We start from the raw sequence: 115,343 nt of genomic DNA, 5'->3' as shown, positions 1-115,343 counted from the left end.
GACGCATTAGGTGAGATCTATCGCCGTTATTGGGACGTGCTGCTCTCCGTTGCCAAAAATCGTTTGAAGCACCAGGAAGAAGCAGAAGAGTGCGTACAAAATATTTTCATTTCCCTGTGGCAAAACAGGAAGGAAACGGAGATCAAGTTTCTGTTGAAGACCTACCTGGCCGGTGCCGTCAAATTCCAAGTGCTCAATGCGCTGGCCAATCGCGCCCGTGCGGAGAAACGCCTGTTCGCATCGGTCGATTATGGGATGGATCTTAGTACCCCGTCCGCTGAAACACATTTGATCGCCAAAGAACTGATGGTCAGATTAGAAAATACCATATTGATGTTGCCTGAAAAGTGCAGGATCGTTTATCAAATGAGCCGTGACGAGGGCCTGAGCCACCAACAGATCGCTGATGAATTGAATTTGTCCCCGAAGACGGTCAATAATCAGCTGACTAAAGCATTGAAAAATATCAAGGGTAGTCTGACCAGTTTGTTCCTGACGCTCTATATCTTCCTGATCTTGGCCAAAGGTTTCTTTTAGCCTACCAACTCATTACCCGCACTCCGGTCAGTTCCGTTTGATTTTTTTCTACTCACCATTGATAAGTTACTAATTTTGTTAGTAATTTACAACATGCCCATTTTTAGAATAACGGTGAAGTTGTGTAACGGGAGAGGCCAAACGGTCCTTCGGATGTGGTGGGATGATCTTAACCTTGCCTATAATGTGGTGCGTAAGCGTGTGCATACCTATTACGGCAGTGAAAATGTCTGCACATTTGATATGGTCATGTTATGCGAACATTCGCGGGAATACCAGGACTTTGAACATCACATCAGAAACAACCTGCGTTACCGCGTAAGCAGTGTCTTTGACCTTCCACCCCTAACAAAAAAACATATAGCTGCACCACGACCTGCTGAAAGCAGCGATACCAAAGTGCTTAGACTGCCTGGCAGGAACTGAAACTTTACATTGGCGACAAAAAATTCTACGATCTAAAAAATATTTCAACATGGAATAGGTATAAGGATCACTTTCTATTACTATAGAAGAAACGATTCTTACATGGAAGAAAAACCATCCATAACCTATATCACCGAACTCGCCCGAAAATGGCGGACGGGTACACTCTCGGAAGAAGAGCAGGGCATTCTGGATCAGTGGTATAGCGACCACCAGGATGAACTATTGCCCTTACCGGAAGGGAGTACAGATAATCCCTATGTGATCAAAGACAGGATGATGAAGCAGATATTCAGCAAGATCGAACCTGAGCATAAAACGCATTTCATCTATACCTGGAAATATTATATCGTTGCTGCTTCGGTGTTGCTGGTTATTTCCATAGGCACCTATTTCTACCTGCAAAACACACCCGTTCATGTGCAGGAGCAGTCCTTTGCGAACATCGATGCCGCCCCCGGCGGCAACAAGGCCGTTCTAACCTTAGCCAATGGTACCAAGATCAGTTTAACCAGTGCAAAAAATGGGGAATTGTCCGTACATGACGGGATCAGCGTTACCAAAACCGCTGACGGGAAGCTGGTCTACACCATTAAAGAAAAAAGTGGCTCTACCGGCGCTCCGGCAGGGTTTAATACCATCGAAACCCCCGCAGGAGGCCAATACCTGGTCGTGCTGCCCGATGGCAGCCAGGTGTTCCTGAATGCCTCCAGTAAGCTGACCTACCCGGAGAGGTTCGCGGTCAATGAACGCCGTGTATCCCTGGAGGGGGAAGGCTATTTCGAGGTAAGCCATAATAAAGCCCGTCCATTTAAAGTGATCAGCAACGACCAGGAAGTACGGGTACTCGGTACCACATTTAACGTAAACGCCTATGCTGACGAGCATCGGATCATCACGACACTGGCCACCGGCTCGGTCGAAGTGAGTTCAGCGCAATTTAAAAGATCGATCATACCCGGCCAGCAGGCTATCAATACGCCGGGGCAAGACATTCATGTACAACAGGCGGACCTGAAAACGGCTCTTGCCTGGAAAGACGGCTGGATCTCATTTAAAGATGCGGATCTGCATAGCATCATGCGCCAGTTGTCCAGATGGTACAATATCAAGATCAGGTACAATGGAGCGGTAACGGGAGACATATTTAACGGAGTTGTCTCCCGCAGCTCCACCTTAAACGAGGTACTGGAGGTGCTGAAAGAAGGCAACATTAAATTCAAACTCGAAGAAGATAAGCAGGAAGGAAAGACACTTATAATTAACTAAATCAATATTCACCTTACTAATTAACCGCTAATGAAATAGACAAGGAACAGCCAGAACAGATCAGGAGGTTTTCTATATAAAAAAGCCGGATGTGTTTGCGAGACACATTCCGGCGAAGACCGGGAAACCTCATTACCCTTTGCGTCAGATATTAAGCATTAACCCAATCAGATCAAATTTATGCAAATTTTTACGAGCATAGTTTACGCTTTGCGTAAATTATTCGCCTGTACCGTACCTTCAGCATTACGAACAGCACTCCGGAACAAGGAAACCCAAAAGAAAATAGCTATGCGGCTACAAGTTATCACCCTCTTTATGATCGTCGGCTGTATCCAGGTCGGGGCCAAAAGTTTCGGGCAACAACGTGTCAGCCTCAACTTCAAAGATGCCTCCGTGGATCGCGTCTTTAACCAAATCTCGGAACAGACCCATTACGGTTTCTGGTACAACAAATCCGAATTAAGCCCCGATATTAAGATCACCGTTAACCTGAAAGATGCCAACCTGCAGGAAGCCCTGGAACTGATCTTTAAAGACCAGCCCATGACCTTTAAACTCGTCGGCAAATACATCGTGGTCAAACCCAAAGCACCGACCATTCTTCAAAAGATCAGTGAATACCTCAAAAAAATTGAAGTACGTGGCATGGTCACCGGAGAACAGGGGGAGCCACTGCCCGGCGTCAATGTCAGCATCAAAGGCGTTGCTACCGTAACCAGCACCGACGAGAACGGTAACTACCGGATCGACGCAGAAGAGAACGCGACCCTGGTGTTCAGCTATATCGGTTACAAGAACCAGCAAATAGCTATCAATGGTAGAAACCAAATCAACGTTCAGTTATCCGCAGACATCAGGCAACTGAGCGAGATGGCTATTAAAGGGTACTATAATACCCCCAAAACTTTAAATACCGGGGACGTCAGCACCCTGAAAGGTACCGACATCGCTAAACAACCCGTATCCGATCCGATCATGGCCTTAGAAGGCCGGATACCTGGCCTTTACGTCAGCCAATCATCTGGAGTTGTCGGCGCTCCGCTTACCGTTAGGCTACGAGGACAAAACAGTATCGCTAACGGCAATTCGCCGTTCTACATCGTTGATGGTGTACCGTTCCCGTCCGCCTCTATTGGGGCTATACCCGGCGCAGGCGGCTTAATCAGTCCCTTTGCCAGTATCCGCCCTAATGATATCGAAAGCATTACCGTGTTGAAAGATGCGGACGCCACAGCGATCTACGGCTCGCGCGGCGCGAACGGTGTGATCCTGATCACGACTAAAAAGGCGAAAGCCGGTAGAACTAAAGCGGAGTTTAATGTCTACACCGGAACTGCGAAAATTACCAATAAGCTAAAGCTTATGAATACCGCCCAATACCTTGAAATGAGGAACGAAGCATTCAAGAACGACGGCGGCACACCGGGCGCCACGGACTACGATGTGAACGGTACCTGGGATCAAAGCCGTAATACTGATTGGCAGGATGTTCTGATCGGGAGCACTGCCCGTTTCACGGACGCACAGGGTACGCTTTCCGGTGGTAATGAAAATACACAGTTCGCTTTAAGCGCAGGATACCGTAAAGAAACGACCGTGTTCCCCGGAGACTATGGCGATAAAAAAGGCTCTGCCCGTTTAAGCATCAACCATCAATCAGAAGATAAAAAGTTCAGCGCTAATGCTGTCATTTCATACCTGAACGATAACAACAATTTGCCAAACGCGGATCTAACCACCAACATATTTTTAGCGCCGAATGCACCTTCTATTTACAAAGACAACGGGGATTTAAACTGGCAAAACTCGACGTGGAAGAACCCCTTCGGGCTTTTAAGAAAAAGCACAACAACGATCAGTGATAATCTCAATAGTAACCTGATCTTGCAGTATGATTTACCTGCTGGCTTCCAGATCAAAAGCAGCTTTGGCTATACCAATATTGGGCTTTTAGGTACTCAGATTAACCCATTCAGCGCTCTTGATCCAACCACTGCTAATCCAGCAAATAACCGGTCATATTCTGTCAATACCAACAGTTTAAAAACCTGGATCGTTGAGCCTCAATTAAACTACACTAAGAGGATCAATAAACACCAAGTTGATGTATTGTTGGCTACAACCTTCCAGGAAAATAACCAGCGAAGAATTATGCAAAGTGCATCTGGTTATACCAGTGACGCTTTAATCGAAAATTTAGCTGCCGCGACATCTGTAATTAATAGCAGTGTTTATACACAATACAAGTACAACGCTGTCTTCGCACGGATCGGTTATAACTTCGACGAGAAATACGTATTGAACTTAACCGGTAGGCGCGACGGGAGCAGTCGATTCGGCCCCGGAAAACAGTTTGGTAACTTCGGGGCTATCGGTGCCGCCTGGAATTTTTCAAAAGAGAAATTCATTAATGAACGATTGCCCTTTTTAAGTTTCGGCAAACTGCGCGGCAGTATCGGCAGCACAGGCAACGACCAGTTGGAAGATTATAAATTCCTGGATACCTATACCTCTAATTCATTGGCTTATTTAGGTAATAACGGGATCAGTCCTACCCAATTGACCAATTCAGAGTTTGGCTGGGAAACGATAAAGAAGATCGAAGTCGCTGTTGAACTTGGCTTTTTCAAGGATCGCGTCCAGTTGAATGCAAACTGGTATCAAAACCGAACCGGTAATCAATTGGTAGGCTACCCTTTGCCGGCCATAACCGGATTTACAACCGTACAAGCGAATCTACCCGCAGTGATCGAAAATAAAGGTTTTGAGCTTGACCTCACCACCGTCAACCTGAGAAACTCAAAACTGACCTGGACCTCTTCGTTCAATATCAGCTTCCCTAAAAACAAACTGGTATCGTATCCTAATTTGGCCGCGTCCAGTTATTCATCCACCTACGTTATTGGGGAACCGCTGTTTATCAATATGCTTTATCATTACACAGGTATCGATCCACAAACGGGTGTATATACGTTTGAAGACTACAACAAAGACAATTCCATTACTTCGACCTTTGACCGCATACCCGTATTTGTCGGCCAAAAGTTCTTCGGAGGATTCAATAATTCTCTTACTTATAAAGGCTTCAGTTTAGACGTGTTTGTACAATTTGTAAAACAGACAGGATACAACTATTTAACCAATAGCTTGCCTGGCGCTTATTCCAGCAGTTCTACAACGGGGAATAATCAATTGGAGGTGGTTATGGACCGTTGGCAAAATCCTGGTGACGAAAGGACATTTGAGAAATACACCCGGCTCGGTGGCGCTGCTTTTACTGCAAATACCAATCTCAATGTGAGCGATGCCCGGATCAGTGATGCGTCATTCATACGATTAAAGAATATATCGTTAACTTATCAGCTGCCTGAAAAATGGATAAGTAAAATAGGCCTAAGTAATGGTAGATTATATTTACAAGGTCAAAACCTTGCCACCATTACAAATTATAAGGGCCTTGATCCCGAAAACAGTCGACCAGATAATACTATTCCACTCGCACCTTTGAGACTACTAACTATAGGAACACAACTGACTTTTTAATTTTCTATAGCATAAAATATATTATCACTTTATCGTAACCACTATGACCCCAAAATATTATTTTATCGCAGTTTTACTGCTCACTGCCTTTACCTCGTGCAGTAAATTTGTAGAGATAGACCCGCCAAAGAATAAACTGAGCACAGCGTTAGCTTTCGCCGATAATGAAACGGCGAATACAGCCATGACGGCTATATACACGAAAATGAATACTTCAGGTGATGTTAATCCTTATATCACCGCATTGTACTTAGGTTTATGTTCGGATGAATTAACTACATATTCAACTGCACTCAATATAAAGCAAGTTTACTCGAACAGTTTGGCCCCTTCAGATGCATTGACCAATGATATTTGGACACTCGGCTATAACTGTATTTATCAGGCAAATGCTGTAATTGAAGGATGCGAAAAATCAACCAGCCTTTCGCAAGACGTTAAAATACAGCTTACCGGCGAAGCATTATTTATACGTGCTTACTGGCATTTCTATTTGACCAATTTGTTCGGCGACGTGCCGTTGGTTTTGCAGACAGATTATCTCATTAATTCAAGGTTAGCCCGAACACCGGGAGCGGCTGTTTATGATCAAGTTATTGCAGACCTTAAAATTGCCCAGCAAAATTTAAACCCCAATTTTGTTGGTGCTAATGGCCTGACGACCACAACTGAACGCGTTAGACCGAATAAATACGCGGCTGTTGCTCTACTTGCCAGGGTTTATTTGTTTACGAATAAATATAGCGAGGCGGAACAGGCTGCGAACCTGGTTATTAATAATAAGCCCACCTTTGACATTGCACCGCTGGACGGCGTATTTAAAAAGAATAGTGTGGAAAGCATCTGGCAGCTGATGATGCCCACGCCAACTCAAAATCGAAATACTTACGAAGGAGCTTATTTTATTCTCACTGCCAAACCTCAGTTGAATAATATCAATTCATCCACACTCAGCCCTCAATTGCTTGCTGCTTTTGAAGCTACTGATCAAAGAAAGACAAGTTGGATCGGGAAATTCACTGACGCGACCGTAACGCCGAAAATCGATTATTACTATCCCTATAAATATCAGGTAGCCAGTTCTGCTACCATTACAGAATACTCTACTGTACTTCGCTTGTCGGAACAATACTTAATCAGGGCAGAGGCCAGGGCATTGCAGGATAATTTGTCGGGCGCTATAGATGATATAGATGTCATTCGTAAGAGGGCCGGATTGTTGCTGATCAAAAATACTAATCCCACAATTTCAAAGCCCGATTTATTATCCGCAATTCTAAAAGAACGTCAAACTGAATTGTTCTGCGAATACGGACACCGCTGGCTGGATCTGAAGCGCACCGGGAAAGTAGATGAGGTAATGAAAATCGTTACACCTATTAAGCTTGGTGCATGGGATACGAATTTTCAATTATTTCCTATCCCACAAAAAGACAGAGATAACGATAATCAGTTGACACAGAATTTAGGGTACAAATAATAGCAGCGATGAAAAGAATATTGATATATTTCGCAATGATGATTTGCATCATCGCGGCCTCTCCATTATACCTGTGTGCACAGCAGAAGACACCATATCCTAAAATTGGCGATACTTTTGAAAACTACACCTTTACCGATATTGTAAATTATTCAAAGGCAAGGGTATCGACGGATGAATTTAGGGGCAAATGGCTCGTTCTGGATTTTTGGGCCATTACTTGCGGAGGTTGCCTAAACAGCTTTCCAAAAATGAATAAAATCAGTCATACTTTCGGTGACAAGGTTCAGTTAATTATGATCGGCGCACACGATGGTAAAAAGGATTCAAGAACTTCCGAAGCTAAAACGAAGCGCTTGTATGAACTTTATAAAAAAAAATTGGGATTAAGCTTTACTGTAGCTTTCGATAGTACGTTATACGATCAAATACACGTTTATGCTTTACCCCATATTTTGGTCATTGACCCCAAAGGAATTGTGCAAGCCAAAACTTACTCGTTGGATTCCGCTCAATTACGTCAAATTATTGAGGGTAAAAAGCCAAACTTGGAGTATGCTTATTCGATAGGCGAAGGCAAATTGAAGGAATTTGCTTATGATAAAAATCTCCCATTATTATCCAGTGGGAAATTCATTAATGGCGGAAACGATACTGATTTTATAGCGAGATCGTTGTTAAAGAGGTGGGTAGCTGGGTTACCTGAGTATAACTATTTTGGGTTTAGAAATCGTGCAGATCGAGTTCCTGGTTGGGGTGAAACTTACGGGCTTGATATTCCTTCGATGCTGCGTGTAGCATATTTTGGGCAAGAAAGCTGGGATGCGAACAGTGCTTTTTTTGGTGTACTCAATAAGAACATTATATTAGAAAATATTGATTCGGCGTTATTTGAGCCGAAGAAACTTCTTACGGGTGAGAACATGTATTGTTATAGTCTAAAGGTTGAACCAAAAAAGGGTAATATTGAATTCATGCGGCATTTATTCCAAGAAGATTTACAGCGGTATTTCGGCTTTAAATCGAAGGTGGAATTACGTAAAGTTAAAGTGTGGAAGCTTGTCGTGATTGATAAACAACGGGTCGCACAGTTGAAAACAACAGGTCAAAAACAGGAAATTAAATCATTTGGACCTTACGAAGGGTATAATTATACAAATGTCTCTATCGACCAAATTATAAAGGGTAGGGATGTTTGCCAAAGTCCATTTAAGGATATGTATAAAAATTTAGATTTGATACCGCCATTGATTAATGATACCGGATTGAGCTTTAACGTAGATATGTCCATCAAAGCATTTATGACTGATTTTCAAGATGTCAAGGATGCGTTTAATCGAAATGGTTTTGATTTGGTGCTGAGTGAGAAAGAATTAAATAGCATTGTTATATCGAATAATTAATGCTATTTAAGTTAAATAAGAATAATAGTTATCGGGATTACCCGATAACTATTAAATAACCAATCTATGGTTGAAGGGATGATGAAGGGCTACATGCGGCAGTCGCATAGAGTTGTTCAAAGTTGCCTGGAGAGGTTTCAAATGTACATCCAGTACCACCCAGTTGACAATTTTTATCAATCGGCTGTGTTGCGGTACACACACTGGCCACAGTATAATAGTAAATCTGTGCAACGTGTGTTTTTGCAGAAGCAAAAGCACCACCAACTGCTAACATTAATGTACCTGCTAAGATTGCGATTTTAGAACGTTTCATAAAATTTAGATTTTTGTTTTGATTTGAATTTTGCCTACTCTATTACAGGTTTTCAGCTAACCCTGTGCCTTCTGCATAAAGGCATTATGCGCATATTTTGTATTAATCGTCTTCCCGTAAACTCGAACTCGGACTGCAACTATTTGTTGCATACAATTGATGAAAATTGCCTGGTGATGTCTCATATAGGCAACCTACACCACCAATAGGGCACATTTTATCAAGTAACGGTGTGGCAGTGCATACACTTGCTACCGTGTAATAATATACTTGTGCAAAATGATAATTCGTTTTCGCCAGTGCGCCGCCGATAGCTAATGATAAAGCGCTTATAACACCCAACAGTTTAGATTTGATCATTTCTATCAGTTTAATGTTTGATTTCCTGGTTACGTTCTTTGGCCAGCCCTTGTAACAAAAAGAGAATTACACCTGTATTCCCCGTCAACAATGAGGCGTCATGTTCCGGCACACCTTTCATGTTCCAGGAAATTTGCTTGCGCTCCGGTCGCAAATTGATTTTTACAAGCAAAGTATATATCCAAAGTGCCCTCAACCGCCATTGTTCATTGTCACTTACGCCAGCTGCTAACCCGTAAACCAGTCCTAAGCCACATAGTCCAAATGCCACTCCGTTGTCCACGTAAACCGGGAATGCTTCATTTTTACGCAGTAATCGTTCTGCGGCCAGCAAATGTTGCTGATCTCCATATTGCTTAAAAGCCAGAGTGAATACCAAAGCCACACCGTTAAAACCATTCATCAGGCTGTAATCTTTTGTTTCGCTGTTCTTTGCAAGCCAGCCTAAACCTTTCGTAATACCAGCTTTTGCTTCTGCGGAAGGATACCGTGATTCATGAAGTAACAGGCTGAGTATAATTCCCGATACCCCGTAACCCAGGCCGACCCTTGTTTTTCCATCCGGGCCGTTGCCGACATTCCATGAACCGTCCGGTAATTGTGCGTCCCTTAAGAGTTGGAATAGTACCGCGATTCTATTGGCAATTTCGTCTTGTTGATCGGGTTTTGAAATTAGCAACGTTGCCAAAAGCTGGCCTGCAACTCCGTCCGCCAGATTTAAAATGGTCGTCGTCTGCCTGATATTTTCCTCTATCAAGCTCTGGTATTGAGGTGTTACCTCCAGCACGGCCAATCGCATCGCACGATCTATAGCCAACGCTTTACCTGCCCTTCCAGAAAAAAGACCAGGAATATCACTTCTTCCGCTGTTTAAAAACGCCTCTCTGTTCTTATCCAGGTATTCGGATAGAAAGCCTTTTACTTCAGCATCGACCAGATCAGGAGCCAGCGATAGGACATACAAGATACCTGTGATCGGACTTGCCAGTCCAGCGGAGTAACTACCCGTTTGCCTGATATTGGACGTGCGGTGGTCTGCCGCATTCAAAATCTTTAATAGCCCCTTATTCATCGTAAATTCCTGCCGGGTCAGCGCGTTGATCGCAAAACGTATCAGCTCCTTATTATCAATTTCGAGCTTCAGATCTCCAAATTCAAAGCTGCTCTTCGGTTGCTCTGACCTGAAGGCCCTTAATGCTTCTGTGATCTGTGCTAATCCCGGCCTGTCATCCGGTTTAGGTTCAAAACATGCAGCTATGATAGCACTCATTTGATCACTTCCGATTAAAAATCCCAGGCCATCAGCCAGTTTTTCCGGGTTCGCCTGATCGAACTTGACAGGCGGCAAACCCGTCAGGAAAACGACCATCAATCCGCCCAAAGCGTATATATCCTCCTGTATGGTCGGTTCTTCGCCTTTCTGCTGTTCAGGCGACATAAAACCGGCCGTGCCTAATTCAAAGGCAGGAAGGGGATAGCAAACCTTCGTTTGGTAAGCCAGCTCCAGGTCGATCATATAAAGCCACCCCTTATCATTCAGCATAAAATTAACCGGTGTCAGATCCCGATGTACATAACCTTTTTCGTGCAGCACCCTCACGCACTCCAGTACCTTAGCCAGCAGATCAATCAATTGATAGCGGCCCTTCAGCTCCAGTTGCAACCAGCTTCGTCCGTTCAGTAAATCATAGATCACCTGATCCAGTGATCTACCCTTAATAAACTCCATGACCAGGTAAGCGTTGTCCTCATGCTCAAACAGGTCTATAATTCGCGGTACACTGACCAACCCCGTAAGGTCATCATGGATACGTTTTTGCCAATCCAGGCGAATCCTCATGTCCCTTCCTGCATCGTCAGACCACATGTCTTTTTTGCCTTCTTTAATTATACACTTAGAAACCCGGAAAAGCCCCTTTACATAAATCCCATAATATACAGCGCCCTTAACTCCCGGTTTGAGATTTGAAAGCACCTTGTATTTATGCTGGAAGACACGTTGTTCCGGCTCTTTGGGAAAAACCAATTCAGCTACATTCTCGAAGTTATAATGGTAAGTATAGATCGCACCCCCGCAATATTTCTGTCCTGGTACTGCCGGGCCGGTAAACCCTGATGTGAGTGCAACCAGCTTTTGGATCATATGCTCAGCGTTCTGGGCAGACGGTAAGTAGACCATCAATACCTTTCCAATATTTTCAAAGCCTGTGATCCCGTTTAATACCAATTTCGCCGTTTCAAAATTTTTGATCAAGCGGAAAGGCAATCTCTCCGCACGTAACACCGGGATCAATAAAATCAACGCCTCAGCCAATTGTGAACGAATAATTGATACTGTTATAATCTTGTCATTGTTCACCGGGGAGCCACTTACCAGGTAGTACCCTTCAGTGTTGTATTCAATACCATGAAATTTTAGGACATCTGCATAATTACAGGTTCCATTATCCAGCAGTGCAGGATCATCAGGCATCAATGGTCGCATGTCCAAAATTTTCATAACTGGATTTATATGCTAACTATAACTCAATATTGTGGCGTTGGTATCATTTGCTGTTTTTTGCCTTCGTTGGAGCCAAATGCCCCATATAGCCAGGCCTGTAAAACACAAATTAAAGATGAAGTGCTGCGGCCAGGACAATTCCCTAATAATACCCCCACAGGTACATGGTCTCTTTGTGGTGAATATGAGAATATATGCTACATACAAAGTAAATATTGACATGAGCGCAAGCGCACCATAAAAGCCTCGCTTATTCTTACTTCCAAAAATTAATTGTATAAGCCATAATGATACTAATAGCTCTGAGCCTGGCACCAAGATGGACAATACGGGTGCAAATTTTTCAATACCTGGTGACCTGCCTAAATCATACAAATACACCCGGAAAAGAAATAGCTTGCTCAATGCGGTATATACAAACAGGATAATAAATGCAAAGGCAATAGTTTCGATTATGGACTGCTTTTTCATGGTAATAGTTATTGTAGTTCTGCAACTTTTTTGATTAGGTCGCTCATTGGCGGTGCCCCTTTATAAACGATCCGCAGCTTTTTATCGCCGTCATAAAGGGCCATCAAAGGCGTAGACCAGTTTTGAATGTGTGCCGGATAAAAACTATTGAAATCCTGTCCGGCTGTTATATTCGGATAGTTCTTCAGCTTGTAGTGCTGGTTAAATACTTTTAGCCTTTCAAAACGCTCGGTCGTTAAAAAGTAGAACTGTACCTGCTTCAATGAATCCATGTGGCTCAATATCTGCTCTGTTTCCTTCTGACAGTTCTCACAGTCGGCATTAAAATGAATGATCGCAATAGGTTTGCCGTCCGGTATATCCTTTGTATTCAATATCGTGGTACTGTCCGGCAGCAATAAGCTAAATTCCGGCAGGCTCGCTTTGGGATCACCTTTACAGGCGCTGAACACGATGGTTGCGAACAGCATTACTGTAAAGCCTGCGTATTTCAATTCTTTGTTCATAGCTCAAATTAAAATTCTGACAATGATCTGCGTTCCCGGCTGGCAGGGATCATCAGGACATGCCCTGCCATACCGGTATTGCAGTATAGGATGAAATAGTGTAGAAAAAGGGTACGGATCAAACGGGCGACCTCAACATTACTCATGCCTCATGGGCTATCCTGATCAGGTTGAAGAATATTGGACATAGGAATACTGTTAGCCTTTCTCATATAGCCTCTTTATTTAAAATGATCGATAGCTATCCATAGTTACCTATGGACGGCAAGTGCATTACCTGCTGTTAGAAAGCCCTCCCTCGACAGGAAGCGCTATAATACCATATGTGCCCTCGGACAAAGAACATCAATGGAGCCGTTCAATACGGTTCAACAGGACATTCCATTGCCGGAAGGTCTTGCTGTAATTATTTATACATGGGGAATTGCTGAACTAAGCTGTAGTGTTGATCCGTGCTGTGTGCTGATGTTTTTAACTCATGGTGCTGTTCCTTTTGGCTGACTAACTGTGATCCTTTCCGTACCGTTTGATAAAGTAAAACTACATTGCTTTCTCTTTCGTTCAAATACTTACGTTTATCCTACCTTACCATTACGTTTATCCCAACGTCCCTTTATTCAAGGGATTATATATCGGGATGTATTTCGTTATTATAATAAGGCCATTGCAGCAGCGAAGCCGGATAGCCAAAAAATTTTCTAAAGGCTTTGCTGAAGCTGCCGAAATTATGATAGCCTATCGCGGTAGCGATCTGGCTGAGTTTGACATCAGCCACCGTCAAGCGTAAGGCCTGGATCATGCGCAGCTCTATATAGCCATCCTGGTAAGACTTGCCATACCCATCCTCAAACAACCGGGTGAACTGCTTCACTGTCAGCTCACTTTTTAAAGCGATCTCCCTTTTATCATAATTGTATTTGAGGTGCTGCTCCAGGTATTGTATGATGTGATGGTAGTCTATAAAAGCGGCGCTGCCTTCGACCAGTTTACTTTTACCGATCCTGGCACCGGTCAATACCTGAAGCTGAAGTTTATTTTTATGATCCGGGGGAATATCCTGTTTAAGTTCATTCAAATAGAGCCGGATCAGCCGGTCCAGCAAACTGTACAGATCCTGGTTGTATGGCTTATGCTTACCATTGTTCATCAGCAGGTTGACAATGGCACCCAGCCAAAAATCAACCCCGACCACCGGGAGCAGGAAAGGTTCATGCGGGCATTGCCTGGCCTGATCCAACAATTGCCGCATATGGCTGTCAATGGCATACTGCTCAATAACTGGGTTGATCCTGATCAGTAAAGAGCCACCTATACCGGTACACAATTCTGAAATGATCTTACCCGGCGGAAGGTAAAGAACGGCTATTGTCCTGCCGCTCATTACCCGATCTTCCTCAGCCATCAAATTAACCTTTGCGTCGCCCTTCAGCCGGATATGGATAAAATATGTCCCGGCATCCAAAACCGTAATGAATCTTTCCCGACGCTCCATCTGACTGATCCGGCAGGTGTAGGCATTGCCTTTTTTATCTGTGGTTTCCGGACTGGTAATGACCCCAAAAGAGTAATCGCATATCTCAGCGTCGGCAGTAGTCCATCCCGGAACATAAGATCTCAGAGAGGCTGGCATCATCCTAAGCAGTGTGCATTCTTCCATGTGTGTTAGCGGCAAAAGGCCTTTCATAGTTATTGTTTTCTCATGATAATATATAGGGCAACAGACCAGTAACTGGTCATTGCTGATCACTTCCATAAATTTTTCTAAGCTGCCTGGTACTCGGCAAAGGGGATTTGCTGACGTAGTGGAACAAAGGTAAAGCGGTGGAAAGGGCGATAGCCGATGTTCAAACTACTATATAAACTTACAGGATTTTCTGATTAGTGAGAAAAAAAAGGTACATCTATTGCAAAAAAAGGTCACCTTTTATGATCGTTGAGATCAGCGATCTACACATTTTTATAGGTAATTGCGTATTAATGCAGCTTATGAGGTCAGTTCTGAAAAGGGTCAGGTTGAAAAAAAGATGCCCATAGGTATAGAAATGAAAACCGGGCCTTTCGGCCCGGCTCTTTTAACGGCGGTATAATTTGCAATACCAGAACCGAACCCTTCCTGTTAAAACATTAGGGTTATCTACACTATTATGCTTTGTTCTCACAAACCATAAAGAGATCAGCGGGTAACGCAAATTCGCAAACGGGGAACCGTGCGATGCTGATCTGGCAACACCCGACCTTACGGGGAGGGTAAGCGAGCCTGTAGCGTGTATATACGAAAATAAGCCATATTGATCTTTACTTTTTAATTATCCCGACCCGGTAAGACGGGTCGTAAAACTGCAATGCTATGAAAATTAACAGGTTTTATGAAAAATATTTTTCCTCCGTATGGGGGTAAAACAGGAGCCTTGTACAAAAAAGACCACTATTCCGGCTTTTGCGGGAAAAATGAACCTGGTCTGCGTTTTTCTGCGGGAGCTATCCATTCCTGCTATTAATATCCCGGCACCATGATCATCTTCTGTCGTGTTCATGTAGTAAAATATAATTCTCTTCCTATCAAGGGATGTAAAGTATGATTAATAGTAAGAAAATATTGGATCGAAGCGTATAACGGCTATAATTGATCATTTAAATTCATAAACAATTAGTGTCTAACCTTTAATAAGTCTGAAGTACAGGTACTTATAAATTGTCCTTATTTAAAATAAATAAACATAAGACAAACAATTACAACTTATAGTTGTATTATATCCAGGCGATTAAATACTATCCTTCCCTAAGCATCTTACGAAGTCCCGTTTGATACACGATTAAACTATGAAGAACATCTGCCGGTTGGGATTCCCCGACCCGGACCGGCAGGCTAATACTTCAATTGCTGCCAGCTACCAATAGTCTTAACCTTATAATATTATTATGCATAACGAATATTATATGGAGTGGTTGGATCATTTGATCAACGTTACGCTCCACCCTGACATTCCTGAACTCAGTCAGATGAGTGCTGAACAAGCCGATGCCATCATTGTGCAGCTTGGCACAGAACGCCGCCAAATTGAATACAAACTCTGGAACCTTGTGTTTATTTTGATCAAGGACAAATATATCCAGGCGCAGAGCAGTCACTACCATACTTCGGTGATCCTGCTCATTGACCAGGCCTTCGTCAACCGCATGAAAATACCCCCGAGCAGTGAACTGGAGCGGGTATACGACGAAGTACAGACCGTACTGGATCAGCTGCTATCTTACCTTGAACTGCGATTTGCCTCTTACCTGAGTTTGGATAAGGAGGTTTCCGTCAGGTATCTGCTGGCCACCCGGCATGAGCTGAAGGTTCAACTGGATAAATTTCAAGCGCCCATTGTGGAAAGGATCGCTGACCCCAAATTGACCGACATCGTTTTTGATGTGATCAATGAATTTATTAAAGCGGACGGAAAGAGCTATCCCATTACGTTTAAAGAAGTATCGTATTTCAAGAGCCTGGTCAAAGACCTGGAGGTACTGGATCAACCGGAAAAAGAGTTTTGTATCTATACCGCATTGAACGAAACCCTTGTCGGCATTGACTTTAACCATAACCGCTACATCAATCATTTTACCAAGCGGATCATTGAACGGGTCGATGGCTCGTCGGAAATAGATACCGAACGGCTGGAGCTGCTGATGCACCTGGCCAAAGACTTCCGAGAAATGCACGTCAAACCCAACACCAGCCTGTATCCCCGGCATCCCAGTTTGAAAACGACGATCAGCAACTGGTTCGAGCATGAGATCACGTTTCTAAAAAATAAAATTCAAGCGCAGTACGAACAGCAGGAAGCGGCAACGAATGTCAGGAAGAAGCCTCGCAAAGTTTTGTTGTCGCTGACCGGTGACCAGATCAGCCTTTTGCTCAAAGCGGCGAAGGGCGTTAAAGTGCTTCTGGCTACAACACTGACCACCATCTACCGTGAGATCATCCCTTTTATATCCACACAGGAACGCGACGACCTATCCTGGAAAGCCGCCCGTTCCAAAAGCTATGTCGGGGAGGATCATGATAAGAATGTGCTGATCTATGTGCTGGAACAAATGATAGAGTTCATCCGTGGTTATTGAATTATTTGCCTTTTTTATTTTGTAAAGCCTTCCGATCCGGAAGGCTTTTTTTATTTTTTTTCAAAAAATATTCTTCGTAAATCACTGATTTACAAGAGGTACAAAAGGGTGAAAAGTGGGGTGAAACTTTTTTTGTACTTGACCCAGGTGTCTGATAAACGCAATTTTGAGCTGTAATTAATTGTGAGGCCGGGTAACCGGTTGAATTGTGAAAAAGAAAAATTAAGACATTATGTTTACACACATCACTTGGGGAAACTACCTATTCACTGTCGCGCTTTTGCTGGTGGTCTACTACCTGATCATCGCGGCCACATTCTACAGAGCCGATGCCAAAAGGCTACTCAGCGCAAAACTCAAAAAGGACGGATCAACGCCGGATGACGGGTACCGGGATCACAAGGAAGAAACCGAACGATCGAACGAAGTGGATCAGTACGAACGGTTCGACGGTCCGCAGGATTCATTCGCCTATACTACCGATGAAACCTTTGCCGAGGTAGAGGCGCTGATCCTCCAATTAAAAACCGGTATCACTGATGCAGCTGCCCAACAGTTGAGCAAAGAAGATACCGCCCTTACCATCAGGGGCATTTTAAAAAACCATTCCAGTTTAAAAGACACGGCATTCCAATCATCGCTTACTGAGCTGATCGTCTCCGAATGCGAAAAAACCGGTTCTATCACACTCAGCGAGGAAGAGGTAGAAGAGCTGTGGGAGTAAAGCAGTGTGGTAACCGGACCTTCCGGCCTCCCTGTTTCGGGGAGGCCACCGGAAGGTGATACCCATCAATAAAGATAAAGTAAAAAAATGGCCCCTGTTTCATGCTGTGCTGTAGAGCAAACGTGTGCGTGAATAGCAATGAGAACAGCGGCCACCTTTTCCCTCCCTTCGCAGCTGGCCTGCGGAGGGAACCGGGAAAGGTATGTCAAGGAACAAGGGAATAAGCCCTTCGTGTGGATCATCATTTAAAAATGTGAGTTATGAAAAAGTGCAGAAAGAATTTTAAAAATGAAAAAGTATTAACCGTTGCTTTCACCCTGTTGCTGATCGGCATTGACGTGACCGTTATGGCACAGGACGGGAGCGCGGGGATCGGCGAGGCCACATCGAAGGTCACCGGTTATTTTGATGCAGGTACTAAGCTGATGTACGCCGTCGGCGCGATCGTCGGCTTGATCGGCGCTGTGAAGGTCTTTCAGAAGTGGAACTCGGGGGATCAGGATACGTCGAAGGTTGCCGCCGCCTGGTTCGGCAGCTGTATATTTTTGGTGGTCGTTGCCACTGTGTTAAAATCATTCTTCGGAGTTTAAGCCAGGATCATGGAAAATATACTAACCGAAAAACTTCGGGCATATGTCCTGGAAAACAACCTTGATCTGGTCGTTCGCTTACAGGAAGGCTATTCGTTTATGAATTATCTGAAAGATAAGGTCGCAGCTGTAGAGCCGTTCATGCAACACCTGATCCTGGAGCAAAAGCCGGAACACATCGTTGTGCAATTGTGCCTTGATGAAATGACCAGGGAACTCAGGCCCTCTAAGTTCTTGTACATCAGGACGGTACTTGAAGAAGAGTTTCCTGTAGAATGTGCCGGGTTTGGCGCCAGTGGTGTGCTGACCTACGAGGTCACCCATCTGATCGACCGCTGCCAGGCCATCTTTGAAACCTTCGGGTTCTCAGAAGCAAGCGCAGATAACCACTTGCTGCGCCATGCGGTTATCGCCGAGATGCATGATCACATCTATTAGGCCGGAGGTTGTTATGAACTTGAATAACGAAATAGAGAATAGGGATTTGCCGGTGGTGGAAGCGGCGGGCGAGCAGTGGTATGCTGATGCGTATCGTGACCTATTGATCAACGTCCGTGAGCCATCGATCAGGCTGCACTCCTATGAAATGCTTCGCTTTGAGGATTGTTTTCAGTTTGAATTTGATACAGTGAACAAGCGAATAGTTGGATACCCGGAGGAACGCCCTGACCACTTGACCATGAACTACGAATATGTGTCGATCAGGCCGATCCGCACATTAGACCCAGAGGGGGCAGACCTTTTAGCAAAAAAACATGAGTGGATCTTCCCGGAATTATACCAAACGCCGCTTCCGGTGGTACGTATAGCGGGAACTGAATTTTATGTAGACGAAATCCGTAAAGGATTTAGGGAGGTGAATAACAGGTGGAACATCCTGAAGTATTCAGAAATATCGAAAACCAATGAGGTCTATTTCGATAAAAAGGCGAATAATGCCGCTTATAGCTGGGAGATCGCACAGTATAGCAGCAAAGGTAAATTTCCCGACCATATCATACTGACCACCGTTCCATCCAGGGAAGAGCGTAAAGAGCTGCTCAAAGGAGTAATTGCCGCCAACGGAAAACCGGTTCTGGATATGAAAGAGAAGGTTTCCGAGCGGAATCGTATTAAAAGAAAACAAAAATTATAGATCATGACGAACAGTATATACCCCATTAATAAGGGCATCAACAAAAGTATCGAGTTCCGTGGCCTGAAGGCGCAGTATATCTGGTATTTGGGTGGCGGTATCCTGGGGCTGATGTTTTTGTACGCGATCCTATTCCTGATCGGTGTCAATTCCTTTGTCTGTATGGCGATCATCCTGATCGGCGGTACGGTCGTGGTTGTCAAGGTGTATGCGATGAGTAATAAGTATGGTGAATATGGCATGATGAAAGTCATGGCCAAAAGGATGCTGCCGAAAGTATTGAAGTCCAGCAGCAGGAAGGTTTTTATACAATTGAAAGGAGGATGATATGAAGCCGGGAGAGAGAAGGTTGCCTGTTTATACCCTTGAAGGAAATGATTTTTTTGTTGATGTGGCACATGGGGTTCTCCGGGAAGTTGCCTATCCTGGTAACGAGATACCTTTTTACCTGATGAAAGATAAGCTGGATCATTATACGATGCACTTCCATCGCGGGATCAAGAACTTCCCGCAGAGTGCGATGGATGACCCGCAGATCGTCGTGGTCCCTGTACCGAAAATGGTTGTGCTGGATGCGGAAGGCATGGCCTTGAAATATGGTGTCAGTATGGATGGCATAAGCCAGCTGCGTGATGTGGACGTGATGAATAACCAGGAACAACTGGCCAGGCGGTTGAATGATGAATATCCCATCATCGATATAGCAAGCCGGGATTTCCGGGTCTATCTCGGTCTTGGTGAACTGCGTGATGTGACCGATCCGAGCCGGGTGATCGCCATCGATGACCTGTATAGCAGCCCTTTTGAACGCAATGCCTGCTACTATCTCCCTAAAACCTGCCAGGTTGTAAAGATCGGCCCGGATAAGAAAAAGCTGCCTGCCGGTCTGGTTAAAGTGATCTCGCCTGACCGCCTGGCGCTTGACCCGATCGGTGCGGCGCGTTTGTATGGGCTGGATGATCTTGAAATGCTGCGCAGGTATCCCATTGGCAAAAGGCTGGAAGCCCATGTGAGCAGGCTCTCCAAAGCGGAGCTGACAAGGATCATGAACATCTGCCGTATCCGAAGTAAAAGGATCAAGCGGCCTTCGCTGTAGTTGATCAGGGGTTTTGAATTGAATATAGTTAAGGTAAAAATGTGCGCAATGGAAGAGCGGGAACTGCCCATGTATAGGATCAATGATGTGGACTTCTTTGTAGAGGTCAGTAAGGCACGGTTGCGTGAAGTAGGCAACCCTGGCAACACCATCTCATTTATCCATAATATGACTTACAATGGCAATCATTATGTGTTGTATTACGACCCCAGGCTAAAGAATGTTGCTGATAGCATATTCGATGATGGGGTCGCAGTGGTCAGCCTTCCCATGATGTCAGCCCTTGACCCGGACGGTATGGCGCAACATTATAACAGGCCGATGGAAAGGGTGGTCGGATGCGCTGATTACGATGTCATGGTTGATCCTCAGCAAATGCTAAAGCGCACGGTATTGAACGAATTGCCTGTCATCATGGTTTTGGATCATCCCTTTGTGGTTGACATTGAAAATGACCTCTACCAGCCAAAACATGATATCCGCACAATGGGCATTTACATCTCCAGGATGCGTGATGACGCTGATGATCAGCAGGAGTTTTACCATATCCTCTATGATCCTGAGCAGCACCGCAGGATCCCGGTAGACTGGTTTGCCATGACCGCTATACCTGAAGGCCTTGTGGTACTGGAGCTGCCACATGAACGGGTCGCAGACCCCGTAGGCTATGCTCAAAAGTACAATTTGGATCAGCGCAAGCTGACGATGGAGTTCCCGCCAAAGGCTGTCCACCATGCGCGGGTCATTCCCTGGGAACAAACACAGATCCCCAAAGTGATCTTAGCAAATCAAAAAAAAGAAAGGCAACAGCAGAAAAAACGCATCAGGAAAAAAGGTAAAGGGTTGAACTGAGTTTAGCGCGACCGAGATGCGCAAGTGATGATATTACATAACAAGGTAATTAAGTGAAGATGGAAAAGCGGTTAGAAGAAATGTTACCCATTATGGGCATTGAACACAATTGTATTTTAAGCAAGCAGGGTGATATTACGCTTGCTTATCATGTCACCTTACCGGAGATCTTTTCTCTGAGTAATGAAGAGTATGAAGCCTTTCATCAATCCTGGGTCAAGGCCATTAAACTGTTGCCCAAGTTTACGGTGCTGCATAAACAAGATTGGTTTTTAAAGACAACGTATAAACAGGAAGCATCCAGTAATGACAGCTTTCTGAACAGGGCGGCAAGGAAGCACTTTGAGAACAGGCCTTACCTGGCCCATGAGTGCTATATCTTCCTGACCAAAAAACCCGAGGGCCGGAAAGTCAGCACCTCTTTGTTTACCAACCTGCTGCGCCCTGGCCTGGTACCGGAACAAACGGTCAAGCCCGACCAGCTACAGAAGTTTATGGATAGCTGCGGACAGTTTAAAGGTGTACTGGAAGATTCTGGTTTTGTCAAATTACACCGGCTGACAGATGAGGAATTGGCCAGCCAAAACCGCAGGGTGGGTGTGATCGAGAAGTATTGTACACTATCCGCTAAAGATGATGGCATTCTCCTAAAAGATATGCAGTTCGGCCATCACATGCAGATCGGCGAACGTTATTGCCAGTTGTTTACCCTTGCCGACGCACAGGATCTGCCGCCTGTGTGTTCGACCAAAACGAACTATGAAAAGTACAGCACCGACAAAACCAAATTCAGTATCGGCTTTGCTTCGCCTCTGGGCCATCTGTTGGCAACAGATCATATCTACAACCAATACATTTTTATTGATGATGCGGCGGCGACCTTGAAAAAAATTGAAAGTAAACGCCTGCGGCTTCAGTCCTTATCTGCGTACAGCAGGGACAACCTGATCTCCAGAGATGCGGCCAATGAATACTTGAACGAGGCGATCAGTCAGCAGCGCCTGTCCGTTAAAGCGCATTTCAATGTACTGGCCTGGACGGAAGACCGCGAGCAGCTGAAGGACATCAAAAATATGATCAGTTCTTCGCTGGCCCAGATGGATGCGGTCGCCAAAGAAGAAACGGCGGGTGCTGCACAGATCTATTGGGGTGGTATTCCAGGCAATGCCGCCGACTTCCCTGTCAATGACACTTTCGATACGTTTTTGGAGCAGGCCGTTTGCTTTTTCAATACAGAGGGTTCGCCGCTTTCCGTACACCCCGACCAGGGTATCCGTTTCTGCGACCGCATGAGTGAGCGTCCTGTATTTTTAGATCTGTTCGATCTGCCGCGTCAGAGGGGATGGACATCAAACATGGGGGTGCTTTGCTGCGGCTCCAGCGGAGGAGGTAAGAGCCTTACCATCAATCATGTTTTAAGAACGCTGTATGATCAGGGTGCGCATTGCGTTACTGTTGACATCGGCGGCAGCTATCGGGGCCTTTGCGAATTGGTCGGCGGCTACTACTTTACTTATGAAGAGACGAACCCGATCAAGTTCAATCCCTTCTATCTTTTAGAAGACCAGCCGCTGGATACCGAAAAAAAGGAAAGTTTAAAATCACTCCTGGTCGCGCTGTGGAAACAGGAAAATGAAAATTTTAATCGGAGCGAATACGTAGCACTATCCAACGCGATCAGCGGCTATTACGCGATGCTGGACGCAGATAAAGCGGTATTTCCTTGTTTCAATTCCTTTTATGAATACTTAGAAGGCACCTATACAGAAGTGCTGAAAACGCACAAAGTCAAAGATCGTGATTTCGATATTGATAACTTTTTGTATGTCTTGCGGCCTTATTACAGCGGCGGGGAATTTGACTATTTGCTGAACGCTACCGAAAATTTAGACCTGTTAAACCAGCGTTTTATTGTATTTGAACTGGATAATATCCGCGATAATCCCATCCTTTTCCCGGTTTGTACGCTCATTATAGTAGAATTATTTATTTCTAAAATGAGAAAACTCAAAGGCATCCGTAAGGTACTGACGATAGATGAAGCATGGAAGGCCATTGCAAAATCCGGTATGGCAGAATTTTTAAAGTATGCCTTTAAGACGATCAGGAAGTATAACGGGGTTCCCATCGTCATCACGCAGGAACTGGACGACCTGGTGAGTTCTCCCGTGATCAAAGACGCCATTATCAACAACGCGGACATCAAAATATTGATGGACATGCGCAAGTATCAGAACAAGTTCGATCAGTTGCAGCAGACGCTTGGTTTATCCGACAAGGCGAAGACCATCCTGTTATCGGTCAACAAACATGACCGCGAAATATTTATCGACATCGGCGGACATACCCAACGCGCCTACAAAAACGAACTCTCTCCTGAAGAGTATTACGCTTTTACGACGGACGGAAAAGATCGCGTCAAAGTGCTGGAGTTCGCGGAACGGTATGGCAGTATGGAAGCGGGGATCACTGCCCTGGTGAAACAAACAGTTAAATAATCTCTAAAAATAGCAAAATGAGACACAAAGATATACCTGGTGTGCTGCGCATGATCTGGCTGTTCATATCCAAACACGCTATGCAGCAATCCACCATGCGCCAGATCGTGCCGGGAAGTTATTCGAGGGAAGTCAGAAACGGTGATACCAGGCACTTTACCCGTGTCATCATTGAACAGATCAGCGAACTCGCGGAACTATTCAAAGTTCATAAGCTGGCCCTTGATGAACAGACCCAGGGTGACCAAACCATCACCAACCGTAAGGCTGAAGAATGGTTTGCGGCTTACGACACATCTACCAGGACACTTGTAGAAATTTCCGGTGACCGGCATTGCATTTTTATTCCCGAAGGGTTACTGATGCTCATGGATAACCACGCCTATGTTAAAAGTGAATTAGGGCAGATCACTGCCTCTGTAGAAAAAGTAAGAGAAAGGTTTACGATATGAAAAAAATAATTCTAATGCTGGTGGTAATGGTAGGGCTGTTGTTACCGGCAAAGCATGTCCATGCGCAGATACCCATTGTTGATATCATCAAAGCGGGAGTTAAGAAAGTGATCAAGGCCATCGACCTGAAAATTCAACGGCTGCAAAATGAAACGATCTGGCTACAGCAAACACAGAAGACCGTAGAAAATGTCATGGCGCAAACCAAACTGAAAGAGATCACAGGTTGGGTAGAGCAACAGCGTGACCTCTACAAAGATTACTACGACGAATTATCGAAAGTAAAGTCCGTGATCTTTTATTTCAAACGCATTAAAACGCTGACTGAAATGCAGATCCGGCTGGTGCAGGAATACAAGACCGCCTGGTCACTGCTCCGGCAGGATAAACACTTTACGCCACAAGAGTTAGCATATATGGGTACAGTATACGATGGCATTCTGCATGAAACGGAACAAAACATCGATCAGATCATGCTCGTGATCAATGCGCTAAGCACACAAATGAGTGATGCGAAGCGAATGGAGATCATCAATGTTGCGGCAGACAGGATCGAAGTCAACTATTCAGACCTGGTACAATTCAATCAGCAGTGTATGGGCCTGAGCGTACAGCGTTCTAAAACACGGGAGGAAGCAGAACAGGTGAAAATAATTTATGGTTTACAATAACTCATACCGTTATGGAAAAGTTTAAAGAATCGATCATTGCATTCTCCCAACTGTTGTCCGGCAAAGGGCATGACGGTCATTTCAATGTGAACGGCGCGTTTGCGGGGCCGCTTGCTGAATGCCTGGACTGGTATACCAAATGGAAAGGGCCGGGTACGAAACCTGACTGGCCGGTATCGGTCTTCACCTACTCAGAATGGGCACCGGATAACAGCAGGTATGTTTCCAGCACGTTCAAGATTGATCACGATCCTGCCATACAGCAGCTTTTTGTGACCAGTATGGAGATCGAGCATAAAAGTATAGCCGGTCACAGCATAGCGAAGCTCACGCTGCGCATTACCGATCCTGCGGATATACCGACGAAAAAGCAGGCCATCCAATCCGTGAAACCGGATTTCTCGGCGCGGCTGCAAAGGAAAAGAGGTTTAAAACATTAAAACAGATCGTTATGAAAAAATACATGCTGATCCTCGGCCTGTTGTGTGCGCTGGGAAACACCGGGCAGGCACAGACCTGGGCCGAATGGTTTTCGCAAAAGAAGACACAAAAAAAGTATCTGCAACAACAGATCGTCGCTTTGTCCATGTATAGTAAGGTCGCCTGGAAAGGCTACCAGATCACCAAAGATGGCTTCCAGTTTATCAACGATGCGAAGAATGGAGAATTGAATTTACATCAGGGATATTTCTCTTCCCTACGGGCCGTCAATCCCAAGATACGCAACTTGGAAAAAGTGAAAGAAATACGTGATATGCAAACGGAAATTCTGAACAGGTATAAAACTACCTGGCGACAAGTAAGATCCAGCGTGCTGTATTCAAGCGAAGAAAAAGCAAGCATTGCAACAGTATATGACGGCCTCCTTACAGATTGTGAGCAAGTCATTGATGAACTGACCCCGATCATCACGCCTGGAGAAGCAGAGATGACCGACGATGAACGGATCGAACGGATCGATAAGCTGCATGCCGATATGACCACCCACTATACATTTTCGCAGAGCATAGCCAGCGCTATTCTGAAACTGGCAGACCAAAGGGGCAGAGCGAAACAGGAACTGTCAAACCTCCGTGCATTGCATGGCAAAAAAATAACACCATGAAAAAGATCATCTGTATCATTTTGATACTTGCAGGTTATGCGGCAGCTGTAAAAGCACAAAGTACCGAAATACAGCAACTGCTACTGAACGCGGAAAAGCTGCGTCAATTCAAAAGTATCCTCGCGGATATGAAGAAAGGCTACGAAATACTGAACAACGGTTATAACGGTGTGAAAGACTTATCACAGGGGAATTTCAACTTACATAAAACATTTTTAGACGGGCTGTTACTGGTCAGCCCTACGGTCAGAAAGTATAAGAAAACCGCATTGATCATCAGTAGTCAGATCGCGCTGGTCAAAGAATACAAGACCGCGTACAGCCGGTTTCGTTCAGATGGGAATTTTGCTGGATCGGAGCTGGACTACATGGGCAAAGTATATGCTGGGCTGCTTAAAAGGACAGCCGAGAACTTAGACGAATTGATCATGGTCACTACTGCCGGTCAATTGCGTATGAGTGATGACGAGCGCATCAAAGCTATTGACCGCATCTATGACGATATGCAGGATAAACTAACCTTCTTGTACCAGTTCGACAATTCAACACGGATACTTGGTGTTAACCGCGCACGGCAGAAAAATGATAATACGACCCTGAGAAATATTTACGGAATTAACAATTAATCATACAATTATGGCAAAGTGGAAAGGTGCTGCAATACTTGCAGTGGTGGGAATGGTAATGCCCCAATTATGTCACGCAGGCGTGGCTGATTCAATACATGACCTTCAGAGCGTACTGGATCAGCTCTATGACGACATGATCCCTTTATGTGGTAACATGATCGCTGTGGGGCAAGGGATCGCAGGCTTTGCAGCCTTATGGTATATCGCATTTCGGGTGTGGAAACACATCGCCAATGCAGAGCCGATAGATTTTTACCCTTTGTTCCGGCCTTTCGCTGTCGGCCTTGCTATTATTTTATTTCCATTCGTCCTTAATATCATCAATTCGGTATTAAAGCCCACCATCACCGCCACTGAAAATATGGTCGGCGATTCCAACCGGGCCATGAACCGGATGCTGGATAATTCTTCGGATACGGCTTCCGTTGAAGGTGCTGGCACAGGTATGGGAAGCGACCCGGACAAATGGTATAGGTATACACATCCGGGCACGGGCACCGCGTCACCAGCCGTAAAAAACACCAATCCTATAGCCGTGCAGGTATCAGGATGGGGCCTGAAAAGCATGATCAAGCGATTGATCGCTGAGTTTCTCAATGTGCTGTACCAGGCCGCTGCGCTGTGTATCGATACCATCCGAACATTCGAGCTGATCGTCCTCGCTATCCTGGGGCCGCTGGTGTTTGGCCTTTCCGTGTTCGATGGATTCCAGCATAGCCTGAAACAGTGGCTCGCCAGGTACATCAACGTATATATGTGGCTGCCTGTTGCCAATATCTTCGGTGCGATCATCAGCAAAGTACAGGAAAACATGCTCCGCCTGGAGCAAAACGGCTCCACGCCATTCGTCGGCTCCAGTAATACAGCTTACCTGATTTTCATGCTGATCGGTATCTGCGGCTACTTCACTGTACCCAGCATTGCTAACTATATCATGAGCGTTGGAGGCCATGCTATACTGAAGAAGACCAGCAGCGCTTTAGGCGGTGCAGCGGGTATAATGAAAGGATAAAGCGTAAAGTATTACTTAAATCAACAGGCCATGTTTACAAAAATGAAAAATATTGATTCTGCCTTCAGGCAGATGCGGACCTTTTTTGTCGCCGTTATTGCCGGTTATTCGCTGATCACCGGTGTAGTGATCTACAACAGCCATCAAAGAGCCAGCAAGGCGGAACAGCGGGTAATTGTTCTGGCGAATGGGAAAGCTATACAGGCATATGAATCAGACCGGAAAGACAACATCGTTGTCGAAGCAAAAGACCATGTGAAAACTTTTCATAATGCCTTCTTTACCTTTGATCCAGACGAAAAGGTTATTCAGGCCAATGTAACCAAAGCCTTATACCTGGCCGACGGATCAGCCAAACGGGAATATGATAATCTAAAGGAGAACGGTTATTACGCCAATATCATGAGTGGCAACATCAGCCAGCGGATCATGGTAGATAGCGTAGCTGTTGATCTGAACAGCTATCCGTATCCCTTCCGCTGTTATGCAACACAAAGTATTATCCGAACGACCAGTACCATCGCCCGGAGCCTGGTCACGGAAGGGTTTCTGCGTAATGTGATCCGGAGCGACAACAATCCCCACGGTTTTTTGATCGAGCGCTGGACCACTTTAGAAAATAAGGACATCACCACTCATAACCCCTGACATGAAAAATATTTTTAAAAGAAGAGCAGTACCCAGCGTTGATACACCCAGGTCTGCTTTGGAGTTGTTCATTAACGATCGGCTAAAAGCGTTTGCCGGGTGGCTGAATGTCAAGGCTGAAGATGTGTCCTCGCAGGTTAAGGTCATGATCATTGCGGTCTTCTTCCTGATCCCCGGTGCCTACTTCTTTTACCTGATCGTTGGCGGAAAGAAGGGTGGTACTTATAAAGACCAGGTGCCTAAGCACCAGGCTATCCGGCCTGCGGAGATCGGGCCGGACACCCTGCGAATCAATAAAAAATCAGTTAATAAAAATTAAAATCAACCAATATGGAAACGACAACACATTCCGTGAAATTCCTGCGCAAAAGAAAATTCTTCGTAGCAGTACCAGCGCTGATCCTGCCCTTTATCACCCTGCTGTTTTGGGTGATGGGTGGCGGCACATCCGCCAGTGCAGAAGATCCCTTGAAAGATAAGAAGGGTTTTAACACGGCCTTGCCGGATGCGAAATTTAAAAAGGATCAGTCTTTCGACAAAATGAGCTACTACGATCAGGCGGCCACTGATTCCGCAAAGCGCTTAGAACAATCCAAGAAAGACCCGTACTATAAGGACAGTAGTAATAGAGCGGTGCAGGTACCGGATAGCCTAACCGGACCGATGGGGCCTAATGCCGGTTTGATCGGTACCAGATCGAAGATCAGGCCCGAATATACGGATCAGCACGAAGCAAAAATTTATAGCAAGCTCTCTGAGCTGAACGCCGCCATGAATCGATCAGAGCAGGCGCAGCGTACCCAGACATCGCCGCCTGCTGCTTCAGCGGAAGCCAAACCCGCTGTAAGTAGTGCGGATGTAACGCGTCTGGAACAAATGATGAAGAGCATGAACGATAAAGGCGAAGATCCTGAAATGTCACAGCTCGACGGGATGCTTGAAAAAATAATGGACATCCAGAACCCTAACCGGGCGCAGGAAAAGATCAAAGCCGCTTCGGACAAACGCAGAGGGCAAGTGTTACCGGTAACCACGAAAGTTAACCATGATCCGCTATCCTTATTGTCGTCCAGCCCGGCTTACCTACCCGGTAAAGATTCTACGATCTCCGTCCGTCCGCTTGCCAATAGTTTCTATTCCTTAAATAATTCGGTAGAAGAAAACACTACGCAGGATGCGATACCTGCGGTCGTGCATGAAACGCAAACCATTGTTAACGGATCGACCGTGAAGCTGCGCCTGACCTCGGATGTGTATATCAATGGCGTATTGATCCCAAAGGACAATTTTATTTTCGGAACGGCGGCGCTGGAGGGGGAAAGGCTGGCGATCCAGATCAGCGGCGTCAGGTTCAAGAACAGTCTGTTTGCCGTGCAATTGACCGCCTGTGACCTGGACGGTATGGAAGGTATTTATATCCCTGGTGCCATTACACGGGACGCCATGAAGCAGTCTGCCGAAAGCTCTGTGCAAAGCATCGGTTCGACCAATTTTGATCCTTCACTGGTATCCCAGGCAGCCGGCGCGGGTATTGAAGCCGCCCGTGGTCTATTCTCCAAGAAGATCAAATTGATCAAAGTGGTGATCAAGGCCGGATACCGGGTATTGCTGCGTGACGAGAAACAAAAGCAAGCAAATTAGTTCACAATTATTTATTCCATTTAAAATCCCAAAAGATGAAAAAGATCAGTGTAGTAGTGATGGGGATCATCCTCGCTTTGAGTTCAAACCTTTTTGCTCAGAATGAACGATCAAAGCGTATCTCCGAAATCAGTCCGATCGAATTGGCGATCACGTATTCCAAAACCTCCAATATTGTTTTCCCTTACGCCATTGTAGGCGTTGACCGGGGTAGCAGTGATGTATTGGCCCAGAAAGCGAAGGGCGTGGAAAATATACTCCAGCTCAAAGCTGCCATACCCAACTTTAAAGAAACCAACCTCACGGTGATCACAGCAGATGGTCATTTGTATTCCTACGTGTTGAGTTATTTAGATAGCCCCCGTGTACTGAACATCCAATATGAAAGAGAAACGAAAGACAGACCTGCCTTGCTTACCAGTTCACCAGATTTAAACGATGCTGATGTTAAAAGCGATTCAAAATATGTGTCGGAAAAAGAACGCCCGATCAGGAGGTTGAAGAAGGATAAATACGATGTGCGGTTCAGTATCGACGGTATTTACATCCACAGTAATGTGATGTATTACCAGGTTGTGATCAAAAATAGCAGCCACGTTGATTATGATATTGACCAGTTGCGCTTCTATATCCGGGATAAGAAAAAGGCCAAACGTACAGCCACCCAGGAGATCGAAGTTAAACCTACCTATGTCGAAAACGATGCAGCCCGTGTCTTAGCGGCCACTGAACGACGCCTTGTGTTCGCGATGCCCAAATTCACGCTTCCCGATGACAAAGACCTGATCGTGCAATTGATGGAAAAAGACGGCGGCAGGCACCTGGAACTAAAGGTTAGTAATGACAGGCTCATCAACGCCATCCCGGTAACCAGGTAGTCGTATTGCAGGTAACCGATTATTTATCCAATTAAATATAAATATCATGAAACAAGATAATATAGGCCATTTAAAAGATCAAGTATTGTTCACAGGTTTCGGAAAAGCACTGCATTCTGTTATTGATGAAAATACCAAGAACGGTGTTGCTGAATTTACCGGCAAGTACAATCCTGATTTTGGCCCCAACGCAGAGACTACGGCCTACTTTGCGCAATCCAAACAGGGTAATTATTTCTTTAACAAATTCGATCTGGAAATTGAAAAAGGAACAGCGGATGCCTTTAAAAACACCTTCTTCGTGAATCCGCCGGTTAAGGGTGTCCTGGCGGGTGATGGTACCCCGGAAGAAAGATGGGTCAATTCCAACATCACGCTTAAAGAAGCCTGGAACCTGGCAATGGGCAGGTCGGTGCTGAAAGAGCATGTGACCCATGAAACCGGCGAGATCTATCGTGCCTGGTCAAAAATGAATTTTAATGAGGTTGACAAGTACGGGAATTATGAGATCGTCAAGCTGTCCGATTATAACCTTTTAGGAAAGTTAATGGAGTTTAAGATCAAAGACCTTGTTGATAGCACCGCTACGGCTAATCTATTGAGGTCGTTGGAACGCGGCAATCTGGTTCCGGTGGAACTGGAAGCCAAAGGCAATGCGAGCCGTTACTATGTCGAGGCGAACCCCCACTACAAAACCATTAATATCTATGACAGCAATTTCGTCCGGCAGAAACATGCAGACCTCAAAGAAGAACAGCCTAATCAATCCGTGGCGGAATCAAAAGGAAAGGAAGCCGGTCAGGGTAAGTCTGAAGGGAAGAAAGAAAAAGAAGGTGAAAAAACCGGAAAAGGAAAAAAGAGCAAACAAGGCATAAGTTAAGCCCTGAAGCTATTCTGTAATTGATTAACACAGTAATGTTATGAAAGAGAATATAAACGACCGGATCGAAGCGGGCATGCAGGATTGGCGAAAAACTGAGCAACGCTCTATCAAAATTTTTGGCCCTGGAGTGGTGAACAATGTGGTGCTGATGAAAGAAAAATTGAAACACTTCGATTATTTATTGGGAACACATAAAAATTTAAATTTCACCGAAAAGATCAGCAGAGACATATTAAAAGCAGAACGCAACATCTTAGAAAAGAAGCTGTACCCGAAACAAAGTTTGTTGATGCGTTTCGTCCGGCGCTTCGTCCGGCGGAGGGCTATCCAACAACAATTCGGTGTAAAGGAAAAAATAGCGACACCGGTATTGTCACAGCCAGTCAAAGTGACGCAACCAGCTATTAAGCGGAAACCGAATTTGGAATTTGATCTGATCAAGAACGGACTTGGGGCAGCTATACCATTGATCCGGGAAAATGTGCAGTACGGCTTGCCTCGCTTTCAGGAGGCTGTACTTGTACCGATCAATGAACGTGAACAAATGCGGTTTATCCTCAACTTTAGCAGGGATGTATTCGGCGAATACACCTGGTTCTATAAAGCATCGTTAAAAAATAAAGATGAACCTGGAGTTGTTAAATCAGTAGCGTTTACTCCGGAACAAAGTAGAGGACTTACGACACAACAGGCATATCACTTGTTGTGCGGCCGCTCTGTGCTTTCCGATGCTCTGACGCTAAAGGAACGGGAAAACGTGCAGAATAACACTGCCATTCTGAAGCTCGACTTTAACGATACAGATGAAACGGGTAATTATAGGATGAAAATGTTTGATTCACACTACGCTTACAATGATCTGAAAACAGTGATCGAAAGGCTTCCCATTAAAGATGGTCATAATTATAGTGTTACCAATAAAATTCATACAGCGTTGGTTAACGGAAGCCGTGAGCCGGTAACACTTCTGGTCGCTGGGAAGGAAAAGAAAGTTTTTTTAGAATCTGACGTACAAAATAAATCCATTAAAATATTTGACGAAAAACTAAAGCAGATCACCTGGCAGAATGCAGTGGAAGGTAAAGTAGTTGATATGAAGACAGACCGGAAAGAAAAACAGGGACACGAAAAGTCAACTAAAAAAGGATTGCATGTAAGTGCTTGATCAATGGAACACTTCAATTACATATCCAGCTTCTTTAAGGCGATAGCATCCGATCCGCGTATCAGCGTCACACATATAGCGATCTATGCGTCCCTGCTCCAGTATTGGGATCAGGAAGGGTATGTAAACCCATTGTACGTATTCAGCCGTGAGATTATGGATATAGCCAGGGTGTCATCCCGGACAACATACCGCAAGGCTGTTCAGGATCTGAACGATTACGGATACCTGCGTTACGAGTTGTCCTATAAAAGAACGAAAGGCAGCAGGATCGTCTTTCTTAGGTTGGATGTATGATCGAGGTGTTTGATTTTATCAGCCTAACGCATCATTGATAAATAATGCTAATCAACTAAATCAGGTGAGATGGAAAATGAAGTGCTGACGAGAGAAGATTTAAAAATGTTCCGGTTGCAATTGCTAAATGATATTAAGGACTTGCTGCAACCTGTGACGAAGACAGGCCGATCGGTACCATTGAATCTGGATTGGGCGAAAGGTTCCCAAGTAAGAGCAGCGTTGAATATATCACCGGGAACACTGCAAAACTATAGGATCGCGGGAACCGTCCGGTTTAAAAAGTTTGGCGGTACCTACTACTATAATATAAAGGATCTGAAAAATATGTTTAACAAGTGAGGGGGCTAATGATGCAGGAGATAGCAGCGATAACGGATTACATAGCCTTGTTTGCCAAAGATGGCCGTTTAACCGTATGGCACCTGGCCATGCTGGTAGCTATTCTGCATTTGAAGACTATCCAGAATACAAATGGCCCGATTTTGATCAGCCGTAAAAAAATCATGTTGTTTTCGCATGTGCAAACCTCACCGACGTACCATAAGTATTTAAAGGAGTTACAAGTATTCGGCTATATCAAATATACTCCGTCATATCATCCGGGATTTGGGAGTGAGGTTGAATTGTTAGTATAAAAGGTATAAGTATCACAGGTGGTAAGCATTTGCTGTAGTCTTTTAATGGCTAATTTTTTTGTTACTGATTAACAAATAGTATAATCTATTTTATTTGTTAATCAGTAACTTTTTTATCATACTTGCATAAAAAATACTTGCCCATGTGTACGATTATTAATGTTGAAAAACTATCACGTCTTTTTACAGATCAAGAGATATTAGAAATTGTAAAAGCCTTCAACACCTGGCCATCTTCTAATTTGGAATTGAAAATTCTGAGGATAAATATATCTGGCGCTCATAAAAGAATTGAAGCACTCATTACAGAGAATTTTAATGAGAATGATCACTATTTTGACAGGTCAACTTTGGAACTAAAAGTTGTCGAAATTTTCAAACCGTTTCTCGCCAACAAATTTATAAACGTTGAAGTTCAGCCTTACAGGTCTAACGTAGTTGAGATCGTGAACCCTTCATGGATAGAGGATCGAATGTCAAAAAAAAGTCTGCGAATAAAAGACCTCGCCTTTGATACCGGTATTGATAAAACTAATTTATCAGGTTGGATTAATGGTTCAAGAGCCATGTCTCAACCTGTCAAGGCGATGTTCTATTATTACTTAACAAGGCCCACAGAAAGAAAAGAGATCATTGTTGACTTTATGAACTGTTTGAATAAAGCAAAAGTTGGTACTGTTATTCCTGTCCCAACTTTTCATCTGTCTGAAATAGATATACGACATTATTTGATTAAGAAAGCAATTGAACTGAATTGCCAGGTATCGATTGGGGACTTCTCTAAAGCTGTGGCAGAAATAAAATTTTACCAAAAGGAATTTCATACGCTTGACTGTTAATCATGCTTTTTATTAAACAGCCTCTCATACAATAAGAGAGGCTGTTTAAATTGATTAGAGCCTATCCGCAAACCGTTGAAATAAATTACGGGGGTCAACTTTAATCGGTTTAGTACAGTTTTCAGGAAGACTGCTTGGGTGTGGTGAAAAGGATGGTTGCGAAGCTTTGCCACGAAGTTCTGGCAGATTTCTGGATATTTCTTCTAAAAAAACTGGACGCCTTGTTGCTGGATCAGCAGGGGTTTCCGATGGTCTTTTTAGGTCGATCTGTAGCTTTTCTTTTAATTCCCGCATGTTTCTTGATACTTTTTCCTGTGAGGTCAACGCATAACCCTCTGTTTGCTGCACTGTTTGGTGTCCCAGCATTTCCTTTACCGTGTCAATAGGTACATCATTACCTAATGTCACAGTGCTTGCAAAGGTGCGTCTGGCCCTGTGTGTAGTTAATGCAAAGGTAATTTCACATAGATCAGCTATTTCCTTTAGATATTCATTCATCTTTTGATTCGATTTCACAGGGATAACCGTGCCTCTTTTGATACAGATGGGATGGTTTTTATATTTTTTTAGGATTCGGATCGCACCCGGTAGCAAGGGGATGTTAGTTTCTGATTTTGTTTTCTGCCTGTCCGACATGATCCATTGTTCGCCATCAATGCCTTTGCCTATTTGGGCCGCCTTCAGCTGGTAGGCGTCGGTATAGGCCAAACCGGTATAGCATTGAAAAACAAATACATCGCGGACGATAGAAAGTCGTTCCGTTGAAAATTTGTAATTCTCCAGTTTAAATAGTTGATCGGGTGTAAGCGGACGCTTCTTTATTTTCTTCTTTTTTGCTTTAAACAGTTTAAAAGGATCTGTCAGGATATACTGTTTGGCCACACAAAGCAGCACTATTTTCTTAAAATTTCCGATATACTTTAGCGTTGTATTATGGCTGCAATTGCGAACAGTTTTTAACCAGACCTCGTAATCCTTGACAAACTCATAATTTAGTTCCCGTACTTCTAAATCGTCACGTTCATATTTAGTAATGATGAATGATTTCACATGAGACATCGCGGTAACATACCGTTCATATGTACCTTCCGCAAAGTCTATTCCGATCAGCTTTTTCATTTCATCGTTATGCTTTTGAAATTCTACCAGGATCATTCTGCGATGATCGGATTTGCCTAATGCGAGATTTTTTAATGCACGGGCTGTTACGGTTTTATTTGCGTTCATCAATTCTGTTCTGGATAGCTCAACTTTTAAAGCGAACGAATCCAAAAAATGATTGAGTGTTTTTGCATCCTCTTTTGTTCCGATGGCCCTTTCGGCTTTCTGGCTCCAACGGTCAGCAGCCCATTTTCTCTTAGTAGAAAATTCCTTAGAATATCCGTCTACCGTTATTCGTGCATAGATGTAACGCACCACATTTTCCTTGTTTGGGGATGCTTTTAAGAAGTAGAGCAACCCGAAGCTTGATTCTAACATAATTCAACGATTTTAAAGATTAATAAAAATCGGAATAGGGTACTTTAAAATCAAGATGTAAACCTCTTTAGCATGTTGTAAATCAGCGCTTTGTGATAAATTTCGTGGCAGTTTTTTTGAAAATAAAAATTGCCACGATTTACGCTGAAAACTTTTGGGCGATTTTATAAAATGGGGCAGATAACGTGTAGAAACGACAAAGCCTGCGAAGTAAGAACTTGCAGGCTTTTTAGATATTTTAGGTTGAAAATGTGCTTTTGAAGCATCTTTTTCAAACCTCTGGCGGAAGGAGTAGGATTCGAACCTTATCGGTTTAAACCATACTGGGAGCCACTTTTAAGATTGTCGAACCGATTTTGCCACGATTTACGCACACATTAAAATTTGTTTGCATAACTACAGCTCATTCGGTGCTTAAACCTTTTAGCGGAGAAGACGGGATTCGAACCCCTTAGCCTGGGACTATTAGATCGTTGGCTTAACGTGACCTTACACTTACATCTGCGATCTCGGGGTGGATATCCCTAATGAACCTCTCCAGCCAAGCTCCACCCAAGATTTTTTTGAAATTAATCGCCTTAATTTCCCTTATAATCGCTTTCCTCAAATTCGTTAATTTAATTGTTTTCATAATTCTTCGTTTTAAAATGTCAATGATTGATTCTACTATTGTTGCAAGAAGAACACCAAGGACACCCACCCCGAAGGCTTGATGAAGCGCAAGCGTTAAACCAAACTTGTACACTAATCAATTTGGAATTACAAATATACCACTGTTTCTGCCAATAGTTAGTTTAGACATATCGTTATTGCTTTACCATTACTCGCCATATTTATAAATCTAAATCATCGATTTTCTTCAAATCAGACAGGAGAAAGTTCGAAATTTGTACAGTATTCACCACTTCATTAACCCTTCAGATTAAGTTCTGAGGAGTTTTTTGTTTATGGTAGTCTGAGACTACTTGCTGGTTAGAAAAAAGTAACCTAAGGGATATAAAGAGATAAAGAATCCCTTGTTAAACTCGGGATACTCTTGGGAGAAACTTTTGGGTCGGAAGGAGTAGTTAACAACAACGAAACTAAACCGTTTCTCATAAACAAATGGGTTATCAATATTGAGAATATCAGAGTCGAACCTATAACTTCCTGGATGCTGTCAAGAATAGAATTTATAAATCCAAATCGGCGATTAGACACAAATCAGACAGGAAATAGTTCGAGATTTGTACAGTAGCTCCCACCATACTGGACAAGTCAGATAATTCTGAACTTGTCCAGTTCTTTTTTACAGCTAACTTACTGTTAATCAGTTCAATATTTCCTAAGATTTCATGGATCAGACTGATCCCTTGTAATTGTGCTTTCGTTCAAGAAATTACAGCACAAAAAAAAAGAGGAAAATTCACTTTTAACGGTGATTTTTCCTCTTTTTCCTCTTTAGGTAGAGGGAAGCGGCGAAATGTCGAACTTTTTTGATGATTTACAGGCTATTCAAAACGCACAAATTGTTATTAAAAAGTCATTCAAAGTGCCGTAAAATTAATTTAATAACTATCTGCAATTGGTTGCGCACTAAACAAAGCTGGAAATGCATATAAACTGCGATTAATCATTATGCACCTGGAATACCCTATCTAATGATTGAAATTTTTAATTTAATTGACACTTGTTATCTTTAATGATCAAATAAGCGTTTCAATGAAATTTTTAATTACATTATTTTTAATTCTTTTTGGAATATCGGTTTTTGGTCAAAGTTCGATGCCAATCACAGTTAAGGCAGCAGATCTCGACCAATTAGAATGGTCAACATCGGTTGCCAGTAAAATTAACTCTAATCACTACGAGTATTACGCTTTATTTTCTGCACTAAATTGTATATTCCCCACCACACCGCCAAGTAGAATTAACGATATTATTGCTGACTTTGAAAAGGAATTTCAAAAGAAAGTAGACCATGATCCTCTTTTAAGATTTAGAGAATCGGATGCTTTGAATGCTGGTCTGACAATTTTGGGGCTTTTTCCCGAATTTAAGTTAAATGCTTCTTTCGCAAAAAAAGCCTATAAATATTTGGGGATTTATAATTCTGTTGACCAACAATATTCAGATGCTCTGTACGGTGCTCAAAGTTCATTTAATATGCAAATGTTGGCAGAATTGGGAAAAGCTGAATGTACCGAACTGTACAGGCAGACACGCCAATATCCTCAAGCCGCTGTTGACGCTTACAATACGTTTTTTAAAAATAATTTTGATTTCGACGTTGACTTTACCGGAACTCAAATCATTAAAATCGATTCACATTTATTAAATCCCATTACACAATTTATTGTCCAACATACCGAAAAAAATGGAGATGTAATTTTTTCACCCCAAACCTTAGACTCTTTGAATAATGCGTTCTTATCATCTTTTAATCTTGTATTTGATAATTCAGTAAAAACAAATTATTCATTACTAAATAACGATACTTCAATATCTGTTGGCTCGTCAGCTCTGTCTGGCGATGAAATAAATAAGGAAAGATCCGACGCTCAAGCCCTATTTGCCGGACTTAATTTATTATCTAAAGTTTTCGAAGTTGCTGGAGAAAATAAAACTGCAAAAGACGTTGCTTTTTTAGCTTTGGAAGGAGCTAAATTGTACAATATCATTTCACAGGCTAACGAGGCCGCCCTTAATAACACCGCAACAAATGCAACGGCTATGTTAGTTTCATTTAATTACCTGGCTGTAATAATGGATGTTGTTATGTATTTTAAAAAAAGTGAGGAGATCAACTTCAATCAAATTATACTACAAGAATTTCAACGGGTTGAAAAGGACATTAAACAACTCTACGACTATAACAAAGAGCGTTTCGATCAAATAGATTCCCAATTGAAGAATATTTTTCTTGTAATGAATGGATACTTTGATAGGATTATCGTTAATCTACAAGTTCTAAATTCCGGTATAGACGAAATTAAAACGGGTATAAGCGGTATTCAGCAAAATATGATTCATTTTTATGATCAAATAAACAGTAGCACAGTTCAAACTGAATACGGACAGTTCAATACATTGCTAGAAGATTCAAAAAGATCGAATTACAGCAATGATTACGTAATTCCACAATCTGATTTTGTTAAGTATCAGGATCAGTTCGAGTTTTTTGCAAAAACTATCGCCAGTTCTAATGCTTTTAGCATTTCTGATCCTAACAGCATTGTTGATAACGGTATAGATCGCAATCTCAATATTTTACAAGCAACGCTAATTGATCTTATTTGTGATACCACTAAAAAATGCCTGATCACAAATAAATTTTTATCAAATCCAACAATGTTGATGAATGCAGCTAACGGATTCATGGATCTTGCAAATGACTGGCCGGAGTTTAAAGGGAACGTGAAAATTGCCAAGCTTAAAAGCATTGAATCACAATGTAATGATATTATGACTTTTATTAAAGAGCTAAATGGCAACGGTAACATTGATGATTATAAAACAATTTGTGATGCTCTAATAATAAACTACAAAAAAAAGGTCAATAATCTGTTGGTTTTCTGGGACCAGAAGGAAAAAGATTACCTAAATGCTAATGTTTGTAATCGCTCAACTACTCGCTCAAGATGCATATCTTTTAAACCTTATAACAGTATTGATCAGGGAGTGGATGATCTGCAAATTTCAGATATAGCGTTTCCCAATGACTTACAGGTCGGATATCCTTCGAACTCTCAACAATGTAAAAGCCCAAATTTTCCCGATACGATAGTTCGAAAAGTGTTAAACTCTATACCTAATTTTTTAAAAATCGCAGACTTCTTGAACATCGGAACATTAGAAGATTTAGCGACTGAAGGGTTATATGTAACTAACGTGAAATACAATCCCACAGGCAATAAATTTGATATAACAAGCAATTGGGAAACAGATATTTCGATTTACCTTAGGTCATCAAGCCTTGCAGATGGAAAACAGGGTTTTACCTATGTTTTAGGCAAAGTCACCGCTGATAAAGAAATAGACTTTGGGCTTACTATGACGAATGTTGGCGATCCTAATCCATTGTTGTCGGCTTTCGAACCTAATAAAAAGTGTAGTATTCTAAATGACCTTTTTATAACGCCACAAACATTAAGCTTTATAAAATATCCTAGTGGGCAAGGGTTGTCGAATTATTATCGAAGATTCATAGAATACAATAAAAATTCTCCCATCGCTAAACAGTTCTTTAAACAAGTTTTAAACTATTCGTCAAAACAAATTGATTCGATAGATCAAGACGGCTATCTAAAAAATATTATACCAATACGCAAAAAACTTGCAGACACTCTATCCATTATATCAAATAACATGGCAAGCTATATGCTGAGTGAAAATATTCAAAAGTCTTCAGAGTTCTTAAATTTGAAAAATGACCTTGAAAGATCACGAAACTTGCTACTTGGTTTTATAGCACTTACACTGCCGGTGTCTAATGCCTACGATGATACTCTCCGTATAAGTTTAACTTCATCAAAACTACTAACAACAAACCTTTTGACGACTCAATATATTAAGCAAATTTCCACTGCGCACGATAATCTTAATATCGTTGACTATTTTGACAATATAATAAATTCCACTTGTAGGGATTTAAAAGAAAGAGTAATCTATTTGTTTACAAGAGAAAACGCATCCGCAATGGAGATTTCAAACCTGGATTTAAATAAGGAGCTATCTAAGATTTCTTTATTTTACAAATACAACTAATTTTAATTTCGTAAACTAATTTTTTAGCCCATTAGATTTCGTAAGACTCTTCCAAAATTCTTTTACAGCTATGGTATTAAACTGATCAATATTAACTGCTCTAAAAGAATGGATTAAAATATTCTCATTTTCGATTTGAACAGGACTAAGCATCAACTGCGAAAATATAAAACCAAGTGAATCTACATCATACAAATAGGGATAACATTTATGATCGGTGTTCTGACTGCAATACCCCGCACGGTTGACAAAGATCTTCTATATATTTGAGGTAATTACGGAGCAAATCATTGCATTATAACACTACAAGTAGCTATGGCAAGCCAAAGAATTCAACTATTTATATCCTACACCTGGGACAGTGAAGAACATATGGAATGGGTGCGGTTACTTGCTGAACGCTTTCTATATGAAGACTTTGATGTAATTCTTGATCAGTTCGATTTGGAAATCGGCCACGACATTAATTTTTTCATTGAACGCTCAATCACAGAATCAGCTTATGTTCTTATTATTATGACACCTAAATATAAGCAGAAAGCGGATAACAGAATTGGTGGTGCCGGACGTGAATATTATATCATGAATCATTATTTAATGCGTGATCTGAATAAAAAGGGCGGTAAATACATTCCGATTCTCCGGGGAGTTGATCGTGAAAATAGTACACCTATAATGTTATATGACCGTATCTCTGTAGACTTAAATGAAGACCCATTGGATTTGTTTAAGTTTGGCCGGCTTGTCGATCATCTAAGAGGGAAGAAACGTAGACCAAAGGCAAATGACCCCAATGCCCTGGTTTTTTTAGGAAAACCTTTTAACGGACAATATCGGAAAATTCAAGAAACCGAAGAGTCTTTAACTGAAGAACAATTAGCTATCCTGGTTGACATAGTGAGAGGAATGCACCCTCAGCACGACAGGTTTCAGGATCTGCCTACTATCTTCAGAAAATGGTGGACGGCAAATCCTGACGTATTTAAGATAGCTTATAAGACAGTAAAAACAGCTGAGGGGGTTGATACAGATCAAAAGGAAATTATTGGATTTAGCTGTATCTTACCGGTCAGCGAACAGGTTTTTTTTGATTATAAAGCTGGTACGTTAAGCGAATGGCAGATTGGAGATCGGGAAAATGATATAATTACCAGCGACAAAAATGCCAACCAATCCTTTTTATTGCTACAGTCTATTGAGTTATTAGAAAAGTTCTGGAACGTAGGCAATTACGGCATGTCATTTACTTTCAGTATGTTAAGGCATATCGGAAAATTGAATCAATCCCCCCTCAAAAACCGATTAAAACTATTTGCTGACGGAAATAAAAAAGGGGCAGGTTTGTTAGAAACGCATGGTTTTCACAAAGTTGTCTATGAAAATGATTCTGTTGATACTCGACCCAGATACTTATTAGATTTTGGTGATCAATATCTTAGCAGAAGGCCTCGACTTACTGTAGAACAAGTGAATAGTTATATTTTAAGCATTTATGGTGAAAACTGATCTTTTAATGAAGAATTAAGAAGTCAATAATATAATGTGTTGGTGTTCGATTCCCATACATGCTCACGTTGTTAAAATTCTATTTCGGATAGCGTGTCCGGGAGATTCTTTGAACACCTGAAGGAGTTTTTAAGTATCATAAGTACAATATTAGGTCAGAAATAACCGGTATAAATACGTATTTTCCTTGCAACAGTTTCAAGCAACAAATAGAAACTACTTTACAAATAGGTTGAATAGTGTTTTTTTACAAAGAAACAGCATTAGTCTGATAAGCTAAAAGCTGCCCAATAGTAAGGATCTAACTGTTTGCTTAAGAGCAGTTGTGTTTTTCTAAATGCCTCATGCAGTGAGTTGTTCTGAGCCAGATAATGGTAAATATTTGTCATAAAAACAGGCGATTCGGTATCAGAAATCCTCCATAGGCTCATAATCGTATTTTTTGCTCCCGCCAGTTTTGTTGCACTTTCCAGCCCATACGCACTTTCATCTCCACTGATATCGCCCAGGGCAGTACGGCATGCTGACATAACGACCAGCCCCACCTTGCTTAAATTAAGATTGGTAATTTCAGCAGCTGTAAGTATTCCATCCTCCCTTTCGGAAACAACCTGTTCGCCCATCCAGGTTTTATTAGCACCGGAAAAAAGGAGTCCTGACCGTTGCAAAGGATCGGGGCTGTACTTTAAATTTTGTTGAATGGTTCTGGTAAATACATTGCTGTAAGCGGCAGACTTGTTCTCGAAATAAAAGCCATGAGTGGAAATTTGCAGAATGTCAGGAGCGTTGATGCCGTTTAAACTCTTTAGACGTTCTTCTGAAGCATGATTTTCGCTCCAAATACTAACCTTGATTTGAGCTGCTTTGAGAATAGTATCGACAGCTCTGATCTCTTTCTCTGTACCGGGTAAAAATTCCCATGACTTTCCATCTACATAGTCCCTGTCAAGGCCACGTGCCGCCCCTGGAATTATTTCTTTTTCTGGTTTTACACGGGGGGCGGCGTTATCAAAATCATTGTAATTGATGGCTCCAAACAGGGTCGCCTTCATACCGGCTGTTATTTTAAAGTCAGGCTGTCGTTGTATAAAATTGCGTGTGCTGCTTAATTGCACCATATCGTATACTTCAACTAAATACTTACCGGAGGAAGTGCGCATTGCCGGAAAAGCAACATTGTTTAATACTGAAGTAGGTGCGTAATAAACGGTGGTTACTCCTGAAAGCGCAGCCGAAACAGGAAGCCATAGTAATCTGTAAAGTCTGTTATCTGCCCTGTCTTTAGATCCATAGAGTGCATTCACTTTGTCCTGGTCTGTAATCAGGTCCTGAGTGCTTCGCATTACTTTGATAAGTTCCCTGGAGTTGCACAGGCTTACCCAGGAAGGCAAAGTGTCGCCGTGTTTTATGACGAGCGCTGCAAAAAAAACGCTATCGGTAAAATCTTTGTTGTAGCCATCATACTTTATAAATTCAATTGCCGCTTCCCCTGGTTTAAGCACATCTCTTACCTGTTGCCATGTCACAGTCCCTTTTTCCACTTCAGCTCTGAATTCCTTCGACTGGAGCGCAATTTTGCGCTCCAGATTATCTTTTACGGTTTGCAGACTGTCCAGGTTTCGGACACGCGCTGAGCGCGGCAGTGAATATTGTTTCGCCAGATTGATTGACAACTTATTCCATCTCTCATACATTCTTTGAAGCGTAGTATCCTGACTTGTTTCTATGGCTGTAGTAAATCTTTTATTGGTCGATAAAAGCATGTTTTTTCTTGCCAGTTCTATATCAAATAGCCAACCGTTAAATGAAGTATTATGCTGCTTATTTAAAAGGGCAACATAGGCTGCATCGAATTGGAATGAGCTGTAAAAACTGGTGATCAACTGTTCCCGTTGCTGGCTGTTGAAGCCATAAAAATTATTCTTTACCTGGTTGTTGAGGTTTTCCTGCATGTTTTTAAGCAGACTCCCTGTTTTTACAAGATTCCCCTGAGCCCAGTAACAAAGTGCTGCTTCCTGCATGTGACTTGCATAATCGGAACTTGCCGGTCCTACTACGGAGGGCAGGATTTGCAGTATCTTTTCAGACAATACAACGGATTCGACAATGTTGCCACTATCCCGCAAACAGGAAGCCAGGCTACCTAATGTTTGCAGGTAAAGTTCATTTTCATTATGATACAAATTTTTGCGTATGGTCAATGCTTCTTTTAATAAAGTAATGGCGTTGTCAAACTGCTTTTGTTGAGCATAACAGGAGGCTTTGTCACTAATGGTATTGGCATACAGTTCGTCGTCGTTCAGATTACGGCTCAGTTCGATAACCTTATCAAATAAGGGAATAGCCTTATCAGTTTGTCCTGATTCGGAAAAGCATACCGCCAGATTACCAAGTACGTCCACGTAATCATTATTAACAATTTGAAGTGATTCAAATTTCTCTTTAACACCTGTGAAAATTTCTGCCGCCTTTTTGTAGTTGGACAGTTTGTAATATAAACCACCAAGATTATTCTGAACCGACAGATAAGGACTAGGGTCACTGTTATACTTTCGCCAGTAAACTTTTGACAGCCGGTCATATACTTCGAGAGCTGTTTGATAATCTCCCATATCAGCAGAAAGCACGGCACCTATATTCAGGCTATTCCATGTCACTTCGCTATTTGAAGGATTAGGTAAACTACCTTCTGCTGTTAATGCTTCTTTTAAATATTTTTTTGCTTCTTCATAAAAGCCTGCCTGGGTATAAAGCCTTGCAATATTATTGGTAACACGGGCGTAGTCATAGCTATTCTGACCATTGGTGATTTTTTGAACGACACCTCTTGCCTGTTTGAGATAAGCGATCCCGGTATCTAAGCGTACCAAAGTGGATAAGTCCATTAAGATATTTACGGTAGACATGTGACCATCCGGATATAGCTTTGTACTTATCCTGAGTGCCTCGTTATATAAGGAAAGTGCTTTTGCAACATTTCCGGTATCGGAAACTATAGTTGCCAGGTTTCTTAACGCATTCATATAGCCTCCCTGATCCTGCTCCGTTTGGCATACTTTACAAGCTTTTTCAGCTAAAGGGGCAGCTTTGACAGGACCATCCTGCCTATAGATTTTAACCGTAGAATCAGCAAGAGCCGCGCAGCTTTGTGCTTTTACCGGCGCAGTAATGCAGATTATTAAGGCGGTAATAATTGTACAGTAAAATTGTTTCATGAGCTGGTTTTTGATTATCTTTAAAAGTAATATACAGCCAAATTTATCGAAATGTATCGGGTATTATTAGGAATTATTTTTTTATGTGGGCTGTCAGAACTTGTTAAAGCTCAGGAAGAAATCAGGTTGTATTTTGTTCAAAAAATAAATATCAGCCCTGCTGATAAAAATAAACTTAACCAACTCCCCAATGCCACCTATGCCGGTGCAATGGTGTCGATTTACCAGCTTACGGCCGGAGTTAAAACCGACTCCGTTTTAGTGGAAGCGGAAGACTTTCAAAGGTGGAAAGATACCGTTGCATTCTCAGCAGCAGTGCCTGCTTCGTTTATTACTAATGCTCCCGGACTTTCGGCATCTCCATTACTCCATATTGTCTATTCAAAACCCGGTCGCGGAGATTTCAGCCTCGATATCAAAGGAAAAGAAAAACCGGTATCACAGATACAGCTAAAAATTAAATCTGACCCTTCAGGTGCAAATGTCTTTCTGGTACCAAAGATTGTCTGGGACCGGAATCCGCTCTTTAAAAGATTTGATCAGTCATTGCTTGCTCATTATAATGTTTATAACGGTTTGACAACGGTTAAGGTGCCTGTACAGGAGTTTGTGTATGTCGTTGTATATAGCTACAACAACCATTTTAAGACAATTGAATGCCGCCCCTCGCATTTAAATCCGGTAGATTCTGTTTATTTAAAACTCAATTAATAGAGATGGAAAAGCTTTTTAAATGGGCCAGTTCAACATTTGCACTCTTACCGGGAGTTGCCATTATTGTCACCAATCTTGGTACACCACCGGGTATATCAAAGGTGTTGCTTGGAGGAATAATTGAAGCGTGTGGGGCCTTTACTCTTTTAACACTGAATCATAGGAAGGTTGCTTTGAGTAAAATAGATCAGAGAAAAAGGAAAAGAGCCGCCATTACATTTTTTATACTCTTTTTTTTAAGTCTGTTAATTTATATTATTCTTTTTCAGGTTCAGGTCGTAGAGGATCCCAAATATGAGCCTGTACTTTTCCCTTTCTGGAATAATGCCGATTTAGAGAACATGATTCAGATGGCGCATTCGCGGTATAATGCTTTAGACATGTATGGTAGTCAGGCAGTTTTGAACGATATCAACAGTTCAAAAATGCCAATTGCAATTACGGTGGTGTGTTTTATTACCACTTATACGCTTGTTTTTGAGTTCCTGACATTAGGTTTTGGATTTATTGCTGTAGCAAAAAACAATGTAACTCCCACCACCGCCACATGAAACCAATAAAATTTGCAGATAAGAGCATTGCAGAATTAAACGAATGGATACAAAATACGAATTGCCTATTCGTAACCGCGACAGATGGAGACCCCTGCGTTCCATGAAGAGAGTTAGATCTGTTTTACAAGAAGGCTTTATAAGACTCTCTTATAAGAAGCCTAAATCAAAGATTGGATTCGTGCAAAAGTTGGTTAAGTTTATTACGATCTTCTTCTCTAATTCTCTGCTCATTATCTAAATTATTAGCAATTAACATAAGGTTTCTAATCCTTGACCTGCCCACGCTGGATGATTGTTGAAAGTATGTATCGGAAAAATCAACTTTTTCAAAGGACTTAACCCACTTTGTAAAATTTATTGAATCTAAGGTGGCTGATTCCTTAAGTAGTATCCGTTTTAGAAAGTCAAATGATGCTTGAATACCTATAGTTTTGGTAATGAATGAATTTGGAGCACAATGTATCCAGACATAATTTTTCATAACTTCAAAAAAATCTATAACAATATTATAAATTAATTCGTCATGTTCAGCGTCTCCTTTTAAGTATAAAACGCGCAATGGACTATCATCCTTGATCTTAGATAATTGCTTTCGGTTGCGGCCTTTAAATATACATTGTTGTTGCATTTCCACCCTGTCGCGTTTAGCGTTTTTTGAAATTAAGTCTACAATTCCATCAACTACAGTGGCAGTAGATACAAACCAATCAGACTTGACTGCTGTTGATACTAAATATTGGTCATCACGAGGAGCTACTCTAATGTGAAAATGAAAGGGTGCATCTTTAATATTAAGGCGACGGCTATAATAAACAGCAATTTTTTCAGGTGTCCAAGATTCTCGGGGTTCTTCATCGACATTAAAGCCAAATTGTTCTAAAGCCAAACTCCGATCCACCCTTTTCTGGTTTCCATTAACAGTTGCAAATAAAAAAGCTTGATACGAATTTGGCAAATCAAAAAATATAGAGCAAGGAATTTCAGTTAAGTACAAAAGAACAGGCAGACAATAACTTAAGCCTGGAAACACAAATTAAAGCCTGTAATCTATACGCCGAGCGATGCAAATATTCTACCCTGGCAAAGTTTGGAGGTACTTATGAAAGTGCTCAAACAGATGAACGTAAGCAATTTACAGCCATGCTCTCCTTCGTTAAAAAAGCAAAGGAAAAGGTATCCTATATCTTGGTCTATAGCTTAGAGCGATTTTCCCGAAACGATAATTCTATCTGGCTGAGTGGACAATTACGAAAATTAGGCATTGAGATAGTATCCGTAACACAACCAATTGACACCTCTAATCCTTCGGGGCAGATGCAACAGAAAATGCTTTTTCTTTTCGGCGAGTTTGATAACCAGCTGCGTAAGGAAAAATGTATGGCTGGTATAAAGGAAATGCTCCTAGTGTCGCGTCAATTTGATATTGTCGTATATTTATTATACCTTTATCATCCAAAACGGATATGATAAAGTATAGAGTAACGTTAACAGAAGAAGAGCGGGGGCGGCTAAGTGCAATAATCAGCAAGGGTTCTCACAGTGCCCAACAGTATCGCAATGCTTATATTTTATTGAATTGCGATGAAAGTGGACTTGGGGAAAAGATCATCAACGAAGAAGTCAGCCGTGTTTTAAAAGTAAGCATGCGAATGATTGACCGGGTCAAACAGCGTTTTGTTGAAGACGGTTTTGAAGCGTGCCTGGACCGTAAGCCTATAATCAAGACAAAAGCAAAAAAAATAGACGGGGAAGCCGAGGCGCATTTAATAGCATTAAGTTGTGGCAAAGCACCCGAAGGCTTTTCAAAATGGTCGCTACGTTTATTGGCTGATAAAATGGTTGAGTTGAAATATGTAGAAGATATTTCCTATGAAACGATAAGAAAGACGTTAAAAAAAACGAGTTAAAACCCTGGAAAGTAAAAGGCTGGGTAATACCACCGCACCAAAGCAGTGATTTTGTTGCTAATATGGAGCATTTGCTGGATGTATATAAACGACCTTATAGCCAAGAGTTTCCGGTCGTTTGTATGGATGAGTCCCCAAAACAGCTGATTACAGAAACACGGTTGCCCATCCCAATGAAACCCGGACAAGATGCTCGGGAAGATTTTGAATATGCGCGTTGCGGGGTAGCCAATATATTCTTGGCATCAGAGCCATTGAACGGGAAAAGATATGTGGAGGTGACAGAACGGAAAACAAAAACAGACTGGGCAAAATTCATCAAACAAATAGCCGACGATTGGTACCCGAAAGTCACTAAAATAACCTTGGTAATGGATAACCTTGGCACACATAAACCAGCAGCGTTGTACGAGGCCTTTGAGCCGAAAGAAGCCAAACGACTAAGGGACAGGTTTGAATTTGTTTACACCCCAAAGCATGGCAGTTGGTTGAACATGGCAGAAATAGAGTTAAATGTTTTGATGGGACAATGTCTAAACCGAAGGATTGACAATATCAAAAAGATGCAAAAAGAAGTGTTGGCCTGGCAAACCCACCGAAACAATAAAGAAGCTACCATTAACTGGCAATTTACAAATGACGATGCAAGGATTAAACTCAAACGCCTTTACCCGACAATTTTAACTTGACGTGACACTAGGAGGAAATTGGCCGACAATGCCGCCACTCGGTTTTGAACGCATTAGAGAAAATGGAATGCGCAAAATAATTGTAAATGAAAAAGGCAAGCTGCTCCGACAAGCATTTTACTGGAAGGCAGAAGATCAGTTAAGTAATGAAGAAATAAGGCAGCGATTGAAACAAAAAGGACTTATCCTTAATCATCAGCGCATATCAGAGATTTTTCGTAATCCCTTTTATTGTGGCTTGATATCACATAATATGCTGGAAGGGCGAGTTATTGAAGGGAATCAAGAAAAGCTGGTGCCGAAGAATATATTTTTAATAATCAATGGATTGTTGGATAAAAATGCACATGGTTATAGCATCAACGAAGAAAATGAAGCAATCCCATTAAAGCGGTTCCTTCTTTGTGATGGATGTGGTAAAGCCATGAGAGGTTATATCGTGCAAAAGAAAAAGATCCACTATTACAAATGCAGCACAGTGGGGTGTTGCAATAATAAGAGTGCCAAGTCTCTGCATGAAATCTTTGCTACCGTCCTTGATTACTTTAATATGGATTTTGCAGATGAGCTGATTACCCTTGTAAAAAAGCAAACGCTAGCAACCTTCAACCAATTAAATAATGCCCAAAAGGACGAGTATTCCAACCTTCAAGAGCGCTATAAGGAGCTCAATAAAAAAATAGAAAGACTGGAGGAAAGATTTATTGAGGAAGAAATTGACGGCAAGTTGTATGGCAAATATTGCGAGAAATATGGTACTGAAAAATCGGAAATCGAGGGAGAGCTTTTAAAGGCTTCAAAAAAAGTGTCGAACCTTGATGAGTGCATTAATTTAGCAGTAGATTTTGCTTCAAATATGCGTAAAAACTGGGTTTTGGGCGATTATTTGACCAAGCAGCACATTCAAACTTTGCTGTTTCCTGATGGTATCTTCTACAGTAAAAAAACAGATGGGTGTCGAACCACACGCATAAATTCCGTATTCGCGTACATTGCTCATTTTAAGCAACTTATCACAAAACAAAAACGAGGCATTCCTGAGTTGAACCTCAATTATGCCTCGTTTGCCGGTTTGGTAGCGGGAGCAGAACTAATTTTCCCTTTTCGATAATTTTTTATATGTTTGTATAATGGTTATAAATAATTGATAATCAGATTATAAACTGTAAATTTTCTTTCACTTGTTTTCTCATAAAAGGAGCTAAATGAAAGAAATTGCACCGCATATTGCACCGCAATCTATGGGAATTAAAAGAAAATATGGACGGTTTTACCTGGATTCCAAGCCAGATAACCAAGGCAATTTACCCCTAATGTTTGAGTATACCAATAGAGGGATAAACGATGATGAGGGTTTATACAAACGAAACCGCATTCGTCATTATACCGGATTTAGGATTCCGGGAAAACAGTTGACGGCAAAGAAAGTCTTATCCTATGCCTGTTGGGATGTTAATCAGCAAATGGCACGAGGGTTTAGGGGAGCTGACGACGTTAACACTTATATCACGACTATAATTGACAAGGTATCCAAATATTTGCGGGGCAAAAAGGAAACTTTCCAACCGGTAGATATGTCGGAGCTTAAACGGTTGATTACCGTTAACCACAGCGTTAGTCATGAAAGTATCGTTTCCTTTTGTGAAAACTATCTCAAACGATATAATAAGCCAGGACAGGAAAGTACCAAAAGAAATATCAGCACAATGGTATCTTCTTTAAAGGGCCATGTAGGCATTCGGCCACCACTATTGGTAAACGTCAATAAAGAATTTGTAGAGGGTTTTATCACTTATTTGACGAATGATAAGAAGAACAACAATACTACGGTTGAAAAAAAAGTCTCTATGCTCCAGCAAATATTGCGTGAGGCGCACAAGCAAGGATTATTAGGCAGTTCGTCAGCATTAGAAGAAATTAAGGTACAGCGCAGTTCTACAGAAATTATCTTTTTGAAACAGAAGGAGGTCAAAGCCCTTGAAAAACACCTGCCTGAAAGTGACAGGCTTGAAAAGCTAAAAGATGTTTTTCTGTTTGGTTGCTATACCGGTTTGCGCTATAGTGATTTGCAACAGATACACCAGGCGCATTATCTTAAAAAAAGTGATAAAGGCGAGCAGTATCATGTTTTAAAGTTTGTGATTAAAAAGACCCGCAAATTTCATGAGATTGCCTTGCCGCCAAAAGCGGTAACCATCATAGAAAAATATTGGGACAAACAAAAATTCAAAAAATTATTGCCGGTTCCGTCTAACCAAAAAGCTAACGACTATTTAAAGGAGCTTTGCGAGGATGCAAAAATTGATACAGAGATTGAGTTGACAGCCCAATATGGCAGCGAAGTAAAAACAGTGGTTAAGAAAAAATATGAAATCCTATCTTGTCATTCAGCCAGGCACACTTATGCCATCCTTAGCCTGGAGAATGGGATGCGTCCGGAAGTTTTGCAAAGGAATTTAGGACACTCAAAATTGTCTCAAACAATGGATTATGTTAAGATATTAGATAGTGTAAGACATTTTGAAACCCTAAAAGCATTTTCGATATAGTCCAATTTAACCTTACAGAATATTTCGAAGTTTATGAATTTAGACCATTATTCTCTTTTTACAACTGATTTCCAGGATTACGAATTTTACAGTAGCGGGCCAAAAGGAAAAATCAAAAAGGTAGTCAGGTATAGAAAAATTGAAGACGACCCCATTACTTACAATCTGGCGTTTGGAGATGAAATTAGTGGTGGCGAAATTAGCGATACCATCATTACTAATAATCAGGATAGGGATTTAGTTTTGTCAACCGTAATTAATACGGTTAACACATTTTGTGACCACTTTGGCAACCATTTTATTTATGCTGAAGGTAGCACCGCCGTAAGAACAAGGCTATATCAAATGGGGATTGCTCGTCTATATAATGAAATAAGTACCGATTTTATTGTTTGGGGATATCGGGAGAACTCATGGCATGAGTTTAAAATCAATGTCAATTACGAAGCATTTTTGGCGAAAAGAAAATAATATAATATCTTTGAATAGAAGGAAAGGAGCAATTATGCAAACAACCAAGAAAGTAGCAATTAAAGGCAAGGAATATAATGATATCATTATAACCGATCAGGTGAGAAGCTATGCCGATGAACCATTTTTTATAAAAAAGGAAGAAAAGGCTAAAGCGTTTTTAAAAAAACATCCTATACCTGACCATATAAAAAACCGATAAAAATCATTTAATTATTCATAAAAAGGCTGGAGAAATTCAGCCTTTTGTTTTTTCAAAAACTTTTCAGCTGATTTGCAGTTTGAAACAGGAGCCTATGAAAACAGCCGATTTTAAGGATGTCCCTTTCTTTACGAAGGCCAAATCCACATCTTATTTCTGTTACCAGGTCGCCTTTCAGGATCAAAAGCCGGTCAGGCCGGAGATCATCACCGACTTTAAGAGGACAATGCAACATGCATTGGATCATCACTATTGCATATCTTTTATTCCTTGTCCATTTGATTTCAATTTCGAAAGCTTGTTAAGCCATTTCAAGTGGTGCTGCAAATTCCTGTATTTTAATTTCTCCGAAACGACGATGCAGTTCGATATTTTAAAGCGACTGAAAGCATTAGCTTGGAGTGAACAGGAATTATATACCCTGCTAACTGCGATAAGTACGCACTACGAGCCTTATGCCTATTCATTGACCCGGTATAGCGGCGAAATTAAATTTGCCTTAATGAAGCGTGAAAATGCCGAACGGGAACCGGCTTTTCATCAACTCATAAAACGAGACAAATCCTGCCGGGAGAGGTTGATTAAATACCTGCAAACTTTATTGGCCAGCCAGCATCATCAAGTACCGGAGAGAATTGAAATTACACCAACTGTTATACCTTCTCCACAGAAATATGACGCTTCTAAATACGGCTATCTGAAAATTACCGATGATCTAAGTGCTGAAAAGCAAAAGGAAGTCATTAACCACCTATTTGATCTACTTAAAGCACTTTTTATAAAACCGTACTCATTGGAGGAATTTTCGATGATATTTAGAAAGAATGAAGCGGCTGCCATTGAACTTAATCTCGCACAAGCTAATCCGGCCAACCTGGATGCGCAAAAACTGCATTTACTTTTTCGCCAGTTGAAAGATGAGAAAATACTCATTGCTTCCTGGCAACTCATACGGGAAAAGCTATGGGTTTACAATCATGCGGGGGAACTGGTTAATTCCGTTTACCAGATCAGTAAAAGCAAAATTTCTACCGATAAGGCCCGGCAGGTTTATAAATTATTAAACCCTGTATCTGAATTATTGCCCTGAATTTTCCTTTCTTATAGCTGATAGCAGAAAATAACTGCAAATAATTTCCTGTTTTTCTTCCAGTTTCCATTAACGCCACCATAATCGGAAAGGATGTTATTTCTCTTTGTTCCAAAATTAATCTTATGGAACAGCAAATTCAATTTGTCGGATTTTCAATGCAGGAAGCGGAACGTTTTCTGAAAAACATTGTGTCCACCTGCATCGATGAACATCATGCATTGCAAAAACACGCGGAGGCGGAATTGCCGCTTACGCCATCACAGGCCAGCAAGGCGTTGAAAGTATCCCTGCCCACCTTGCGCAGGTATGTGCAGCTTGGCCTGATCAGGCGACATGACCTTGGCCCACGCCGTAAAGTATTTTACCTGTCAGAACTGGAAGAAGACGTCAAAAAAGTAGAAGCTTCAGTATTCACCCACCGTTAATTGTTTTTATGAAAACGATAATTAACTACGTCCACTTTGGCCTAAGCTATTACAAAACCGTCCCAAGACCGCTGGTAAAGGCGAATCCAATGGTTAGGTTTTTGCCCGCAGGCAAAGCCAAATGCGGCGCAATATTAAGCCCCAAAAGGACGATGAGCAATGCCGGGCATTGCGGCGCTTTAGCGCCGGAGATCACATTTATCTGGATATATGTATATCTCCGATTTTTAGGTGAGCCAGCTATGTTTTGGCTATGCCAAAACGGGCTGGCCCCATTCATGCTATCGCATTCATGGGGGGATTTTTTTAAGAGTTTTTAATGCCTATGGAACGTGCAATTAAGATGATCGATAAGACCGGGGACAATAAAAGTAAAGGTCGGGTAAATAAAGGAGGCCGCCCAAGAAAGCAACACAAGCGGCGGCAGATAATGGCTGCCATGTGTACCCCCCTGGAAAAAAAGCTGATAGAAATCAATGCCCAAAGGGCGGGTTTAACGGTATCGGAGTTCCTGCGTGACCTGGGTCTGAAAAAAAAGGTGCAGGTCAAGATCAAAAGCTTGCCAAAAAATGTATTGGAGCTCAAGGGCACCTTAAACCATACGGCAGCCAATATCAACCAGCTGGCCCGGAAACGTAACAGCGGGGATGAGTTGAACGCACTGGAAAGGGCCTTGCTCAATCAATGTGTAAGGGAGATACAAAATTTAGTCACCACGATTAATACTTATTTAAAATGATAGGGAAAATTGTTACCGGCAAAAGTTTTAAGGGCTGTATGCTCTACCTGCACGAGGGCAGGTTACAAGAAACAGAGGAATTGCAACAGCAGGAAATGGAGAAAAAGCAGGCACAGGTCATTGCTTATAATCAATGCTTCGGCAACAAGAAAGAACTGATCCGGCAATTTATTGAGGTCAGCAAACTGAACCCCAATGTCAGCAAACCTGTATTTCACCTGACGATTAGTTTGGCACACGCTGATGCAGGCAAACTCAATAACCAGCAGAAAGCGGACATCGCTGCATCACTGGCCAAAGAGTTCCAGTTTGACCGCAACCAGTATGTGGCTATTACCCATGCCGACACTGAGCATGAACACCTGCATATCGTTGCCAACCGGATCGGTTATGACGGCAAAACGGCCAGCGACAGCAATAGCTACAAGCACATGGCAGAGTTTTGCCGGAAGATGGAACAGGCTTACAAATTGGAAAAGGTTCTAAGTCCGAACCGTTTCCTGAAACCCGAGCAACGCGTGGCGCAAGGCCAAAGGATCGACCAGCGCAAGGAGGTACTAAAAAAACATTTGTCTAAAGCGATCAAGCAATGTAAGAATGTACAACAGATCAGGCAATACATGGAAGATAAGGGCTATAAAGTGGAACAAGGAAGGGGTATTGCCTTTACTGATCAGCAGAACGTCTACTTTAAAGGCAGCCAGGTCGGCTATAGCCTGCAAACGATTGAAAATAAATTAATACAGGAACAACAACTAAAACAGGAATTAAAGCAACAAAAACAGCAGCAAGAGCAAAAACTGGCACTGGAAAGGCAACAAGAACAAATCAGGCAGCAAAAACGAAGCAGAGGCCACGGTATGCATATGTAATAACCCAATACAAAAGAGTATGAATAACCCCCAAAAACAATAATTATGAAGAACCAACAAGTAGAATTAGATGAAAAGACACTGACATCCGTACTGGATGAGCATGTGTCTGAATTAAAAGAGATCAAAGACTTTATAAAACAGCAGGGACAACAGCTGGATCAGAAGAATAAGCTCATTACCGAGAAACAAAATGATAATGCAAAACTGATCGCCAGTTTTGAACAGAAGTATCAAAAGATTGAAGTTATTGCGCCTAAACCGGATACCGCGCCGATGCTTCTGACGCTCGCCAATGGAATGATGGAGATCCGGAAAACGGTGAGGGAACTGATTAGCCAGCAATTTGAAAAAAACCGGGTATTAGTGTTGCCCGAAGACAAAGGTAAGCTTTACCTTAAAATAAAGGCCAAACAAATAGGGCTATTAGCTGGCGCGGCTATTGTTTTTTGCTTCGTTTGCTGGTTTGGTTTCCGTTATCTCTACCTCAACAGTCAAAACAGCAACTTCCGCAAGGTATGGTACTGGAATTATATGCATCAGGACAGCACAGGCCGCAAGCGAATGGACGATGAATTGGCCAGCTATAAGCTGTCAGGAGTGAACAGCCAACGCACAGACAGTATCGACCTGTTTCAAAAGCGGCAGGAAAACGTGTTGCGTATCAAAGAGCTACAGCGTGAAGCCGACAGCTTAAAAACCATTAACCCTTATAGCAAATAATTAATTCAAATCATTATGGAACGACCAAGCGAATCGGAAGAAAGCGCCTACGACGAGTTCGTTGAGCAACTTATCCAACAAAATCGTGAATTGCTGGAACGGCAATCTGCCTCAAATACAAAACCATCAGAATACCCGGCAGTCTACATTCCGGATTATACGAAAGACCTGAAACAAATCTACGACCAGTTAAACAGGTTGAGCTTGACTTATAAAAAGGAAAATATCAGTGCCCTATTTGAGCAAATGGATAAAAAAATCGATGCAATGCCCAAAGTGATCCCGGTCAGGCACCACCATCATTTTGACCCAAAATCTAAATGGATACTGGTCGCTTATTTTATCCTGGTGATTGCCGTCTCCATTTTAACCGGAACATCTATCGGATTTGCAACAGAAGTATATCTGCTTAAAAAGGAAATCACAGCCCGGCAAGCGGACACACCAACAAGCCACGCGGTTAATGTAACTGCCAAAACTACCCCCACGAAGAATGTGGTTAAAAGAAAGCCACGCATACACAAAACGATGCTTACAGGAAACAGAATTGCCAAACCAAATTTGTAACACCATGAATAAATCCTTAAATTTGAATGAATTTGCCGAACAGGGTACACTAAGTATCTTTGTTAATGCCAGGCAAGAACCGATGGGCGTGCTTATCCCGTTAAAGCAATGGGTCGAGATAGCGCCTTCAGTGGCTAAGAATTGTGAATTATACCGATTGATGGAGCAGTTAACTTATAAACCGATCTTTGAATGTTCTTTAAAAGAGCTTGCTGATCAGTTACGCCCGGAAATTGAAAAGGTCGAAGCAGAGCATCTTGCAGCCGGTCAGTATAACGTTTACAGGTACACCGGGGATGATAAATTGGAAAATTTGTTTGTCCGTCAATATGCTGGTCACAGGGAATTGGTACGAACAGATGCCAGTACCGGCCAAAGTCACATCCTCAACAGGAATTTCTAATGGAACAGCCAAAACTGTTTGTTTTTGCCGGGCCTAATGGCGCTGGCAAAAGCACGCTGTCTGCAATTATGCTGCCTTTCGGCACACCAATATTTGACGGCGACAAGGAATTAGCCCTGCTAAGGCAACAATTTCCCGGACTTGATAGCGGAAACTTATATGAAGCGGTAAACGGCCATATTTTTTCGAGTTGGAAAGAAGAAGTTCAGGCCAAGCGGATAGATTGCGCATTTGAAACCAATTTCAGGACGACAGATGTGATGAATACGGTTAACGAGTTTAAAGAAAAAGGCTATGAGGCACTGCTAATCTATTTCGGCCTGGACAATATAGCCGCATCAATTGAACGGGTAAAACTAAGGGTGGAGATGGGTGGTCATAACGTTAGTCTTGAAAATATTACGGCCAATTATAATGAGGGGCTTAAAAATCTGGAAAATCATTTTCGGGAATTTGATAACGTGCTTCTCGTTAGGAGCTTTACAGAGGACAATAAGCGAGGCTTGAAGTTCCTTCCGTATTTAAAAATTGAACAAGGCCAGATAAAAGAACAAGCTCAGCAAATGCCCGAATGGGCAAATAAGTTGGTTCAAAGCATCGAGGCGAAACAAGCGCAGATCCTTGCTGAAAAGCAACAACAGGCGCAACAGCAAGAACAATCTCTGATACAAAAAAAAGACAGGGCCCCCGGAGAAGATTTAGACGAAGGCTATAACCGGGGTCCGTCGTTAGGCCGATAAATTCAACAAAGGAAATGCTTTCCATTGTTTGCTATCATATCGCCATTCCATATTCACCCGTACCGCGAAGATAGCCCACCCCCGGGATAAAAAGTAAAGGCTATACAAGCGGGCGGGAGTTGTTCGCTTTCAGCGGCCCCGCCCGGCCTTGACTTTTTACCCGGCTCGCGCTGTTGGTTGCTCAACAGTTGAATAAGGAACGGAGGGTTCAACTGGTTGTATAGCCGTAATCGCATCAACTACAATGAGAGACCGTGTTTGCCCCTGATCATTTTCGTCACCAGCCAGAGTAAGTTCGTCCCTGAAATTTCATTAATTTAAGCGAATACACTATCATTGGCCGAATGAAAATAACAGCAAGCTTAAAGAATTCAACTTTGTACAAAGAGTGCGGCATTGCCTTGACCACCTGGTTGCTGCTGTTTTCATTTTTACTTTTCCAGCAACCCCGTTCAGAACTGACCGGCTATGTGGCCCTGGTTTTTCCATATGCCATTGTATTTTACTGGTTTTGTTATGCGAAGCTGATCCCGGGCATTATCCGGAAACAACAGGATTACCGGATCTACCTGCTGAAAGTGATCTTGACGATCGCGCTAACGGCACTGCCGATTATCGCCGCGACCAGTAAGCTGGCTACCGGCTTATACCTATTTGCCGGCATATTCACCCTGGCCTTTCAGTTGGTGTTTACGGCCCCCATTGCGTGGGAGGTCTATCATTACCGGCTCAGGACAGGGAAAGAGATCAACCGGCTCAAAATAGCTTTGGGAAGATCCGACGCTAATTTCCAATTTCTCCAGTCCCAGATCAACCCGCATTTTCTGTTCAATGCCTTAAATACCTTACTGGGTACGGCCATGCAGGAAAAAGCGGAACGGACCGGGGAAGGTATCCAGATGCTGGGCGACATGATGCGGTTCCTGTTGCATGAACAGGGAAAGGAATTCATCCCGCTAAAGCATGAAATAGATTACCTGCATCGTTTTATTGCCTTGCAGAAACTACGGATCCGAAGATCGCCTAATATCCTTATTGAGATCATGATCGAAGAACCGCCGGAAGAATTGGAGATCTTGCCGATGCTGGTCATACCCTTTATAGAGAACGCCTTCAAGCACGGTATCAGCCTGCGCTTGCCTTCCCGGATCAGTATCAGCCTGAAAACGGAGGCACAGACCTTATATCTCCATGTTAGCAATACGATCCATACCAAAAAAACAAACGACCTGGAAAAGGAGATAGGCGGCATCGGCTTAAAGAACGTCAGGCAGCGGCTTAAACTGATCTATCCGCAGCAACATAAACTGGTGACAGGGGAAATGGAAAATATTTTTTTTGTTAACCTTCAAATCCAATTGACGAAGATAACTTAATTTGGTAGGATGTTAACCTGTATCGCCATTGACGACGAACCGATCGCATTAGAGATCATTAACGCCTATGCGTCGAAAGTTCCTTTCCTTATGCTGAAAGCTGAATTTGAGGATGCTTTTGATGCTATAGCCTGGCTACAGCGTGAACCGGTGGACCTGATCTTCCTGGATGTGAAAATGCCCGATATATCGGGCCTGGAGTTTTACAACAGCCTGAACAAAAAGCCCCTGGTTATTTTTACTACGGCTTATTCCGAACACGCGGTATCCAGCTTTGAACTGGACGCCGTTGATTTTTTACTCAAACCTTTCTCCCTTTCCCGGTTTATCAAAGCCTGTAATAAAGCCAATGAACTGCATGGCTTCCGTAATGCCGCTTCACCAAAAGACCACTTGTTTGTCAAATCGGGCCAGGAACAGTTGCGGATCGGTTATGATGAGTTGCATTACCTGGAAGCCACCGGGAATTACGTCACCTTCGTCACGGCGGATAAAAAGATAGTGACCCGCATGACGATCACTGAGGCGCGGCTTTTACTCCCGGAAGAAAAATTTATCCGCATCCACCGCTCCTTTATAGCCGCACCGGGCAAAATGGCTAAAATCGAACGGCACCAGGTGACGATGCTGAACAAGGATGTGCTTCCCGTCGGGCTTTCTTACCTTGATACCCTCAACCGGCTAAAAAAATAAGATTATCATTTCGTCCCTGTATAGCCTATGTTCATCCCTGTCGCTGGGCGCATAGTCAAATGCGGGCTATTATTGTTTCAAAATAAACAATCGCCCCATGCAGCTACAAATTAACGCACTATCCAAGTCCTATACGAAGGACGTTCATGCCTTAAAGAATATTTCCTTAACAATCAGTCAGGGGATGTTTGGCCTGCTGGGCCCGAACGGGGCCGGCAAGTCCACGCTGATGCGCACGATCGCCGCTTTACAGGAAGCTGATAGTGGCAGCATCTTTTTGGATGACCTTGACATCCTGAAAAACAAAACAGAGGTGCGGCAAATACTGGGTTACCTGCCCCAGGAGTTTGGCGTTTACCCCAAAATATCCGCCGAGCGGATGCTGGACCACATCGCGCAGCTCAAAGGTGTCGGTGATCAGGGCGAGCGCAAAGACCTGGTGGAAAGTTTGCTGGAACAAGTTAACCTCTACCAGGACCGGAAGAAATACCTGGGCACCTATTCCGGCGGGATGAAACAGCGCTTTGGCATCGCCCAGGCGCTGATCGGCGACCCGAAATTGATCATCGTGGATGAGCCCACGGCCGGGCTTGACCCGGCGGAAAGGAACCGTTTTTATAACCTGCTCAGCAGCCTGGGCGAGCAAACCATTGTCATCCTGTCTACCCATATCGTGGAAGATGTCAGCACGCTTTGCTCCAGTTTCGCAATTATTCGCAGGGGCGAAGTCTTATACAGTGGTGAACCAGAAACTGCGGTCGGTGAAATAGAAGCTAAAATATTCAGCAGGGCCATTAGCAAAGCTGAATTACCGGGTTACCAGGATGCTTTTAACGTCATATCCACGCATTTAAAAACCGGTCAACTGTACATCCGGGTACTACAGGAAACAGACCCGGGAAATGGCTTTGTACCCGTGGCGCCCAACCTCGAAGATGTTTATTTCAGCTATATCACCGCCAGTACCGGGATACCTATTCTTTAAACCAATTAAACTGATCCGATTCATGTTCCTTAAAATATTTTTATTTGAGATCCAAAGCAAGCTGCGCAGGCCTGCGATCTATGTCTATTTTGCTGTCATATTGATGCTGACCGTCGCTTGTTTTGCCAATGGTGCGGTACCTGCGGGGGAAAAAGAGCATTACAATTCGCCCTACCTGATCGCCCAGTGGTTTGCCATGATGAGCATGCTGATGATGCTGATCGCTTCCTCCATGATGGGTACGGCGCTTTACCGCGATATCGAATCGAATACGCACAGCTATTACCTGACCTATCCGATTACCCCGGCCGGGTATTTCTGGGGGCGTTTTTCGGGCTCTTTTTTGTGCCTGCTGCTTACCGGCCTGGCGATACCGGCGGGCATTTATTTAGGCTCTCTGTCCGGCCCTTTTTTAGGGGGGCTGGATAAGGGGAATTACGGGCCGAATCAACTCAGCTATTACCTGCAGCCGTTCCTTTGTATTGCCCTGCCCAACCTGGTATTTACTTCCTGTTTTTTTTTCGGCCTGGTTGCCCTGACCAGGAATGTTAAAGTGATCTATACCGGGGGCCTCATCCTGTTTTTGGGCTATTTTCTGTCCATTTTCTTTTTGGCGCAAACGCATAACGATGCCCTGATCAACCTCTCTGACGCCTTTGGCGTCACTAATATCCGAAATCATTCAGGCAGTATTAGCGCCCTCGATAAAAACAACACGCTGTTCCCGGTGAGCGGTCCGTTCCTGGTGAACAGGATCGTTTGGACGGCTATCGGGATTCTATTCCTTACCTTCGCCTGGTCCAGGTTTAGTTTCACCCGCTTTTTCAGTGGAAGAAAAGTTAAAACACTTAAATTAACTAACACTCAACTAACCGCACTCAATCCTGCGGTGAAAGCGAAAATTAGTTTTGACCGCGCCTATAACCGGCGCACACTATATACGCTGTTCAGAATAGAGTTAAGCAATCTGTTCCGGGATAATTATTTCTGGATCATCATTGGCTGCGGTTTGGCGCTCCTGATTTTTATATTCTGGACGGGAAGTAATACACATGGCGTCCCTGACCTTCCCCGGACGATCGAATTTTTGCAGATCGGCCCCTTCTTTACCTTTATCTTTTTCCTGATTGTTTTCTATATCGGGGAAGCCCTGCACCGCGACCGTAGCACCCGTTACGCTGTGATCGGCGATGCCCTGCCGCCGCCAACCTGGGTGCTGAACAGCGCTAAATTGCTCGCCTTGCTTTTCCTGGGATCATGCCTTGCTTTCCTGCCCCTGCTGGTCGGCGTCCCCATCCAGCTGGCCAAAGGTTTTTACCAGTTCGACTTGCCCCTTTACCTACAGTATATACTAACCGTGATCTTGCCCAAATTATTGGAAATGGTGGTTTTCGGGTACACGGTACATGTCCTGGTGAATAACAAATTCGTGGGCCATGCCGTCGCAATTTCGCTTTGGCTCGCTGTATTCCTATTGAGGGACTCGGGAATATTTGATTATAATTTATTGCTGTATTCTTATACGCCCAATGTATTGTTATCGGATATGGATGGTTTGGGCGATATGGCCGTACCTGTTTATTGGTTTACCATTTACTGGTTGTTCGGCGGGGGACTGCTGGTGATAATCGCTGCATTATTTTATTACCGTGGGATTAGCAGTTCCTTCGTGGAAAGGCTAAAAATGGTTCCCCATCGTTTCGGCACCTATAATAGGATTGCTGCGGGATTGCTGTTCACCGGGTTTATTCTTATCGGAAGCTATATATATTATAACGTCAGTTACCTGAATGTTTTCCTGACCGAAGGCGAGCGCGAAAGCCGGGCGATCACCTATGAAAAGGTGCTGAAGCCCTATGCAGGCCTGCCCTTACCCCGGATCACCCGTATTAAAATGCAAACTGATCTGTATCCTGACCATCGAGCCGTATACATCAACGCCGAAGTCACCATTGTTAACAAAAACGAACGCCCCATCGAAAGTTTATTAATGGATGCTGATGAGATTACCGCTTATACCTTGAAACAGGGCAACGAGGTACTTGCTTTCACTTGTCCGCTGACCTATAAACGCGCGGCATTCAGTTTTTTCAGGCCGCAACGGGATACGGCGGAATTCAGACTCTACCGTTTAAACCGGCCAATTGCCCCGGGCGATTCAACCGTACTACAGGTCCGTGCCGAAATCACCCAGCGCGGCTTCAGCAACAACCTATATATTTCCGACCGTTTACTTAACGGCACCTTTATCACCGCCTTACTGCCGAATTTTGGTTACGACGAAAATGAAGAAGTGAATAACCGGTACGTCCGCAAGAAAAATGGCCTGCCGCTTAAAACCAATGATGATGCGGCCAGCGACGATCCGGGAGCGGTTAATTTGCTGCGCGAAGGCAAAACTACAGGCCTGATCCATTTAGACCTCACTGTGAGCACATCCGGTGATCAGACAGCAGTAGCCCCCGGCGCCTTAACCAACACCTGGCGCAGGAACGACCGTAACTATTTCCACTACAGCCAGCGGCGGACGGGGATTTACGGGCAGTTTTCGATACTGTCCGCGAGGTACGCCACTTTACAGGATAGTACCCGGCTGCCTGACGCACATCAAGTAAACGTTCAATTATTTTATCATCCCCAACACCAGGCCAACGTGCAAGACTTTATGTCGGCCTACCGGGACGGGCTTCGCTATTTTTCAGCAGCCTGGGGCGATTACCCCTTCCAGGATATCCGCCTTGCAGAAACGCCCGATGTCGGCGGGGAGGAAACGTCGATGGCTACACTGGATGTGTACAACGAGCGTTTTGGATGGAATGCAGATTTGAAGGACGGGGATCAAACCAACTATTGCTATTTTGAAACCGCCAGGAACCTTGCTGAGCAATGGTGGCGCTTTCAGGTTGCGCCGAACGCCACCAAAAGCGCGTGGATCATACCGGAAGGGTTGTCCAGGTACGGTGCCCTCAAACTCGCCGAAAGCAAATATGGCAAGAACAATATTAAAAGCTTGCTGCAGCAGCAAGCGGGCACTTATTTCTTTCTTCGTGACCGGCTGCACATCAAAGAAGTCCCTGTGCTTTACGCAAAGGAAGACCGTTGGTCGGGCCTTGCAGGCAAGGCAGGTGTGCTGCTTTATGGGTTAAGTGACCTGGTGGGAGAAGATCGTTTAAATGCGGCCCTGCGCGAATTTAAAAATTCTTATGCTTTTAAAAAGGACCCGCCCTATGCCGGCAGTATAGACCTGTATAATTGCATCAAGAAACAGGTGCCCGAAGCATTCCAGTATTACCTAAGGGATAACTGGGAAAAAGTTACTATATATAACAACCAGGTAAACACGCTAAACGTGGCATCAACGGGGAGCAATAACAACTTCCTTGTTACCCTCGAGGTTAATGTAGCTAAGGTTTACCTCGACAGCCTGGGCAATGAAACGCCTGCAAGGTCTATGAATGATTTTATTGATATAGGTGTATTTGCAGCGGATACCAAAGGCCGTAACGGCCGCACGCAAAGCAATCCATTGGTGTTCCGGAAATACTGGCTCAGTGCAGGTAAGCATGTAATTCAAATGACCGTCCATGGCAAACCGACTTATGCGGGAATCGATCCGATGAATAAATTGATAGATAAGCGACCTGAAGATAATATTAAAGTTTTTAGATAAATAAAGTACCGAAATCAATCAGGTTAAATTGCACCGCAAATTGCACCGCACAAAAAATAAAAACCCTCATAATAAATTGACAGTCAATTTATTATGAGGGTTTGAGGTAGCGGGAGCAGGACTCGAACCTACGACCTTCGGGTTATGAGCCCGACGAGCTACCAACTGCTCCATCCCGCACTATTTTATTATTTATTCCATTGGGGCATTACGCCAAATCGTGTTGTTACATGGTCAACAATCCATTTGTTTTGAATTAAAAAGCCTTTAGTCTTTTGCTAAAGGCTCTTTATTCTTTGGGTAGCGGGAGCAGGACTCGAACCTACGACCTTCGGGTTATGAGCCCGACGAGCTACCAACTGCTCCATCCCGCACTATATTTTCTCGTTTTTTAACTGGTTCATTACTCCAAAACGAGTGTCCCAACAATCAAAGTGCAATTTGTACCTTTTTTAATTGGGACTGCAAAGATATAATTCGTTTCTTTGCAGTGCAAATAAAATCACAAATATATTTTTACATGAGTCACCGCGCAGGTTTTGTAAGTATTATTGGCAAACCCAATGCAGGTAAGTCAACCCTGATGAACGCTCTTGTGGGCGAAAAGATGTCAATCATCACTCCCAAAGCACAAACAACCCGTCATCGTATCCTCGGTATTGTTAACGAAGAAGACTACCAGATTGTTTTCTCGGACACGCCCGGAATTATCAAACCGCATTACGCCTTGCAGGAAACCATGATGCACCAGGTATCCGGCTCGCTCGTTGATGCGGATATGGTATTGCTGGTTACCGACATTAACGAGAAGTACGACGAGAGCGATGTAATGGATAAGCTAAAGGGCAGCACAGCGCCTTTGGTAGTTATCATCAATAAAATTGACAAATCCGACGAGGAAACGGTTAAGCAAAAAATAGCTTACTGGGAAGAGACCTTAAAACCAACAGCAGTTTTTGCTATTTCGGCTTTGCTCAACCATAATGTGCAGGCCATTATGAATCTTGTTCTGGATAGTCTGCCTGAGCATCCCCCTTATTACGAAAAGGATTTTTTAACCGACCGTAACGATCGCTTTTTTGCTTCGGAGATTATCCGCGAAAAGATTTTCAAAATCTACGAAAAGGAAATTCCATACAGTACGGAGGTCATCATCACGGCATTTATCGAAGATCCGAAGATATACAGGATCAGCGCCGAAATTATTGTGGAACGCGATTCGCAAAAAAATATCCTGATAGGCACCGGCGGCGAAATGCTGAAGAAAGTAGGCACCTACGCCCGTAAGGATATGGAAGAGTTTTTCCAGCGGAAAGTTTTCCTGGAAATGTTTGTTAAAGTTATCCCCGACTGGAGAAGTAAAAAAAATTACCTGAAAAAATTCGGGTACGAAGATTAAGTGAGATGGGAGCTATCAGATGTGAGATTTGAGACCGAACGGTTTTACTCATCCTGAATTCTCTTATTTTAAAACACCAAACAGATTTGAGCTACCAGATTTGAGACCAGGATGGTTTTATCTTATCTGGGCCTCGTGTCTGAAATATTTAAACAGATTTGAGCTGTTAGATTTAGATTCCAGAACGATACATCGTAATTTTGTATAGCGCTCATATCTCAAGTTTAACGTCTCACATCTCATATCAAAATAAAAATGAGTAACATAGTAGCCATAGTAGGTCGCCCGAATGTGGGTAAATCCACCTTATTTAACCGTTTAATTGAAGCCCGCAAGGCGATAGTTGACGACTTTAGCGGTGTAACCCGCGACAGGCATTACGGCGTTTCGGAATGGACCGGACACGATTTTACCGTGATAGATACAGGCGGCTACGTAGCCAACTCCGACGATGTTTTTGAAGCGGCAATCCGCGAGCAGGTGATCATTGCTATTGAAGAAGCAAGTGTTATTTTGTTTATGGTGGACGTAACCACCGGCATTACCGACCTTGACGATGAAATAGCTACCTTTTTACGGAAAAGCAAAAAACCAGTTTTTGTAGTATCAAACAAAGTTGATAATAATAGTCAGCAAGTGGAGTCGGCAACCTTTTACGGCTTTGGCCTGGGCGATATCTACAACATCTCGGCCATGACAGGTTCCGGCACCGGCGAATTGCTTGACGAAGTTGTTAAAACTTTTGAAGATGTTCCGTTAGAGCAAAACACCTTACCAAAATATACCATTGCCGGAAGGCCTAATGTGGGTAAATCATCCATCATTAACACCCTGCTGGGGCATGATCGTAATATTGTTACCCCTATTGCCGGCACCACCCGCGATTCGATCCATATCCACTATAACCAATTCGGGCATGATTTTATGCTGATCGATACGGCTGGGATGCGTAAAAAAACCAAGGTAAAAGAGAATATCGAATTTTACTCGGTAATGCGTACCATTAAAGCCATCGAAGAATCGGACGTAGTGATCCTGATGATAGATGCCGTTGAAGGTATTGAAGCACAGGATGTGAACATCTTTCACCTGGCCGAAAAAAATAAAAAAGGCATCGTTATTGTAGTTAATAAATGGGACCTGATAGAGAAGAACAATAAGACCACCAAAGTTTTTGAGGATCTGATCCACCAGAAAATAGCGCCATTTACTGATGTACCCATCGTTTTTACCTCGGTTTTAGAGAAACAACGTATTTTTAAGGCGATTGAAGCAGCCAATAAGGTTTATGAAAACAGGAACAAAAAGATCCCAACCTCAAAACTGAATGATGTAATGCTGCCCATTATTGAAAGCTTCCCGCCGCCTGCCATTAAGGGTAAATATGTTAAAATTAAATACGTAACCCAGATCAGCGGTATTGCGCCGATGTTCGCGTTCTTCTGTAACCTGCCGCAGTATATCAAAGAACCTTATATGCGCTTTATTGAAAACAAGCTGCGCGAGAATTTTGATTTTCAGGGTGTGCCGATACAGATATTTTTTAGGCAGAAGTAAAGGGGCTTTAATGGCGTTACTATAAGTTATTGATAACTAATATAGTATTGTCCTTACGAAGTACGAAGCAATCACGAACAAAGCAAGGCGAACCTGCCAGCGTGCGATTGCTTCGTACCTCGCAATTACAATGTTTGAGATACCTTTCAAAACGTATCCCTACTTTTTTTTCGGGTGCCAAATTGTTACCTGCATATAGAACTTGCAAAGCAGCTCTGCCTACGTAGAGATTGCGTCGTTCCTCGCAATGACGACGGTTTAAGCAACTTATAATCAATACAAAATTACCATTCTAAGATTCAATCCGGAATACCGAAAAAAAAGAGTGATGACGTTTTAACCTCGTAGATTTTTTGGTGCCGAGGCAAAAGCGGGCAAAGGCCAGACTGCACGCCGGGCCGGGAGTTGGCCTTGCGGGTGGAAGGATCGGGCAGTCTTGACTTTTTTGGTTCTTTTTGTGTCAAGACAAAAAGAACAAAGCCCTTCACGCGGCGATTGAGCGTGCCGATGCTATAAATTAAGAATACTGATTATTAGAGCAAAAACAGACGCGCTGATAATCATAAACTTAAGTAGACGTCATTATAAAGCCCCCCCACATCTTCAAACTTCACATCCCCAATCCCCCTACAACAGCCATAACCAAGCTTGCCGAATTATGTGCCGCTGTTTGATAAAACGCGGCCACATCATCTTTAGCATTGTTACTGGCATTGTCGCTCAAACTCCTGATCACCAGGAAAGGCGTTTTTTGTTGCCAGCAGGTTTGCGCTACTGCCGCGCCTTCCATTTCGGTGGCTTCGGCATTCATGGTTAACCTTAGTTTTTTTGTGGCTTCGTTTGATGAAACAAAAACATCGCCTGTTACGATGATTCCAGTTACTATTTTAGGTGTCCGGCTGCCGCTCCCAACTTTTTTCAGCGTCAGTCTGCCGCTAACCTCTTGCGCTACCTTAACCAGTTTTGGATTACACGGAAAGTAGATGGGGTTTTCTTCCGCGTTATCTTGGGTGCGGGTGCCTCGCCTCATCATGCTGTCGGGTGTAATCGTGCCATAATCATGATAGGCAATCTTATTGCCTATCACCAGATCGCCGGGAGAGAGGCCGGGATTTACACCGCCTGCTATGCCGGTAAATAGTAACTCTTCCGGCTCAAAATGTTCCAGCATTAAAGTAGTGGTGATAGCCGCGTTAACCTTGCCCATACCTGTAGAGGCTAAAACTACATGTCTTCCATTGAGTGTACCTTCGGTAAAACGGATATGCTGAAAAATCATCTCTTTTTTATCCAGGATTAAATCATGTATCAAAGTCACTTCGGCGGGGAAAGCTCCTAATATGCCGGTGATGGGTTGGGACTTTACTGTTTGCGCAGATGCCAGCCCGGTAACCATGCAGAAAAACCAAATTAAGAGTGGACGTGCCATTATTTTCATCATGAAATTTATTTTTTTTTAATTTATGCCAGCACCAAAGCGGCAATAGCGAAAGCATCAATAACCCATAAAGCCGGGCTAACAACCTTAGCCTTGCCGCAGAAAACCTTTAAAAGTGTATAACTTAAAAAGCCCCAGATGATGCCTTGTGTAATAGAGTAAGTAAAAGGGATTAGCACCATAGCCAAAAAAGCTGGGATGGCATCATCAAGAACGGTCCAGTTAATTTTAGTTACTGCCTGTACCATAAATACGCCCACCAGCACCAATGCCGGGGCCGTGGCAATGGCCGGGATAACCGATAACAGCGGGGCTAAAAATAGGAAAGGTAAAAACAGCAAAGCACCAACAACCGCGGTTAAGCCTGTGCGGCCACCGGCCTCGATGCCCACTGCCGATTCAATATAAGCCGTACCGGGGCTTGATCCAACCAAGCCTGCCAGGGTTGTTGATACGGCATCGGTTAACAAGGATTGCTTCACATTGCGCGGCTCGCCATCTTCATCCAGCAGATCGGCAGCTTCGGCCAAACCAATAAAGGTGGAAAGGCTATCAAACATATCCGTAAATACAAACGCGAATATCACCGGCATAAACGACCATTTAAGCGAGTTAACCAAATCCATTTTAAACAGCAAGCTAAAGTCCGGCATGGCAAACATCCCTTTCCAGTTGAGTAAAGGCATGGCACCACCCCAGTAGCGCCCAATGGGATAGGCTGCCAGTGTAATCAATAGGATGCTTATCAATATCGCTCCCTTTACCTTGCGTGTAATTAATACGGCCATTAAAAGCAAGCCCAATAAAAAAGTGACAAGGGTTGCATCCAGCTTGCCAACGCCTATCATGGTGGCAGGGTTGGCTACTAAAAATTTGGCATTGGCAAAACCTATCAAGGTGATAAACAAACCTATCCCGGTGGTAATGGCATAACGGAGTTGCTTCGGGATAGCCTTAATAATGTAGGTACGGATATTAAATATCGATAGCAGCAAAAATACAATGCCCGACCAGAAAACAGCACCCAGCGCTACTGGCCAGGGGATCTTCATCCCGATCACCACGGTAAATGTAAAAAAAGCATTGAGGCCCATACCGGGCGCAACCAGGATGGGGTTTTTGGCGTACAGGCCCATCATCAGGCTACTAAAAAAGGATACCAGTACGGTGGCCGTTAATACCGCGGCAAAGGGCATACCCGCCTGGCTCAGTACAGATGGGTTAACTACGATGATGTACGATGTTGCCAAAAATGAAGAGATCCCTGCAATAACCTCTGTTGAAATATTGGTTTTGTTAGCTTCTAAATTAAAAAATGGCTTCATACAATGTCTTCTGCCCTAAATATATTAAATAGCGGGCAGGTTGGCAAATACGATAATTGCTTATCTTTATTTCATAATACTGATCTACCAATCTCGTACAAAGCTAAATTATGATAACCCGCAGGCTAATCCTTTTAACTTTATTGCTTTCGTTTAATGTACTTAAACTTTATGCCGGATGGTACGAATGTTATAATTTCAAGGGTACCATAGCAAAATATCCAATCACACTATCGATACAGGTAGAGAACGGTTATTTTGGAGAGCGCGACAAAAAGGATTTCAACATCGTTGGTGTGTACAAATATGATGAGCATAATGAACCCATATCCCTGGAAGGAAAAATAAATTTCAAAACAAACAAGGCGCTATTGTACGAAGTATCGGGAACAAAACATAGCGCGGTGTTTGAGTTCCAGTTTTCGAAAGCTGAGTGTAATGGTACCTGGAAAAGCCTGAACACCAATAAACCATTGCCATTGCATTTAAAATTTACCGCGCAATTGCTGGACACTGCGGAAACTGATGAATACAGCCCTATTGAGATACTTCAAAGCAATTCGTTAAAGGATTTTTATTTTATGGGAATTTACTCAAAGAAAAAAGGGGAGGCAAAGGCTCAAATGGATCGGCTTGAAATTGTCCGCAAGAAAGATAATTCTATTTTTCAGACGATTGATTTTTCGAAAATTGAAAGCCCTACCGGGAATGTTTTTACCATTATTTATGCTAACATACCCATGGTGGATACTAAAACCAACCTATTCCAGGTTTCTAACGATATCGGCAGAACGGGGGGCTTGTTAACGGTCACCTTCAATGCCAAAACACAAAAGTTCAAACTGAATCCCATTCCCGAACTTGACGGGCCAGGCTAACCAACCTCAATAAAAGCACGTATACATCAATTAACAGCGGCCACAGCTTTTTTTAAAGTTTCATCATCCTGGTTAATCGTTTTAAAGTAGGCGTTGTCGCCCCATTTAAAATGGGCCGCAGTAGCCTTAATATAAAGCTTGATGTTGTTTTTTGACCGCCTGATTTCCTGCGAATCCAGTTGCTTTAAGGTTTGGGTAGCATAAACAATAAAATCGGTCAATTCGCGGTCGTTAACATTATAGGCCTTGTTAAAGCTCTCGTAGGTAGCATATTTGCTTAATAGCGGCTGCATTTTTTGTAGTACATAAGCCATAAAAATCTGCCTGTCGTTTAAATCGTACAGCAGCCGGGTTAGTCCTACGGTATCGGCCGGCACAAAAACGTCGGGCATAATACCGCCGCCGCTATACACTTTCCTGCCATTCAGCGTATGGTATTTGGATGGTTTTTTAAATATGCTGTCGTCCATATTATTTTTTGCCGAAAACAACTCGCCTTTCTGCATCCGGTTAGAGAGTTCGTTATGGTAATCCTCCACGCCTGCTTTATACGATTTCTGGATAGATCGCCCAGATGGTGTATAATACCGGGCCACGGTTAAATTAACTGCCGAGCCATCGTTAAACGGAAACTGCTCCTGCACCAGGCCCTTACCAAACGACCGGCGGCCAACAATGGTTGCCCGGTCAAGGTCTTGCATGGCGCCGGCTAAAATTTCGCTGGCCGAGGCCGAGTACTCATCAATCATAATAGCCAGTTTTCCTTTTTCAAAACTGCCGCTATCGGTCGAAAAGTAATCCGTACGGGGTTCATGTAAGCCCTTGGTAAATACAATCAGCTGGCCTGCGGGTAAAAACTCATCTGCCATGGCGGTGGCAGCGCTTAAATACCCCCCGCCGTTGTTGCGCAGATCGAGGGCTAATTTTTTCATCCCCTGGGCCTTTAGCTTTTTTACCTCGGCCTGGAAATCCCTGTCGGTAGTGGACGCAAACTTGCTGATCTTGATATAACCTGTTTCGGTGTTGATCATGTAAGCCGCATCGAGGCTGCTTAAATTAACATGCCCGCGCACAACTGTTACCGGGATTAATTTTTCCGTATTGGGGCGCACCACGCCTAAGCTCAAACCGGTATTTTTAGTACCTTTAAACGCTTGGCTAACAACATCAGGTGTTAAATGCGTACCCGAGAATTTTTTTCCGTTTAACCTGATAACCCGGTCGCCGCCAGTTAGTCCGGCTTTAGCAGCCGGTCCCCCGGCGTAAACCTGGGTAATAAACAAAGTATCATGGAGTAACAGGTATTCAATGCCGATGCCGTTAAACCCTCCCTGGAGCTTCTCGTTTACCGACTGTGCCCGTTGTGCTGGTAAATAAAGCGAATGGGGGTCCAGATTTTGCAAAAACTGATTCACAGTTTGCCCTTCCAGGCTGTCGATATTAACGGAATCCACATAATTATCATGTACAAGCCTTACCACCTGGGTTAATTTATCATTATTATTAAAAATAAATCGGCGCCCGCCTAACATTGTATTATTTACATAAATACCCATTATAGCGCCTATTATCAGCAATATCAGAGTTCTTAATATGGTTGAAATTGAGTTCATTAATATGTGTAACGGCCACTAAATTAAACATTACCCACTGGAAGCAATAATTTTTATAAATTACAACGTTAAGTATCAGGAAAATTTATCGAATTTTGCTACTACAAGTATTAACAGTGAAAATAACTACAGAAAAAGATTCGTACTACCATAATCTTGAAAAGATGTCGGTGACAGAAATGCTGCACAGCATTAATCAGGAAGATAAAACAGTGCCTGATGCGGTAGAAAGAGCTATTCCTCAGTTGGAAAAACTGGTAAGCATAACTGCCCAAAGGATGAAGCTGGGAGGTCGGCTTTTTTATATCGGCGCGGGCACCAGCGGAAGGCTCGGTATTGTTGATGCTTCCGAATGTCCGCCAACGTACGGCGTTCCTTTTGATTGGGTAATTGGTATTATAGCCGGTGGCGATAGCGCTATACGTAAAGCTGTTGAGTTTGCCGAGGATGATACCGAACAGGCCTGGAAAGATTTACAGCAGTATAACATTAACGACAAAGATGTTGTGGTGGGTATAGCGGCATCGGGCACAACGCCCTATGTCATCGGCGGCCTTCGTATGGCTAACCAAAACAATATTGTAACGGGCTGTATCGTTTGTAACGTTGGCGGCCCGGTTGCCAAAGAGGCCCAGTATCCTGTTGAAGTGATGACTGGCCCTGAGTTTGTTACCGGTTCAACCCGGATGAAAGCCGGAACCGCCCAAAAGCTGATACTGAATATGCTGAGTACTTCGGTGATGGTACAGTTAGGGCGTGTTAAAGGCAACAAAATGGTTGACATGCAGCTATCAAACCACAAGCTGATTGACAGGGGAACCCGTATGATTATGGACGAAACCGGCGCCGATGTGCAAACAGCTGCTGAACTACTGGAAAAATACGGCAGCGTACGCAAAGCCGTAGATCAGTATATGCACATCAATAAAGTTTAGCTTTTGCTAATAAAAAATAAAGATTAAAATCCCTGTTGGGGAGTTGCTGGAGGGTTTATGCACGAGATAGAACCATATTACCGCTGGAGGGACGATTACATTGCATCGGAGGATGAGCATTCGCCTTTTTATGCAACGGAGTATAACGAGTTTGAATTTGATAAGCAGGTATATAATTATTTGCTGCACCCCCAGTGGGACTCATTTGGCTCCAATACGCTTTACCTGAAAGTGCTTTTTACCGATTACGACCGCAACTATGCCATCATTGAGTTTATAGGTGAGTGGAATGATGCGATTGACAATGACATTATGCTGCTGAAACGCGAAATTATCGAACTGATGATCAGCGAGGGCATCAATAAATACATCCTGATTGGCGAGAACGTATTGAACTTTCACTCATCCGACGATTGTTACTACGAGGAATGGTTCCAGGAGGTTGAAGATGGCTGGATAGCCGGAATCAATTTCAGGGAGCATGTCATCGAAGAATTTAAGCATAACAATATCGATTATTACATCAATTTTGGCGGAGTGCTCGACGAATTAAACTGGCGTACCCTAAAACCCCTACAGGTTTACAAAAAGGTAGAAGAGCAACTGGTAAAACGCCTTAATTAGCTAAAATAATAACCAGTGGTACCAATATGTAAACCCACTAATCAAAAAATCAGCGTAATCAAAAAAATCATCTCATAATCAGTGATCCAAAATCAGACGTGCATGCCAATCAAAAAATCAGCGTAATCAAAAAAATCATCTCATAATCAGTGTTCCAAAATCAGCGTAATCAAAAAAATCACCTCATAATCAGTGGTCAAAAATCAGCGTAATCAAAAAAATTACCTCATAATCAGTGGTCAAAAAATCAGCGTAATCAAAAAAATCATCTTATAATCAGTGTTCCAAAAATCAGCGTAATCAAAAAAATCATCTCATAATCAGTGTTCCAAAATCAGCGCAATCAAAAAAACATCTCATAATCAGTGATCCAAAATCAGTGTAATCAAAAAAATCATCTTCTAATCAGTGGTCCAAAAATCAAATACTTATCGTTAACTTTGGTTAACAATTAATTTTATACAAAATGGATAATAACAATTTAAATTACACTTACGATAAAGTGATCCAGGTGGACGACGCCTCTGCATCACGTAAGTTTATAGCTAATGTATTTTTATGGATGTTTGTTGCCCTGGCTATTTCATCCATCGCGGCTTATGAGTTTGGAACTAACGAAAGCCTTTTACGTTTGCTGATCAATTTTGAAACCGGTTCAAGAACAGGCTTGGGAACGTTGGTGATGTTTTCGCCATTGGCATTCGTTCTAATCATGTCATACGGCATGAACAAGTTGTCTTATCCGATATTGGCTGTACTTTTTATATGCTTTGCAGCATTGTTTGGTATGAGTATCAGCTATATTTTGTTGATGTACACAGCAAGCTCTGTACTTGGCGTATTTGTTACAGCATCCGTAGTGTTTGGTGTAATGGCTGTTGCCGGATATACAACCGATCAGGATCTTACTAAGTTTGGCTCTTTAATGATCATGGGCCTTATCGGGATCGTGATTGCGTCGCTGGTAAACATGTTCCTAAAAAGTGAGCAATTGGGTTATATCATCAGCTACATCGGCGTTGCTGTATTTGTAGGTTTAACTGCTTATGATGTTCAAAAATTAAAACGCATTGGTGCATCAGAAGAGTATGGTGATGCCACTAAGTCAAAATTGGTTTTAATGGGCGCGCTAACCTTATACCTTGATTTTATCAATCTGTTTTTAATGCTATTGCGCATTTTCGGCAGAAGAAGATAAGCTTACCCAGTCTAAAAACTTTTAATCCAGAAAGGATAATGTATAAAACAATCATCTGTGTTTTATTTGCATTATCCTTTTTTATTGATGCGATGGCATCTGGCCGCCAAATCGATCCGGCCAAAACAAACCAAAAGGCTAAACAAGCACTGCTTTATTGCAAACGCAAAGGCTATAATACCCGCTACTGTATCCTGATTGATATGAGCCTGCCATCGGGTACCAAGCGCTTTATGGTATGGGATTTTACCAAACAAAACATTTTACTTTCGGGCTTAATCAGCCACGGTTGTGGCCGCAGCCCGTGGTCGGGCGTCTGGAACAAAGACCATCCCTCTTTCAGCAACCGCGACGGCAGCCATTGCACCGCCTTGGGCAAATACCAAATTAACGACCGCTCATACAGCGCCTGGGGCATACACGTTAAATACTTTTTAACTGGTTTAGATACCAGTAACAACAACGCCCTGGTGAGGCAGGTAGTCTTCCATTCCTGGGAGAAAGTACCCGAAAAGGAGGTCTATCCCGATGGTACGCCCGAAGGCTGGGGTTGTCCCGCCATATCAAACAACGTGATGAAACAAGTTGATGCCATGCTCCGCAAACAGAAAAAGCATGTACTGATGTGGATATACAGCTAAAAGTCATTATAGCATACGCCACATAACCCGCTATTGCACAATACAACTTTATTATGCAACTTTGCAATGCTTATAGAGAAAGACGGAGGGATTAGACCCTGCGATGTCTTAGCAACCTGTACTTACAAGGTGCTACATTCTACTGCAACCAAACTTAGCGGTTGCAGACAGATAAGCGAAAGTCAACATCAACACCCGACTTTTCGATATAAGCTTGTTTTGGATTACACTGATTTGATTGGATTACACCGATTGTTGATTTGGATTACGCTGATTGTTATCTGTGCGCGAGTCTCCCAAAATCGATGAAATCATCAAAAGAATCAGTGAAATCATCAAAAATCGGTGGAATCACAAAAAATGGATATCAGACAAGAACTACAAAAACGCATACTGATTATTGACGGGGCAATGGGTACCATGATACAGCGGTACCAGCTTACCGAAGCTGATTTTCGTGGAGAACGTTTTAAAAATCATCATTCAGACTTACAGGGTAATAACGACCTGCTCAATATCACGCGCCCTGATATTATTAAAACCATCCATGCGGAATACCTGGAGGCCGGAGCAGATATTATTGAAACCAATACATTCAGCACCCAGGTGATCTCGCTTGCAGATTACCACCTTGAAGAACTGGCTTACGAGCTGAGCTACGAAGGTGCGCGCATAGCCCGCGAAGCTGCCGACGAATACACTGAAAAAACACCGCATAAGCCTCGCTTTGTTGCCGGTGCCATTGGCCCCACCAACCGCACGGCATCCTTATCGCCCGATGTGAACGACCCTGGATACCGCGCCGTTACTTTTGACGACCTGGTTGCAGCTTACTATACCCAGGTTCGTGGCCTGGTTGATGGCGGCTCGGATGTACTGCTGATCGAAACTATTTTTGATACGCTGAATGCCAAAGCGGCCATATTTGCCATCAAACAGTACGAGAACGAGTGTAAGGCAGCCGGTAAGGATTATCCTGCCTTCAGGCCAACTGGCGGTATCATGATCTCGGGCACTATTACCGATGCCTCGGGCAGAACTTTATCCGGGCAAACCGTAGAAGCATTCTGGAACTCCATCCGCCATGCCAACCTGTTGTCTGTAGGGTTAAACTGCGCTTTGGGTGCCAAAGAGATGCGTCCGCATATCGAGGAGCTTTCCGCCAAGGCAAGTGTTTATATTTCCGCCTACCCCAACGCGGGTTTACCCAACGAGTTTGGCGCTTACGACGAGGCTCCACACGAAACCGCGCATTTGGTTGAAGATTTTATGGCGGCTGGCCTGGTTAATATTGTTGGCGGTTGTTGTGGCACCACGCCCGATCATATCAGTTGCATTGCTAAAAAAACAGAAAGCTTCCCGCGAAGGCAAATACCGAAGGTTGAAACCTTTATGCGCCTGAGCGGCTTAGAAGCCATCACACTTACCCCCGAAAGTAATTTTGCCAACGTGGGCGAGCGTACCAATATTACCGGTTCGCCCAAGTTTTCTAAACTGATTTTGGCCGAAGACTACGAAGGGGCGTTGGTAGTGGCCCGCCAGCAGGTAGAGGGCGGTGCCCAGGTGATTGACGTGAATATGGACGAGGGCATGATCGATTCGGAAGCGGCCATGACCAAGTTCATGAATTTAATTGCCTCTGAGCCCGATATAGCTAAACTACCCATCATGGTCGATTCTTCTAAATGGAGCGTGATAGAGGCTGGCTTAAAGTGCTTACAGGGTAAAGGGATTGTGAACTCGATCTCGCTGAAAGAGGGCGAAGATAAATTCAGGGATTCTGCCCGTAAAATAATGCAGTACGGCGCGGCCACCGTAGTGATGGCCTTTGACGAAACCGGGCAGGCCGATAGCCTGGAACGCCGGATAGAGATCTGTAAACGCAGTTACGATATCCTGGTGAACGAGGTTGGTTTCCCGGCGGAGGATATTATTTTCGACCCCAATATTTTAACCGTTGCCACGGGATTAGAGGAACATAACAACTACGCGGTTGATTTTATTGAAGCCACCCGCTGGATTAAACAAAACCTGCCGCATGCCAAGGTAAGCGGTGGGGTAAGTAATATTTCGTTCTCCTTCCGGGGAAACAATACCGTTCGCGAAGCCATGCACTCCGCATTTTTATACCATGCCATACAGGCGGGTATGGATATGGGTATTGTGAATGCTGGTATGCTTGAGGTATACGAGGAGATACCCAAGCCTTTACTTGAGCTGGTAGAAGACGTATTGTTAAACCGCCGCCCAGACGCTACCGAGCGCTTGGTGGAGTATGCCGATACCGTTAAAAGTAAAGGCAAAGAAATAGTTAAAGACGAAGAATGGCGTAAAGAACCTGTTGAAAAACGGCTCTCGCACGCTTTAGTGAAAGGCATCATTGAATACCTGGATGCCGATGTGGAAGAGGCTCGGCAAAAATATCCTAAGCCATTGGAGGTAATTGAAGGCCCGCTGATGGACGGCATGAACATCGTAGGCGATCTATTTGGTGCCGGTAAAATGTTTTTACCCCAGGTAGTAAAATCGGCCCGGGTGATGAAGAAGGCCGTGGCCTACCTGTTACCTTTTATAGCTGCCGAGAAGGCGCGTGTGCTCGCAGCTGGCGAAGGGGCAGATAATGAGCGGAGCAACGCCGGTAAAATACTAATGGCCACTGTAAAAGGCGATGTGCACGATATCGGCAAAAACATTGTAGGCGTGGTATTGGCCTGCAATAACTTCGAGATCATTGATCTGGGGGTGATGGTTCCGGCACACAAAATTATTGAGGAAGCTAAAAAGCAAAATGTTGATATCATTGGCTTAAGCGGACTGATCACGCCATCGCTTGATGAAATGGTACACTTTGCCAAGGAGATGGAGCGAGAAGGTTTTACTATTCCGTTAATTGTAGGCGGTGCCACTACATCGCGCATCCACGCTGCTGTGAAGATCGACCCGAACTATTCGGGGCCTGCCATTCACGTATTGGATGCCTCGCGCAGCGTAACGGTATGCAGTAACTTGATGAGCAAGGATAACCGCGATGCCTATATCCAGGGCATTAAAGACGAGTATGCCAAAGCAAGGGAGGCGCACTTAAATAAAAAATCCGACAAGCGTTTTGTAAGCATTGGCGATGCCCGCAAACAAACCATCGAGCTTGATCTGGACGCTATTGCGCCCAAACCCTCCTTTTTAGGCACAAAGGTTATTGAGGCTTATCCTTTGGAGGATTTGGTGCCTTATATCGACTGGACACCGTTTTTCCATACCTGGGAATTGCGTGGCAGTTATCCTAAGATATTCGATGATAAATCGGCAGGAGTGGAAGCCAAAAAACTGTATGATGATGCCCGCGCCTTGCTTACCGAAATTGTGGATAACAAGCTGCTGCAAGCCAACGGGGTTATAGGCTTCTGGCCGGCCAACAGCGTAGGCGACGATATTGAACTGTATACCGACGAGAGCCGCAGCGAAGTACTATCAACCATTTACACGCTGCGCCAGCAAGCCGAAAAGGTAAAGGGCGAACCTTATTATGCCTTGTCGGACTTTGTTGCGCCTAAAGCCAGCGGCGCGGCTGATTACTGGGGTGGCTTTGCCGTAACGGCAGGTATTGGCTGCGATGAACTGGTGGCCAAGTACGAAAAAGATCATGATGATTACAACAGCATTATGGCTAAGGCCCTGGCCGACCGCTTAGCCGAAGCCTTTGCCGAAAAAATGCATGAACTGGTTCGTAAAGACTATTGGGGCTATGCCAAAGAAGAGCAATTGCAAAGCGAAGACCTGATTAAAGAAAAATACCAGGGGATCCGCCCGGCACCAGGATACCCGGCCTGCCCCGACCATACCGAGAAAACTACTTTGTTTGAACTGCTTAAAGCGGAAGACAATGCTAAAATGTATTTAACAGAAAGCCTGGCCATGATGCCAGCAGCATCGGTAAGCGGATTTTATTTCGCGCATCCGCAAGCGCGGTATTTTGGCCTTGGTAAAATTGGTAAAGACCAGGTGGTTGATTATGCGGAAAGGAAAGGGGCTGATTTAGAAACTACCGAAAGGTGGTTAAGCCCTAATATAAATTATTAGTAAACTTGTCGATGAGGAACGAGGAAAATCTTTTGCGCGAGACTACGCTACAGCAGAATTAGCCCTCGCAAAAGATTTCTCCCTCCGGTCGAAATGACATCGTTTTATACCTATATTGATACTATTAAAAGCTCCTGTTGGAGTTGAATATGAAAATTACAGAACACATCGCTAACGCGAACGGCAAAACACTTTTTTCGTTTGAATTGCTGCCGCCTATTAAGGGGCAAAGCATCCAGGGTATTTATAACGCCATCGATCCGTTGATGGAATTAAAACCTCCCTTTATTGATGTAACCTCGTTACGGGAAGATCATGTGTATAAAGAGCATGAAAACGGCTTATTGGAAAAACTCATCACCCGTAAGCGCCCCGGTACCGTGGCCGTATGCGCGGCTATCATGAATAAATATAAGGTAGATGCTGTTCCGCACCTCATCTGCGGTGGTTTTACCAAGGAAGAAACCGAGTACGCTTTGATCGACCTGCAATTTTTAGGGATCGATAATGTGCTGGTACTTCGCGGCGATGCACGTAAAGCCGAACCGGGTTTTGTACCGACTCCCGGCGGACACGCCTACGCCACCGACCTGTTACAACAGGTAATGAACATGAATAACGGCATGTACTTGCTCGATACCGGGCCAACATCCTATAAAACCGATTTTTGCGTTGGCGTAGCCGGGTATCCCGAAAAACATTTTGAAGCACCTAACCTTAAAACTGATTTTAAGTACCTGAAGCAAAAGGTTGATATGGGCGCTAACTTTATTGTGACCCAAATGTTTTTTGATAATCAGAAATACATCGAATTTGTTAATAACTGCCGGGCCAATGGTATTACGGTACCTATTATACCTGGGTTAAAACCCATCACGGTATCCAAGCAACTGATCAGCCTCTCCAAGATATTCCATATCGATATCCCGGAAGCACTAAGCGAGGCTATTACAGATTGTAAATCGGAAAAGGACGTCAAAGAAGTAGGCATCCAATGGATGATACAGCAATGTAAAGAGCTTGTTGAATTTGGCGTGCCGGTATTGCACTTTTATACGATGGGCAATCCCGAGCCAACCAAACGAATTGCACAAGCTGTTTTTTAGGAAACCGAAGAAGATTTGTCAACTTTTTAAAAGTTGACAAATCTAAAATTTGGTTATAGTCTACCGCGATATTATCAAAGCAGATTCAACTGCCCCAACTGTGTATTTAAATCTTCTGGTGAGGTAAAATGAATGGATTGAATGCCCATTTCGCGCGCGGCCAATATATTGCGGTAGTTATCATCTATAAATAAGGCCTCTTCTGGCTTTACCTCATAACGGTCAAGCAGTAATTGGTAAAACCGGGGATCGGGTTTACGCAAGCCTTCGTCGCCTGATACTACAATGGCGTCAAACCAGTGCAAAAAGTCGTATTGTTTTAACGGGATCTGAAAAGTTTCGGCAGACCAATTAGTGAGCGCATAAATTTTATACCGGCTGCTATCTTTTAATTTTTTGAAGATATTAACTGTTCCCTCAATTCCACCGCCCAGCATTTCATCCCAGCGGCCGTAGTAAGCACGGATATTAGCTTCATGTTCCGGAAATTGGCCCACTAAAATTTCGGTTCCGGCCTGTATGGCGCGCCCGGCATCTTGCTCTTCGTTCCAATGCATGGTACAAACAGTTTCCAGAAAATGCTGAATTTCAGTATCGCTATCAAAAATTTTCCGGTATAAGTGGTATGGATTCCAGTCTATTAAAACGTTCCCGAGGTCGAAGATGATGGTGTTGATCATGGTAAAATTAAATAGTTGTTGAGGTTAATAGTCTGATTCATTGTAGATGCCATTAAGTTATTGTAAATACAAATTATTGCGCTGAGCAATCTACAGAGGACGGTGGCCTCGCAAGTCCACTCCGTATAGTATAGAGATTGTTTAGTCGCCCTTTCTTCATTTGTCATTGCGAGGAACGAAGCAATCGCGAGCTATGCAAGGCGGACTTTCTTCCGTGCGATTGCCTCCCTATGATGACGCCTTGTTAAGTTATTGATTATCAAAACGTATTATTACTCCAATAATCAGTATTCTTAATTTACAACATCGGCACGCTCAGTCGCCGCGTGAAGGGCTGTTACGTTATTCACTATTGTTTGTTTTTGGTGTGAATGATTGCTACCGCAATTTGTCTTGACACAAAAGTAACCAATACCGACCGTAGGGAGCTCATGAACACCTTAAAAAATAAACAACAGGTGAATAACGTCAAGACTGCCCGATCCTTCCACCCACGGGGCCAGCTCCCGGCCCGGCGTGCAGTCAGGCCTTTGCACACTTTTCTTTCTGCGCAAAATAGCCAACAGGTTTCAAACGTCATCCCTGTTTTTTCCAGGGTGAGGCCCGGTGGGTTACTCAATGACAAAGTTTGAAATGCCTTTCAAATATCATCGCAATTTCCCCAGACACCCAATTGCATTCGCCAATACTTCTGAAAAAAAATAAACAATCACAATCTACGCATTCTCCGTCAACCACCATTTAAAGCCTTCAAAATCACTATTCATGGCATTAGTTACCGGCAATTTATCCTGCATTGCCTTTACCGACTCAGGCACAATAATTGTGCTTTCAATATCGGCAGGGAAAACATCAGGGAATTTACAAGGGTGGGCAGTGCCTAAAAATACACCCGCGCTTTTATCCTCCGGGTTTCTGCTTTTCCAGTCCACCAGGGCTTTCCAGGCTATAGCGGTATGTGGGCAAACTATATAGTTGTATTGATTGTAAACCTGGTTAATGGCTTCTACAGTTTGCTGGTCGGTATAGCTTACGCCCTCAATCAGTTTTTTTAGTTCTGCTGTATCACCTTTAAACATTTCGGCTATCCGTACCCAGTTGCTGGGGTTACCCACGTCCATCGCGTTTGATAGTGTTTGTACCGATGGCTTAGCCTGGTAAACACCCGTAGTTAAAAATGCAGGAACGGTATCATTAGCGTTGGTGGCAGCTATAAATTGCTTTACCGGCAGGCCCATTTTCCAGGCCAGTAAACCGGCGCCTATATTACCGAAGTTACCACTCGGCACACAGAAGGTCACCTCGTTTTTACCCTCGCGCAGCAATTGCGCATAAGTATTAAAATAATAAAACGTTTGCGGAATCAGCCGGGCGATGTTGATGGAATTTGCCGATGTCAGCCTGAATTTTTTGTTCAGTTCGGCATCTGTAAAGGCCTGCTTTACCAGCGCCTGGCAGTCATCAAAAGTCCCGTCAATTTCAATGGCGCGAATATTTTTGCCATTAGTAGTTAACTGCTGCTCCTGGATGGGGCTAACTTTGCCTTTGGGATAGAGTATGGTAACCCTGGTATTGGGTACGCCTAAAAAGCCCAGCGCTACCGCGCCGCCGGTATCTCCGGAAGTTGCTACCAATACGTCAAGCAGTTGCTCGCCATCTTTTAAAAAGTAGCTCATTACCCGGCTCATAAAGCGGGCGCCAAAGTCTTTAAAAGCCAATGATGGGCCGTGGAAAAGCTCCAGCACGTATACATCCTCTTCCAGCTTTACCACAGGAGCCGAAAAGTTGATGGCATCATCAATAATCGCCTTTAGCTCTTCTTCGGGGATGGCATCGGTTAATAAAGTTTGAGCTACCTTAAAGGCAATCTCCGGAAGGGAATATTGGTCGATATTTTCAATAAACTCGGCATCCAGTTGCGGGATGCTCACGGGCATATATAGGCCCCTGTCTTGCGGTAAGCTGTTAAATACCGCTTCTTTAAACGGAACCTGGGTTAAAGGGCTGTTGGTGCTATAAAAATTCATGATGCTATTTATCCTATAATTTTAGGGCCCTGTTGGTTAACGGCCGAAACATAAGTATAGCTGGCAATATTTAAACCAGTTAAGTGTTGTTGTATTTTTTGCGTGATGGTGGCAGCCGTTTGTTCATCGCGTGTAAACGCAAAAACAGATGGCCCTGAGCCCGAAATACCGAAACTAACGGCGCCCATTTCCATAGCCATTTCACGCATTTTATAAAAATCGGGGATCAAAATGGATCGCGTAGGCTCAACCAGCACATCTTTCATGCTGCGGCCAATCAGGTCTATATCGTTCATAAACAAGCCGCTCACCAGGCCGGCCACATTACCCCATTGTACAACTGCATCTTTCAGTAATACCTTACTGCGAATCATCTGCCTCGCATCCCGGGTGGGCACATCCACATCGGGAAATACAATGGCGCAATACAGCCCTTCGGGAACGGGCAGCTTAATAATATCCAGCGGCTCGTAACTGCGGATCAGCACAAAGCCCCCTAATATAGCCGGCGCTACGTTATCGGCATGGCCATAACCGCAGGCCAGCTCTTCGCCCTTCATGGCGAACGGAACCAGTTCCATTGGCGTTAAATAGTTATCCAATAACGAATTGATGGCAAATAAACCCGCCACCGTACTCGCCGAGCTTGAACCCAGCCCGCTGCCGATAGGCATTTTTTTGTGCAACTCAATATCCACACCAATATCCGTGCGGTTAATGTGCTTTAAATAATGCTGTACGCTGGCGCTTACGGTATTTTTATCCGCACTTAAAGGCAGTTTACCATTATCGCCTGTTATTTTGCTAATGGTTACACCCGGCTTACCGGTTATGCGCATCACTACTTCATCGCCGGGTGCGTTTACCGCGAAACCAAGTACATCAAAGCCGCAAACCACATTGGCAACAGTTGCCGGAGCAAATACTTTGATGCTCCCCGCCCCCTTAATGGGAGATTTTATGATATCCATTTTATTTAAAATTCTTTATTCCTATTTTTTATTCCCTTTCGGAGATCAGATGGCTTTAATGTGCCCCAACATTCACGATATCTGCAAATACGCCAGCCGCTGTAACCTCGGCACCCGCGCCTGGCCCTTTAACCACCAGCGGGCGCTCCTTATAACGCTCGGTAGTAAAGGATATGATGTTATCACTTCCAGACAAGGTAAAGAAGGGATGGTTTTCGTCCACCATTTGCAAGGTGATTGATACCTGCCCGTCTTCCAGTTTACCTATATAGCGTAATACTTTGCCACCGGCCTCGGCTTTAGCTTTCATATCGGCAAAAAATTGATTTTCGTTGTTCAGCTCTTTGTAAAAATCCTCCACTGTTCCGGCATCCAAACAAGCTTGCGGCAGCATGCTTTCAATATTTACATCGCCGGGCTCCAATACGTAACCGGCATCACGGGCAAGGATCAGCATTTTACGCATAAAATCGGTACCACGTAAGTCGTCGCGAGGGTCGGGCTCGGTATAGCCTTTTTCCTGGGCAATTTTTACGGTATCATGAAAAGTAGCGTCGCCTTTAAAATTATTAAAAATGAAAGAGATCGTTCCCGACAGGATGGCTTCAATCTTGATCACCCTATCGCCGCTCATCATTAAATCTTTTAAGGTGCGTACTATGGGTAAACCGGCACCTACGTTGGTTTCGTAATAAAAATCTACCCCATGCTTGCGGGCTGCATCCTTAAAGGTTTTATACTGGCTGTATGAGGCCGAGTTCCCTATTTTATTGCAGGTAACAATGGATATGTTCGATTTAAAGATGGCCTCATATTTTTCGATAGGCTTAGGGCTGGCGGTATTATCGGCAAATACGCAGTTGGGCAAATTCATGGTTTTCATTTTAGCTACAAACTTGTCCAGGTCAGCTTCCTGGTGCGATGCTTCCAAACTCTCTTTCCAGTTATCCAAGGATAAGCCATCTTCATCAAATACCATTTTACGCGTATTGATGATGCCTACAACTTTAACCTGTACGCCATTGTGCTGCTCTAAAAAACCGGCGTGCTCGCTTAATTGCCTAAACAGCGTTGTACTGATGTTACCGGTACCGGCGCAAAATACATGGAGTGTTTTATTGAGGGATACAAAAAACGAATCGTGAACGGCATTGAGCGCCTTGGCCAGATCGCTTTTTGAAATGATAACCGAGATATTATACTCCGACGAGCCCTGGGCAATGGCACGCACGTTGATACCGTTACGGCCCAGCGCATGGAACAGTTTGCCCGATATACCGGGAGTTTGCTTCATGTTTTCGCCCACAATAGCCAGCACCGACAAATTTTGTTCTATCTGCGGTTTTTCCAGTTTTTTAGCCTGGAGTTCCAGTTCAAACTCCTGTTCAATTAGGTAAAGGGCTTTTACCGCATCCGCGGGAGGAATGGCAAATGTAATGCTATGCTCTGATGATGATTGTGTTATCAGGATCACGCTGATCTGCTCACGGGCCAGCATAGAGAAGAGCCTGCCGCTAAAGCCTGCCTTGCCTACCATGCCGCTGCCCTCAAGGTTAATGATGCTCACCTCGTTAATAGATGAAATGCCTTTAATGGGCAGGTTGGATGTATTACAATCGTGTTTGATATAAGTACCGCCAAAATCGGTATCGAAAGTATTGAGGATCACGATGGGGATCTTTTTTAAAAAAGCCGGTATCATGGTTGGCGGATAGATCACCTTGGCGCCAAAAAAAGAAAGCTCCATAGCCTCGGTATAGGAGAGTTCTGGTAGCGAGAAAGCCTTTTTTACCATCCGTGGGTCGGCGGTCATCATCCCGTTTACATCCGTCCAGATCTGGATTTCGCTGCAATTAAGCGCAGAGCCCAAAATAGCTGCGGTATAGTCGCTGCCACCACGGCCCAGGGTTGTTATGCGGTCGTCTTCGTTGCTGGAGATAAAGCCAGTTACAAACAATATTTTGCCGGTATTTTCATAATAAAAATTACGGATCAGCATATCGGTAAGCTCCATGTTCACCTTGGCATGGCCAAAGCTGCTGTCGGTTTTAATCAATTCGGCAGCATTTACAAAAATGGCTTCAGGGAGTTGTTGAGCCGCTATTTTGCTGATCATGAAGGTAGAGCAACGTTCGCCGTAGCTTAATACCAGGTCGCGGGTTTGGGCTGTTAACTCGCGCAAGCTCAAAATGCCTTGCAGCAAATCTTCCAGCTCGTTAAAGTAAATTTTCAACTTAGTAAAAACCGGATTCTGGGCCTGTACATCCATCAGGGCCTTTACAACATCAAAATGACGCCTTTCCAGTTCGGCCAGTTCGGCTGTAAAGTTCCCGCCGGTTGATGCCGTTTCGGCCATGGCTGCCAGTAAATTGGTTACGCCGCTCATGGCTGATAAAACAACAACAGGCAATTGGCCGTTTTGGGACTCCTGTTTCAGGATGTTGAGTACGGTACCGATGCTTGATACTGATCCTACCGATGTGCCTCCGAATTTTAAAATCTTCATCTGTTTAGATTTGAGTATGGAGATCTGAGTATTTAACATCCTTTTATTGATGCCCAATGCCCGTTCTCCTGGTTTTTTATTCAAATAAAAAAGCCTTTCTCTTTCGGAGGAAGGCTTTCTGTGTTTTTATATCTTTTAATTGTTATTACAAAAACTATCCTTCCTCCGATATACCCCCGGTGGTAGTTGTTGTGGTTGTAATAATTGAGTTTGTGTTCATCTGTTACGTTTGCCTGTCAGTTGGTTAGCGTTGGTAAAGTAAACAGTAATATTTTAAATCTGCAATAGTAATTTTTATTTTTTTCCATAAAGCATATTGATTTAGTATAGATTGATAGGGGAGAGTTAGAAAACGGGCTGTAACGCCACACCAAGTCCTTTGCTTAAATCGGTTTTCCTTTTTAATGTTGGGCTGTCGGTTACCTTGACGCAACCCATAGTGGAATCTCTATAAATGACTGGTTATAGATGCCTCTGCACCCAATAGTCACCGGGATGCAACTCATAACAAATCGCTGTTAAGCTATTGATTGTCAATATTAAACTCTTCTACATTATGTCATCCCGACGCAAGGAGGAATCTTGTAAAAGCGGTAAGTATGCATCATGTTAGGTGCACGGATTATCAATGTGCTATCTTTGCTCCGACAATCAGTATTCTTAAATTAGATCATCGGCACGCTCAATCGCCGCGTGAAGGGCTTTGTTCTTTTTGTCTTGACACAAAAACAACCAAAAACCGACCGGAGGGAGCTCATGAACACCTTAAAAAACAAACACAGATGAATAAAGTCAAGACTGCCCGATCCTTCCACCCACAGGCCAAGCCTGGCCCTGCGTGCAGTCGGGGCCTTTGCGCACATTTCTTTCTGTGCAAAACAGCATACAGGTTTTAAACGTCATCCCTATTTTTTCCGGTTAGCCGGGGCCACTACTTGCATGAGTCTTCTTAAATTACTGATTATCAGAATTTAATCTCTCCGAAAATCATCACCTAATAATCACCTGGGTTCAAACGTTATTCCTGTCTTTTTTTGGCTATCCGGATGTAACTTATGATAGCTTCGGTAGCTTAATCGGAAAAAAATGTTAGGGTAGACAGCCAGCCACAATAAGCCCCACATCCGGGTGCTTGCAGCTACGATAAGGAAAGCCAGTATGCAGCAGCAAGAGTAAACCATGGAATACATCCACAACGATTTATTGTTGGCATACCGGGCAAAGTTAAACTGCAAAAAGTAAACTACCTGTGCCGTTAAGCCAAACACCATGAAAACGAAGGCTACAAAGGTTCCAAAATCTGCTCTTATTTCATCATCGAAATAAAAGCAGATCAGTGTTGCTGCAGCCGTAGCAGGCAGCAGGTTAATCCAGAACATGGCCTGCGCAGTTTGCGCCGGAGTTGAATTTTTAAATGGATTTAATCTATCCACTCAAACCTGGTATAAGGTACCAGTACTTCGGGTATTTTAATTCCGTTTTCGGTCTGGTTGTTTTCTAACAGGGTAGCTACAATACGCGGCAAGGCCAGGGCGCTGCCGTTTAATGTATGCGCCAATTGCGTTTTACCTTCGGCATTCCTGAAACGCAGCTTTAGGCGATTGCTTTGGAAGGTTTCAAAGTTAGATACCGAAGATACCTCAAGCCAGCGTTGTTGTGCAGCACTCCAGGTTTCCATATCATATGTTAAGGCCGATGTAAAGCTCATATCCCCACCACAAAGCCTTAACACGCGGTAAGGCAGGCCAAGCTTTTGTAAAAGGCCCTGTACGTGCAAACTCATTTGCTCCAGTACCTCGTAGGATTGATCAGGGTTTACTACCTGTACCAGCTCAACCTTATCAAACTGGTGTAAACGGTTAAGGCCACGTACATGTGCGCCGTATGAGCCAGCCTCGCGGCGGAAACAAGCGGTATAACCACAGTTTTTTACAGGCAGCTCATCTGCCTTTAATATCACATCGCGGTAAAGGTTGGTGATGGGTACCTCGGCTGTTGGAATGAGGTATAAATTATCAACACCTACATGATACATCTGTCCTTCTTTGTCGGGCAGTTGTCCGGTTCCAAAGCCCGAAGCTTCGTTTACCAGCAAGGGCAGCATCCTTTCGTCGTACCCGGCTTTTTCGGCCTCGTCTAAAAAGAAGGCTATCAATGCCCTTTGCAGTTTGGCACCCTTGCCTTTATATACAGGGAAGCCTGCGCCGGTTATTTTAACACCCAGCTCAAAATCAATCAGGTTATATTTGGCAGCCAGCTCCCAATGCGGCAAAGCATTGGCCGGTAGCTGTGGCTTATCGCCATGCTCCAATACAATTTCATTTTCCTCGGGCGTTATCCCTTTAGGTACCGATGAATGCGGCAGGTTAGGCAATAGCACAATTTTTTGTTGCAGCTCCTGCTCAATACCCGATAGTTGCTCGCTTAGTTTTTTAATATCTTCCTTCCAGATATTGGATTTCGACTTAATGGTTTCGGCTTCTTCTTTTTTACTGGAACGCATTAACTCGCCAATTTGCTTCGCGGCGGCATTGGCCTCGGCCGATACACCATCCAAAGTGTTTTGAGTTTGACGGCGTTGCTCATCTAATTTGAGCACCTCATCAACCAATTCAGGTTGTTTGAAATTTTTTACCGCTAAACGTTCCAATACATTGTCACGGTTTTCGCGGATATAACTAACTTGCAGCATTATTTTATTTTTTGGCAAAGATAGAATTTGTTTATGGTATATGGTAGGAGTTGGATGATTGTCGATAGTCCATGGTCCATAGTCGATGGTCCATGTCGAAGAGTTGAAAAATGGCACAAGATTTTTTACGTCAGAATCAATAAACTCCAGCTACTACCAATATGATGGCTATGGACTATCGACCATTGACTATGGACCATCAACTAAATTGCCAACAAAAGCAACCACACATGAGCGGTAAACTTTATTTAGTACCCACACCGATAGGAAATCTGGAAGATATTACGCTCCGTGCATTGCGTATTTTGAAGGAGGCTGATATTATTCTGGCTGAAGATACCCGTACCTCGGCACCCTTGCTTAAGCATTTTGGCATTAGCGCCAAGGTATACGCACACCATCAGCATAATGAGCGCCAGGCTACGGCCGAGATTATCAAATTTTTAAACGAGGGCAAACAAATTGCTTTGATATCAGATGCCGGTACGCCAGCCATCAGCGATCCGGGTTTTTATTTAGTGCGCGAAGTAGTTAAAAATGAATTGCCTGTGGAATGCCTGCCGGGTGCTACAGCATTTGTTCCGGCGCTGGTTAATTCCGGATTCCCTACCGATAGGTTTTGTTTTGAAGGATTTTTGCCGATAAAAAAAGGGAGGCAAACACGCTACAAATTTTTAGCTGACGAGGAGCGTACCATTATTTTTTATGAATCGCCGCACAGGCTGTTAAAAACACTGGAAGAAATGATAACTTATTTTGGAGAAGAAAGGCAGGTATCCGTATCGCGCGAGCTCACTAAAATGTTTGAAGAAACGGTACGCGGGACCGTAACTGAAGTAAAAAACTATTTTGAAACCCATACCGTAAAGGGCGAATTTGTAATTTGCGTGGCGGGGAAGCCGGAAGTAAGAAACGAGAATCAAAAGAAATATAAAAACGGTATTGCAAAATTTTAAAACCGGAGGTCCATGAAAGCTGAATGTTAACAGAATGCAACTTGCAGGGGCCACCATACCGTGCTTCGACTACTGAGCCTGACGGGGGCAAGCATGATACACTTTTTGTGCGCGAAAGCTGTCATCCTAACTGACCGATCCGTCCAGAAGGAAAAAAACAGGGATGATGTTTAAAAGCATCTTAAACTATGTCATTCGAGTATCCGATCCGGCCAGCCGAAAAAAAACAGGGATGGCATTCGAACCTTGTAGATTATCAAGCGCAGATAAAAAATGTGCGCAAAAGCCTGACTGCACGCCGGGCCGGGAGCTGGCCTGTGGGTGGAAGGATCGGGCAGTCTTGATTTTTTTGGTTACTTTTTGTATCAAGACAAAAAGTGACAAGCCCCTTCCCGCGGCGTTTGAGCGGGCCGATGATCTAAATTAAGAATACTGATAATCAGAGCAAAACAGACGCATTGATTATCAATAACTTAAGTAGATGTCATTATAAGTAATGGACCCGAACAGCCGGAAAAAAATAGGGATGACGTTTGAACCTTATAGATTACCAAGCGCAGATAGGAAAAGTGGGCAAAGGCCCCGACTGCACGCCGGGCCGGGAGCTGGCCTGTGGGTGGAAGGATCGGGCAGTCTTGATTTTATTCACCTGTGTTTGTTTTTTTAAGGTGTTCATGAGCTCCCTACGGTCGGTTTTTGGTTACTTTTTGTATCAAGACAAAAAGTGACAAGCCCCTTCCCGCGGCGATTGAGGTGCGCCACGAGGCGTGCGTATTAGTAATAATTAAATACCTAAAGGATGAAAGAGCCTTACAACCAAATTTGCCGTTCGGGTTGAAGTAAGCCTGGCACATTGGGAAGAAATGAACAATGTGAAGCTCAGGCGAGATGGTTCTGTAAGCTGCACCAGTAAGGCTTCGTTACGCCAAAGGATATCGGTCAAGCACCCTCATTTGCTTAAACCTGCCATGACAGTGGGAATAACGGCAATAAGAACACTGTCAGATACCCGGAGTAGAATGGTGTTGCGTGCAGGACGAAGGTAGCGCATGAACGTGGGAGACCCTAACGGGATATGCATGTCGGCATATTGCCGAGGGAGTCGGATATGTCCATAGTAGTGTTTGAGTCCCGAAAAGGTAAAAGCGGGAGTAGCGAAGGGGCATTACTATGAATAAGGTTTCCAAGAGAACAAAAACGGACAAAATTGATGGTAACAAATCATAAGAAGGTCGAAGCAGAAGGGAAGCAGGGCGAGCTGTTTAAAAGACGGCGGCGTGAGATCCCGGATGCGGAAAGAGTAGAAACACTCCGGGGGAAACTATATCAGAAAGCCAAGCAGGAGCGGAAGTACAAGTTTTATGTGCTGTATGATAAGCTGTTCATACCGTATATGCTAAGGGCAGCGTGGAAACAGGTTAAAGCCAATGACGGCGTAGCCGGAATAGACGGAATCCGGATATCAGATGTAGAACGGGGAGGCGTAGAAACCTACCTGCACACACTGGGAGAAGAATTACGAAAGCAAACCTACCGTCCGGAAGCAGTAAAACGGGTGATGATCCCGAAGGCCAATGGCGGGGAACGGCCCTTAGGCATACCCACGGTAAAAGACAGGATAGCCCAGACGGTATGTAAAATGATCCTTGAGCCGATATTCGAAGCAGACTTTAAAGAAGTTTCGCACGGGTTCAGGCCTGGGCGGAGTTCAAAGGATGCGATGACAGCGATCAAGGGGCATTTGCAGGCAGGGAAGACGGAAGTATTTGATGCAGACTTAAGCAAGTATTTCGACACGATCCCGCATGATAAACTGCTAAAAACGCTCAAAGAGAGGATCAGCGATCCAAGGATACTAAGACTGATCAGCATGTGGCTGAAAGTGCCTGTATTTGAGGACGGACAGTTTAAGGGCGGGAAGAAAAATGAGTTTGGCACCCCACAAGGCGGCGTGATATCACCGTTGCTGTCTAATATCTATCTACATCTACTGGACCGGATAGTAACAAAACCGGAAAGTATATTTAGCAGGATGGGCGTATCGATAGTCAGATACGCGGACGATTTCGTACTGATGGGGAAGGTCATACCTAAGGAAGTACTTGACAGACTGAAAATGATACTGGGGAAGATGGGATTGACCTTGAATGAACTCAAGAGCAAACAAATCCAATCGGAACAGGCGCCTTTCAGCTTCCTGGGGCACACGATCCGGTACGACAAGAGCCTGGTGTCCAGAAATGGACGCTACTGGAATATATCTCCGAGCAAAAAATCAGAGCAGCGATTGCGGAGTGGGTTAAGTGAATATCTGAAAAAGCACGGTCATAGTCCGGCAAGTGAAATAGTAGAAGAGCTTAATAGTCGTATCCGGGGATGGCTGAACTACTATATCATAAAAGGAGTCAGCTACGTACAGGTGAGCAAACGTCGGTTACGAAATTATCTTCACGAAAAGCTCAATCGCTACTACAACCGCAAGAGCCAAAGAAAGTGTAAGCTTTACAGACAAAGAGCTTTTGAGGCCTTGGTTCAAAAGAAAGGACTAATAGACCCAACAAAATACGCTTTCTGACGGTTCAACTGTGAATGCTGATGACGAAGTTTTTAGGAAAGCCGTATGCGGGAAAACCGCACGTACGGATTGACGAGGGAGTCGGGAAAGTGCTTTACTTTCCCGCTCTACTCTACCGGGCCGATGATCTAAATTAAGAATACTGATAATCAGAGCAAAACAGATGCATTGATTATCAATAACTTAAGTAGATGTCATTATAAGGTACGAAGCATTCGCACGGAGGCATGTTCGCTCTGCATAGTTCGCGATTGCTTCGTTCCTCAATGACACTTTTATACTGGCTGTCAATGATTTAAGAAGACGTCATTATAAGCCTGTCGAAGGTCCTGCGGAATGGCCCTGTACGAGGTGTTTTGATGAGGCTCTGTGCGATGCTTACCTCAGAAACTAAACTTGTTATAGGTAGGAACGAAGCAATTGCATGGAAGCATGTTCACTCTGCATAGTTCGCGATTGCTTCGTCCCTCGCAATGACAATTTCACATTGATTATCAGCGGCTTAACGAGGATTCCATTGGCAAATAACGAGCAATCGCACGGAGACATGTCCGCTTTGTATAACTTCGCAATGACAAAGTTTGACATGTGTTTCGCGGGTTGCCCAATGAGTACTCGCAACGATACTTGAAAAAATGAATCATAATACGATTACCATCATTAAATGAAAAAAAACATTCTATTAGCCGTATTTTCCGGCTTGTTACTTTGGATAGCCTGGCCACCTACGCCATATGCCCCTGTACTATTATTATTTGGCTTAGTACCCATGCTGGTGGCCATGGAAAATATCATTCAATCCAACGTTCGTCGTAAAGGCAACAAAATATTCCGGGTTGCTTTCCTTGGATTTTTTATCTGGAACACCTTAAGCATTTATTGGGTTTACAATTCCCTTAAAATAGTGGGAGAGATTGTGGCTATCCCTATTTCATTTATCCCTTACTCCCTGGGCCCCCTGCTTATGGCAACGGCTTGCTGGTTGTATTTTAGGTTAAGGCTTATTGTTAACCGCAATATCAGCTTAGCCTTATTGGTTTGTTTGTGGATTGGATATGAGTACCTGCACCAGTGCTGGGATTTGAAATTCCCCTGGATGACATTGGGTAACGGCTTCGCTGTAACCCATCAATGGGTGCAATGGTATGAGTATACCGGGGTGTACGGCGGTACGGTATGGATCTGGCTCTCTAATATTTTTATCTTTTTAATTTATACCGGCTTACGCGAAGCTCAACCCACTAAAACAAGGATAACACAAGTTAGTATATGGGTCGCGCTGGTTATATTGCCTTTGAGTTTTTCGCTATATAAATATTATAGCTATACAGAGAACCCCGACCCGGCTAATATTGTGGTGGTGCAGCCCAATATTGATCCTTACGCCAAGGTGATTTCTATACCGCCAATGGAGCAGGTAAATAGCCTCATCCATTTATCCGATTCTATCGGGCAGCCCAATACCGAGTTTTTCTTATGGCCCGAAACAGCCATTTATGATTCGGAACCTATCAACGAAGACAAAATACGAAGCAATGCATATTTTTTGCAGGTGCAGCATTTTTTAAATAAGTATAAAAATGGCAACGTGTTAACCGGAATTGAAAGCACTAAGCTTTACAGTTCAGACTTAACGCCTTCGGCCAGCCGTATACCGGGGACAGATCAATATTATGATGTTTTTAATGCCGCTGTTAACATCGAAAATTCGGCAGCGGTTCAGTTTTATCATAAGTCGAAGTTGGTTCCGGGTGCCGAGTCATTGCCCTTTGGCAATGCTTTGTCGTTTTTAAAGCCGGTTTTTGAGCATTTGGGTGGCGCCACCGGGAGTTACGGCAGCCAAAAGGAGCCTACGGTATTTTATTCGCAAAGCGGCATCGGTGCAGCACCCGTAATTTGTTACGAATCGATCTGGGGTGGTTATGTGGCCGATTATGTAAAAAAAGGCGCACAGTTTATCGCTATTATTACCAACGATGGCTGGTGGGAAAACACATCCGGTAAAGACCAGCATTTAGATTACGCCAAGTTACGCGCCATTGAAACCCGCCGCTGGGTTTGCCGCTCGGCCAATACAGGTATTTCGGCATTTATTAACCAGCGGGGCGATATTGTAAAACAAAGCAAATGGTGGGTAAAAACTGCCTTAAAACAAGATATTAACCTCAACTCCGACATCACCTTTTATGTACAGTTTGGCGACTATATCCCTAAAGCCGGCAGTTTGGTTGCCTTGTTATGTATTGTGTTTATTTTGTTTAAACAGCTGTCGCGCAAACGGGTTGCTCATCGCCAAGAACTCCCGGCTCGAGACTGATTTATGAAGCGTTATTCCTGGCCTTTACAAACTCAAGCAGATCGCGAATGGGCTGCTTGATGATTTTGCCTACATGCACGCCGCTTTGAGCACAGATATCTCTTAGTTCGTCTCCGAAATGGTAGGCTATCGAGCCTACAAAATGGCAGTTATAGTCGGGATAATCGGGGTAGGTTTTGATGCAGTTCTCTACAAATTCCGAAAGGCCCCTTTTTATTATTTCCTGGCTGTAAGCGGTTGATTTTATTTCGCTCAAAAATTTGGTAAAAGATGCTAAGTAAGAGTTAGCGCCCGGTTTTTGATAAACGTTTTTGATGATAAGCTCTTTGTCAATTTTGTATTGTTGGTAAAATAGGTCGCTTATTTCTTTTGGCATGTTGCCATATAAAAAATCGGTTACCAGCACCTTGCCAAACCAGCTCCCCGAGCCCTCGTCGCCTAAAACAAAACCGAGGCCGTGCTTGCCTTCGTAAATCTCCTCGCCATCAAAATACGAGATGTTTGAGCCGGTGCCTAAAACGCAACAAAAGCCTTTGGCGTGCCCGCAGGTTGCATAAGCAGACCCTAACAGGTCGCTATCAACGCTTACAAATGCTTTAGAAAATAGGTGGCTAAGGGCGTTCGATACCATTTCGCGCCTATCGGGGCTGGAGCAACCGGCGCCAAAAAAATAGACCTCGCTCACCTGGGGAGCCATTTTTACAAATGCACTACCCTGCGACTGGATCACCTTAATAATTTCTTTTTCGGTTAAAAAATAGGGGTTTAACCCCGAAGTTCTAAACTCCTGCGGCTCCGAGCCGGGGCATTCAATTAACCAATCTGTTTTTGAAGAACCGCTATCGGCAACAATGATCATATACAAATGGCTTCCAAAACTTTATGGGTAATGGGCTTGTGTATAAATTGGGTTATATATTTATTTTGAGTGGATAGGCGGAAATCCACCGGATCCAAAGAAGATGAAAGCATAAAAATCTTAATATCCTGTTTGTGGTCTATCACTAACTTATCATATTCATCTAAAAAAGCAAAACCATCCATTAAAGGCATCCGGATATCTAAAAAAATCACATCTGGAACAATCTTTTTGTCTTTTAAGGCTTGGATAGCTTCAGGTGCGGATTGATAAACAACAATTTCTTTGGCGAAGTTGCCGCTTTCTAAAATTTTTCTCGTAACAAAGTTATCGATAAAATTATCGTCAATCAGAAGGCATAAATTATAGCATTTTGACTCCATCACCTTTCAAAAATAGTGCTTTATATTAAAATAGCGAAATTACTATTGAATGTTAATGCTATTTGTGATTTCTTTCAAGGTTATTTCTGACGATTTGGCTTGATATTGGGCCTGGAAATACCTTGATTGTGCGTCGAGGTAGTTTTTTTGCGCTTCCCTGATCTCCAGCGGAGTGATGTTGCCCAGTTTGTATTTCTCCAGGGAAATATCCAGATTCCGCTTGGCGATGACCACGTTGGACTGGTTTAATTTTACCAGATCAAGGCCATAGAGGTAACTTACATAATAATTATTAATTTGAGCCTCAATAGCTTGTTTGGTTTTGCTTACGCTGATAGCGGCATTGTCAATTTGTAGTTTGGCATTTCGTTCGCGGCGCCATTGGTTAAGACCATCAAAAATATTAACGGATGCGGTAAGCCCGTAGTTTAAACCTTTTGAATTTTGCTGACGGGCAAATCCGGCCGGGGTTTTGCTATCGGTAAAACCGTAGCCTGTTGATACGCCTACTACTGGGTACCGCGTGGCTTTTACCTGCCGTAAGTTTGTTTCGGCCAATGATCTGTTCAACTGGGCGATCAATATTTCGGGATTAGCTGTTTGTGCCTGGCTCAGTATATCCCCCAGCTTAAGTTTCTGGTCAATTACAATGGTATCAATAACGGTAAAGTCGGTTTGTAAATCGCGCACCATCAGTTGATTCATCCTGATCTGGATGGATTTATATTGCTGGATTTGTGTAAGCAGGCTTGATGTATCGGTATTTACATTCACCTCGGCATTTAAAACATCCAGGCGTGAAGCCCGGCCAACCTGAAATTTATCATTGGCATAGCGTAGCTGCGTACGTGATATAGCTATGGCTCCTTTAAGGGCTCTTACCTGTTGGTCCTGGTTCACCAGGTCATAGTACGTGGTTATTACGTCGGCTATGGTTTTTTGTATCGTATCGCGGGCGGCTACCTCACTAAGTTGGTTCAGTTGCTTTAACTGGTCGTAATTGGCAAACATGGCGAAGCCATTAAAAATGGTCCAGTTTAAGCTAACGCCATAGTTAACGGTGCTGTTGTTTGCGCCGTTGATTTGCGTTACCGTTGTGTTTCCCGATGCATCAACCTTGGTTTGCCGGGTGTCCTGGATGCTGTTTGTTGTAGATAAATCGCCCGTTACCGAAGGTAACATACCTGCGTTACCTATGGTAACATTGTTTTTGGCAATTGTAGTATTGTTGGCAGACAGTTTAATGTTATAGTTGTTTTTCAGCGCAATTTCTACAGCATCCTTCAAAGTGAGCAAGGATGCTGTTTGCGCATTGGCAACAAACGTTGCAGAAAAGCCAACAAACAGGAACAGCCTAATATTAAAAAGTTTCATCGTTATAATTTCAATTATGAATTATGTTCAAGTAAAAGCCCTTTTACTTCAGGTTGTGTTATTTCTTCCTCAGGCTCATCATCAGGATTGCGTTTTACGCTGGGCGAAAAAATGACATACATCATTGGGATAACATATAAGGTTAACACCAACGAGAAGAGCATCCCACCCATAATTACAATCCCTAAAGATACCCGGCTTTTAGCGCCCGCTCCTAAAGCGAAGGCTATAGGTATAGCGCCCAGCACTACAGCTAAACTTGTCATTAAGATAGGCCTTAAACGCGATGTGGCCGATTCAATCACGGCGTCAAGCTTAGACAGGCCATGTTCCATCCGCTGGTTAGCAAACTCAACTATCAAAATACCGTTTTTGGTTACCAAACCTACCAGGGTGATCATACCGATTTCGCTGAAGATATTGAGCGTTTGGTTAAACAGCCATAGAGATAAAAATGCCCCGGCAATAGCCAGCGGTACGGTTAACATCACTACAAAAGGATCTATAAAACTCTCAAATTGTGCGGCCAGTACCAGATAGATCAACAAAAGGGCAAACGCAAAGGCATATAGAATATTGGATGAGCTTTCGGCATAATCCCGGGAAGGGCCGGCCAGGTCTGAGCTAAAGGACGGATCTTTAATCACATCTTTAGCAATACGTTGCATCTCGGCAATACCATCGCCAATGGTGCGGCCAGGCGCCAGGCCTGCTGATACCGTTGCCGATTTAAACCTGTTAAAGTGATAAATGGATGGCGGAGTTGAGTTCTCGGTCATTTTTACCACGTTATCCAACTGGATTAGTTTACCTGCTGCGTTGCGTACGTAAACCGAAGCCAGATCGAGCGGCTTATCGCGGTTGGCACGGTCAACCTGTGCAATTACCTGGTACTGCTTGCCGCTGATCAGGAAATAATCTAAACGGCCGGCACTATAATACAATTGGAGCGTTTGAGCAATGTCGCTCACCGAAACGCCAAGGTCGCGGGCCCTGTCACGGTCAGTAACGATGGATAACTGCGGCTTGGTAAACTTAAGATTTACATCCACTCCCTGGAATACCGTGCTTTTATTCGCCTCGGCTAAAAACGAGGGCAACACTTTCCGCAGTTGTTCAAAATCCTGGTTCTGGATTACAAATTGTACTGGCAGCGATGTTTTGGCGCCGCTACCACCGCCGCTGATGGTTTGTTCCTGTATCACAAAGGTACGGGCATCGGGCATCCGCGAAAGCTTTTTGGTTAAATAATCGGCTAATTGCTGCTGTGTACGTGTACGTTCATCCGGCGTAACCAGGCCAACGCGGCCAAAACCCGTATTTACTGCGCCGCCGTTACCGGGAGCTACGTAAGTAATATTAACTTTTGCTTCGGGAATGGAATCTTCAACTACCCTGGATACCTTGTCCATGTATTTGGACATGAACTCGTACGATGCGCCTTCGGGGCCTGTAACCGACATCCTGAGCAAACTCCGGTCGTCAAGCGGGGCCAATTCAGAAGGGAGGGCTTTGTAGGTAAAAAAGATAATAACGAACGAGCCCAGCAGGATAACTACCGACACCCATTTGCGTTTCATGAATTTAACAAGCGAATCGGTATACGACGTTGTCATGTAAACAAAGAAAGGCTCGGTTTTTTCGTAAAACCTGGATTTCTTTTGATTTTTACGGATCAGCTTAACGTTCAGCATCGGGGTTAACGACAGCGATACAAATGCCGAAATCAACACTGAACCCGCCACTACTACCGCAAATTCGCGGAACAAGCGCCCTGTAAAGCCCGGTAAAAATACAATGGGCAAAAACACCGCTGCCAGCGTTACCGAAGTTGATATAACCGCAAAAAATATCTCGGCTGACCCCTCAAAGGCTGCTTTTCTGATCGGCATACCCTCTTCCACCTTTTTATAAATATTCTCGGTTACCACAATACCATCATCCACCACCAAGCCGGTTGCCAGCACAATACCTAACAGGGTTAATATATTGATAGAGAAGCCGAAAGCGTACATTATAAAAAATGTACCGATCAGCGATACAGGTATATCGATCAGCGGCCTGAAGGCGATAAGCCAGTCGCGGAAGAAAAGGTAGATGATGATCACTACCAGTACAAATGATATCAATAAGGTTTCTTCAACCTCGGAGATGGATTGGTTGATAAAGCGGGTATTATCCAGCGCTACCTCCACCTTAATATCGGGCGGCAGGTCCTTCTTCACCTGGTCGAGCCGTTTATAAAAATCTTTGGCTATCTGTACATAGTTGGCTCCCGGCTGTGGCACAATGGCCAAACCCACTTCGGGTATGCCTGATTCTTTTAAGCCCGTTTCTTCGTTTGAAGCTCCTAAAATAGCATAGCCAACATCGCTGAAGTGAATTACATGTGCACTGTCGGCTTTTAATATCAGGTTGTTAAAGTCTTTTTCGGTAGTTAACTTACCTAAGGCACGTATGGTTAACTCAGTGGTGTTTCCTTCAATTTTACCGGCAGGCAGCTCCACGTTCTCTTTGTTCAAGGCCGCGCTGATGTCGCTTGCAGCTAAACCGAGCGCCGTTAGTTTGGTGGGGTCGATCCATAAACGCATGGCATATTGGCGCTGCCCTTGTACGTTTACAGAGCTTACACCTGGTATGGTTTGCAGGGCCTGTTGTAAAACGTTTTCTGCATAATCGTCAATCTGCAAAATATTACGGGTATTGCTGCTTACGGTCAGGGTAATAATCTGGTCGGCGTTGGCATCGGCCTTGGTTACCACCGGGGGCGCGTCAATATCCTGTGGTAACTGCCTTTGGGCCTGCCCTACCTTGTCGCGCACGTCATTAGCCGCGGTTTCCAGGTCGGCATCCAGGTTAAACTCAACGGTGATATTACTGGAACCAACGGAGCTTGTTGATGAGATGTTACGAATGCCCGGGATACCGTTAATTACCTTCTCGAGCGGTTCGGTTATCTGCGATTCTATTACATCCGAGTTTGCACCCGAATAGCTGGTAGTTACAGTGATGATGGGCGGATCGACGGAAGGAAAATCCCTGACCCCCAAAAAGTTATAACCGATAATACCGAACACCACAATAACAATGGATAGCACGGTGGCCAAAACCGGCCTTTTTATACTGATAGAGGATAAACTCATAAGTTTTACTTAATAACTTTTACAACCTTGATAGCCACTTTGGGCCGCATTTGTATAATGCCGCTAACAATTAAACTGTCGCCTGCTTTTAAACCGCTCACCACCTGTAGCTGGGCGTCGGTACGGGTATCCGTTTTGATTGATTTTTGAACGGCGAGCCCATTTTTAGCTAAAAAAACATTGCTCCCTTTAATATCGGGGATAACAGCCTCCGTAGGTACCATGATGGTTTTCGGTATTTGGTCCAGATCAAAGTGAATTTTGGCAAAACTACCCGCTTTTAATATGCCCGTTTTGTTGTCGGCCCTTGCCCTGAGCGTAATTGACCTGGAGGTAATATCGATATTAGGCTCAATAGCGTATACCACGCCGGTAAATGTTTGGCGTGAGCTTTCTATATTAAATTTGATTTTGCTGTTGACGTGGATGAGCGATAAATATTTTTCGGGGACAGAGAAGGTTATTTTGGCCGGATCGATATTTACAAGCGTTGCGATGGATCCCTGGGGAGAAAGATAGCCGCCGGGGCTGATATTTCTTAAACCGATAATGCCCGAAAATGGAGCCCGAACCTCGGTTTTACTAATCTGGGCTTTCACCAGGTCGGCTTGTGCCTGGTAAGAGTTTAGCGAGGTTAACGATATATCATATTCCTCCTTGCTTATCGCTTCTTTGCTATACAATACCTTGTTACGGTACTCGGTTTGTTGGGCCAGCTTAATCTGTACTTGTATTTGCTTTAAGGAAGCCTGCAGATCCTTATCATAAACCTTTACCAGCAACTGTCCCTTTTGTACGTGGCCGCCTTCGTTAAAATAAATACCTGTGATGTTGCCAGCAGTCTCGCTGCGCAGCTCCACCTGCTCATTGGCTTCAATGGTTCCGGTTACATCAATGGAAGTGCTAAATGCTGTATCTTTAACGATCATTACATTAACCGGAACCGGGCCGCCTTTTTTTCCTTTTTTGCCCGGACCGGCCAATGCACTGGCCTCTTTAGCTTTGCTGCCATAAAATTTATTGTAAACAAGGTAGCCTATCAATAAGATTAATAAAGGGTAGATAATATACTTTGGCTTCATATGAAGATGGTTTGCAAATTAATGGTTTGATTTTTTGAGCTGAAAGGATACCCGTTTTGAGGCCAGCGGTATTAAGTTGACTGACATTTGCTGGAGTACTTCGTTAAATATATCTAATTTTTGAGAATTAATGCCCTCTGTTGCTTTATGGTTAAGCAGTTGGAAAGATTGGCGTATGGCAGGGATATCCTGCTGTGCTTTTTCTGTTATTTTAATCAATTGCCCGCGCCTGTCATCCGGGTTAAGTTCCCGGTAAACATAGCCTTTATCAGTAAGGCTGTTGATGATATTTACCATTGCCGATTTATCTTTACCGGTAATTTGGCCTAATTTTTTTTGTGTTAACTGGCCCTCATGTTCCGCTATAAGCAGTAATATAAAATGATACCTGTTAATATCAAGCTCCTCAACATGGTTTGAAAAAGCGCCGAGGTATATTTTAGCCAGCTGCGTTAATCTGCGCGAGATAGGTTCGTCCAATGGTCAGTAGTTAATTATAACAACAAAGCTATTTAGTTTGAACTGAAGATAGTTGTATGTATCAACCATATTACAGTTTGTACTGTCGTATTGGTCAGTTTTTATTTATGCACATTTTCCGTAAACTTGCCAGTCATGAAAAAAATCTTCTCCTGTATTTTTTATATTATACTACTTATTAAAATGGATTTAAACGCATCAGCAGCGATAATGCAAAGCAAAATTAATTATACTGTTACCTTTCCTGAAGCACAAGCTCATTATACGCATATTGAAATGACCATCACCGGGCTAACACAAGGTTTTGTAGATGTTAAAATGCCTGTATGGACACCGGGATCATACCTGGTAAGGGAATTTGCTAAAAATGTGGAAGGTTTTGTTGCGGAGGCTAACGGTGAAAAGGTTGCTGCCTCTAAAACCAGTAAAAACACCTGGCATATTGAAAGTGGTAGCGCATCATCAGTTAAAATTAGCTATGATGTATATTGTTTCGAGGTTTCCGTACGTACCAGCCTTGTTGATGCCTCGCAGGGTTTCCTCTCAACATCTGGTATGTTTATGTATCCCGACGGTATGCTGCATGAACCGTCAACGCTTCATATCATCCCGTATCAAGGCTGGAAAACTGTATCAACAAGCCTGGAGGCTGTTGGCGGCGACCCATTTACCTTGTATTCTCCAGATTACGATACTTTGTTTGATTCGCCTATCCAGGTGGGTAACCAGGATGTATTTGATTTTGACGCCGCCGGTGTAAAGTATGAGGTAGCCATGTGTGGGGGCGGTAACTATGATAAAGGCCGACTAAAAAAGGATATTACCAAAATTGTAGAACAAGAAACAGCCATTTATAACGATAACCCTAATAAAAGGTATGTTATTATTGTGCATAACTATGCTAAGGGCGGCGGCGGTTTAGAGCATTTGAGTTCAACCGTACTGGGCGCTACCCGCGATGGCTATACCAATGAAGCCACCTACCATAACTTTTTAGTGCTGGTGGCACATGAGCACTTCCATTTATGGAACGTTAAAAGGCTAAGGCCTTTTGCTTTGGGTCCGTTTGATTATGAAAAAGAAAACTATACCACTAATTTGTGGATAGCCGAAGGCTTTACCACCTATTACCAAAGCCTCATTATGAGGCGTGCCAATTTGTATGCCCTGGATGACCATCTTAAAATAGTTGCCGATAACCTTTCGGGGATTGATAATCAACCCGGCTCAAAAATACAACCGGTAAGCGAGGGCAGTTTTGATGCCTGGATTAAATTTTACAGGCCGAATGAAAATTCTGCCAATACCACCATATCTTATTACAACAAAGGCGCTGCTATAGCTATGCTGCTCGATCTGGAGATTATTTATGCCAGTAAAGCTACAATGTGTTTGGATGATGTAATGAAGTATATGTACGATGAATACTACAAGGCGAAAAAAAGAGGTTATACCGATGCCGAATTCAAAATAGCCCTTGAAAAATTCACTGGTAAAAATCTGGACGATTTTTATAAAAAACACATTAACGGCGTTGATGTTATTGATTACGACAATTACTTAAACTACGCCGGTTATAAACTGGTTAATACCTTAGCCAACCGTAATGATGCTTTTTTAGGCATAAGCCTGGCCCCTATTACAGGGCGAAATATTATTGCGAGCATTAGCCGGAATAGCCCCGCCTGGGTTGCGGGTGTAAGCGCTAATGATGAGTTACTGGCTATAGACGGTGCATCGGTTAGCGATTTGGATAAATACCTTGCCAAAAAGAAACCCGGAGATCAAATTGAACTGAACTTAAACCGCGATGGCATCGAAATCAAGTTGAGTATTACTTTATCAAAAAATGAACAAGTAAAATATAGCATAAGCGATACAGGTAAGGCCAGCGCAGAGCAATTGGCTGTGCGAAAAAAATGGCTGAATCTTTAATGATGTAAGAGTTAATTGTTCGGAGGATTATTTTTTGTTAAATTGAAAAATAGTTAAAACAATTTCCTATATATTAACTTTTGTATATAGAAAAACATATTAACTATTTTTATTAACTTTTAAAACAATCTACCATGAATTCATTATTGTATATCGTAGCCGTTATTCTGATTATAGGATGGGCACTTGGCGTGTTTATGTATTCGGCAACCGGTTTAATCCATGTATTGCTTGTAATAGCTGTTATTTCGTTGATATTGGGCCTAATCAGAAGGCCGACAACTATTTAAGATATTATTTTAATAAACTACAACCTGGGCTTAGCGTCCGGGTTTTTTTATTATTTTTTTCGAACTGAAAGGAAATATTTTTTCCAGAAATTTAATTTTATTTACTCCGATTAGTGACCTGCTGGAATTTTGGCTGCGCGTATTAATTTAAAGATAAAAATTTTTCTGTAGTTAAAAGAAAGTTATGGGTGCAACCGATAGGCTAACTCTTCTGCTATATAAAGTATAAAACATTATTGATTTAAATTTCGTTTACAGGGTCTAATTAATACATTATCGCCCTGATTTTAAATCATTAAACTATGATACCCGAGTTGCCAGAATATCTTTTATGTGAGGATCCGACAGCGGAGGAGGAGAATCTTTTTATCTACCACGTTCCCTCAAGATCACTCACGCATATTATACATACCAATTCTATTCCCGATATTGAGGAGGATCTTCGGCATCGTAACCGTCGGCATTTTGACTACACTTACCGAAATAATTTAGGTAAAACCGAAAGAATAATGTTTTTTGGGGAAATTGTGGATCCGAGCCATAATACCGAGCAGTGGATATTAGAGCGTTGTGCCCACTGGTATGCTTGCTACCTGGGCTGGGAAGCGGATTGCGAAGGTGATTAGAAAGTATAAAAGAAAAAGCCCCTTAAATACAGGGGCTTTTTCTTTTAGGAATATACTCTGAGTAATTGCTCGGCCTTAATCAGTGCACGTTCAATACCGTCTCTCTGATCCTGCAGTAACTCCCTTAATTCTGGTGTAAGGGTATCGCCCTGTAATACTTCATCATATGAAGCAATCGCTGCCTTTTCGCCGGTGATACAGGCTTCTAAAGCAACGTGCTCCTCATCGTTGGTTAATTTATATTTGATATCGATCCACAAGCGGTGCAGCGTACCCAGCGTACCGCCAGTCTGGTTGTCGGCATCTCCACCTAACTGGCGAATCTGGGCTTTCAACTCGTTGGCATATTCTGTACGTTGTATCACATAATCTGTAAACAGGGTAGTAAACTCAATACCTTTGGACTTATCGGCCGCTTTGCGGTAACCCTCAATACCATCATTGCATATCAGCAGTAGGTGCTCCAGCTGCTCTTGTAGTTTATCATTCGTGTTTTCCATGGCTTTTCTCCTCTCAAGCGTGGTTTAGTTATTTTTTCTCGCTCTTTGCTGGAGTATTAACAGTGTTTTCGGCAACTTGTGTTAATAAACTGTCGGCATTTTTTTCTTCGGCCAAAGTGGCTTCCAATAATTCAACCGCTTCGCTGTAGCCTAAAACGTTAGCTAAGGTTGCCATTGTTCCGTATGATGCGATCTCATAGTGTTCAACTTTTTGAGCTGCCGATATAATAGCCACGTCACGTACCATGGTGCCTTTTTCGGTTTCGCTCAACAATTCTTCGGCTTCTTTCAAAAGGCCAGCCATAGCCTCACATTTTACCGCGGCTGCTTTTTCGCCTATCGAGTTAAAAACAGACTCTAACCTTGTTACATGGTTCTCTGTTTCTTTCAAGTGATTTTCAATGGTGGTTTTTAACTCTGCCGATGTAGCGCCTTTAATCATTTTGGGTAATGCTTTTGCTAAGTTTTTTTCGGCCCAATAAATATCTTTTAGCTCATCAATAAACAATTCGTTTAAGGCTGAATCTTTTACCTCTTCGGTTTTTGGAGCTGTTGCTTGTTTAGGAGCTGTTGCTTGTTTTGATGTTGCCGGTTTTGCTGTTGCAGTTTTCATAGTAGATTTTTTTATGTTGTTAAGTACAGTTACAACGCAATGGGGCAGGTAGTGTTTTAATTAAAAAATAATTTATTTCTTTTTAATTAAAAAATTGTCGGATTATTAATTTTATAATCTTGGTTACAGCAGTTTTTGTCGGAATGGTAATTTGGAGAAGTGCATTGGAGTTTTAGCCGCTGTTAAGCTGCCGGCCTAAAACAATGCTTAATACCTGATATCTTTATAAAGCGACTAAGCAGTTCGATATGGGGAAAGGCTGCCGGCTATCTTAATCAGTGAACCTTGCTAAGATACATTGATGTTTTTGGTGCCGCACCGCACTGTTTAGTTCACGTCAGCTTGATCCTGGTAAGTATCACATTGAGATGCTCGGTTAATATCTGGCCCATGGTATCGCAATTTTTAAATGCCGAAATGTTATGGAACTCGCCAAGCTCTGCAGCCAGGCTTTTTACTTTTTCTTGAGTCGAAATTTCTTCCGGACGCATTACTTCTAAAAGGTCACTCAACCTTGCACGCGATGTTCGAGCACGGTTAGAAATTAAGCTACGCTCCTCTTCCTGGTATTGGCGCATGGTGGTTTCGGTAATGTATTTTTTACCGAGCGTTACCAGTACGTTATTCTCTTTAAAGAAATGGGGCAGGTAAAATTTCCGCCGCCCTTCATACGATTGCTGATCGAAATCAATAGCCCTGATGCGATATTGGTTGCCCTCAATATCGGGAGTAATATCAACCACAAAATTATACGACCGCATATCGCCCAGCAGGCGGGCAAAACAGCGTTCGTTAAACTTCACAAACTCTTTGCAAACGCGGATCTGGTTAAATTTAGAAGTTTGCAGCCGGTGGTCATAAAATACATCACCAGGTAAACCTGGGATGTGCTCCTCTATCAGGGTGTCGCCATTGGATAAGTATACAATACGGTTAGGCGAAAGCACATGTTCCAGCTCGAGGCCGTAAACACGCGAGGCATCGGCAGTTTTAACGTAAAAATGATCGTAATTATCATTTAAACGGTTAATGATCCGGACGCGGAACGGGTGCGAATTACCAAAGGCGCAATAATCAACCCGGGCTACCGAAAGATGTTCCATTACCTCGATATCGCCATCGGCACGCAATAAGGCGTAAGTATGGGTAAGCCCGGGGAATAGTTCGCGCATCTCACTTTGATCGTAATAAACCGTTTGCCACAGGGTATCTGTGCCGTCTTTATTCAATAGCGGCGTATGCATATTAAAGCGCAACAGATCGGAGTATTTGATGGGTAGTTTTACCTCTCGGTTATACCTCCCCAGATACTTCCGCAAGGTATCACTGATAGGGTAGCAGGATTTTTTTTTAGATGGGACGTCTTCCCGGGGATGTTCAGACATGGCTTTGACTTATAGCCTTAAAGGTATAGCTTTTTAATGAATAAGTTTAGTGCCCACGTCTTAAACAACAGCCCCCTCTAAATCTCCCCCGGTAGGGGAGACTTTTATTCTTTTTTTTAAGCCATCCCTACTTGGCTACCGTGTACTCATATCTTTTTAAGTAAAACCCCATCGGGGTTAAAGTGGTATTATATTGGTGAAATGGATTTTGCGTGCCATAAGTACGAAACTTCTTCGCTTTTTGTTAGCCGCAATTTCAAGAAAACAGATCATCATACAGCGGATATGTACCTTACCTACGGCACGAAACGTTTGTGATTGTTTATTTCTACCGAGCTTTTACTCTCCGGAGTATTTTTAATGATACCCAAAAGATGTGGGCACACGGTATAGCCTACTTGGGGATGGCTGGTTAGGGCCTTTATTTTACAATCTCAAATACTACTTTGATCTGGAAGCTTAGCTTGATCTTTTTATAATCAATATCCTGCCCTGCTCCGGCATCGGCAACCGCGCTTTTGGCCATATACATCACGTTGCGTATCGGCGTGTAGCCGCCATTATCAATCTCGGTAACCTCAATGGCGCCGCCTAATTTTTCGCCTATTCCATTGAGCAAAAAGGCTGCCTTATCTTTAGCGGCCAATAGTGCTTTCAATTTGAGCTGATTTTTAAGCTCTTCTATTTTAGAGTAATCGCTGCTTTCTATGTAAGTACTTTCAATACCTTTGGCATCAACACTGGCTAATATCTGGTTAATTTTGTTCAGGTTATGAAACTTGATGCGGTATTGCTTGCTCGCCAAAAAGTTAGGATCTTTCTTTTTTTGGTAAGTGGCATAGCCCGAGATGTTGTTAATGGTAAAATCTTCCTTTGGTATGCCGGCCTCGGTCAGGGCCTTTTGTAGCTCGCCTTCCAGGGTCTCAATGCTCACCCTGCTTTTACCGTCCATGTACTCTTTTAGGGATATCGAAAAATAGATAATATCCGGGGTAACCTCGGTTTCGGCAGTGCCGGTAACCTCTATTTTACGGCGCATATCAACCGTTTGTGCGCTTGCATTTAAAGTGAATAATACTATCGCGGCAAAAAATATTTTTTTCATAATCGTGGTGTTTAAGTTTATAGACGAGTTATCATGTGATAATGTAACACGATATTTTGATTTATGTTCTAACGTTGTGACTGGCAGTAAAATAATTTTATATTTGGCTATATAAGCAAGTCATGAAATCAATTTATAACTACCTGACCATATTACCCGCTTTTATTCTTTTAGCGGGATGCGGTGTTAAACAAAGTAAATCCTTTGGACCCATTACTCCCGATGCCATAAAAAACCAGATAGCTGTTTTAGCTAACGACTCGCTGATGGGGCGCAAGCCTTTTACCGAAGGTGAAGTGAGGGCAACCCGTTATATTGCTGCTGAATTTAAAAAAGCGGGTTTGGAGCCAGGCAATCAGGGTAGTTATTTTCAGGATGTACCCATGGTGCAGGTAGCAAGTACGCCGTCGCCTACGATGGCTATCAGCGGAAAAGCCAGTATGTCACTCAAAGCAGTGGAAGATTTTGTTGTTTTTAGCCGACGGGAGCAGGACACTCTGCAACTAAAAAATTCGCCACTGGTATTTGCAGGCTATGGCGTTGTGGCGCCGGAGTATCATTGGAATGACTATGCCGGATTGGATGTAAAAGGTAAAACAGTAGTGGTGCTGGTTAACGACCCGGGCTTTAAATCGGGCGACGCTACCTTGTTTAAGGGCGATACCATGACCTATTATGGCCGATGGACCTATAAGTTTGAAGAGGCCGCCCGACAGGGTGCCGCCGGAATTGTCATTGTGCATCAAACGGAACCCGCGAGCTATGGCTGGTCGGTTATTAAAAACAGTAACACAGGCGCCAGGTTATATTTGCAGCAGCCGGATAAGCATATGTCGCGCTGTAAAATGGAGGGCTGGATTACCGAGGACGCCGCTAAAAAGCTATTTGCTGCCGCAGGTATTACCGGCGATTTTAGGGCCCTGGCCCGTAAAAAAGATTTTAAGGCTATACCGTTAAATATGAATTTAACCGTGGGCATCAGCAATAAGTTGAAGTATGCCATGTCCCGCAATGTAATAGCCCGGTTAAAAGGAAGCAAGCAGCCTGATGAAAATATTATTTATACCGCACACTGGGATCATTTTGGTACAGGCCCGGCTGTTAAAGGCGACTCTATTTACAACGGCGCTGTTGATAATGCCAGCGGCGTAGCGGCTTTAATAGCTATGGCCAACGCCTTTAGCCAGGCAAAGGATAAACCTAAACGCTCAATTGTTTTTTTAGCCGTTACCGGAGAAGAGCAGGGCTTGCTGGGGTCTGAATTTTATGCCACGCATCCTGTTTTTGCGCTTAACAAAACTGTGGCTAACTTAAATATGGATGCCCTTGGCTTTTATGGCGAAACCAAAGACCTGGCTATTACCGGAAAGGGACAGAATGATCTGGACGATTATGTTGCCGCGGAAGCCGCAAAATTCGGTTTAACCGTTGTAGGCGATACCAAGCCTGGCGCCGGGAGCTATTATCGCTCAGACCATTTCAACTTTGCTAAGGTTGGTGTACCGGCCCTGGACATGAATACCGGCCTCAAAAGCACTAATCACGATGATGAATGGACCAAAAAGCAAAAAAAGGATTATAACGAGCACCGCTATCACCAGGTAAGCGATAATTACACTGCCGACATGGATGCCTCGGGTATGGCCGAAATTTCTAATATCCTTTACCATATCGGGTATAAATTAGGCAACGAAACTACTTTCCCGGGGTGGAAGCCTAAGTCGGAGTTTAAGATGATCAGAGATAAAATGATGGGGAAATAGTTTTAATGTGCAAATGCGTTGATGTGCAGGTGTATAAATGTAGGTGCACATCAACACATTAGGTTATGTAGGGGCCTGTTTTTAAATAACCTGATGAGATTTAATACTGATTACAGACAGGTTTTAAATTTCAAATCGGTTTTAATTGGGTATTGAATTGGCGCTGCCGGGTGATATCCACTTTGGACAGGGCCGTTAGAAAGCTCTCCAGGTGAATGGGTTTGGATAGATAGTCATCCATTCCTGCCTTTAGGCAATCCTCCTTATCCTCGGGCATGGCGTTGGCCGTCATCGCGATAATAAAAGGCTGCTCTATTTTACTGCTCCTGATTATTTGGGTAGCCTCCAGCCCGTCCATCATTGGCATTTGTATGTCCATCAGAATCACATCAAACTTATGAAGCTCTGTTAAGGCTATTACCTCCAAGCCGTTTTGAGCAACTGTGGCCTCGTACCCCAATTTGCTTAGTATGCGTAAAATAAGCTTCTGGTTAATCAGGTTATCTTCGGCTACCAGTATGTTAAGCGGATGCTTTTCGGCAAATTCCGGCGTTAGCAAAACCGGTGTTGACTGCTGATGAACTTCGGGCTCCGGGTTTTGCTGTAAACTGGTTTGTATTACCCTGCCCAATTGTTGTTGTTTAACAGGTTTGTTTAAAACAGCAGTAAACAAACCAGGATATTTGGTTTTGGCCTCGTCGCCCCTTGAGCTTAATAAAACAACAGGCATTTTCGCATTTTTATTTTTAATAATTGCTGCAAAGTCGATGCCATCCATATCGGGCATTTGCATATCGGTTAATACGAGATCAATACGGTGCTTGGCCAATAATGTTAAGGCTTCGCTTGCAGAGGCAGCCATTAAAGGCACTAATTTCCATTGCTCCAGTTGCACCTGTAATATTTTGCGGTTGGTTTGATTATCATCTACCACCAAAATAACTTTGCCCTCGTGGCCGGCCAAAACGTATGGTACATGCAGGCGGATATCCTGCTGGCTTTCTTCGGCTTTGATGCTGAACCTGAAAGTTGTTCCAAGATCCAATTGGCTCTCTACCGTAATTTGCCCTTCCATCAGGTGAACCAGACGTTCGCATATGGCAAGGCCAAGACCGCTGCCGCCATACCGGCGTGTGGTTGACGAGTCGATCTGCGAGAACGCCTTAAATAGCCGTGGCAATTTGTCGCGCGGGATACCGATCCCCGTGTCTTTAACTTCAAAAGCCAGTTCAAGTGAATGATCATCCGTTCGGCTAAGTAAGCTAACGCCTAAAAAAACCTCGCCCTTGCTTGTAAACTTAATGGCATTCCCAACAAGGTTAATGAGCACCTGTTTCAGGCGAAGACTATCGGCAATAATGTGTGCCGGAACCTCATATCCTATCTGGTAAACCAGATCGAGCCCAATCCGCGCCACCTTTCCCGAAAAAATATCCATCACCTCTTCAATACACTGCCTCAGGTTAAATTGATGCGGATCAAGGTCAAGTTTGCCCGATTCTATTTTAGAAAAATCGAGCACATCACTAATTACACTCAGTAAGGTTTCGCCGCTATTTTTTATGGTCGACACGTACTCCCGCTGCTCATTATTCAGGGTTGTTTCCTCTAACAATGATGCCATGCCCAATACACCGTTCATTGGGGTGCGTATTTCGTGACTCATGGTGGCTAAAAATACACTTTTGGCCTGGTTAGCTTTTTCCGCGTCTTCGCGCGCGGCCTGTTCCTGTTGCCTCTGCGAAAGCAGTTCTTCATTCAAGGCCCTTAGTTCTTCGCTTTGCGCCTGTAATTCTTCCGACTGTTCTTGCAATTCCTGGTTAACGCCACGCATTTGCTCCGATTTTTTTTGCAATTCACCGGTGCGTTGGTTAAGGTTATTGATATAGGTTTTTAACGTAGTTTTCAGTAAATTGAAATCATTATACAACTTCTCTATCTCTATGCTGTTGGGCATAATGCTATGTTCGGCGGGAGCTTCCTTGATGTCGTGAAAATCAGAAGCAATAAAAGCAGACATCCTTTTGTTTAATTCGCTGATGTCGCGGGTAAGATATTTAGAGAACAAAAAGCCCAGTAGTATAATAAAAAATAGCGAGGCTACAGAGATACTGATGAGCAGATGGTTAAACCATTGGTATAAATTGTGGGCTTCCTGGTTGGCTAAGGTATTGGTATAAGCGTATTGGCGGTCAAATTGGTTAATATCATACTGGGTTTGCGGCACAATTCCTGTTTTACCATTTATGCCTAATTGTTCGGTGTATTTTGTTAATAGGGTAAAATGAGTTTTATAATTAACCAGGTTGTTAAAAGTTTTGCTGCCGCGATGCTCCCTATTGAGCAATATGCCCATCTGATCAAAAAACAAATCTGCATACGCTGATTTACCGCGAAGCATGTAATCTTTTTCGTGCCTTCTTAACTGCAGGATTCCGGTTTTGGGCACCAGGCTCGAATCTTCTATCCAATGGGCGTATTTGCGCATATTTCCTTCCACGCCGTAATTTTCGAATCCCCTGGCTAAAAAAACAGATTTAAGTAATTGCCCCTCCAGCAGGGTATGCCTGCTTAAAACGCTTAAGCTATCTAACGGGCTATTAATATTTAGCTGGTTTTTTGCAGTTCTTAGTTTAGTAAGGTGACTGCCGATACTGGTTTGCAATGCTAAAAATTGATCGATATCCTTTTGTTTGCCTGTGATATAAAAGGACGGCTGGTGATAGCCGGATAACATGAATTTTTGAAGGTAAGCGGTACTTTCCAGATATTGGATCTGGATCTCTGTCAACTTAGCCGAAAATGCCCGCAGGCGTGTTTGCTGGCCGTCTATCACCTGGTAGGCAATCATCCAAACCAGAATAACGAAGATAAAAGTAAAGAAACTTAGCAGCAGCCTCGTTTTGAATGAACGGAGGAATTGAATATGTGGAAATTTCACGGGTAATTTTACGCAAAAACCAATACCTTGTTGTTAACCTTAGGTTAAGTTTTTAACTTATTATAAGCATGAAGAGGGAAGTGAAAGCATCACACTATTAATTCGCGCCGGCAAATCAATATACTTGATCGCTAATATTGGGGATGATCCTTGATAATAAAAAAATCAGGATGATACTAACCAGGCAAAGCTGCTTTTCAAGCTCCGAAAAGTGCTTACTGCTGGTTAACGCAAAAAAATCTTCCATAAATCAGCACCGATACCCAAGTCGGCTTGAATAAAAAAAACGATGGAATTTCCTCCATCGTTTTTATAAATACGTTCTGCTGTATGTTATTCCGCAGAATTATTTCA

99 protein-coding genes, 2 tRNA genes and 1 riboswitch (2 of these 102 running past the window's edge) are annotated in these 115,343 nt (G+C 43.3%); of the genes, 69 read left to right on the top strand and 32 right to left on the bottom strand.

All coding sequences use genetic code 11. The annotated features are described in order from the left end of the window. From MUCPA_RS14435 to MUCPA_RS14410, 6 genes are all read left to right on the top strand, one after another. A protein-coding gene (locus MUCPA_RS14435) for an RNA polymerase sigma factor (protein WP_008507315.1) crosses the window boundary here: on the top strand, positions 1-537 show its 3' portion. 63 nt of this gene lie to the left of the window's left edge; only the last 537 of its 600 coding nucleotides appear in the window; the start codon falls outside the window, past its left edge; its stop codon occupies positions 535-537. A 93-nt stretch (positions 538-630) separates the two neighbouring features. Further along, entirely contained in the window at positions 631-963 is a 333-nt protein-coding gene (locus MUCPA_RS14430) for a hypothetical protein (RefSeq protein ID WP_008507314.1), read from the top strand. Between the two features lie 102 nt (positions 964-1,065). Next, positions 1,066-2,232, top strand: a complete 1,167-nt coding sequence (locus tag MUCPA_RS14425; RefSeq protein WP_008507312.1) for a FecR family protein — start codon at positions 1,066-1,068, stop codon at positions 2,230-2,232. Between the two features lie 180 nt (positions 2,233-2,412). Next, positions 2,413-5,778 carry a SusC/RagA family TonB-linked outer membrane protein gene (locus MUCPA_RS14420; RefSeq protein WP_008507310.1) on the top strand — a complete coding sequence of 1,122 codons (3,366 nt, stop codon included), beginning with the start codon at positions 2,413-2,415 and terminating at the stop codon, positions 5,776-5,778. A 43-nt stretch (positions 5,779-5,821) separates the two neighbouring features. After that, positions 5,822-7,258, top strand: a complete 1,437-nt coding sequence (locus MUCPA_RS14415; RefSeq protein ID WP_008507308.1) for a RagB/SusD family nutrient uptake outer membrane protein — start codon at positions 5,822-5,824, stop codon at positions 7,256-7,258. 8 nt (positions 7,259-7,266) lie between these two features. After that, positions 7,267-8,661 carry a TlpA family protein disulfide reductase gene (locus tag MUCPA_RS14410; protein ID WP_040625967.1) on the top strand — a complete coding sequence of 465 codons (1,395 nt, stop codon included), beginning with the start codon at positions 7,267-7,269 and terminating at the stop codon, positions 8,659-8,661. Positions 8,662-8,725: 64 nt separating this feature from the next. Here the strand turns inward: MUCPA_RS14410 and MUCPA_RS37755 are convergent, their stop codons facing one another. The 5 genes from MUCPA_RS37755 to MUCPA_RS14390 form a co-directional block, all read right to left on the bottom strand. Further along, entirely contained in the window at positions 8,726-8,977 is a 252-nt protein-coding gene (locus tag MUCPA_RS37755; RefSeq protein WP_157543911.1) for a DUF6520 family protein, read from the bottom strand. 370 nt (positions 8,978-9,347) lie between these two features. Continuing rightward, the gene (locus MUCPA_RS14405; protein WP_008507303.1) at positions 9,348-11,837 is read right to left on the bottom strand and encodes a protein kinase domain-containing protein; all 2,490 of its coding nucleotides are present in this window, start codon (positions 11,835-11,837) and stop codon (positions 9,348-9,350) included. A 15-nt stretch (positions 11,838-11,852) separates the two neighbouring features. Beyond that, complete coding sequence (locus MUCPA_RS38250) at positions 11,853-12,311, bottom strand: MauE/DoxX family redox-associated membrane protein (protein ID WP_008507302.1); 459 nt, start codon at positions 12,309-12,311, stop codon at positions 11,853-11,855. 8 nt (positions 12,312-12,319) lie between these two features. Continuing rightward, entirely contained in the window at positions 12,320-12,817 is a 498-nt protein-coding gene (locus tag MUCPA_RS14395; RefSeq protein ID WP_008507300.1) for a TlpA family protein disulfide reductase, read from the bottom strand. Between the two features lie 625 nt (positions 12,818-13,442). Further along, on the bottom strand, positions 13,443-14,501 hold the full coding sequence (locus MUCPA_RS14390; RefSeq protein WP_169316175.1) for a helix-turn-helix domain-containing protein: 1,059 nt from the start codon (positions 14,499-14,501) through the stop codon (positions 13,443-13,445). Between the two features lie 1,235 nt (positions 14,502-15,736). On the opposite strand from MUCPA_RS14390, the gene MUCPA_RS14380 reads away from it, so the two are divergent. The 25 genes from MUCPA_RS14380 to MUCPA_RS14260 all read left to right on the top strand — a co-directional run bounded on the left by MUCPA_RS14380 (position 15,737) and on the right by MUCPA_RS14260 (position 34,677). Beyond that, the gene (locus MUCPA_RS14380; RefSeq protein WP_008507296.1) at positions 15,737-16,924 is read left to right on the top strand and encodes a hypothetical protein; all 1,188 of its coding nucleotides are present in this window, start codon (positions 15,737-15,739) and stop codon (positions 16,922-16,924) included. 232 nt (positions 16,925-17,156) lie between these two features. After that, a complete protein-coding gene (locus MUCPA_RS14375) occupies positions 17,157-17,648 on the top strand; it encodes a hypothetical protein (RefSeq protein WP_008507294.1) in 492 nt (163 codons plus the stop codon). A 260-nt stretch (positions 17,649-17,908) separates the two neighbouring features. Next, positions 17,909-18,238: a DUF4134 domain-containing protein gene (locus MUCPA_RS14370; protein WP_008507291.1), complete on the top strand. Its 330-nt coding sequence runs from the start codon at positions 17,909-17,911 to the stop codon at positions 18,236-18,238. A 9-nt stretch (positions 18,239-18,247) separates the two neighbouring features. Then, positions 18,248-18,676 carry a hypothetical protein gene (locus tag MUCPA_RS14365; RefSeq protein WP_008507290.1) on the top strand — a complete coding sequence of 143 codons (429 nt, stop codon included), beginning with the start codon at positions 18,248-18,250 and terminating at the stop codon, positions 18,674-18,676. A 13-nt stretch (positions 18,677-18,689) separates the two neighbouring features. Continuing rightward, positions 18,690-19,373, top strand: coding sequence for a hypothetical protein (locus MUCPA_RS14360; RefSeq protein WP_008507288.1), 684 nt, complete (start codon positions 18,690-18,692; stop codon positions 19,371-19,373). A 3-nt stretch (positions 19,374-19,376) separates the two neighbouring features. Then, positions 19,377-19,700 (top strand): DUF4133 domain-containing protein, encoded by a 324-nt coding sequence (locus MUCPA_RS14355; RefSeq protein ID WP_008507287.1) that lies wholly within the window; start codon positions 19,377-19,379, stop codon positions 19,698-19,700. A 1-nt stretch (position 19,701) separates the two neighbouring features. Further along, the gene (locus MUCPA_RS14350) at positions 19,702-20,469 is read left to right on the top strand and encodes a hypothetical protein (RefSeq protein ID WP_008507286.1); all 768 of its coding nucleotides are present in this window, start codon (positions 19,702-19,704) and stop codon (positions 20,467-20,469) included. A 69-nt stretch (positions 20,470-20,538) separates the two neighbouring features. Beyond that, on the top strand, positions 20,539-21,321 hold the full coding sequence (locus MUCPA_RS14345; protein ID WP_169316174.1) for a hypothetical protein: 783 nt from the start codon (positions 20,539-20,541) through the stop codon (positions 21,319-21,321). A 59-nt stretch (positions 21,322-21,380) separates the two neighbouring features. Further along, positions 21,381-23,819, top strand: a complete 2,439-nt coding sequence (locus MUCPA_RS14340) for a TraG family conjugative transposon ATPase (protein ID WP_008507283.1) — start codon at positions 21,381-21,383, stop codon at positions 23,817-23,819. A gap of 17 nt (positions 23,820-23,836) precedes the next feature. Next, positions 23,837-24,271 (top strand): hypothetical protein, encoded by a 435-nt coding sequence (locus tag MUCPA_RS14335; protein WP_040625960.1) that lies wholly within the window; start codon positions 23,837-23,839, stop codon positions 24,269-24,271. Next, entirely contained in the window at positions 24,268-24,942 is a 675-nt protein-coding gene (locus MUCPA_RS14330; protein WP_040625958.1) for a hypothetical protein, read from the top strand. Before MUCPA_RS14335 ends, MUCPA_RS14330 begins: the two co-directional genes overlap by 4 nt. Positions 24,943-24,953: 11 nt before the next feature. Continuing rightward, the gene (locus MUCPA_RS14325; RefSeq protein ID WP_008507279.1) at positions 24,954-25,382 is read left to right on the top strand and encodes a hypothetical protein; all 429 of its coding nucleotides are present in this window, start codon (positions 24,954-24,956) and stop codon (positions 25,380-25,382) included. An 11-nt stretch (positions 25,383-25,393) separates the two neighbouring features. Further along, positions 25,394-26,047 (top strand): hypothetical protein, encoded by a 654-nt coding sequence (locus tag MUCPA_RS14320; protein WP_008507278.1) that lies wholly within the window; start codon positions 25,394-25,396, stop codon positions 26,045-26,047. Next, positions 26,044-26,673, top strand: coding sequence for a hypothetical protein (locus tag MUCPA_RS14315; protein WP_008507276.1), 630 nt, complete (start codon positions 26,044-26,046; stop codon positions 26,671-26,673). Before MUCPA_RS14320 ends, MUCPA_RS14315 begins: the two co-directional genes overlap by 4 nt. 10 nt (positions 26,674-26,683) lie before the next feature. Then, positions 26,684-27,688: a conjugative transposon protein TraJ gene (traJ, locus tag MUCPA_RS14310; protein WP_008507274.1), complete on the top strand. Its 1,005-nt coding sequence runs from the start codon at positions 26,684-26,686 to the stop codon at positions 27,686-27,688. A gap of 30 nt (positions 27,689-27,718) precedes the next feature. Then, a complete protein-coding gene (gene traK, locus MUCPA_RS14305) occupies positions 27,719-28,336 on the top strand; it encodes a conjugative transposon protein TraK (RefSeq protein WP_008507272.1) in 618 nt (205 codons plus the stop codon). Position 28,337: 1 nt separating this feature from the next. Continuing rightward, positions 28,338-28,655 (top strand): hypothetical protein, encoded by a 318-nt coding sequence (locus MUCPA_RS14300; protein ID WP_008507270.1) that lies wholly within the window; start codon positions 28,338-28,340, stop codon positions 28,653-28,655. An 11-nt stretch (positions 28,656-28,666) separates the two neighbouring features. Further along, positions 28,667-29,977 (top strand): conjugative transposon protein TraM, encoded by a 1,311-nt coding sequence (traM, locus tag MUCPA_RS14295; RefSeq protein WP_008507268.1) that lies wholly within the window; start codon positions 28,667-28,669, stop codon positions 29,975-29,977. Between the two features lie 35 nt (positions 29,978-30,012). After that, entirely contained in the window at positions 30,013-30,855 is an 843-nt protein-coding gene (gene traN / locus MUCPA_RS14290; RefSeq protein ID WP_008507267.1) for a conjugative transposon protein TraN, read from the top strand. Positions 30,856-30,901: 46 nt separating this feature from the next. Then, entirely contained in the window at positions 30,902-31,735 is an 834-nt protein-coding gene (locus tag MUCPA_RS14285; RefSeq protein WP_008507266.1) for a hypothetical protein, read from the top strand. Positions 31,736-31,775: 40 nt separating this feature from the next. After that, positions 31,776-32,903: a hypothetical protein gene (locus MUCPA_RS14280; protein ID WP_008507265.1), complete on the top strand. Its 1,128-nt coding sequence runs from the start codon at positions 31,776-31,778 to the stop codon at positions 32,901-32,903. Positions 32,904-32,906: 3 nt separating this feature from the next. Further along, positions 32,907-33,200 (top strand): hypothetical protein, encoded by a 294-nt coding sequence (locus tag MUCPA_RS14275; protein ID WP_008507264.1) that lies wholly within the window; start codon positions 32,907-32,909, stop codon positions 33,198-33,200. 69 nt (positions 33,201-33,269) lie between these two features. Further along, the gene (locus MUCPA_RS14270) at positions 33,270-33,542 is read left to right on the top strand and encodes a hypothetical protein (RefSeq protein WP_008507263.1); all 273 of its coding nucleotides are present in this window, start codon (positions 33,270-33,272) and stop codon (positions 33,540-33,542) included. A gap of 8 nt (positions 33,543-33,550) precedes the next feature. After that, positions 33,551-33,838: a hypothetical protein gene (locus tag MUCPA_RS14265; protein ID WP_008507262.1), complete on the top strand. Its 288-nt coding sequence runs from the start codon at positions 33,551-33,553 to the stop codon at positions 33,836-33,838. 143 nt (positions 33,839-33,981) lie between these two features. Further along, positions 33,982-34,677: a hypothetical protein gene (locus MUCPA_RS14260; protein ID WP_008507260.1), complete on the top strand. Its 696-nt coding sequence runs from the start codon at positions 33,982-33,984 to the stop codon at positions 34,675-34,677. 54 nt (positions 34,678-34,731) lie between these two features. Here the strand turns inward: MUCPA_RS14260 and MUCPA_RS14255 are convergent, their stop codons facing one another. Continuing rightward, positions 34,732-36,156, bottom strand: a complete 1,425-nt coding sequence (locus MUCPA_RS14255; RefSeq protein WP_008507259.1) for a site-specific integrase — start codon at positions 36,154-36,156, stop codon at positions 34,732-34,734. A 478-nt stretch (positions 36,157-36,634) separates the two neighbouring features. Beyond that, on the bottom strand, positions 36,635-36,787 hold the full coding sequence (locus MUCPA_RS38245; RefSeq protein ID WP_008507258.1) for a hypothetical protein: 153 nt from the start codon (positions 36,785-36,787) through the stop codon (positions 36,635-36,637). A 1,070-nt stretch (positions 36,788-37,857) separates the two neighbouring features. Between MUCPA_RS38245 and MUCPA_RS14245 the strand changes: the two genes are divergently transcribed. Both MUCPA_RS14245 and MUCPA_RS36145 read left to right on the top strand, forming a co-directional pair. After that, on the top strand, positions 37,858-40,902 hold the full coding sequence (locus tag MUCPA_RS14245; RefSeq protein WP_008507257.1) for a hypothetical protein: 3,045 nt from the start codon (positions 37,858-37,860) through the stop codon (positions 40,900-40,902). 315 nt (positions 40,903-41,217) lie between these two features. Continuing rightward, entirely contained in the window at positions 41,218-42,408 is a 1,191-nt protein-coding gene (locus tag MUCPA_RS36145; RefSeq protein WP_008507256.1) for a toll/interleukin-1 receptor domain-containing protein, read from the top strand. A gap of 263 nt (positions 42,409-42,671) precedes the next feature. On the opposite strand, the gene MUCPA_RS14235 is transcribed toward MUCPA_RS36145, so the two are convergent. Next, on the bottom strand, positions 42,672-45,623 hold the full coding sequence (locus MUCPA_RS14235) for a CHAT domain-containing tetratricopeptide repeat protein (RefSeq protein ID WP_008507255.1): 2,952 nt from the start codon (positions 45,621-45,623) through the stop codon (positions 42,672-42,674). A gap of 51 nt (positions 45,624-45,674) precedes the next feature. Between MUCPA_RS14235 and MUCPA_RS14230 the strand changes: the two genes are divergently transcribed. Continuing rightward, positions 45,675-46,334 carry a hypothetical protein gene (locus tag MUCPA_RS14230; RefSeq protein ID WP_008507254.1) on the top strand — a complete coding sequence of 220 codons (660 nt, stop codon included), beginning with the start codon at positions 45,675-45,677 and terminating at the stop codon, positions 46,332-46,334. Positions 46,335-46,339: 5 nt separating this feature from the next. Then, the gene (locus MUCPA_RS14225) at positions 46,340-46,888 is read left to right on the top strand and encodes a hypothetical protein (RefSeq protein ID WP_008507253.1); all 549 of its coding nucleotides are present in this window, start codon (positions 46,340-46,342) and stop codon (positions 46,886-46,888) included. Positions 46,889-47,054: 166 nt separating this feature from the next. Here MUCPA_RS14225 and MUCPA_RS14220 read toward each other — a convergent pair whose 3' ends face one another. Further along, positions 47,055-47,921, bottom strand: coding sequence for a ParB N-terminal domain-containing protein (locus MUCPA_RS14220; RefSeq protein WP_157543908.1), 867 nt, complete (start codon positions 47,919-47,921; stop codon positions 47,055-47,057). Between MUCPA_RS14220 and MUCPA_RS39555 the strand changes: the two genes are divergently transcribed. From MUCPA_RS39555 to MUCPA_RS14120, 18 genes are all read left to right on the top strand, one after another. After that, positions 47,912-48,358 (top strand): recombinase family protein, encoded by a 447-nt coding sequence (locus MUCPA_RS39555; RefSeq protein ID WP_083839338.1) that lies wholly within the window; start codon positions 47,912-47,914, stop codon positions 48,356-48,358. The genes MUCPA_RS14220 and MUCPA_RS39555 overlap by 10 nt on opposite strands. Then, positions 48,355-49,487 (top strand): IS630 family transposase gene (locus tag MUCPA_RS37050; RefSeq protein WP_085983319.1). Its coding sequence is split into 2 segments (ribosomal slippage): positions 48,355-48,781 and positions 48,781-49,487, totalling 1,134 coding nucleotides; the frame shifts between segments, so codons are not numbered across the junction. Before MUCPA_RS39555 ends, MUCPA_RS37050 begins: the two co-directional genes overlap by 4 nt. Position 49,488: 1 nt before the next feature. Continuing rightward, on the top strand, positions 49,489-50,598 hold the full coding sequence (locus tag MUCPA_RS36140; protein ID WP_157543907.1) for a recombinase family protein: 1,110 nt from the start codon (positions 49,489-49,491) through the stop codon (positions 50,596-50,598). A gap of 94 nt (positions 50,599-50,692) precedes the next feature. Beyond that, complete coding sequence (locus MUCPA_RS14195; protein WP_008507248.1) at positions 50,693-52,036, top strand: site-specific integrase; 1,344 nt, start codon at positions 50,693-50,695, stop codon at positions 52,034-52,036. Positions 52,037-52,069: 33 nt separating this feature from the next. Next, complete coding sequence (locus tag MUCPA_RS14190) at positions 52,070-52,507, top strand: DUF6934 family protein (RefSeq protein ID WP_008507246.1); 438 nt, start codon at positions 52,070-52,072, stop codon at positions 52,505-52,507. Between the two features lie 10 nt (positions 52,508-52,517). Further along, the gene (locus MUCPA_RS37750; protein ID WP_169316172.1) at positions 52,518-52,709 is read left to right on the top strand and encodes a hypothetical protein; all 192 of its coding nucleotides are present in this window, start codon (positions 52,518-52,520) and stop codon (positions 52,707-52,709) included. 94 nt (positions 52,710-52,803) lie between these two features. Beyond that, complete coding sequence (locus tag MUCPA_RS14185) at positions 52,804-53,799, top strand: hypothetical protein (RefSeq protein WP_008507243.1); 996 nt, start codon at positions 52,804-52,806, stop codon at positions 53,797-53,799. 125 nt (positions 53,800-53,924) lie between these two features. Next, on the top strand, positions 53,925-54,227 hold the full coding sequence (locus MUCPA_RS14180; RefSeq protein ID WP_008507242.1) for a MerR family transcriptional regulator: 303 nt from the start codon (positions 53,925-53,927) through the stop codon (positions 54,225-54,227). 325 nt (positions 54,228-54,552) lie between these two features. Continuing rightward, positions 54,553-54,966: a plasmid mobilization protein gene (locus MUCPA_RS14170; RefSeq protein ID WP_157543905.1), complete on the top strand. Its 414-nt coding sequence runs from the start codon at positions 54,553-54,555 to the stop codon at positions 54,964-54,966. Further along, complete coding sequence (locus MUCPA_RS14165) at positions 54,963-55,838, top strand: relaxase/mobilization nuclease domain-containing protein (protein ID WP_008507235.1); 876 nt, start codon at positions 54,963-54,965, stop codon at positions 55,836-55,838. The genes MUCPA_RS14170 and MUCPA_RS14165 overlap by 4 nt, the downstream gene beginning before the upstream one ends. Before the next feature lie 45 nt (positions 55,839-55,883). Then, positions 55,884-56,561: a hypothetical protein gene (locus MUCPA_RS14160; protein WP_008507233.1), complete on the top strand. Its 678-nt coding sequence runs from the start codon at positions 55,884-55,886 to the stop codon at positions 56,559-56,561. Positions 56,562-56,576: 15 nt separating this feature from the next. Beyond that, positions 56,577-57,128, top strand: a complete 552-nt coding sequence (locus MUCPA_RS14155) for a hypothetical protein (protein WP_008507231.1) — start codon at positions 56,577-56,579, stop codon at positions 57,126-57,128. A 4-nt stretch (positions 57,129-57,132) separates the two neighbouring features. Continuing rightward, on the top strand, positions 57,133-57,531 hold the full coding sequence (locus tag MUCPA_RS14150; protein ID WP_008507229.1) for a hypothetical protein: 399 nt from the start codon (positions 57,133-57,135) through the stop codon (positions 57,529-57,531). Next, a complete protein-coding gene (locus tag MUCPA_RS14145; protein ID WP_008507228.1) occupies positions 57,531-58,271 on the top strand; it encodes a zeta toxin family protein in 741 nt (246 codons plus the stop codon). Before MUCPA_RS14150 ends, MUCPA_RS14145 begins: the two co-directional genes overlap by 1 nt. A 344-nt stretch (positions 58,272-58,615) precedes the next feature. Then, positions 58,616-59,647, top strand: coding sequence for a sensor histidine kinase (locus MUCPA_RS36135; protein WP_008507227.1), 1,032 nt, complete (start codon positions 58,616-58,618; stop codon positions 59,645-59,647). A 9-nt stretch (positions 59,648-59,656) separates the two neighbouring features. Further along, positions 59,657-60,340: a LytR/AlgR family response regulator transcription factor gene (locus MUCPA_RS14130; protein WP_008507226.1), complete on the top strand. Its 684-nt coding sequence runs from the start codon at positions 59,657-59,659 to the stop codon at positions 60,338-60,340. 97 nt (positions 60,341-60,437) lie between these two features. Further along, on the top strand, positions 60,438-61,325 hold the full coding sequence (locus MUCPA_RS14125; RefSeq protein ID WP_008507225.1) for an ABC transporter ATP-binding protein: 888 nt from the start codon (positions 60,438-60,440) through the stop codon (positions 61,323-61,325). 22 nt (positions 61,326-61,347) lie between these two features. Further along, positions 61,348-64,995 (top strand): ABC transporter permease/M1 family aminopeptidase, encoded by a 3,648-nt coding sequence (locus MUCPA_RS14120; protein ID WP_008507224.1) that lies wholly within the window; start codon positions 61,348-61,350, stop codon positions 64,993-64,995. A 107-nt stretch (positions 64,996-65,102) separates the two neighbouring features. Here MUCPA_RS14120 and MUCPA_RS14115 read toward each other — a convergent pair. Then, positions 65,103-65,175, bottom strand: a tRNA-Met gene (locus MUCPA_RS14115). Between the two features lie 117 nt (positions 65,176-65,292). Continuing rightward, positions 65,293-65,369 (bottom strand) — tRNA-Met (locus tag MUCPA_RS14110). 146 nt (positions 65,370-65,515) lie between these two features. On the opposite strand from MUCPA_RS14110, the gene era reads away from it, so the two are divergent. Continuing rightward, positions 65,516-66,394, top strand: a complete 879-nt coding sequence (gene era / locus MUCPA_RS14105; protein WP_008507223.1) for a GTPase Era — start codon at positions 65,516-65,518, stop codon at positions 66,392-66,394. A 255-nt stretch (positions 66,395-66,649) separates the two neighbouring features. Beyond that, the gene (gene der, locus MUCPA_RS14100) at positions 66,650-67,951 is read left to right on the top strand and encodes a ribosome biogenesis GTPase Der (RefSeq protein WP_008507222.1); all 1,302 of its coding nucleotides are present in this window, start codon (positions 66,650-66,652) and stop codon (positions 67,949-67,951) included. A 610-nt stretch (positions 67,952-68,561) separates the two neighbouring features. Here der and MUCPA_RS14095 read toward each other — a convergent pair. Together MUCPA_RS14095 and MUCPA_RS14090 are read right to left on the bottom strand one after the other, a co-directional pair. Beyond that, a complete protein-coding gene (locus tag MUCPA_RS14095) occupies positions 68,562-69,392 on the bottom strand; it encodes a 5'-methylthioadenosine/adenosylhomocysteine nucleosidase (protein WP_217220491.1) in 831 nt (276 codons plus the stop codon). A gap of 20 nt (positions 69,393-69,412) precedes the next feature. Beyond that, on the bottom strand, positions 69,413-70,714 hold the full coding sequence (locus MUCPA_RS14090) for an NCS2 family permease (RefSeq protein ID WP_008507220.1): 1,302 nt from the start codon (positions 70,712-70,714) through the stop codon (positions 69,413-69,415). 110 nt (positions 70,715-70,824) lie between these two features. Between MUCPA_RS14090 and MUCPA_RS14085 the strand changes: the two genes are divergently transcribed. Next, positions 70,825-71,592 (top strand): hypothetical protein, encoded by a 768-nt coding sequence (locus MUCPA_RS14085; protein WP_008507219.1) that lies wholly within the window; start codon positions 70,825-70,827, stop codon positions 71,590-71,592. 26 nt (positions 71,593-71,618) lie between these two features. Here MUCPA_RS14085 and MUCPA_RS14080 read toward each other — a convergent pair whose 3' ends face one another. Then, entirely contained in the window at positions 71,619-73,205 is a 1,587-nt protein-coding gene (locus MUCPA_RS14080; protein ID WP_040625949.1) for a S41 family peptidase, read from the bottom strand. Positions 73,206-73,321: 116 nt separating this feature from the next. On the opposite strand from MUCPA_RS14080, the gene murQ reads away from it, so the two are divergent. The 6 genes from murQ (at position 73,322) to metF (ending at position 81,786) form a co-directional block, all read left to right on the top strand. Further along, positions 73,322-74,140, top strand: coding sequence for an N-acetylmuramic acid 6-phosphate etherase (murQ, locus tag MUCPA_RS14075; RefSeq protein ID WP_008507216.1), 819 nt, complete (start codon positions 73,322-73,324; stop codon positions 74,138-74,140). 57 nt (positions 74,141-74,197) lie between these two features. Then, positions 74,198-74,764 (top strand): hypothetical protein, encoded by a 567-nt coding sequence (locus tag MUCPA_RS14070; protein ID WP_008507215.1) that lies wholly within the window; start codon positions 74,198-74,200, stop codon positions 74,762-74,764. Positions 74,765-75,230: 466 nt separating this feature from the next. Beyond that, positions 75,231-75,962: a Bax inhibitor-1/YccA family protein gene (locus MUCPA_RS14065; RefSeq protein WP_008507214.1), complete on the top strand. Its 732-nt coding sequence runs from the start codon at positions 75,231-75,233 to the stop codon at positions 75,960-75,962. 38 nt (positions 75,963-76,000) lie between these two features. Further along, positions 76,001-76,603: a murein L,D-transpeptidase catalytic domain-containing protein gene (locus MUCPA_RS14060; RefSeq protein ID WP_008507212.1), complete on the top strand. Its 603-nt coding sequence runs from the start codon at positions 76,001-76,003 to the stop codon at positions 76,601-76,603. A gap of 67 nt (positions 76,604-76,670) precedes the next feature. Then, positions 76,671-76,781, top strand: a riboswitch (SAM riboswitch). 182 nt (positions 76,782-76,963) lie between these two features. Continuing rightward, complete coding sequence (gene metH / locus MUCPA_RS14055) at positions 76,964-80,680, top strand: methionine synthase (RefSeq protein ID WP_008507210.1); 3,717 nt, start codon at positions 76,964-76,966, stop codon at positions 80,678-80,680. Positions 80,681-80,829: 149 nt separating this feature from the next. Beyond that, complete coding sequence (metF, locus tag MUCPA_RS14050) at positions 80,830-81,786, top strand: methylenetetrahydrofolate reductase [NAD(P)H] (protein WP_008507208.1); 957 nt, start codon at positions 80,830-80,832, stop codon at positions 81,784-81,786. A gap of 74 nt (positions 81,787-81,860) precedes the next feature. Here the strand turns inward: metF and MUCPA_RS14045 are convergent, their stop codons facing one another. The 6 genes from MUCPA_RS14045 to serS all read right to left on the bottom strand — a co-directional run bounded on the left by MUCPA_RS14045 (position 81,861) and on the right by serS (position 90,662). After that, complete coding sequence (locus MUCPA_RS14045; RefSeq protein ID WP_008507205.1) at positions 81,861-82,466, bottom strand: HAD family hydrolase; 606 nt, start codon at positions 82,464-82,466, stop codon at positions 81,861-81,863. A 716-nt stretch (positions 82,467-83,182) separates the two neighbouring features. Next, on the bottom strand, positions 83,183-84,493 hold the full coding sequence (thrC, locus tag MUCPA_RS14035) for a threonine synthase (RefSeq protein ID WP_008507204.1): 1,311 nt from the start codon (positions 84,491-84,493) through the stop codon (positions 83,183-83,185). A gap of 8 nt (positions 84,494-84,501) precedes the next feature. Then, complete coding sequence (locus MUCPA_RS14030) at positions 84,502-85,464, bottom strand: homoserine kinase (protein ID WP_008507201.1); 963 nt, start codon at positions 85,462-85,464, stop codon at positions 84,502-84,504. A gap of 55 nt (positions 85,465-85,519) precedes the next feature. After that, complete coding sequence (gene thrA / locus MUCPA_RS14025; protein WP_008507200.1) at positions 85,520-87,970, bottom strand: bifunctional aspartate kinase/homoserine dehydrogenase I; 2,451 nt, start codon at positions 87,968-87,970, stop codon at positions 85,520-85,522. A 1,001-nt stretch (positions 87,971-88,971) separates the two neighbouring features. Beyond that, positions 88,972-89,403 (bottom strand): hypothetical protein, encoded by a 432-nt coding sequence (locus tag MUCPA_RS14020; protein ID WP_157543904.1) that lies wholly within the window; start codon positions 89,401-89,403, stop codon positions 88,972-88,974. Continuing rightward, the gene (gene serS / locus MUCPA_RS14015; RefSeq protein WP_008507197.1) at positions 89,391-90,662 is read right to left on the bottom strand and encodes a serine--tRNA ligase; all 1,272 of its coding nucleotides are present in this window, start codon (positions 90,660-90,662) and stop codon (positions 89,391-89,393) included. The genes MUCPA_RS14020 and serS overlap by 13 nt, the downstream gene beginning before the upstream one ends. A 230-nt stretch (positions 90,663-90,892) precedes the next feature. On the opposite strand from serS, the gene rsmI reads away from it, so the two are divergent. The 3 genes from rsmI to lnt all read left to right on the top strand — a co-directional run bounded on the left by rsmI (position 90,893) and on the right by lnt (position 96,510). After that, complete coding sequence (rsmI, locus tag MUCPA_RS14010; protein WP_008507196.1) at positions 90,893-91,618, top strand: 16S rRNA (cytidine(1402)-2'-O)-methyltransferase; 726 nt, start codon at positions 90,893-90,895, stop codon at positions 91,616-91,618. A gap of 1,210 nt (positions 91,619-92,828) precedes the next feature. After that, complete coding sequence (gene ltrA / locus MUCPA_RS14005; protein WP_008507195.1) at positions 92,829-94,193, top strand: group II intron reverse transcriptase/maturase; 1,365 nt, start codon at positions 92,829-92,831, stop codon at positions 94,191-94,193. A gap of 664 nt (positions 94,194-94,857) precedes the next feature. Then, the gene (gene lnt, locus MUCPA_RS14000) at positions 94,858-96,510 is read left to right on the top strand and encodes an apolipoprotein N-acyltransferase (protein WP_008507194.1); all 1,653 of its coding nucleotides are present in this window, start codon (positions 94,858-94,860) and stop codon (positions 96,508-96,510) included. A gap of 1 nt (position 96,511) precedes the next feature. Here lnt and MUCPA_RS13995 read toward each other — a convergent pair whose 3' ends face one another. Genes MUCPA_RS13995 through MUCPA_RS13970 form a run of 6 tightly spaced genes read right to left on the bottom strand, consistent with a single transcriptional unit; the run spans position 96,512 to position 103,831 of the window. Next, positions 96,512-97,369 (bottom strand): N-acetylglucosamine kinase, encoded by an 858-nt coding sequence (locus MUCPA_RS13995; RefSeq protein WP_008507193.1) that lies wholly within the window; start codon positions 97,367-97,369, stop codon positions 96,512-96,514. Beyond that, positions 97,366-97,752 (bottom strand): response regulator, encoded by a 387-nt coding sequence (locus MUCPA_RS13990; protein WP_008507192.1) that lies wholly within the window; start codon positions 97,750-97,752, stop codon positions 97,366-97,368. Before MUCPA_RS13990 ends, MUCPA_RS13995 begins: the two co-directional genes overlap by 4 nt. A gap of 42 nt (positions 97,753-97,794) precedes the next feature. Next, the gene (locus MUCPA_RS13985) at positions 97,795-99,126 is read right to left on the bottom strand and encodes a TolC family protein (RefSeq protein WP_008507191.1); all 1,332 of its coding nucleotides are present in this window, start codon (positions 99,124-99,126) and stop codon (positions 97,795-97,797) included. Between the two features lie 14 nt (positions 99,127-99,140). Next, positions 99,141-102,269 (bottom strand): efflux RND transporter permease subunit, encoded by a 3,129-nt coding sequence (locus MUCPA_RS13980; RefSeq protein ID WP_008507190.1) that lies wholly within the window; start codon positions 102,267-102,269, stop codon positions 99,141-99,143. A 5-nt stretch (positions 102,270-102,274) separates the two neighbouring features. Beyond that, on the bottom strand, positions 102,275-103,351 hold the full coding sequence (locus tag MUCPA_RS13975) for an efflux RND transporter periplasmic adaptor subunit (protein ID WP_008507189.1): 1,077 nt from the start codon (positions 103,349-103,351) through the stop codon (positions 102,275-102,277). An 18-nt stretch (positions 103,352-103,369) separates the two neighbouring features. After that, positions 103,370-103,831 (bottom strand): MarR family winged helix-turn-helix transcriptional regulator, encoded by a 462-nt coding sequence (locus tag MUCPA_RS13970; RefSeq protein WP_008507188.1) that lies wholly within the window; start codon positions 103,829-103,831, stop codon positions 103,370-103,372. Between the two features lie 135 nt (positions 103,832-103,966). On the opposite strand from MUCPA_RS13970, the gene MUCPA_RS13965 reads away from it, so the two are divergent. The 3 genes from MUCPA_RS13965 (at position 103,967) to MUCPA_RS13960 (ending at position 106,682) form a co-directional block, all read left to right on the top strand. Continuing rightward, positions 103,967-105,766 (top strand): M61 family metallopeptidase, encoded by a 1,800-nt coding sequence (locus MUCPA_RS13965; RefSeq protein ID WP_008507187.1) that lies wholly within the window; start codon positions 103,967-103,969, stop codon positions 105,764-105,766. A 134-nt stretch (positions 105,767-105,900) separates the two neighbouring features. Beyond that, positions 105,901-106,056 carry a lmo0937 family membrane protein gene (locus tag MUCPA_RS37745; protein WP_008507186.1) on the top strand — a complete coding sequence of 52 codons (156 nt, stop codon included), beginning with the start codon at positions 105,901-105,903 and terminating at the stop codon, positions 106,054-106,056. A 302-nt stretch (positions 106,057-106,358) separates the two neighbouring features. Then, positions 106,359-106,682, top strand: a complete 324-nt coding sequence (locus MUCPA_RS13960) for a hypothetical protein (protein ID WP_008507185.1) — start codon at positions 106,359-106,361, stop codon at positions 106,680-106,682. A gap of 44 nt (positions 106,683-106,726) precedes the next feature. Here the strand turns inward: MUCPA_RS13960 and MUCPA_RS13955 are convergent, their stop codons facing one another. The 4 genes from MUCPA_RS13955 to MUCPA_RS13940 all read right to left on the bottom strand — a co-directional run bounded on the left by MUCPA_RS13955 (position 106,727) and on the right by MUCPA_RS13940 (position 110,285). After that, positions 106,727-107,182, bottom strand: coding sequence for a ferritin-like domain-containing protein (locus tag MUCPA_RS13955; RefSeq protein WP_008507184.1), 456 nt, complete (start codon positions 107,180-107,182; stop codon positions 106,727-106,729). 28 nt (positions 107,183-107,210) lie between these two features. Further along, on the bottom strand, positions 107,211-107,795 hold the full coding sequence (locus MUCPA_RS13950; protein ID WP_008507183.1) for a YciE/YciF ferroxidase family protein: 585 nt from the start codon (positions 107,793-107,795) through the stop codon (positions 107,211-107,213). A gap of 332 nt (positions 107,796-108,127) precedes the next feature. Then, complete coding sequence (locus MUCPA_RS13945; RefSeq protein WP_008507182.1) at positions 108,128-109,180, bottom strand: hypothetical protein; 1,053 nt, start codon at positions 109,178-109,180, stop codon at positions 108,128-108,130. Positions 109,181-109,601: 421 nt separating this feature from the next. Continuing rightward, on the bottom strand, positions 109,602-110,285 hold the full coding sequence (locus MUCPA_RS13940; RefSeq protein ID WP_008507181.1) for an SIMPL domain-containing protein: 684 nt from the start codon (positions 110,283-110,285) through the stop codon (positions 109,602-109,604). A 122-nt stretch (positions 110,286-110,407) separates the two neighbouring features. On the opposite strand from MUCPA_RS13940, the gene MUCPA_RS13935 reads away from it, so the two are divergent. Beyond that, a complete protein-coding gene (locus MUCPA_RS13935; RefSeq protein ID WP_008507180.1) occupies positions 110,408-112,048 on the top strand; it encodes a M28 family metallopeptidase in 1,641 nt (546 codons plus the stop codon). A gap of 130 nt (positions 112,049-112,178) precedes the next feature. Here the strand turns inward: MUCPA_RS13935 and MUCPA_RS36130 are convergent, their stop codons facing one another. Continuing rightward, positions 112,179-114,989, bottom strand: a complete 2,811-nt coding sequence (locus tag MUCPA_RS36130; RefSeq protein ID WP_008507179.1) for a response regulator — start codon at positions 114,987-114,989, stop codon at positions 112,179-112,181. A 346-nt stretch (positions 114,990-115,335) separates the two neighbouring features. After that, positions 115,336-115,343: the 3' end of a DUF4142 domain-containing protein gene (locus tag MUCPA_RS13925; RefSeq protein WP_008507178.1), read on the bottom strand. 580 nt of this gene lie beyond the right edge of the window; 8 of the gene's 588 nt are visible here — the last part of the coding sequence; its start codon lies off the right edge, out of view; the stop codon is at positions 115,336-115,338.

The sequence above is a fragment of the Mucilaginibacter paludis DSM 18603 genome (assembly GCF_000166195.2).
Classification (GTDB): domain Bacteria; phylum Bacteroidota; class Bacteroidia; order Sphingobacteriales; family Sphingobacteriaceae; genus Mucilaginibacter; species Mucilaginibacter paludis.
The sequence above is the reverse complement of the archived record's forward strand: the minus strand, read 5'-3'. Positions and strand labels throughout refer to the sequence as shown.

What these genes read in the sequence shown, in the direction of transcription:
- MUCPA_RS13995 (WP_008507193.1), bottom strand. Translation starts at nt 97,369, where the DNA reads ATGATCATTGTTGCCGATAGCGGTTCTTCAAAAACAGATTGGTTAATT.
- MUCPA_RS13950 (WP_008507183.1), bottom strand. Translation starts at nt 107,795, where the DNA reads ATGAAAACTGCAACAGCAAAACCGGCAACATCAAAACAAGCAACAGCT.
- MUCPA_RS36135 (WP_008507227.1), top strand. Translation starts at nt 58,616, where the DNA reads ATGAAAATAACAGCAAGCTTAAAGAATTCAACTTTGTACAAAGAGTGC.
- MUCPA_RS14060 (WP_008507212.1), top strand. Translation starts at nt 76,001, where the DNA reads ATGTATAAAACAATCATCTGTGTTTTATTTGCATTATCCTTTTTTATT.
- MUCPA_RS14185 (WP_008507243.1), top strand. Translation starts at nt 52,804, where the DNA reads ATGAAAACAGCCGATTTTAAGGATGTCCCTTTCTTTACGAAGGCCAAA.
- MUCPA_RS14355 (WP_008507287.1), top strand. Translation starts at nt 19,377, where the DNA reads ATGACGAACAGTATATACCCCATTAATAAGGGCATCAACAAAAGTATC.
- MUCPA_RS13940 (WP_008507181.1), bottom strand. Translation starts at nt 110,285, where the DNA reads ATGAAAAAAATATTTTTTGCCGCGATAGTATTATTCACTTTAAATGCA.
- MUCPA_RS38245 (WP_008507258.1), bottom strand. Translation starts at nt 36,787, where the DNA reads ATGAAAACAATTAAATTAACGAATTTGAGGAAAGCGATTATAAGGGAA.
- MUCPA_RS14430 (WP_008507314.1), top strand. Translation starts at nt 631, where the DNA reads ATGCCCATTTTTAGAATAACGGTGAAGTTGTGTAACGGGAGAGGCCAA.
- MUCPA_RS38250 (WP_008507302.1), bottom strand. Translation starts at nt 12,311, where the DNA reads ATGAAAAAGCAGTCCATAATCGAAACTATTGCCTTTGCATTTATTATC.
- MUCPA_RS37745 (WP_008507186.1), top strand. Translation starts at nt 105,901, where the DNA reads ATGAATTCATTATTGTATATCGTAGCCGTTATTCTGATTATAGGATGG.
- MUCPA_RS14190 (WP_008507246.1), top strand. Translation starts at nt 52,070, where the DNA reads ATGAATTTAGACCATTATTCTCTTTTTACAACTGATTTCCAGGATTAC.
- lnt (WP_008507194.1), top strand. Translation starts at nt 94,858, where the DNA reads ATGAAAAAAAACATTCTATTAGCCGTATTTTCCGGCTTGTTACTTTGG.
- ltrA (WP_008507195.1), top strand. Translation starts at nt 92,829, where the DNA reads ATGGTAACAAATCATAAGAAGGTCGAAGCAGAAGGGAAGCAGGGCGAG.
- MUCPA_RS14235 (WP_008507255.1), bottom strand. Translation starts at nt 45,623, where the DNA reads ATGAAACAATTTTACTGTACAATTATTACCGCCTTAATAATCTGCATT.
- MUCPA_RS14275 (WP_008507264.1), top strand. Translation starts at nt 32,907, where the DNA reads ATGGAACACTTCAATTACATATCCAGCTTCTTTAAGGCGATAGCATCC.
- MUCPA_RS14345 (WP_169316174.1), top strand. Translation starts at nt 20,539, where the DNA reads ATGTATAGGATCAATGATGTGGACTTCTTTGTAGAGGTCAGTAAGGCA.
- MUCPA_RS14360 (WP_008507288.1), top strand. Translation starts at nt 18,690, where the DNA reads ATGAACTTGAATAACGAAATAGAGAATAGGGATTTGCCGGTGGTGGAA.
- MUCPA_RS14145 (WP_008507228.1), top strand. Translation starts at nt 57,531, where the DNA reads ATGGAACAGCCAAAACTGTTTGTTTTTGCCGGGCCTAATGGCGCTGGC.
- MUCPA_RS14330 (WP_040625958.1), top strand. Translation starts at nt 24,268, where the DNA reads ATGAAAAAAATAATTCTAATGCTGGTGGTAATGGTAGGGCTGTTGTTA.
- MUCPA_RS14255 (WP_008507259.1), bottom strand. Translation starts at nt 36,156, where the DNA reads ATGTTAGAATCAAGCTTCGGGTTGCTCTACTTCTTAAAAGCATCCCCA.
- MUCPA_RS14130 (WP_008507226.1), top strand. Translation starts at nt 59,657, where the DNA reads ATGTTAACCTGTATCGCCATTGACGACGAACCGATCGCATTAGAGATC.
- MUCPA_RS14080 (WP_040625949.1), bottom strand. Translation starts at nt 73,205, where the DNA reads ATGAACTCAATTTCAACCATATTAAGAACTCTGATATTGCTGATAATA.
- MUCPA_RS14370 (WP_008507291.1), top strand. Translation starts at nt 17,909, where the DNA reads ATGAAAAAGTGCAGAAAGAATTTTAAAAATGAAAAAGTATTAACCGTT.
- MUCPA_RS14270 (WP_008507263.1), top strand. Translation starts at nt 33,270, where the DNA reads ATGGAAAATGAAGTGCTGACGAGAGAAGATTTAAAAATGTTCCGGTTG.
- MUCPA_RS14350 (WP_008507286.1), top strand. Translation starts at nt 19,702, where the DNA reads ATGAAGCCGGGAGAGAGAAGGTTGCCTGTTTATACCCTTGAAGGAAAT.
- MUCPA_RS14120 (WP_008507224.1), top strand. Translation starts at nt 61,348, where the DNA reads ATGTTCCTTAAAATATTTTTATTTGAGATCCAAAGCAAGCTGCGCAGG.
- MUCPA_RS14155 (WP_008507231.1), top strand. Translation starts at nt 56,577, where the DNA reads ATGGAACGACCAAGCGAATCGGAAGAAAGCGCCTACGACGAGTTCGTT.
- MUCPA_RS14090 (WP_008507220.1), bottom strand. Translation starts at nt 70,714, where the DNA reads ATGAAGCCATTTTTTAATTTAGAAGCTAACAAAACCAATATTTCAACA.
- traK (WP_008507272.1), top strand. Translation starts at nt 27,719, where the DNA reads ATGTTTACAAAAATGAAAAATATTGATTCTGCCTTCAGGCAGATGCGG.
- traN (WP_008507267.1), top strand. Translation starts at nt 30,013, where the DNA reads ATGAAAAAGATCAGTGTAGTAGTGATGGGGATCATCCTCGCTTTGAGT.
- MUCPA_RS14315 (WP_008507276.1), top strand. Translation starts at nt 26,044, where the DNA reads ATGAAAAAGATCATCTGTATCATTTTGATACTTGCAGGTTATGCGGCA.
- MUCPA_RS14395 (WP_008507300.1), bottom strand. Translation starts at nt 12,817, where the DNA reads ATGAACAAAGAATTGAAATACGCAGGCTTTACAGTAATGCTGTTCGCA.
- MUCPA_RS13935 (WP_008507180.1), top strand. Translation starts at nt 110,408, where the DNA reads ATGAAATCAATTTATAACTACCTGACCATATTACCCGCTTTTATTCTT.
- MUCPA_RS14225 (WP_008507253.1), top strand. Translation starts at nt 46,340, where the DNA reads ATGGAAAAGCTTTTTAAATGGGCCAGTTCAACATTTGCACTCTTACCG.
- MUCPA_RS14285 (WP_008507266.1), top strand. Translation starts at nt 30,902, where the DNA reads ATGAAACAAGATAATATAGGCCATTTAAAAGATCAAGTATTGTTCACA.
- MUCPA_RS14405 (WP_008507303.1), bottom strand. Translation starts at nt 11,837, where the DNA reads ATGAAAATTTTGGACATGCGACCATTGATGCCTGATGATCCTGCACTG.
- MUCPA_RS14245 (WP_008507257.1), top strand. Translation starts at nt 37,858, where the DNA reads ATGAAATTTTTAATTACATTATTTTTAATTCTTTTTGGAATATCGGTT.
- thrC (WP_008507204.1), bottom strand. Translation starts at nt 84,493, where the DNA reads ATGAATTTTTATAGCACCAACAGCCCTTTAACCCAGGTTCCGTTTAAA.
- MUCPA_RS14160 (WP_008507233.1), top strand. Translation starts at nt 55,884, where the DNA reads ATGAAGAACCAACAAGTAGAATTAGATGAAAAGACACTGACATCCGTA.
- MUCPA_RS14125 (WP_008507225.1), top strand. Translation starts at nt 60,438, where the DNA reads ATGCAGCTACAAATTAACGCACTATCCAAGTCCTATACGAAGGACGTT.
- MUCPA_RS14335 (WP_040625960.1), top strand. Translation starts at nt 23,837, where the DNA reads ATGAGACACAAAGATATACCTGGTGTGCTGCGCATGATCTGGCTGTTC.
- MUCPA_RS13980 (WP_008507190.1), bottom strand. Translation starts at nt 102,269, where the DNA reads ATGAGTTTATCCTCTATCAGTATAAAAAGGCCGGTTTTGGCCACCGTG.
- MUCPA_RS14030 (WP_008507201.1), bottom strand. Translation starts at nt 85,464, where the DNA reads ATGGATATCATAAAATCTCCCATTAAGGGGGCGGGGAGCATCAAAGTA.
- MUCPA_RS14165 (WP_008507235.1), top strand. Translation starts at nt 54,963, where the DNA reads ATGATAGGGAAAATTGTTACCGGCAAAAGTTTTAAGGGCTGTATGCTC.
- MUCPA_RS14380 (WP_008507296.1), top strand. Translation starts at nt 15,737, where the DNA reads ATGCATAACGAATATTATATGGAGTGGTTGGATCATTTGATCAACGTT.
- MUCPA_RS14085 (WP_008507219.1), top strand. Translation starts at nt 70,825, where the DNA reads ATGATAACCCGCAGGCTAATCCTTTTAACTTTATTGCTTTCGTTTAAT.
- MUCPA_RS14195 (WP_008507248.1), top strand. Translation starts at nt 50,693, where the DNA reads ATGAAAGAAATTGCACCGCATATTGCACCGCAATCTATGGGAATTAAA.
- MUCPA_RS13990 (WP_008507192.1), bottom strand. Translation starts at nt 97,752, where the DNA reads ATGGAGTCAAAATGCTATAATTTATGCCTTCTGATTGACGATAATTTT.
- traM (WP_008507268.1), top strand. Translation starts at nt 28,667, where the DNA reads ATGGAAACGACAACACATTCCGTGAAATTCCTGCGCAAAAGAAAATTC.
- MUCPA_RS13955 (WP_008507184.1), bottom strand. Translation starts at nt 107,182, where the DNA reads ATGGAAAACACGAATGATAAACTACAAGAGCAGCTGGAGCACCTACTG.
- MUCPA_RS14260 (WP_008507260.1), top strand. Translation starts at nt 33,982, where the DNA reads ATGTGTACGATTATTAATGTTGAAAAACTATCACGTCTTTTTACAGAT.
- MUCPA_RS13945 (WP_008507182.1), bottom strand. Translation starts at nt 109,180, where the DNA reads ATGTCTGAACATCCCCGGGAAGACGTCCCATCTAAAAAAAAATCCTGC.
- MUCPA_RS14320 (WP_008507278.1), top strand. Translation starts at nt 25,394, where the DNA reads ATGAAAAAATACATGCTGATCCTCGGCCTGTTGTGTGCGCTGGGAAAC.
- MUCPA_RS36145 (WP_008507256.1), top strand. Translation starts at nt 41,218, where the DNA reads ATGGCAAGCCAAAGAATTCAACTATTTATATCCTACACCTGGGACAGT.
- metF (WP_008507208.1), top strand. Translation starts at nt 80,830, where the DNA reads ATGAAAATTACAGAACACATCGCTAACGCGAACGGCAAAACACTTTTT.
- MUCPA_RS14065 (WP_008507214.1), top strand. Translation starts at nt 75,231, where the DNA reads ATGGATAATAACAATTTAAATTACACTTACGATAAAGTGATCCAGGTG.
- MUCPA_RS14325 (WP_008507279.1), top strand. Translation starts at nt 24,954, where the DNA reads ATGGAAAAGTTTAAAGAATCGATCATTGCATTCTCCCAACTGTTGTCC.
- MUCPA_RS13965 (WP_008507187.1), top strand. Translation starts at nt 103,967, where the DNA reads ATGAAAAAAATCTTCTCCTGTATTTTTTATATTATACTACTTATTAAA.
- MUCPA_RS14340 (WP_008507283.1), top strand. Translation starts at nt 21,381, where the DNA reads ATGGAAAAGCGGTTAGAAGAAATGTTACCCATTATGGGCATTGAACAC.
- serS (WP_008507197.1), bottom strand. Translation starts at nt 90,662, where the DNA reads ATGCTGCAAGTTAGTTATATCCGCGAAAACCGTGACAATGTATTGGAA.
- thrA (WP_008507200.1), bottom strand. Translation starts at nt 87,970, where the DNA reads ATGAAGATTTTAAAATTCGGAGGCACATCGGTAGGATCAGTATCAAGC.
- MUCPA_RS37755 (WP_157543911.1), bottom strand. Translation starts at nt 8,977, where the DNA reads ATGAAACGTTCTAAAATCGCAATCTTAGCAGGTACATTAATGTTAGCA.
- MUCPA_RS13960 (WP_008507185.1), top strand. Translation starts at nt 106,359, where the DNA reads ATGATACCCGAGTTGCCAGAATATCTTTTATGTGAGGATCCGACAGCG.
- MUCPA_RS14375 (WP_008507294.1), top strand. Translation starts at nt 17,157, where the DNA reads ATGTTTACACACATCACTTGGGGAAACTACCTATTCACTGTCGCGCTT.
- era (WP_008507223.1), top strand. Translation starts at nt 65,516, where the DNA reads ATGAGTCACCGCGCAGGTTTTGTAAGTATTATTGGCAAACCCAATGCA.
- MUCPA_RS14425 (WP_008507312.1), top strand. Translation starts at nt 1,066, where the DNA reads ATGGAAGAAAAACCATCCATAACCTATATCACCGAACTCGCCCGAAAA.
- MUCPA_RS14045 (WP_008507205.1), bottom strand. Translation starts at nt 82,466, where the DNA reads ATGATCAACACCATCATCTTCGACCTCGGGAACGTTTTAATAGACTGG.
- MUCPA_RS14180 (WP_008507242.1), top strand. Translation starts at nt 53,925, where the DNA reads ATGGAACAGCAAATTCAATTTGTCGGATTTTCAATGCAGGAAGCGGAA.
- metH (WP_008507210.1), top strand. Translation starts at nt 76,964, where the DNA reads ATGGATATCAGACAAGAACTACAAAAACGCATACTGATTATTGACGGG.
- MUCPA_RS14150 (WP_008507229.1), top strand. Translation starts at nt 57,133, where the DNA reads ATGAATAAATCCTTAAATTTGAATGAATTTGCCGAACAGGGTACACTA.
- MUCPA_RS14420 (WP_008507310.1), top strand. Translation starts at nt 2,413, where the DNA reads ATGCAAATTTTTACGAGCATAGTTTACGCTTTGCGTAAATTATTCGCC.
- MUCPA_RS14265 (WP_008507262.1), top strand. Translation starts at nt 33,551, where the DNA reads ATGATGCAGGAGATAGCAGCGATAACGGATTACATAGCCTTGTTTGCC.
- MUCPA_RS14300 (WP_008507270.1), top strand. Translation starts at nt 28,338, where the DNA reads ATGAAAAATATTTTTAAAAGAAGAGCAGTACCCAGCGTTGATACACCC.
- MUCPA_RS13975 (WP_008507189.1), bottom strand. Translation starts at nt 103,351, where the DNA reads ATGAAGCCAAAGTATATTATCTACCCTTTATTAATCTTATTGATAGGC.
- MUCPA_RS14415 (WP_008507308.1), top strand. Translation starts at nt 5,822, where the DNA reads ATGACCCCAAAATATTATTTTATCGCAGTTTTACTGCTCACTGCCTTT.
- MUCPA_RS14280 (WP_008507265.1), top strand. Translation starts at nt 31,776, where the DNA reads ATGAAAGAGAATATAAACGACCGGATCGAAGCGGGCATGCAGGATTGG.
- MUCPA_RS14365 (WP_008507290.1), top strand. Translation starts at nt 18,248, where the DNA reads ATGGAAAATATACTAACCGAAAAACTTCGGGCATATGTCCTGGAAAAC.
- MUCPA_RS13985 (WP_008507191.1), bottom strand. Translation starts at nt 99,126, where the DNA reads ATGAAACTTTTTAATATTAGGCTGTTCCTGTTTGTTGGCTTTTCTGCA.
- MUCPA_RS14070 (WP_008507215.1), top strand. Translation starts at nt 74,198, where the DNA reads ATGCACGAGATAGAACCATATTACCGCTGGAGGGACGATTACATTGCA.
- MUCPA_RS14095 (WP_217220491.1), bottom strand. Translation starts at nt 69,392, where the DNA reads ATGATGAAAATAATGGCACGTCCACTCTTAATTTGGTTTTTCTGCATG.
- der (WP_008507222.1), top strand. Translation starts at nt 66,650, where the DNA reads ATGAGTAACATAGTAGCCATAGTAGGTCGCCCGAATGTGGGTAAATCC.
- rsmI (WP_008507196.1), top strand. Translation starts at nt 90,893, where the DNA reads ATGAGCGGTAAACTTTATTTAGTACCCACACCGATAGGAAATCTGGAA.
- MUCPA_RS14410 (WP_040625967.1), top strand. Translation starts at nt 7,267, where the DNA reads ATGAAAAGAATATTGATATATTTCGCAATGATGATTTGCATCATCGCG.
- traJ (WP_008507274.1), top strand. Translation starts at nt 26,684, where the DNA reads ATGGCAAAGTGGAAAGGTGCTGCAATACTTGCAGTGGTGGGAATGGTA.
- MUCPA_RS14390 (WP_169316175.1), bottom strand. Translation starts at nt 14,501, where the DNA reads ATGAAAGGCCTTTTGCCGCTAACACACATGGAAGAATGCACACTGCTT.
- MUCPA_RS14230 (WP_008507254.1), top strand. Translation starts at nt 45,675, where the DNA reads ATGTATCGGGTATTATTAGGAATTATTTTTTTATGTGGGCTGTCAGAA.
- MUCPA_RS14170 (WP_157543905.1), top strand. Translation starts at nt 54,553, where the DNA reads ATGGAACGTGCAATTAAGATGATCGATAAGACCGGGGACAATAAAAGT.